Annotated in this window: 105 protein-coding genes and 1 other RNA gene (1 of these 106 only partly in view); 68 read left to right on the top strand and 38 right to left on the bottom strand. The window is 62.6% G+C overall.

Going from position 1 to position 112611, the window contains the following annotated elements:
* From ycaC (E8E68_RS06300) to E8E68_RS06285, 4 genes are all read left to right on the top strand, one after another.
* Nucleotides 1–255: the 3' portion of an isochorismate family cysteine hydrolase YcaC gene (gene ycaC, locus E8E68_RS06300; protein ID WP_110743392.1), read on the top strand. Its footprint begins 375 nt before the window's first position; only the last 255 of its 630 coding nucleotides appear in the window; the start codon falls outside the window, past its left edge; the stop codon is at nt 253–255.
* A gap of 117 nt (nt 256–372) precedes the next feature.
* The gene (locus tag E8E68_RS06295; RefSeq protein WP_108191097.1) at nt 373–681 is read left to right on the top strand and encodes a hypothetical protein; all 309 of its coding nucleotides are present in this window, start codon (nt 373–375) and stop codon (nt 679–681) included.
* Between the two features lie 40 nt (nt 682–721).
* Nucleotides 722–1540 (top strand): alpha/beta hydrolase, encoded by an 819-nt coding sequence (locus tag E8E68_RS06290; protein WP_280340246.1) that lies wholly within the window; start codon nt 722–724, stop codon nt 1538–1540.
* Between the two features lie 350 nt (nt 1541–1890).
* Nucleotides 1891–3732 carry an amidohydrolase gene (locus tag E8E68_RS06285; RefSeq protein ID WP_266029109.1) on the top strand — a complete coding sequence of 614 codons (1842 nt, stop codon included), beginning with the start codon at nt 1891–1893 and terminating at the stop codon, nt 3730–3732.
* A gap of 121 nt (nt 3733–3853) precedes the next feature.
* On the opposite strand, the gene E8E68_RS06280 is transcribed toward E8E68_RS06285, so the two are convergent.
* A complete protein-coding gene (locus tag E8E68_RS06280; RefSeq protein ID WP_266028966.1) occupies nt 3854–5116 on the bottom strand; it encodes an OprD family porin in 1263 nt (420 codons plus the stop codon).
* Between the two features lie 204 nt (nt 5117–5320).
* The gene (locus tag E8E68_RS06275; RefSeq protein WP_266028967.1) at nt 5321–6232 is read right to left on the bottom strand and encodes a LysR substrate-binding domain-containing protein; all 912 of its coding nucleotides are present in this window, start codon (nt 6230–6232) and stop codon (nt 5321–5323) included.
* A 198-nt stretch (nt 6233–6430) separates the two neighbouring features.
* On the opposite strand from E8E68_RS06275, the gene ycaC (E8E68_RS06270) reads away from it, so the two are divergent.
* On the top strand, nt 6431–7060 hold the full coding sequence (gene ycaC / locus E8E68_RS06270) for an isochorismate family cysteine hydrolase YcaC (protein ID WP_012274792.1): 630 nt from the start codon (nt 6431–6433) through the stop codon (nt 7058–7060).
* Between the two features lie 195 nt (nt 7061–7255).
* On the opposite strand, the gene E8E68_RS06265 is transcribed toward ycaC (E8E68_RS06270), so the two are convergent.
* The 4 genes from E8E68_RS06265 to E8E68_RS06250 all read right to left on the bottom strand — a co-directional run bounded on the left by E8E68_RS06265 (nt 7256) and on the right by E8E68_RS06250 (nt 11749).
* Nucleotides 7256–7834, bottom strand: a complete 579-nt coding sequence (locus E8E68_RS06265) for a PBECR2 nuclease fold domain-containing protein (protein ID WP_143494077.1) — start codon at nt 7832–7834, stop codon at nt 7256–7258.
* A gap of 170 nt (nt 7835–8004) precedes the next feature.
* Nucleotides 8005–8298, bottom strand: coding sequence for a hypothetical protein (locus E8E68_RS06260; RefSeq protein ID WP_266029110.1), 294 nt, complete (start codon nt 8296–8298; stop codon nt 8005–8007).
* Between the two features lie 511 nt (nt 8299–8809).
* A complete protein-coding gene (locus E8E68_RS06255) occupies nt 8810–10597 on the bottom strand; it encodes a monovalent cation:proton antiporter-2 (CPA2) family protein (RefSeq protein ID WP_266028968.1) in 1788 nt (595 codons plus the stop codon).
* Nucleotides 10598–10762: 165 nt separating this feature from the next.
* Nucleotides 10763–11749, bottom strand: a complete 987-nt coding sequence (locus E8E68_RS06250) for a GlxA family transcriptional regulator (RefSeq protein WP_266028969.1) — start codon at nt 11747–11749, stop codon at nt 10763–10765.
* A gap of 131 nt (nt 11750–11880) precedes the next feature.
* On the opposite strand from E8E68_RS06250, the gene E8E68_RS06245 reads away from it, so the two are divergent.
* Nucleotides 11881–12243 carry an AraC family transcriptional regulator gene (locus tag E8E68_RS06245; RefSeq protein ID WP_110743380.1) on the top strand — a complete coding sequence of 121 codons (363 nt, stop codon included), beginning with the start codon at nt 11881–11883 and terminating at the stop codon, nt 12241–12243.
* A gap of 72 nt (nt 12244–12315) precedes the next feature.
* The gene (ycaC, locus tag E8E68_RS06240; RefSeq protein WP_266028970.1) at nt 12316–12942 is read left to right on the top strand and encodes an isochorismate family cysteine hydrolase YcaC; all 627 of its coding nucleotides are present in this window, start codon (nt 12316–12318) and stop codon (nt 12940–12942) included.
* 54 nt (nt 12943–12996) lie between these two features.
* Here ycaC (E8E68_RS06240) and E8E68_RS06235 read toward each other — a convergent pair whose 3' ends face one another.
* Complete coding sequence (locus E8E68_RS06235) at nt 12997–18036, bottom strand: ATP-binding sensor histidine kinase (RefSeq protein ID WP_280340237.1); 5040 nt, start codon at nt 18034–18036, stop codon at nt 12997–12999.
* A 240-nt stretch (nt 18037–18276) separates the two neighbouring features.
* On the opposite strand from E8E68_RS06235, the gene E8E68_RS06230 reads away from it, so the two are divergent.
* Nucleotides 18277–19269 carry a response regulator gene (locus tag E8E68_RS06230; protein ID WP_280340236.1) on the top strand — a complete coding sequence of 331 codons (993 nt, stop codon included), beginning with the start codon at nt 18277–18279 and terminating at the stop codon, nt 19267–19269.
* Nucleotides 19266–19634, top strand: coding sequence for a response regulator (locus tag E8E68_RS06225; RefSeq protein WP_280340234.1), 369 nt, complete (start codon nt 19266–19268; stop codon nt 19632–19634). Before E8E68_RS06230 ends, E8E68_RS06225 begins: the two co-directional genes overlap by 4 nt.
* A gap of 28 nt (nt 19635–19662) precedes the next feature.
* Here the strand turns inward: E8E68_RS06225 and E8E68_RS06220 are convergent, their stop codons facing one another.
* Complete coding sequence (locus E8E68_RS06220) at nt 19663–21153, bottom strand: YifB family Mg chelatase-like AAA ATPase (RefSeq protein WP_280340233.1); 1491 nt, start codon at nt 21151–21153, stop codon at nt 19663–19665.
* A 257-nt stretch (nt 21154–21410) separates the two neighbouring features.
* On the opposite strand from E8E68_RS06220, the gene E8E68_RS06215 reads away from it, so the two are divergent.
* The gene (locus tag E8E68_RS06215) at nt 21411–23486 is read left to right on the top strand and encodes a DUF4034 domain-containing protein (RefSeq protein ID WP_266028973.1); all 2076 of its coding nucleotides are present in this window, start codon (nt 21411–21413) and stop codon (nt 23484–23486) included.
* Here the strand turns inward: E8E68_RS06215 and E8E68_RS06210 are convergent.
* Together E8E68_RS06210 and E8E68_RS06205 are read right to left on the bottom strand one after the other, a co-directional pair.
* Nucleotides 23440–23793, bottom strand: coding sequence for a gamma-glutamylcyclotransferase family protein (locus E8E68_RS06210; RefSeq protein WP_266028974.1), 354 nt, complete (start codon nt 23791–23793; stop codon nt 23440–23442). The genes E8E68_RS06215 and E8E68_RS06210 overlap by 47 nt on opposite strands.
* Nucleotides 23794–24060, bottom strand: coding sequence for an accessory factor UbiK family protein (locus E8E68_RS06205; protein ID WP_110743371.1), 267 nt, complete (start codon nt 24058–24060; stop codon nt 23794–23796).
* 496 nt (nt 24061–24556) lie between these two features.
* On the opposite strand from E8E68_RS06205, the gene glnK reads away from it, so the two are divergent.
* From glnK to sutA, 3 genes are all read left to right on the top strand, one after another.
* Complete coding sequence (gene glnK, locus E8E68_RS06200) at nt 24557–24895, top strand: P-II family nitrogen regulator (protein ID WP_002555808.1); 339 nt, start codon at nt 24557–24559, stop codon at nt 24893–24895.
* Between the two features lie 46 nt (nt 24896–24941).
* Nucleotides 24942–26273 (top strand): ammonium transporter, encoded by a 1332-nt coding sequence (locus E8E68_RS06195; protein ID WP_266028975.1) that lies wholly within the window; start codon nt 24942–24944, stop codon nt 26271–26273.
* A gap of 429 nt (nt 26274–26702) precedes the next feature.
* Nucleotides 26703–27032: a transcriptional regulator SutA gene (gene sutA / locus E8E68_RS06190; RefSeq protein ID WP_110743369.1), complete on the top strand. Its 330-nt coding sequence runs from the start codon at nt 26703–26705 to the stop codon at nt 27030–27032.
* Between the two features lie 180 nt (nt 27033–27212).
* On the opposite strand, the gene E8E68_RS06185 is transcribed toward sutA, so the two are convergent.
* Genes E8E68_RS06185 through E8E68_RS06160 form a run of 6 tightly spaced genes read right to left on the bottom strand, consistent with a single transcriptional unit; the run spans nt 27213 to nt 31833 of the window.
* On the bottom strand, nt 27213–27908 hold the full coding sequence (locus E8E68_RS06185; protein ID WP_110743368.1) for an HAD-IA family hydrolase: 696 nt from the start codon (nt 27906–27908) through the stop codon (nt 27213–27215).
* On the bottom strand, nt 27905–28804 hold the full coding sequence (gene xerC / locus E8E68_RS06180; RefSeq protein WP_110743367.1) for a tyrosine recombinase XerC: 900 nt from the start codon (nt 28802–28804) through the stop codon (nt 27905–27907). Before xerC ends, E8E68_RS06185 begins: the two co-directional genes overlap by 4 nt.
* A complete protein-coding gene (locus E8E68_RS06175; protein ID WP_110743366.1) occupies nt 28804–29514 on the bottom strand; it encodes a DUF484 family protein in 711 nt (236 codons plus the stop codon). The genes xerC and E8E68_RS06175 overlap by 1 nt, the downstream gene beginning before the upstream one ends.
* 13 nt (nt 29515–29527) lie before the next feature.
* The gene (gene dapF, locus E8E68_RS06170; protein WP_110743365.1) at nt 29528–30358 is read right to left on the bottom strand and encodes a diaminopimelate epimerase; all 831 of its coding nucleotides are present in this window, start codon (nt 30356–30358) and stop codon (nt 29528–29530) included.
* A gap of 4 nt (nt 30359–30362) precedes the next feature.
* Complete coding sequence (gene lysA, locus E8E68_RS06165) at nt 30363–31610, bottom strand: diaminopimelate decarboxylase (protein WP_266028976.1); 1248 nt, start codon at nt 31608–31610, stop codon at nt 30363–30365.
* 10 nt (nt 31611–31620) lie between these two features.
* Entirely contained in the window at nt 31621–31833 is a 213-nt protein-coding gene (locus E8E68_RS06160; RefSeq protein ID WP_110743363.1) for a lipoprotein, read from the bottom strand.
* A gap of 239 nt (nt 31834–32072) precedes the next feature.
* On the opposite strand from E8E68_RS06160, the gene cyaY reads away from it, so the two are divergent.
* The 3 genes from cyaY (at nt 32073) to rnk (ending at nt 33188) form a co-directional block, all read left to right on the top strand.
* On the top strand, nt 32073–32405 hold the full coding sequence (gene cyaY / locus E8E68_RS06155; protein WP_110743362.1) for an iron donor protein CyaY: 333 nt from the start codon (nt 32073–32075) through the stop codon (nt 32403–32405).
* 1 nt (nt 32406) lies between these two features.
* On the top strand, nt 32407–32622 hold the full coding sequence (locus tag E8E68_RS06150; protein WP_266028977.1) for a DUF1289 domain-containing protein: 216 nt from the start codon (nt 32407–32409) through the stop codon (nt 32620–32622).
* A gap of 155 nt (nt 32623–32777) precedes the next feature.
* Complete coding sequence (rnk, locus tag E8E68_RS06145; RefSeq protein ID WP_110743360.1) at nt 32778–33188, top strand: nucleoside diphosphate kinase regulator; 411 nt, start codon at nt 32778–32780, stop codon at nt 33186–33188.
* Between the two features lie 71 nt (nt 33189–33259).
* On the opposite strand, the gene E8E68_RS06140 is transcribed toward rnk, so the two are convergent.
* Entirely contained in the window at nt 33260–36109 is a 2850-nt protein-coding gene (locus E8E68_RS06140; protein WP_280340225.1) for a class I adenylate cyclase, read from the bottom strand.
* 170 nt (nt 36110–36279) lie between these two features.
* Here E8E68_RS06140 and E8E68_RS06135 point away from each other — a divergent pair, with 170 nt between their 5' ends.
* Complete coding sequence (locus tag E8E68_RS06135) at nt 36280–36732, top strand: YaiI/YqxD family protein (protein ID WP_266028979.1); 453 nt, start codon at nt 36280–36282, stop codon at nt 36730–36732.
* Between the two features lie 27 nt (nt 36733–36759).
* Here the strand turns inward: E8E68_RS06135 and elbB are convergent, their stop codons facing one another.
* Nucleotides 36760–37428, bottom strand: coding sequence for an isoprenoid biosynthesis glyoxalase ElbB (gene elbB, locus E8E68_RS06130; RefSeq protein ID WP_280340223.1), 669 nt, complete (start codon nt 37426–37428; stop codon nt 36760–36762).
* 263 nt (nt 37429–37691) lie between these two features.
* The gene (locus tag E8E68_RS06125) at nt 37692–38294 is read right to left on the bottom strand and encodes a DedA family protein (protein ID WP_266028981.1); all 603 of its coding nucleotides are present in this window, start codon (nt 38292–38294) and stop codon (nt 37692–37694) included.
* 213 nt (nt 38295–38507) lie between these two features.
* On the opposite strand from E8E68_RS06125, the gene ppk1 reads away from it, so the two are divergent.
* A complete protein-coding gene (ppk1, locus tag E8E68_RS06120; RefSeq protein ID WP_280340221.1) occupies nt 38508–40769 on the top strand; it encodes a polyphosphate kinase 1 in 2262 nt (753 codons plus the stop codon).
* On the opposite strand, the gene ppx is transcribed toward ppk1, so the two are convergent.
* Nucleotides 40756–42258, bottom strand: coding sequence for an exopolyphosphatase (gene ppx / locus E8E68_RS06115; RefSeq protein WP_266028983.1), 1503 nt, complete (start codon nt 42256–42258; stop codon nt 40756–40758). The two genes, ppk1 and ppx, sit on opposite strands and share 14 nt — an antisense overlap.
* Before the next feature lie 244 nt (nt 42259–42502).
* Here ppx and trxA point away from each other — a divergent pair, with 244 nt between their 5' ends.
* The 5 genes from trxA (at nt 42503) to E8E68_RS06090 (ending at nt 47956) form a co-directional block, all read left to right on the top strand.
* Nucleotides 42503–42832: a thioredoxin TrxA gene (gene trxA, locus E8E68_RS06110; protein ID WP_054894093.1), complete on the top strand. Its 330-nt coding sequence runs from the start codon at nt 42503–42505 to the stop codon at nt 42830–42832.
* 374 nt (nt 42833–43206) lie between these two features.
* Entirely contained in the window at nt 43207–44466 is a 1260-nt protein-coding gene (gene rho / locus E8E68_RS06105; protein ID WP_003253661.1) for a transcription termination factor Rho, read from the top strand.
* A gap of 158 nt (nt 44467–44624) precedes the next feature.
* Nucleotides 44625–46091 (top strand): 4-hydroxy-3-polyprenylbenzoate decarboxylase, encoded by a 1467-nt coding sequence (gene ubiD / locus E8E68_RS06100; protein ID WP_280340218.1) that lies wholly within the window; start codon nt 44625–44627, stop codon nt 46089–46091.
* Complete coding sequence (locus E8E68_RS06095; protein ID WP_280340216.1) at nt 46091–47059, top strand: CDP-6-deoxy-delta-3,4-glucoseen reductase; 969 nt, start codon at nt 46091–46093, stop codon at nt 47057–47059. The genes ubiD and E8E68_RS06095 overlap by 1 nt, the downstream gene beginning before the upstream one ends.
* Nucleotides 47060–47305: 246 nt before the next feature.
* Nucleotides 47306–47956: a gamma-glutamylcyclotransferase gene (locus tag E8E68_RS06090; RefSeq protein ID WP_266028985.1), complete on the top strand. Its 651-nt coding sequence runs from the start codon at nt 47306–47308 to the stop codon at nt 47954–47956.
* Nucleotides 47957–48036: 80 nt separating this feature from the next.
* On the opposite strand, the gene E8E68_RS06085 is transcribed toward E8E68_RS06090, so the two are convergent.
* A complete protein-coding gene (locus tag E8E68_RS06085; protein WP_266028986.1) occupies nt 48037–49014 on the bottom strand; it encodes an NADPH:quinone oxidoreductase family protein in 978 nt (325 codons plus the stop codon).
* A gap of 157 nt (nt 49015–49171) precedes the next feature.
* Here E8E68_RS06085 and E8E68_RS06080 point away from each other — a divergent pair, with 157 nt between their 5' ends.
* Entirely contained in the window at nt 49172–49576 is a 405-nt protein-coding gene (locus tag E8E68_RS06080) for a flagellar basal body-associated protein FliL (protein ID WP_016712618.1), read from the top strand.
* Between the two features lie 98 nt (nt 49577–49674).
* On the opposite strand, the gene E8E68_RS06075 is transcribed toward E8E68_RS06080, so the two are convergent.
* Nucleotides 49675–50127 (bottom strand): EVE domain-containing protein, encoded by a 453-nt coding sequence (locus E8E68_RS06075; protein ID WP_110743350.1) that lies wholly within the window; start codon nt 50125–50127, stop codon nt 49675–49677.
* Nucleotides 50128–50306: 179 nt separating this feature from the next.
* Here E8E68_RS06075 and E8E68_RS06070 point away from each other — a divergent pair, with 179 nt between their 5' ends.
* Nucleotides 50307–50459, top strand: a complete 153-nt coding sequence (locus tag E8E68_RS06070; RefSeq protein ID WP_280340211.1) for a hypothetical protein — start codon at nt 50307–50309, stop codon at nt 50457–50459.
* An 18-nt stretch (nt 50460–50477) separates the two neighbouring features.
* Here the strand turns inward: E8E68_RS06070 and E8E68_RS06065 are convergent, their stop codons facing one another.
* The 4 genes from E8E68_RS06065 to E8E68_RS06050 form a co-directional block, all read right to left on the bottom strand.
* On the bottom strand, nt 50478–51086 hold the full coding sequence (locus E8E68_RS06065; RefSeq protein ID WP_110743596.1) for a 5-formyltetrahydrofolate cyclo-ligase: 609 nt from the start codon (nt 51084–51086) through the stop codon (nt 50478–50480).
* A gap of 79 nt (nt 51087–51165) precedes the next feature.
* A non-coding RNA gene (gene ssrS, locus E8E68_RS06060) (6S RNA) lies at nt 51166–51345 on the bottom strand.
* A 17-nt stretch (nt 51346–51362) separates the two neighbouring features.
* A complete protein-coding gene (locus tag E8E68_RS06055; RefSeq protein WP_266028987.1) occupies nt 51363–51683 on the bottom strand; it encodes a cell division protein ZapA in 321 nt (106 codons plus the stop codon).
* Nucleotides 51680–51862: a TIGR02449 family protein gene (locus tag E8E68_RS06050; protein WP_029886233.1), complete on the bottom strand. Its 183-nt coding sequence runs from the start codon at nt 51860–51862 to the stop codon at nt 51680–51682. The genes E8E68_RS06055 and E8E68_RS06050 overlap by 4 nt, the downstream gene beginning before the upstream one ends.
* Before the next feature lie 180 nt (nt 51863–52042).
* Here E8E68_RS06050 and E8E68_RS06045 point away from each other — a divergent pair, with 180 nt between their 5' ends.
* From E8E68_RS06045 to gcvP, 10 genes are all read left to right on the top strand, one after another.
* Nucleotides 52043–52597 (top strand): YecA family protein, encoded by a 555-nt coding sequence (locus E8E68_RS06045; RefSeq protein WP_266028988.1) that lies wholly within the window; start codon nt 52043–52045, stop codon nt 52595–52597.
* 21 nt (nt 52598–52618) lie between these two features.
* Nucleotides 52619–53953 (top strand): Xaa-Pro aminopeptidase, encoded by a 1335-nt coding sequence (gene pepP / locus E8E68_RS06040; RefSeq protein WP_266028989.1) that lies wholly within the window; start codon nt 52619–52621, stop codon nt 53951–53953.
* A complete protein-coding gene (ubiH, locus tag E8E68_RS06035) occupies nt 53950–55149 on the top strand; it encodes a 2-octaprenyl-6-methoxyphenyl hydroxylase (protein ID WP_266028990.1) in 1200 nt (399 codons plus the stop codon). The genes pepP and ubiH overlap by 4 nt, the downstream gene beginning before the upstream one ends.
* On the top strand, nt 55146–55628 hold the full coding sequence (locus E8E68_RS06030; RefSeq protein ID WP_110743345.1) for a DUF4442 domain-containing protein: 483 nt from the start codon (nt 55146–55148) through the stop codon (nt 55626–55628). Before ubiH ends, E8E68_RS06030 begins: the two co-directional genes overlap by 4 nt.
* A gap of 9 nt (nt 55629–55637) precedes the next feature.
* Nucleotides 55638–56855, top strand: coding sequence for a 2-octaprenyl-3-methyl-6-methoxy-1,4-benzoquinol hydroxylase (locus E8E68_RS06025; protein WP_266029111.1), 1218 nt, complete (start codon nt 55638–55640; stop codon nt 56853–56855).
* Nucleotides 56856–56971: 116 nt separating this feature from the next.
* Nucleotides 56972–57973, top strand: a complete 1002-nt coding sequence (locus E8E68_RS06020; protein ID WP_110743343.1) for an extracellular solute-binding protein — start codon at nt 56972–56974, stop codon at nt 57971–57973.
* A gap of 203 nt (nt 57974–58176) precedes the next feature.
* Entirely contained in the window at nt 58177–59757 is a 1581-nt protein-coding gene (locus E8E68_RS06015; protein WP_266029112.1) for an iron ABC transporter permease, read from the top strand.
* 124 nt (nt 59758–59881) lie between these two features.
* Nucleotides 59882–60964 carry a glycine cleavage system aminomethyltransferase GcvT gene (gene gcvT / locus E8E68_RS06010; RefSeq protein WP_266028991.1) on the top strand — a complete coding sequence of 361 codons (1083 nt, stop codon included), beginning with the start codon at nt 59882–59884 and terminating at the stop codon, nt 60962–60964.
* A 51-nt stretch (nt 60965–61015) separates the two neighbouring features.
* Nucleotides 61016–61399 carry a glycine cleavage system protein GcvH gene (gcvH, locus tag E8E68_RS06005; protein ID WP_110743341.1) on the top strand — a complete coding sequence of 128 codons (384 nt, stop codon included), beginning with the start codon at nt 61016–61018 and terminating at the stop codon, nt 61397–61399.
* Between the two features lie 175 nt (nt 61400–61574).
* A complete protein-coding gene (gcvP, locus tag E8E68_RS06000) occupies nt 61575–64448 on the top strand; it encodes an aminomethyl-transferring glycine dehydrogenase (RefSeq protein ID WP_280340207.1) in 2874 nt (957 codons plus the stop codon).
* Between the two features lie 57 nt (nt 64449–64505).
* Here the strand turns inward: gcvP and E8E68_RS05995 are convergent, their stop codons facing one another.
* From E8E68_RS05995 to E8E68_RS05985, 3 genes are all read right to left on the bottom strand, one after another.
* On the bottom strand, nt 64506–64820 hold the full coding sequence (locus E8E68_RS05995) for a DUF2388 domain-containing protein (protein ID WP_110743339.1): 315 nt from the start codon (nt 64818–64820) through the stop codon (nt 64506–64508).
* A gap of 87 nt (nt 64821–64907) precedes the next feature.
* Nucleotides 64908–66581, bottom strand: coding sequence for a GspE/PulE family protein (locus tag E8E68_RS05990; RefSeq protein ID WP_266028995.1), 1674 nt, complete (start codon nt 66579–66581; stop codon nt 64908–64910).
* 121 nt (nt 66582–66702) lie between these two features.
* Nucleotides 66703–67008, bottom strand: a complete 306-nt coding sequence (locus tag E8E68_RS05985) for a hypothetical protein (protein ID WP_266028996.1) — start codon at nt 67006–67008, stop codon at nt 66703–66705.
* Between the two features lie 126 nt (nt 67009–67134).
* Here E8E68_RS05985 and E8E68_RS05980 point away from each other — a divergent pair, with 126 nt between their 5' ends.
* The gene (locus tag E8E68_RS05980; RefSeq protein WP_110743336.1) at nt 67135–67605 is read left to right on the top strand and encodes an Lrp/AsnC family transcriptional regulator; all 471 of its coding nucleotides are present in this window, start codon (nt 67135–67137) and stop codon (nt 67603–67605) included.
* Nucleotides 67606–67699: 94 nt separating this feature from the next.
* Here the strand turns inward: E8E68_RS05980 and E8E68_RS05975 are convergent, their stop codons facing one another.
* Nucleotides 67700–69067, bottom strand: a complete 1368-nt coding sequence (locus tag E8E68_RS05975; RefSeq protein ID WP_280340203.1) for a CYTH domain-containing protein — start codon at nt 69065–69067, stop codon at nt 67700–67702.
* Nucleotides 69068–69211: 144 nt separating this feature from the next.
* On the opposite strand from E8E68_RS05975, the gene argE reads away from it, so the two are divergent.
* Nucleotides 69212–70354, top strand: coding sequence for an acetylornithine deacetylase (argE, locus tag E8E68_RS05970; RefSeq protein WP_266028998.1), 1143 nt, complete (start codon nt 69212–69214; stop codon nt 70352–70354).
* Between the two features lie 124 nt (nt 70355–70478).
* Nucleotides 70479–71777: an amino-acid N-acetyltransferase gene (gene argA / locus E8E68_RS05965; protein ID WP_110743333.1), complete on the top strand. Its 1299-nt coding sequence runs from the start codon at nt 70479–70481 to the stop codon at nt 71775–71777.
* A gap of 152 nt (nt 71778–71929) precedes the next feature.
* Here the strand turns inward: argA and E8E68_RS05960 are convergent, their stop codons facing one another.
* A complete protein-coding gene (locus E8E68_RS05960) occupies nt 71930–73306 on the bottom strand; it encodes a glutamine synthetase family protein (protein ID WP_014592784.1) in 1377 nt (458 codons plus the stop codon).
* Between the two features lie 573 nt (nt 73307–73879).
* Here E8E68_RS05960 and E8E68_RS05955 point away from each other — a divergent pair.
* The 7 genes from E8E68_RS05955 (at nt 73880) to E8E68_RS05925 (ending at nt 82189) form a co-directional block, all read left to right on the top strand.
* Entirely contained in the window at nt 73880–75238 is a 1359-nt protein-coding gene (locus E8E68_RS05955) for a glutamine synthetase family protein (protein WP_009681719.1), read from the top strand.
* A 46-nt stretch (nt 75239–75284) separates the two neighbouring features.
* A complete protein-coding gene (locus E8E68_RS05950) occupies nt 75285–76646 on the top strand; it encodes an aspartate aminotransferase family protein (RefSeq protein WP_266028999.1) in 1362 nt (453 codons plus the stop codon).
* A 171-nt stretch (nt 76647–76817) separates the two neighbouring features.
* Nucleotides 76818–77915 carry a polyamine ABC transporter substrate-binding protein gene (locus tag E8E68_RS05945; RefSeq protein WP_266029000.1) on the top strand — a complete coding sequence of 366 codons (1098 nt, stop codon included), beginning with the start codon at nt 76818–76820 and terminating at the stop codon, nt 77913–77915.
* 158 nt (nt 77916–78073) lie between these two features.
* Nucleotides 78074–79168, top strand: coding sequence for a polyamine ABC transporter substrate-binding protein (locus tag E8E68_RS05940; RefSeq protein ID WP_266029001.1), 1095 nt, complete (start codon nt 78074–78076; stop codon nt 79166–79168).
* 71 nt (nt 79169–79239) lie between these two features.
* On the top strand, nt 79240–80382 hold the full coding sequence (gene potA, locus E8E68_RS05935; protein WP_110743329.1) for a polyamine ABC transporter ATP-binding protein: 1143 nt from the start codon (nt 79240–79242) through the stop codon (nt 80380–80382).
* Entirely contained in the window at nt 80379–81299 is a 921-nt protein-coding gene (locus tag E8E68_RS05930; protein WP_009681714.1) for an ABC transporter permease subunit, read from the top strand. The genes potA and E8E68_RS05930 overlap by 4 nt, the downstream gene beginning before the upstream one ends.
* The gene (locus E8E68_RS05925) at nt 81296–82189 is read left to right on the top strand and encodes an ABC transporter permease subunit (protein ID WP_266029002.1); all 894 of its coding nucleotides are present in this window, start codon (nt 81296–81298) and stop codon (nt 82187–82189) included. Before E8E68_RS05930 ends, E8E68_RS05925 begins: the two co-directional genes overlap by 4 nt.
* Nucleotides 82190–82298: 109 nt before the next feature.
* Here the strand turns inward: E8E68_RS05925 and E8E68_RS05920 are convergent, their stop codons facing one another.
* Entirely contained in the window at nt 82299–82754 is a 456-nt protein-coding gene (locus E8E68_RS05920; RefSeq protein WP_280340199.1) for a transposase, read from the bottom strand.
* Between the two features lie 314 nt (nt 82755–83068).
* Here E8E68_RS05920 and E8E68_RS05915 point away from each other — a divergent pair, with 314 nt between their 5' ends.
* From E8E68_RS05915 to E8E68_RS05850, 14 genes are all read left to right on the top strand, one after another.
* Nucleotides 83069–84157, top strand: a complete 1089-nt coding sequence (locus E8E68_RS05915) for an efflux RND transporter periplasmic adaptor subunit (RefSeq protein ID WP_266029004.1) — start codon at nt 83069–83071, stop codon at nt 84155–84157.
* Nucleotides 84154–85221 carry an efflux RND transporter periplasmic adaptor subunit gene (locus E8E68_RS05910; protein WP_280340198.1) on the top strand — a complete coding sequence of 356 codons (1068 nt, stop codon included), beginning with the start codon at nt 84154–84156 and terminating at the stop codon, nt 85219–85221. The genes E8E68_RS05915 and E8E68_RS05910 overlap by 4 nt, the downstream gene beginning before the upstream one ends.
* Complete coding sequence (locus E8E68_RS05905) at nt 85218–88271, top strand: efflux RND transporter permease subunit (RefSeq protein ID WP_266029006.1); 3054 nt, start codon at nt 85218–85220, stop codon at nt 88269–88271. Before E8E68_RS05910 ends, E8E68_RS05905 begins: the two co-directional genes overlap by 4 nt.
* 205 nt (nt 88272–88476) lie before the next feature.
* The gene (gene oscA, locus E8E68_RS05900) at nt 88477–88659 is read left to right on the top strand and encodes a sulfur starvation response protein OscA (RefSeq protein WP_003258557.1); all 183 of its coding nucleotides are present in this window, start codon (nt 88477–88479) and stop codon (nt 88657–88659) included.
* Nucleotides 88660–88707: 48 nt separating this feature from the next.
* A complete protein-coding gene (locus tag E8E68_RS05895; protein WP_110632752.1) occupies nt 88708–89715 on the top strand; it encodes a sulfate ABC transporter substrate-binding protein in 1008 nt (335 codons plus the stop codon).
* 203 nt (nt 89716–89918) lie between these two features.
* Nucleotides 89919–90737, top strand: coding sequence for a sulfate ABC transporter permease subunit CysT (cysT, locus tag E8E68_RS05890; protein ID WP_010955699.1), 819 nt, complete (start codon nt 89919–89921; stop codon nt 90735–90737).
* Between the two features lie 11 nt (nt 90738–90748).
* Entirely contained in the window at nt 90749–91621 is an 873-nt protein-coding gene (cysW, locus tag E8E68_RS05885) for a sulfate ABC transporter permease subunit CysW (protein WP_110743322.1), read from the top strand.
* Between the two features lie 3 nt (nt 91622–91624).
* On the top strand, nt 91625–92614 hold the full coding sequence (locus E8E68_RS05880) for a sulfate ABC transporter ATP-binding protein (protein ID WP_110743321.1): 990 nt from the start codon (nt 91625–91627) through the stop codon (nt 92612–92614).
* Between the two features lie 440 nt (nt 92615–93054).
* Complete coding sequence (locus E8E68_RS05875; RefSeq protein WP_266029007.1) at nt 93055–93849, top strand: energy transducer TonB; 795 nt, start codon at nt 93055–93057, stop codon at nt 93847–93849.
* Nucleotides 93850–93879: 30 nt separating this feature from the next.
* Nucleotides 93880–94599 carry a MotA/TolQ/ExbB proton channel family protein gene (locus E8E68_RS05870; RefSeq protein WP_266029008.1) on the top strand — a complete coding sequence of 240 codons (720 nt, stop codon included), beginning with the start codon at nt 93880–93882 and terminating at the stop codon, nt 94597–94599.
* 1 nt (nt 94600) lies between these two features.
* Nucleotides 94601–95002 (top strand): biopolymer transporter ExbD, encoded by a 402-nt coding sequence (locus tag E8E68_RS05865; protein WP_266029009.1) that lies wholly within the window; start codon nt 94601–94603, stop codon nt 95000–95002.
* 283 nt (nt 95003–95285) lie between these two features.
* On the top strand, nt 95286–95867 hold the full coding sequence (locus E8E68_RS05860) for an alpha/beta hydrolase (RefSeq protein ID WP_266029010.1): 582 nt from the start codon (nt 95286–95288) through the stop codon (nt 95865–95867).
* A gap of 64 nt (nt 95868–95931) precedes the next feature.
* On the top strand, nt 95932–96762 hold the full coding sequence (locus E8E68_RS05855) for a sigma 54-interacting transcriptional regulator (RefSeq protein ID WP_266029011.1): 831 nt from the start codon (nt 95932–95934) through the stop codon (nt 96760–96762).
* Between the two features lie 175 nt (nt 96763–96937).
* Nucleotides 96938–97723: a MetQ/NlpA family ABC transporter substrate-binding protein gene (locus E8E68_RS05850; RefSeq protein ID WP_266029012.1), complete on the top strand. Its 786-nt coding sequence runs from the start codon at nt 96938–96940 to the stop codon at nt 97721–97723.
* A 147-nt stretch (nt 97724–97870) separates the two neighbouring features.
* Here the strand turns inward: E8E68_RS05850 and E8E68_RS05845 are convergent, their stop codons facing one another.
* A complete protein-coding gene (locus E8E68_RS05845; protein ID WP_266029013.1) occupies nt 97871–100234 on the bottom strand; it encodes a penicillin acylase family protein in 2364 nt (787 codons plus the stop codon).
* A gap of 86 nt (nt 100235–100320) precedes the next feature.
* Here E8E68_RS05845 and E8E68_RS05840 point away from each other — a divergent pair, with 86 nt between their 5' ends.
* Entirely contained in the window at nt 100321–100887 is a 567-nt protein-coding gene (locus E8E68_RS05840; protein ID WP_266029015.1) for a sugar O-acetyltransferase, read from the top strand.
* Here E8E68_RS05840 and E8E68_RS05835 read toward each other — a convergent pair.
* Complete coding sequence (locus E8E68_RS05835) at nt 100866–101435, bottom strand: DUF6436 domain-containing protein (protein WP_266029016.1); 570 nt, start codon at nt 101433–101435, stop codon at nt 100866–100868. The genes E8E68_RS05840 and E8E68_RS05835 overlap by 22 nt on opposite strands.
* 157 nt (nt 101436–101592) lie before the next feature.
* Between E8E68_RS05835 and E8E68_RS05830 the strand changes: the two genes are divergently transcribed.
* Nucleotides 101593–102519 (top strand): alpha/beta hydrolase, encoded by a 927-nt coding sequence (locus E8E68_RS05830; RefSeq protein ID WP_266029017.1) that lies wholly within the window; start codon nt 101593–101595, stop codon nt 102517–102519.
* Here the strand turns inward: E8E68_RS05830 and E8E68_RS05825 are convergent, their stop codons facing one another.
* Nucleotides 102520–103272: a hypothetical protein gene (locus E8E68_RS05825; RefSeq protein ID WP_280340183.1), complete on the bottom strand. Its 753-nt coding sequence runs from the start codon at nt 103270–103272 to the stop codon at nt 102520–102522. It lies immediately after the preceding gene.
* Nucleotides 103273–103385: 113 nt separating this feature from the next.
* Here E8E68_RS05825 and E8E68_RS05820 point away from each other — a divergent pair, with 113 nt between their 5' ends.
* Together E8E68_RS05820 and E8E68_RS05815 are read left to right on the top strand one after the other, a co-directional pair.
* Entirely contained in the window at nt 103386–104018 is a 633-nt protein-coding gene (locus tag E8E68_RS05820) for a 2OG-Fe(II) oxygenase (RefSeq protein ID WP_266029113.1), read from the top strand.
* Nucleotides 104005–104508: a DUF523 domain-containing protein gene (locus E8E68_RS05815; protein WP_266029018.1), complete on the top strand. Its 504-nt coding sequence runs from the start codon at nt 104005–104007 to the stop codon at nt 104506–104508. Before E8E68_RS05820 ends, E8E68_RS05815 begins: the two co-directional genes overlap by 14 nt.
* Nucleotides 104509–104595: 87 nt before the next feature.
* On the opposite strand, the gene E8E68_RS05810 is transcribed toward E8E68_RS05815, so the two are convergent.
* Nucleotides 104596–105084, bottom strand: a complete 489-nt coding sequence (locus E8E68_RS05810) for a transporter substrate-binding domain-containing protein (RefSeq protein WP_266029019.1) — start codon at nt 105082–105084, stop codon at nt 104596–104598.
* A gap of 222 nt (nt 105085–105306) precedes the next feature.
* Between E8E68_RS05810 and E8E68_RS05805 the strand changes: the two genes are divergently transcribed.
* Nucleotides 105307–105783 carry a DUF4399 domain-containing protein gene (locus E8E68_RS05805; RefSeq protein WP_280340180.1) on the top strand — a complete coding sequence of 159 codons (477 nt, stop codon included), beginning with the start codon at nt 105307–105309 and terminating at the stop codon, nt 105781–105783.
* Nucleotides 105784–105830: 47 nt separating this feature from the next.
* On the opposite strand, the gene serA is transcribed toward E8E68_RS05805, so the two are convergent.
* The gene (gene serA / locus E8E68_RS05800; protein WP_110747083.1) at nt 105831–107060 is read right to left on the bottom strand and encodes a phosphoglycerate dehydrogenase; all 1230 of its coding nucleotides are present in this window, start codon (nt 107058–107060) and stop codon (nt 105831–105833) included.
* Nucleotides 107061–107231: 171 nt separating this feature from the next.
* On the opposite strand from serA, the gene E8E68_RS05795 reads away from it, so the two are divergent.
* From E8E68_RS05795 to E8E68_RS05780, 4 genes are all read left to right on the top strand, one after another.
* The gene (locus tag E8E68_RS05795; RefSeq protein WP_280340177.1) at nt 107232–108638 is read left to right on the top strand and encodes an FAD-binding oxidoreductase; all 1407 of its coding nucleotides are present in this window, start codon (nt 107232–107234) and stop codon (nt 108636–108638) included.
* A gap of 15 nt (nt 108639–108653) precedes the next feature.
* Entirely contained in the window at nt 108654–109319 is a 666-nt protein-coding gene (locus tag E8E68_RS05790; RefSeq protein ID WP_266029022.1) for a fumarylacetoacetate hydrolase family protein, read from the top strand.
* Nucleotides 109320–109439: 120 nt separating this feature from the next.
* The gene (locus E8E68_RS05785; protein ID WP_266029023.1) at nt 109440–110360 is read left to right on the top strand and encodes an SdiA-regulated domain-containing protein; all 921 of its coding nucleotides are present in this window, start codon (nt 109440–109442) and stop codon (nt 110358–110360) included.
* A 90-nt stretch (nt 110361–110450) separates the two neighbouring features.
* The gene (locus E8E68_RS05780) at nt 110451–111353 is read left to right on the top strand and encodes an SdiA-regulated domain-containing protein (protein WP_110747092.1); all 903 of its coding nucleotides are present in this window, start codon (nt 110451–110453) and stop codon (nt 111351–111353) included.
* 94 nt (nt 111354–111447) lie between these two features.
* Here the strand turns inward: E8E68_RS05780 and E8E68_RS05775 are convergent, their stop codons facing one another.
* Nucleotides 111448–112401 carry an IS110 family transposase gene (locus E8E68_RS05775; RefSeq protein WP_280340090.1) on the bottom strand — a complete coding sequence of 318 codons (954 nt, stop codon included), beginning with the start codon at nt 112399–112401 and terminating at the stop codon, nt 111448–111450.
* Nucleotides 112402–112611 lie beyond the last annotated feature (210 nt).

Here is a 112611-nt window from a genome sequence, read left to right as displayed (position 1 = left end):
GCCGCCCTGGAAGAAGAGTTCGACGTGTTCGTGGTGACCGATGCCTCCGGCACCTTCAATGCCATGACCCGCGACGCCGCCCATGACCGCATGAGCCGTGCCGGTGCGCAACTGATGACCTGGTTCGGCGTGGCCTGCGAGCTGCACCGCGACTGGCGCAACGACATCGAAGGCCTGGCCGCGCTGTGCTCCAACCACATCCCGGACTACCGCAACCTGATGACCAGCTACAACGCCTTCAACGCCAACAAATAAGCGCAAACGCCGCGGGCACCGCCAATCGGTGCCCGCCCAGGGCAGCACACCTATCCAATCCAGCGCCCGTCCGCCGTTGCACAGTGGATGCGGGCAAGCTCATCCCAAGGAACGCCGATGAACACCGCACTCCATGACAACCGCGAAGTGGTGACCGTATGCCTGCAACACAAGGTGCTTGATAGCTCGCCGGGCACCCCGGCAGCGCAACCGCCGCGCTGGAAGCAGGCGCTGCTGACCTACCTGGTGATCTGCCCGATGACCATGGTCGTCCCGCAACTGCTGGCGCCGCTGTTCGCACGCTTCCCGCAGCTGGGCGGCGTGATCACCGGCAACCTGATCGTCAACCTGTTCGTCATCCTGCCCGTGGTGTTCTACATCATGCCTTGGGTAACCCGCCGCTGCGCCAACTGGCTGCGCGGCTGAGCCGACGCCTATACCTCGAAACGTTCAAGGAGATACCGTTATGAGCACGTTCGTTACCCGCGATGGCACGTCGATCTATTTCAAGGACTGGGGCAGTGGCAAGCCTGTGCTGTTCAGCCACGGCTGGCCGCTGGACGCCGACATGTGGGATTCGCAGATGGAATTCCTGGCCAGCCGCGGTTACCGCACCATCGCCTTCGACCGCCGGGGTTTCGGCCGTTCCAGCCAGCCATGGAACGGCTACGATTACGACACCTTTGCCGATGACATCGCCCAGCTGATCGAGCACCTCGACCTGCGCGAAGTCACCCTGGTGGGCTTCTCGATGGGGGGCGGTGACGTCAGTCGCTATATCGCCCGCCACGGCAGCGAGCGGGTGGCCGGGCTGGTGCTGCTGGGCGCGGTAACCCCAGTGTTCGGCAAACGTGACGACAACCCTGAAGGTGTCGACCTGTCGGTGTTCGAAGGTATCCGCGCCGGCCTGCGTGCCGACCGAGCGCAATTCATCGCCGATTTTGCCGCGCCTTTCTATGGCATCAACCATGGCCAGCAGGTGTCCCAGGGCGTGCAGACGCAGACGCTGAACATCGCGCTGATGGCGTCCATCAAGGGCACCCTGGATTGCGTGACGGCGTTCTCCGAAACCGACTTCCGCCCGGACATGGCCAAGGTCGATGTGCCGACCCTGGTGATTCATGGCGATGACGACCAGATCGTGCCATTCGAGACCACCGGCAAGCAGGCCGCAGAGCTGATTCGCGGGGCGGAGTTGAAGGTGTATGCCGGGGCGCCGCACGGTTTTGCAGTGACCCATGCGCAGCAGCTGAATGAGGACTTGCTGGCGTTCCTTCAGCGGTAATTGTGGGAAACATTCGCGGGTGAACCCGCTCCTACAGACATTCGCAGTCCCTTGTAGGAGCGGGTTTACCCACGAAGAGGCCGGCCCAGACAGCAAAAAGCTTGACCAGGGCTAACCTTCTTCAACCCACCGCACATCCATCCAAGCCCAAGCCTTGCATCAACCGGCATGCTTCGCAGTCCCCCTGCCGGCCCTCGTCGGAGAAGCCTATGTCCCAGGACCGCAACGACAAGACTCGTCGCCAGTTCCTCGCCACCAGCACCGTGCTCGGTGCCGCCGGCGCGCTCTGGTCCGCATTGCCCTTCACCGGCCAAGCCGGTTCCGCTCACGCATCCAGCCAAGGAGGTTCCATGACCGCCGACCTGATTCTGTTCAACGGCAAGCTGCACACCGTTGACCGCGAAAAGCCCACCGCGACCGCCGTCGCCATCAAGGACGGCCGCTTCGTCGCCGTGGGCAACGACGCCGAGGCCATGGCCCACAAGGGCGCCGCCACGCAAATCATCGACCTCAAGCAACGCACGGTGATTCCGGGCCTGAATGACTCGCACCTGCACCTGATCCGCGGTGGCCTTAACTACAACCTCGAACTGCGCTGGGAAGGCGTGCCGTCGGTGGCTGATGCCCTGCGCATGCTCAAGGACCAGGCCGCGCGTACGCCAACCCCGCAGTGGGTGCGGGTAGTCGGTGGCTGGAACGAATTCCAGTTCGCCGAAAAACGCATGCCCACCCTGGAAGAAATCAACCAGGCTGCGCCCGATACCCCGGTATTCCTGCTGCACCTGTACGACCGCGCGCTGCTCAACCGCGCTGCGCTCAAGGCCGTCGGCTACGACAAGAGCACCCCGAACCCGCCAGGTGGCGAAATCCAGCGTGACAAGTTCGGCAACCCGACCGGCATGCTGATCGCCCGCCCCAACGCAATGATCCTCTACGCCACCCTGGCCAAGGGGCCGAAGCTGCCGCTGGAGTACCAGGTCAACTCCACCCGCCAGTTCATGCGCGAACTCAACCGCCTGGGCCTGACCAGCGCCATCGATGCCGGCGGTGGCTACCAGAATTTCCCCGATGACTACTCGGTGATTCAGGCGTTGGCCGACAACAACCAGCTGACCGTGCGCATCGCCTACAACCTGTTCACCCAGAAGCCCAAGGAAGAGCTGGACGACTTCAAGAAGTGGACGTCCAGCGTGAAGCTGCACAGCGGCACCGACTTCTTGCGCCACAACGGCGCTGGCGAAATGCTGGTGTTCTCCGCCGCCGACTTCGAGGACTTCCTCGAACCGCGCCCGGACCTGCCGCAGACCATGGAAGAGGAGCTGGAGCCGGTGGTGCGCCACCTGGTCGAGCAACGCTGGCCATTCCGCCTGCACGCCACCTACAACGAGTCGATCACGCGCATGCTCGACGTGTTCGAAAAGGTCAACCGTGACATCCCGTTCAATGGCTTGCCGTGGTTCTTCGACCACGCCGAAACCATCACCCCCCAGAACATCGAGCGCGTGCGGGCGCTGGGTGGCGGTATTGCCATTCAGGATCGCATGGCCTTCCAAGGTGAGTACTTCGTCGATCGTTACGGCGCCAAGGCTGCCGAACAGACCCCGCCGATCAAGCGCATGCTCGACATGGGCGTGCCGGTCGGTGCCGGTACCGATGCCACCCGGGTGTCCAGCTACAACCCGTGGACTTCGCTGTACTGGCTGGTCAGCGGCAAGACCGTTGGTGGCATGGAGCTGTACCCGGAAGGCCTCAGCCGCGACACTGCTTTGCAGCTGTTTACCCAAGGCAGTGCCTGGTTCTCCAGCGAGCAAGGCAAGAAGGGCCAGATCAAGGTCGGCCAGCTGGCTGACCTGGCGGCGCTGTCGCTGGACTTCTTCAGCGTCGAGGAAGAGGCGATAAAGGGCATCGAGTCGGTGCTGACCATCGTCGACGGCAAAGTGGTGTATGCAGCGGGTGAATTCGATCGCCTCGGCCCACCACAGGTGCCGGTCTTGCCCGAGTGGTCTCCGGTGGCCAAGGTGCCGGGCCACTGGCGTGTGGGTACGCCGTCGCTGGCGGCGGCCGTGCACCAGTGCTCGGGACCGTGCGGGGTGCACGCACACAGCCATGACAAGGCGCGTAAATCGAGTGTTCCGGTCAATGACTTCCAGGGCTTCTGGGGGGCGCTGGGCTGTTCGTGCTTCGCCTTCTAAGCTGAGCTGATGTAAAGAGGGGGCCAAGATCTGGCCCCTTTTTTGTGTCTCAAGTGCCGGCCCTTTCGCGGGCAAAGGACAGCATCAAGGGTGACAGGCGCCTGAAGGGGAGGTGCTCATGTCAGAAGCTGCCTTTGAGTGGGTATTCGATGATCAGGTAGATGCGGTCGATGTCATCGCCGGCCTGGGCCTGGTTGGCACGGTGGCTGACGTGGGAGAACGACAGGCTCAGGTCCTTGGCGGCGCCCGACTGCACCACGTACTTCAGGTCGATGTCGCGTTCCCAGTGCTTGCCGCCGTCGCCGTACTGGTTCACGTACGCGCCGCCCGCCGATGCGTGGCTGCCGTCGATGCCACGGCCACTGACGTAGCGGCCCATCAGGCTCAGGCCAGGCATGCCGAAAGTGGCGAAGTTGAGGTCGTAGCGCAGTTGCCACGAGCGCTCGCCGGGCCCGTTGAAGTCGGCGTACTTGATCGAGTTGGCCAAGTAGATGGAATCGCCACCGACGAAGTCGAACGGGGTGTCGCCCTCGACCTTCTGGTAGGCCAGGCTCAGCGCCTGGGCGCCGAAACTGTATTTGGCCAGAAGGCTGTAGGCGAGGGTGTCGATTGCGCCCGCGCTGGCGTTGCCGGTGTCGCGGGTTTTGTACAGGTTGCCGTCCAGGCGCCAGTTGCCTTCAGCCAGGTTCAGGTTCAGGTAGGCCTGGCGCCAGGTGTCCTGCAACTGCCCGGCATACAGCGCGCCGCCGAACGGGCCTGCGGGCGCGAAGGTGGCGCCGGCCAGGCTGATTGCACGGTTGTGAGTGCTGGCGCCGTAGCCGCTGAAGTCGTCATGGGTAGAGCTGTTGTCCTGGTTGTTGAAGGCGGTGAAACGCCCGGCCTGGAGGCGCCAGCCGGGCAGGTCGGTGTTCTCCACGAGCCAGCCGGTGGCGTATTCGGGGTGCAGGCGTTTGTCGCCGGTATCGAATACCGGTGTTTCCACCATCATCTCGCCATAGCGCAGGCGGGTATTGCCCAGGCGAAGTTTGAGTGCGGCACCAGCGCTGGAATAGTCGGACTCGGCGCGGCCATCGCTGTCGCGTGGTAGCAGGCCGGTGCCGGCATGGCCGCGGCCGCCGTCGAGCTTGAGGCCGATAAAACCGTGGGCATCGATGCCCAGCCCAACAGCGCCCCCGATGAACCCGGAGCGTACCTCGCCGATGAAGCCTTGGGCCCATTCCTGGCGGTAGTTCTGGCCGCTGGCGGAAGGTGAGCGGAAGTCGCTGTGCAGGAAATAGTTGCGGCTGAGCAGCGACCAGCCGGGTTCATCGGCTTGGCTGAATGTGGGGCACAAGGCGAGCGTGGCGAGCAGGGCGCGGCCCGGTCCGTGAGTGGCGCGGATCATGAAGGCTCCGGGGGGGATGATCCGGGACTGTGGAGCAAGCGTAGGCCAGCGGTCTTGTAAGGGTGTGCTGGGGGGGGGTTTTACTTGTACCGGCCTTTTCGCGGGCGCGCCCGCTCCCACAGGTTCGCCACTGGCCCCGAGCCTTGTGCAACACCTGTGGGAGCGGGCATGCCCGCGAAGAGGCCGGCTCAGCCAGCCAGGCACTCATGCCATGTCGCTGATGGCGAACTCCTCAGCCAGATGATCGATCAGCGCTCGCACCGAAGGCAGCAACCCACGTCGCGATGGGAAGATCGCATGCACGATGCCGCAACGCGGGTGCCAGTCTGGAATCAGCTCAACCAGACGTCCTGCCGCCAGGTCCTCACGCACCGCCACCCGCGGCAAGTGTGCGATCCCCACTCCGGCTACCACGAAATGGCGCAAGGCAAACAGGTCATCAGTCACCATGCGTGGTGTATGCGGGATGACGATGCTGCGGCTGTTGTCCTCACCCTGGAACAGTTCCCACTGGTACTCGCGCTGGGCACTACCCCAATGCACGCTGGGTAGTGTGCCCAGCTGCTGAGGGTCAAACCCTTTGGGCAGTTGCGCCAGGTATTGAGGCTGGCCGACCAGGCACTGGGTGCTGTTGCTCAGCACCTTCATCACCATGTCAGTGTTCTCCAGCGGCGGAAAGCGCACCCGCAGAGCAATATCGAAGCCCTCGTGCAACAGGTCGACACGGCGGTTGGTACTTTCGATGAACAGCTCTACCTGCGGGTACTTGAGCATGTAGCGGGTCAGCATCGGCCCGACCCAGGAATTGAGCAGGGTGGTCGGGCAGCTGATACGCACCAGCCCGCGCGGTTCGCTGCGGTTGCGCTCGATGATCTCCGCCGCGCCTTCGGCCTCTACGCGCATGGCCAGGCAGCGGTTGTAGTAGGCCTGGCCGATCTCGGTGAGCGAGCAGTGGCGGCTGGTGCGGTGCAGCAGGCGTACGCCCAGGCGGTCCTCAAGGTCAGCGATACGCCGGCTGAGTTTTGATTTGGGCATGTCCAGCGCCCGCCCGGCCGGGGCGAAGCCACCGTGCTCCACGACCTGAGTGAAGTAGTAGAGAGAGTTGAGGTCTTCCAATGATCGGTCTCCGGTTATCTGTTGGCCTGTACCCGCGAAGGGGCCGGCAAGACCAACGCCAATCCATCGTTCATAAATCGGAACGCTAAAGCCAGATTCTGCTAACTACCGCCGCAAAGGTGATGATTTTAATCTGTGCCCATCAACGCGAAACACCCCGGATTGCTGAAAAATTCATAACCCTTAGGAGCACAGACCATGAGCAAATTCACCTACAACCGCCTGAACAAAGACGACGCTGCCGTACTGCTGGTCGACCACCAGGCTGGGCTGCTGTCGCTGGTGCGCGACATCGAACCGGACAAGTTCAAGAACAACGTGCTGGCGCTGGCTGACCTGGCCAAGTTCTTCAACCTGCCGACCATCCTCACCACCAGCTTCGAGCAAGGCCCTAACGGCCCGCTGGTGCCGGAACTGAAAGCCCTGTTCCCTGATGCCCCGTACATCGCCCGCCCAGGTCAGATCAACGCCTGGGACAACGAGGATTTCGTCAAGGCGGTGAAGGCGACTGGCAAGAAGCAACTGATCATTGCCGGTGTGGTGACTGAGGTCTGTGTAGCTTTCCCGGCCCTGTCGGCCCTGGAAGAAGAGTTCGACGTGTTCGTGGTGACTGATGCTTCCGGCACCTTCAACGAGATGACCCGCGATGCTGCGCATGACCGCATGAGCCAGGCGGGTGCCCAACTGATGACCTGGTTCGGCGTGGCCTGCGAGCTGCACCGCGACTGGCGCAACGATGTCGAAGGGCTGGCTGCACTTTGCTCCAACCACATTCCGGATTATCGCAACCTGATGACCAGCTATAACGCGCTGACTGCGGGTAAGTAACACTAAGTAACCTGATGGGTAGCCTCCCCTTGGGGCTACCGTTGACTTGATCGTAGAGTGTTGTTAGCGTTTGAACTGAGCGCGAAACCAGCTGCCATTCAGCGGTAAAAGCTGGCGTAGGAACCCCGTCGATGGCTGAATCATCAGCGTCGGGTGAGACCTCCACACCCCTGCTTGAGGGTGTGTATATGAATATCAAGCGCAAATACAGGGCCACTGGTGACAGTGGCCCTTTTCTTTTCTTGGCAGAAAATTGTACCGCTTGTAGAGCAGCAGCCCGTGGCGATGTTTGTTCAGTGCTTTTGCATCGCACTGCATGAAATTCCACAGCGTTTTGCCGTTGTCGAGGGTCACGATTACCAGCATCTGGCGCCTGGTTTCGTAGACGCCGATGAAGGCCAGCCTGAAAGTGTCATTGGTGTAAGCGACCTGCCATACCTCAAATGGTCCGATTAACGTATCCAGCGCTACCTTTACATAGCGTTCCCGGGCGTCCTGTCTCTTCTCGACGATGTGGTAGATACAGCTGCGCTGAATCCGGATGTCGCCCAGTGGGCTGCTGATGCTGACTACCTCAACGTTTTCGCTGTCCAAGCCCAGATGCCGTGCAGCAACCTCGACTGCAGCGTCATGCGAATCAGCAGGCGCTAGTTCTTCGATAGCCTGGGCGCGTAGTTCACGCGCAAGTGTTCTGAGGTCGGGTAATTGTTCGTCCAGCCAGGAGTTCTGGCCTTTCTTTTCGGCATTTTTCGCGGCTGGGCTGTTGGGGGTCAATGAAATACCTGACTGGGAACAGTCGCTGATGTGGCGGCGGCCAGGTAAGCCTATGGCGAAGGGGGCCCCCTAACAATCAGACGGAGGGTGACGCGTTGTGTAGGGTATTTCCGGCATTTGGGCAGAGCAGGCTAGTCATTGCAGCCTGCTCAGGGCTGATGTAAATCACTTCAACTTACTGGCTGTGACTCAATCCCATCCAGCAATGCCTCAACCAACCCTTCTGCCATTTCGAGTGCGTTCAGGTTGCTCCAGAACAGGCTCTTGCCTGTGTCATCCAGATGCTCCAAGGCTTTGTAGCCACAGTCGTAGGCGCCGCGCAGGTATTGGGCGACATGCACCAGGGCATCGTGGGCCGAGACGTCGGGGTTTACGGTGAACAATGGGGGATGGCCGGCATCGCAGCGGCTGAAAGAGCGTTGTGTGGTGTTGGGGAGGGGTGGATCCGGAACAATCTTTTTCATTGCAGTAAGCTCTCTAGGTTGTACTGCAACCATCCGTTTCCACGCGAAGGGTGGCAGTTGTACGCGGGGTGGAAAACCGGTGAGAGGCAACCCGGTAGGCCATACGGCCTCCCGCGCACAACTGCCATTGAAGACAGCACCTCAGACCGAGACGGGTTTCCACACCCGATCGCTGAACCGACAGCGACCCGGTTAGCCTAGAGAGCAGGCCTTCCCCGGACAATCAGACGGGCGTCGACACGGTGTGTAGGATAAATCCTTGGGATTGGCGTGAACGTAGGAAATGGTTCGCGGGGAAGTAGGACCCAGCTGAGAATTAGACGATTTTGTGATGGTTTTTGTGTGTTCGCGTAATGGCAGCGAGGTGATCGTCAGGAGGTTGCGGATGGCCTCCAGGTGCCTGGCGGTAGTTTTTGGGCGCCCATGAGATCGAGCGCAGCTCGCGATGCGCCGCGCGGGCGGCGCCCGATCTCACACGCACTACAACCCTCAAGACATGCGCCACAAGCCCTCAATCCGCATCCGAATCAAACAACCTTTCCAGCTCCACCCGCGCCTCCTTGGCCGTCTGCATCACCTTGGCCCGGTCATCACGCACTTGCCCCTGGGCCTCCAGCACCTCTTCGTCATGCTGGGTAAACCGCGCAATGCGGTCCGCCGCCTGCTCATCGCTCAAGCCCAACCCCACCAGCGCCCGGCGGGTCATTTCCAGGCTGGAGTAGAACGTTTCGCGAATCGGCTCGGCACCCACATCCACCAACTTGTGCACATGCTGGCGGTTACGCGCCCGGGCCAGCACCTTCAGGTGTGGGTACAGGCGCTTCACCCGTTCGGCGGTATGAATGGCGGCTTCTGGGTCATCAATGGTGATGATGAAATACTCCGCTTCACCCACCTTGGCGGCGTGCAGCACCTCCGGGCGCAGCGGGTCGCCGTAGAACACTGGCACCTGTTCGAACATGCGGGTCATCTCGATCGTGTCCACCGAGGTTTCCAGGGCAATGAACGGGATCTTCTGAGCCCGCAGGATGCGCGCGACGATCTGGCCCATGCGGCCCATGCCGACGATCACCACCCGTGGCGTATCCGTGCGGATCTGCTTGTACTGCTCGGGTACCTCACGCGCCGGCTGTGGGCGCTTGAGGGCGCGGGCGCAACCAATCATCAGCAGCGGGGTAATGGCCATCGACAGGGTGATGGTCATCAGCAGCAGGTCGTAGGTCTGGGTGTCGAACAGGCCCTGGTCCTTGCCCAGCTTGAACACCACGAAAGCGAACTCGCCACCGGCCGCCAGCACCATGCCCAGGCGCAGCGCGCTGGCGCCGCTCAGGCCTCCCGCCAGGCGGCCGACGCCCACCAGCAGTACCAGCTTCACCGCCACCAGCAGCAGGGTCAGGCCCAGCACCACCAGTGGCATTTCCAGCAGCAGGCGCAGGTTGGCGCCCATGCCGACACTGATGAAGAACAACCCGAGCAGCAGGCCCTTGAATGGCTCGATCTGTGACTCCAGCTCGTGGCGGTATTCCGAGTCGGCCAGCAGCAGGCCGGCGAGGAAGGCACCCAGAGCCATGGAGATGCCAGCTTCCTCCATCAGCCAGGCGGTGCCGATCACTACCAGCAGCGCGGTGGCGGTAGACACTTCCGGCAGGCCGGTGCGGGCAACGGTGCGGAACACCGGGCGCAGCAGGTAGCGGCCGCCGATGATTACCACGGCGATGCTGGCGAATACCTTCAAGCCGTGTTGCAGGCTGTCGCCGTGGCTGGTCTCCGGGCCGCTGGCGGCCAGCAGTGGTACCAGGGCGATCAGCGGAATGGCGGCAATGTCCTGGAACAGCAGGATGGCGAACGCCAGGCGGCCGTGCGGTGCATTGAGCTGCTTGCTCTCAGCCAGGCTCTGCAGGCCGAGGGCGGTGGATGACAGGGCCAGGCCCAGGCCGAGCACGATGGCTGCTGGGAGCGTCTGGCTGAAGCCGAACAGGGCAATGGCACCGATCAGCGCGCCGGTCAGCAGCACCTGGGCGGTGCCAACGCCGAACACCGACTTGCGCATCAGCCACAGGCGCTTGGGCGACAACTCCAGGCCAATGATGAACAGCAGCAGGACCACGCCCAGCTCGGAAATGTGCGCCACGCTTTCGGTATCGCGGATCAGGCCGAGTGCTTGCGGGCCGATGACCACGCCGGCCAGCAGGTAACCGAGCACCGCGCCCAGTTGCAGGCGCTTTGCCAGGGGGACGGCGAGGACTGCGGCGAGCAGAAAGATCACCGCGGTTTGCAGAAGGCTGCCTTCGTGTGGCATTGGCTCGTACTCCATGAGCTGCCGGGGCAGCGTTCGAACAGTTTGACGGACAATTCTGAGGGGCGGGGTGGCGCCAGACAATCGTCTGACGGGAAGAAACATTGTCCTGGTCAGGGTGACAATCGGTGCCGTCCATTACCTGGGCACGCTCGCGAAAAAGCAGCGCTAATCCGACTGTTCACCGCCACCAAACTGCGCCCGATACTGCGCTGGCGTCATGCCAATCCGCTCGCAGAATACCTTGCGCATGTGCCGGTCACTGCCGAACCCACACTGCGCCGCCACCACCTTCATCGGCAAGTCACCGCATTCGAGCAGCTTGCGCGCGCGATCGATGCGCGCATTCTGCAGGTACTGCAGCGGTGTAATGCCCACCTCACGCTGAAACGTCCTGGCAAAGTTGCGCCCGCTCATGGCCACCAGGTCGGCCATCTTCTGCACGGTGAACACCTGCTCGATATGGTCGACGATGTATGCCTGCACCCGGGCAATCGGTGAATCATCGCGTGGTATCGCCGCCAGCAGGGGCCCATAGGGTGTCTGCCCACCCTGGCGATGGCGGGCGACCAGCAGCACCTTGGCCACTTCCAGGGCCAGCGCCTTGCCGTGGTCTTCAGCGACCACCGCCAATGCCAGGTCGATGCCTGCGGTGATTCCGCCCGAGGTGATCAGGCAGCGGTCGATGACATAGATCTGCTCGGTTTCTACCTTGGCCTCGGGAAACGCCTGCGCCAGGCGCTCGACGTAGTTCCAGTGAGTGGTGCAGCGATAGCCATCCAGCAGCCCCGCCCTGCCCAGCAGGAATACCCCGGTGCAGATGGCACCAAAGCGTCTGGCACTGCGCACCGCCTGCGGCAGCCACCGCTCCAGCCCAGGCAGGGCGACGTCATAGGCGCCTGGGCCGCCCGGTACCAGCAACAGATCCACGCCTGCGGGCAGTGCCTCCAGGCGCAGGTCGGCCAGGACGTTCAGGCCGCACGAACCGCGGATCGCCTGATGGCCCTCGGCTACGGTGAGCAATCGGTACTGCTTGTCTTCAGGCAAGAACCGGTTGGCAATGGCAAAGGCGTCCATTGGCCCGGTCACGTCCAGCAACAGCACATCGTTGAACAGCACCATGGCCACGGTTCGATGAGCGCGATTTTCCTGCATACCTCATAACCCCAAGTGTCCTGAGCACGCATCTTAGGGCAGCGCTGCACGATTAAGAACATTTCAGCTTTGGCTCAGGACTTTGTCATGAGCCGGGGGCGAGACTTTTCTCACTGAACAGGAGAGTCGTCATGCCCCCTGGGACACCCCAACCACCGCTGCAAGCCCCTGGTGCGTTGACGCCAGCGCGCTTGCGCCAGGCCAAGGAGCTGATGCTGCGCAGCTCGCTGTCGATCATCGAGATCGCTGGCGTGTGCAACCTCACCCGCAGCCATTTTTCCCGCGCCTTCAAGGTCAATACCGGCCTATCGCCCCAGGCGTGGCGCCTGCTGGCACGTATGGAAAAGGCCAAGCGCCTGCTCGCGACCGAGGCGCCGATCACCCACGTCAGCCTGGAGTGCGGCTTTTGCGACCAGGCCCATTTCACCCGCGCCTTCAGCCGCCTGGTCGGCCAACCGCCGAACGCTTGGCGCCAGGCGCACGCCATTCCTTAAGCCGAAGCTATCCTCTGGTATACCCCCTTGCGGGCAGTGCCGGCCGCTTTCCCAACCCAAGGAGTCACCCCGATGAGCCAACCCGATTACAAGCGCCTGAACAAAGACGACGCCGTGGTCCTGCTGGTGGATCACCAGACCGGCCTGATCTCGCTGGTGCAGGACTTCTCACCCAACGAATTCAAGAACAACGTGTTGGCCCTGGGCGACCTTGCCAAGTTCTTCGGCCTGCCAACCATCCTCACCACCAGCTTCGAGCAGGGCCCGAACGGCCCGCTGGTACCCGAGCTGAAAGAGATGTTCCCAGACGCCCCCTACATCGCCCGCCCTGGCCAGATCAACGCGTGGGATAACGAAGACTTCGTCAAGGCGATCAAGGCCACTGGCCGCAAGCAACTGATCATCGCCGGGGTGGTCACCGACGTGTGCGTGGCGTTCCCGACCCTGTCGGCATTGGCGGAGGGTTTTGAAGTATTCGTGGTCACCGATGCCTCGGGCACCTTCAACGAAACCGTGCAGCAGGCGGCGTGGGTGCGCATGACCCAGGCGGGTGCGCAGATGATGAACTGGTTCTCGGTGGCGTGTGAGCTGCACCGCGACTGGCGCAACGACATCGAGGGGCTGGGCAACCTGCTGTCGCAGCGTATCCCCAACTACCGCAACCTGATGAACAGCTACACGGCGTTGACCTCACGGTGATTCAACCCTGTGCCGGCCGCTTTGCGGTCTTATCCGCGAACAGGCCGGCCCAGGCTACGAATGACTCACCGGCAGACTGAAACGAATCCGGCATCCACCCAGCTCCGACACCAGCGCCTGCAGCTCTCCACCATGGGCCTGCACCACCGAACTGCAAATCGCCAGCCCCATGCCCATGCCACTGCTCTTGGTGGTGTAGAACGCCCCGAACACCCGTTCCCGTTCCTCGGGCGCGATCCCCGGCCCGTTGTCGTCCACGCAGATTTCCACCCGCTCTCCAGCCTGTGCCGAGGCAATCCGCAGCACGCCATCGCTGCGATACCCTGCCAACGCCTCCAGGCCATTGGTAATCAAGTTGAACACCAGCTGCTGCAACTGCACCGGGTCGGCCATCACGCTGACCCCTGCCTGTAGCTGCGTCTGCACGTCCACTGCACCTCTGGTGGCATCGGCGGATGTCAAACGCACGACCTCGCGGATCAGCTCGTCCAGCTTCACTGCCTTCAGTTGCATCGGTGACTGCCGGGCCAGCGAGCGCAGCGCCCGCACGATGTTGGCGGCACGCTCACTGTCGTTGCGGATGTCCTCCAGGCCGGCAATCGCTTCTTCTAGGTTGGGCGTTGCGCGTTTCAGCCAACGCAGGCTGGCAGCGGCATTGGCGGTGATGCCCAGCAGCGGTTGGCTGATCTCATGGGCAATCGATGCCGACAGCTCGTTCATCACTTGCAGGTGCGCCGTGCGCGCGAGCTCTGCACGCGAGTGGCGCAGTTCTGCCTCCATCTGCGCGCGGCTCTGGTTGTCTTCGGCCAGGCGTGTATAGAACTTGGCCGTCTGCAGCGACACAGCTGCCTGCGATGCAAGGATTTCCAGCATGGCCAGGCGCTGGCTGCCAAACAGGTTGGGCACCAGCCGGTTTTCCAGGTACACCAGGCCGATCAGCACCCCCTGGATCACCAGAGGCAGGCACAGTACCGAGCGAGCGTTGCGTAAGTTCAGTTCCTGGCGAAAAGCCTCGGGGCAATCGCTTTGGGCATCATTAAGCACCAGTGGCTTGCGCGTGCGCATGGTGGTGTTGATGACCGACAGCGGTGCCTGGGTCATGAATTTCTGGCAGTTGTCCATGCTCACATGCAGCCCGGCATCGTCGATGAACGCAAGGGCGGCCATCTGGAATTCGGCGCCACTGACGATCAGCAACGCACCATGGTCGGCGCCGGAATGCTGGGTCAGGTTGCCCATCAGGCTTTCGATCAGGCCCTCAAGCAGCACCTCTTCGGACAACGCCCGTGCGGCTTGGATACCGGCCTCAAGGTCTAGCCTGGCCTGGTGGGTGGCACGCTGGGTCTCCTGGATTGGCTGGGTCCGCAGAAACGGGTGGAGTGTCTCCAGTTGGTGCACCTTGCCGGTTGCGCCCCAGATATGAAAGCAGTCCCGCGCGATGCGCAGGTGCAGGTTGGCGCCGGAAATCAGGCCGCTGGGGATGCACACTTCAGCCAGTTGCTCGTGGGCCAGCGCCTGTTCATGGATGAAGCCGGCCGCGGTAGCGGCGATCTGCGCTTGGTCGAAGCAGCGGATGGCTGCCAGCCCGTCGCCCTCGAGCTTGGCGATGACCCCTTCGATCAGCAGCAGCTTGTTGCGGAACGTGACCGGGTTGAAGCCTGCCCAGTGCACGAAGCGCTTACGCAGGGCCTGCAGCTCACGCAGCTTGTCGGCAAGGCTGCCGGGGGCTTCAGGGCTGCCCAGGGCCAAGCCGCGGAACAGGTGAAAGTCGGCCAGGTTGATATGCGCCGGTGCGGCCCAGGTGTAATCGCCTGCCAGGGTCAGGTTGCGCATGGCCTGCGGGTGGTTGCCCAGGTAGAAGGCGCACATGCCGGCAAACAGGTGCTGGAAGAACCGTGTGGTGGGCGAGTTCGAGGGCGCAGCTGAAACCGGGCAGGGCATGCCGCCGAGGCTGGCAACGAACGCTTGCTGGGCCAGCAGGATTTGTTCGACATCGTGGTAGCCATGGCGGCGCACGGTAGCCAGGCCTTGTGCTATTTCATCGTCCACCTCCGGCAGGTAGCGGCCCATGATCAACGAGTCGGAAACCAGGTGGTTACAGGCATGGCAGCTCATCGCCAGGTCACCGCTCAGGTGCGCCGAGTCGACAGCCTCCAGGGCTGTGCGGCGGGCCAATTCCATGGGTGAAGTCCAGGCGCTGACCTGGTCCAGGGCCAGTAGGGCGCTGCTCAGGTCTGCCTCCAGGCCGTGGCGCTCGATCAGTTTGAGCGCCGCCAGGCAGCATGCGTGGCCGTCGTGGTAGGTGCCGAAGCGTTCGGCGCACAGCACCCCGTACCAGGCCAGGCCGTAGGCACTGCCTGGGGCAACACCGTGCAACAGCGAAAGCTCCATGAGCTTGGCCAGGTGCAGGAAGCACAGGTCGTCCTGCACCAGGAATGAGCACGACAGGGTGGCCAGCAAACCCATTGCCAGGGCCACTTCTTCCGAGTCGGTGCGGGGCAGCGACTCCAGGCAGTGACGGCCTTTTTGCTCGATCAAGGCTTGCACGCGGGCATGGCTGGCAGCCACCTGTTGCGGGTCTAGTCCCGGCGCCAGGCAGATACCCAGCATCTGCAGGCCGCACAGTGCACTATCAATGGCTGCCTGATAGTCGCCCCGCAGAGTATCAAGGCGAGCCTGCAGCTGGCACACCCTGGCCCGCTCCAGCATTGAGCGTGCGCGCTGGCGGCATTCGCCAAGCCGGGCCTCGGCGGCGGCCATGCGCGACAGCTGCAGCTCGCACTCCGCCGCCATGCTGGCGATGGCAAAGCCAAGCGTGGCGCGGTTTTCCAGCGTGCTGCCGTGGTCAAGCAGTTGTTCGGCTGTGCGCAGATACCCGGCGGCCTGCTCATGGGCGCCGCTGTCACGCGCACGCAGGGCGGCTTCGGGTAAAAGCTGCAGGAAGACTGCGCTGTCATCCGCGGCAAACCCGCGTGGGCTGGCGCGTTGCAGCTGGTGGGCGATCTCGAACGGCAGCTGCTGCACACGTTCTGGCCAGGCCCGGAGCATGGCCAGGGCAATGCGCGCATGCAACGATTCGCGCTCGTGCACCGGCGTCAGTTGATAAGCCGCTTCCATGACCCGGTCATGAACGAAGCCCAGGCCGTCCTGGCTCGACAGCAGGAAACCCGCGCCAATCAGAGCCTGCAACGGATCGCCCAGGGGTTTTGCGAGGACCCGCTGCAACACGCTTTCATCACATCGACTGCCCGCTGCGCTGGCAACGCGCAGCACGTCGCGCTGCGGCGCGGGCAGGCGCGCCAGGCGGTGGATCATCAGGTCTGCGACATTGTCGGAGTAGCGGTGCCGGGCCACTGCCTTCAGGCACCATGACCAGCGCATGGCCTGGGTATCGAAGGTGAACAGCTGGTCCTCGACCATGGCCCAGAGAATCTGGTGGATGAAGAATGGGTTGCCTGCCGTTTTGTCATGTACCTGCTCGGCCAGTTGCCACGCCGGGCCGGGGTCGACGTGATAGCGTTCCACGATCAGCTCGGCCACTGCACCCAGGGCCAAGGGGCGCAGGTTAAGGGTGGTGCTGCGCACCGAGGTGGGGACGGCAAGTGGCGCGTTGCCGTCATTGTGCCGGGCAAAGATCAGCAGCAGGTTATCGGGCATGTTGGCCAACAGTTGTGCCAGCAACTGCCGAGAGGCGTCATCGACCCACTGCATGTCATCGAGGAACAGCACCAGCGGCAGGCCAGGGCGGCTGAACACCTGGAGGAATTCCACGACTGCGCGCAGTTCTTTCTGCAATGCCAGGCGCGTGGGTTTGGCTGGCAGGTCAGGCAATGGGCCGACAACCAGTTGCAGGTCTGGCGCCAGCTTGCCAAGCAAGCGGCCGTGGCCTTTGATGCGGCGCAGGATGTCACGCCGCAGGGTGTCGAGATCCTGGCTGTTCTTGGCCAGCAGTTGGGTGGTCAGCGCGCCGAGGATTCCCACCCAGGGCGCGTAGGGTGCAGCCTGGGTCAGGCTGTTGCATTTGCCGACGGCCCAATACCCTTCGGCATTGGCCTTGAGTGCCGCCTCGACCAGGCTCGACTTGCCCATGCCGGCGGCGCCGTTGATATGCAGCACTTGTGGCTTGCTGTCGCGGCGCATGCCCTTGAGCAGCAGGGCGATGGCCTTCTGCTCTGCACTGCGGCCATACAGGCGGCTGTCATTTGCGGCAACCGGGTCGGCGCAGCCTGGCTCGAAAGCCGCCATGTGCCCGCTGTCAGCCCATTGCCGCTGGCAGTAGGCCAAGTCCACCGCCAGCGCGTGGGCGCTCTGGTAGCGGGCGCCCGGCTCTTTGGCCAGGGCCTTGCTCAACACTCTGCTCAGTGGCTGCGGCACCTTGCTGTCCACTTCGCAGGCCGCCCTTGGCTGCACACCGGCATGTAACTGGCGCCAGTGCTGGGTGTCGCGCCCTGCCAGCGGCAGCTCGCCGAGCAGCAGCTGGTAGAGAATTGCACCCAGCGCATAAATATCACTTCGCTGGTCGCTGCTGCTGCCGTGCGGGCAGACTTGTTCGGGGGCCAGGTAGGTCCAGTTACCGAGCGGCGTGCCCTGTTCGCTGATCAGCTGCGTGGGGGTAGCGCGGAAGCAGCCCAACCGCACCCGCTGGTTACCCTGCAAATACACATGTGCTGGCTGAAGGGCACCGTGAAGCACATTGCGTTTGTGGGCCTGGGCCAATGCAGTCGCAGCGTTCACCGCGATGTCGAGAAATGGCTCAAGGGCCAGCGGGCCTTCGGCTAGCAGGTCGGCGATGCAGTGGCCGGCCGGGTACACCAACAGTGGGCCTTCGGCTGAACGCACGAACGCGCAGGGGATTACGGCCCATTGCGGGTCCAGCTCCAGCCGGTAGTCGCGCTCCAGGCGCTGACAGGCGGAGGGGGCCTCAAGCGGCGCGCGCACTGCGACCCAGGTTTGCTGGGTAGCGGGGTCGCACAGACGAAAGTAGCTGAGCTCGCCTTCCTGCCCCAATGCAGTGATGTCGCAGCGGTTCAGCCAGCCCTCGTCGACGGACTGATCGTAATCCAAAGGCCTGTGGGCAAGGCGTTCATCAAGCATATGGCACCCCCTGCTAGCGACATCCCGAGCCGCGAGTATACGCAGCGGGCCCAGTGCGGACGCGGGTTACAGCCCGCTTGGCAGGAACGGGGACGCTGTTGTCCGTTATCGCCCCCTGGCCTGTGCCTGGCGCTTGTATAGTGCAGTGGCCAACCTATCCCTCGGGATAATTGTCTGAACGCGTATGCTGGCCTAGGCTGCCCGGGGCTGCGCAAACGCTCACGCCCATGCGAGGAAGCCATGATCCGAATAGGCAATGCCCAGGTGTCGCTGGAGCGGCGAGAAGTGTTTCTCGATGGCAAGCCGATGCTGCTGGGCGGTCGAGCTTTCGAGGTGCTGGCCACGCTGATCAGGGCCAAGGGCCGGGTGGTTGGCAAGGACGAGCTGTTCAGCCAGGTGTGGGCCGGTACGGTGGTCGAGGACAACAACCTGCAGGTGCAGGTGTCTTTGCTCCGCAAGGCTTTTGGTGACCGTGGGCTGATCCAGACTGTGCCACGGCGCGGCTATCGTCTGGCCGCCGAGATCAGCTTTGATGCGCCTGGCCGTGCCCATGAGCACTTGCCGTTGTGGAGTGGCGTCGACACGCCAGAGCCATCAGGCCACAGCCTGGACGTGCCGGTGCTGGTGGTGGACGACGACCCCTCGGTACGCACGGCGTTGGGCCGCCTGCTGCGCTCGCAGGATATTCCGCACCATCTGTTTGCCAGTGCCGAGGCGTTGTTCGAGGCTCGCCTCGCAACCCCCTATGCCTGCTTGTTGCTGGACATGCACCTGCCCGATACCACCGGGCTCGAAGTGCAGCAAGCGCTGCGCCGGCTGGCCTTGCCTTGGCCGATCGTGTTCATGACCGGCTTCGGCACCATTCCGATGACCGTGCAGGCCATGCGCGCCGGCGCCGTGGAGTTCCTGACCAAGCCCTTTGAGGAAGACCAGTTGCTGACGCTGCTGCAGGCTGTGCGCCTGCGTGCCGTGGCCGATGGGCGCAAATGGCGCCACGCGCGGCAGGTAGAGGAGAAGTACCAGCGCCTGACCCCGCGTGAGCGCCAGGTGTTCTCGCTGGTGGTCGATGGCCTTTCCCACAAGCAGATTGCCAGGCAGATTGGCACCAGCGAGGTGACCACCAAAGTGCACAAGAAGAACATCATGAACAAGATGCAGTCCCGCTCGCTGGTGGAGTTGGTCGCCATGCACAACGTGCTTGGTGCACAGCTTGAGGGCCTGGCCGGCGCATGAGCAGATGGGTATGCATCGTCGATGACGATGCTTCGGTGCGCAAAAGCCTGGCCAACCTGCTGCGCTCGGCCGGGTTCAAGACCTTGTCGTTCGCTGGTGGAGAGGTGTTCCTGGCCTCTGAGCTGGCGCGGCAGGCGGGTTGCGTGTTGCTCGATCTGAAGATGTCGGGAATGAACGGGCTGGAGGTGCAGCGCGAGCTCGCGCGGCTGCAGTGGGCGTTACCGGTGATCTGCATGTCGGCGCATTGGGATGATGGCGCGGTGCGTACAGCAACGGGCCAAGGGGCGCAGGCCTGTCTGGGCAAGCCGTTTTCCGAAGAGGTGCTGCTGAAGGCGGTTGAAGAGGCTTTGGCTGGCGGCCAATAATGTGCCTGTACGCCTTGACCGCCATCGCCTAGCTGCTCCCCGGCCGGTACTGCAGGGCCTCGGCCAGGTGCGCCCGGCCTATCGCAGCGCACCCCTCCAGATCCGCCAGTGTCCGCGCCACCTTCAACAGCCGGTGCGCTGCCCGTAACGACAAGGTCAATCGCTCGCACGCCCCCTCCAGCCAGACTTGGTCCGCTGGTGCCAAGCCACAATGGCGCCGCAACCCTTCAAGGTCGAGAAATGCATTCGCACACCCTTGTCGCCTGTGCTGCAGCTCCCGCGCTTCAGCCACCCTGACGGCGACATCGGCACTGGTTTCCCCGCATGGCCGGTTGTTCAACGTGGTGGTCTCACGAGCCACGGTCAGGTGCAGGTCGATGCGGTCCAGCAGTGGCCCGGACAGTTTGTTGCGATAGCGTGCGATCTGCTCGGTGCTGCAGCGGCAGCGGCCAGTGGGGTCGCCCAGGTAGCCGCAAGGGCAGGGGTTCATCGCCGCCACCAGCTGGAAGCGCGCGGGGAAACGCACCTTGTCGCGGGCTCGGGCAATTACGATTTCACCTGACTCCAGTGGCTCGCGCAGCACTTCCAGCACGCGCCGTTCAAACTCGGGAAGCTCGTCGAGAAACAACACGCCGTGATGGGCGAGTGTGATTTCTCCTGGTTGCGGTCGGCTGCTGCCACCGACCAGCGCGGGGCCGGAGGCAGAGTGATGGGGGTGGCGAAAGGGTCGCTGTGGCCAGCTGTTCAGCGGCGCATTACCGCTGACCGACTGGATGGCTGCCACTTCCAGCGCTTCGTGTTCGTCCAGCGGTGGCAGCAGCCCGGGCAGGCGGCTGGCGAGCAAGGTCTTGCCGGTGCCGGGCGGCCCGGTGAACAATAGGTTGTGCGCCCCGGCCGCAGCCAGCAGCAAGGCACGCTTGGCTGCCAGTTGCCCCTGCACTTCGCTCAGGTCGGGGTAGGGCCGTTGCTGCAGGATCAGACCGTTGGCGGCGTAGGGCGGCAACGGCACCTGGCCGTTCAGGTGGGCGACCAGCTCCAACAGGTGGCCCACCGCATACACCACCAGCCCGCCTGCCAGGCTGGCTTCCTCGGCATTTTCCCGTGGTACCACCAGCGCCCGGCCTGCTTCGCGCGCGGCCAGTGCGGCAGGGAGCACACCCTGGACCGGGCGCAATTTCCCCGAAAGCGCCAGTTCGCCCAGGCATTCCATATCGGCCAGGGTGGCAATCGGCACCTGGCCATCGGCGGCGAGGATGCCCAGGGCAATGGCCAGGTCATATCGGCCGCCATCCTTGGGCAGGTCGGCGGGGGCGAGGTTCTGGGTAATGCGTCGTTGCGGGTAGTTCAGCCCGGAGTTGACGATGGCGCTGCGCACCCGGTCCTTGCTTTCCTTGACCGTGGTTTCCGGCAAGCCGACGAGGGTGAGATGGGGCAAACCATTGGTCAGGTGGGTTTCGACGCTGACCGCCGGTGCCTGCACGCCTACCTGGGCGCGGCTGTGGACGAGGGCTAGGGACATGAACACTCCGTTGTTGCTGGAAAATGCCGCTTCCTGCGGCAGGGCAAAGAATAGCCAGTGCTGCCATGGCAGGCGCTAGAAGTGTGCGTCGTGGTTTTACAGGGCAGGGTTTTCTCCTGTGTTTTTCATCCTTGAAGCAAAAAATGGATCCAATATTCTTTGCGCAGGTACCTGCTATGGCTTAGTGTTATTGAGCAACTGCAGTTGCCATGGGATGGCACCGCATCTTCTTTCAAATGGACTTGAGGTATTGCTCCGTGCAAACGCTCACCCGCACGCGCCAGGTAATCCGCGAACTGGTGCAGGCCAGTGCATTCGTTGAACTCAATCGCTTTTTTGACAAGCTTGAGGCTCAATGGCGCCAAGCCCCGCCCGGCGAGTTCCCGGCCTACTTGGCGGCCATTGAAGGGCACATGCTGCTCGACCAGGAAAACCAGGGCGACAGGGCCCTGAGCCAAGTGCTCAGAGCCTGGGTTGACGCGTGCCCCAGGGCTTACCACCCACAAGTGGTAATGGGTATGCACTGCTTCCACCGGGCCTGCCAGGTGCAGGTTGATGGCCCACGCAACGCTGCGCGCTTGTTGGCTGTTGCGCAAATTTGTGAATCCGCCACCGCGCACCTGTTGCGTGCAATGGACCGCTCTGCGCACCCCGTGGCAGCGGCCATTGGCATGCTGCGCATCAGTGCGCAGTTCCATGAGCCTGGTTGGTTGCTGCAACTGTTTCAGGGGGAGCCTGCACGCTTCAGGCCCAGTGCCCATGCCGATGTAGAGGTACAGGAAGCTGCAGCGCCGTTGCTGGTGAGGCATGGGCTGTTGCCCTTGGCCGAGCTGCCACAGTCGCTGCCGCGCTACCTGGGCAAGCGGGTCGACCATGAAAACGAGGACCCTTGCTATTACTGGCTGCGCCATGCGCTGATCGCCCGCCCCGGCTGCTTCGAAGCGATCCAGGCCCTTGCTGTGTACCTGCTGCCCCGCTGGCGCGACAGCCTCGATGCGTTTGAGCTGTTGATCAATGGCCCGCTGTGCGCAACCTGGGACGAGCGTTTGCGTAATGCGCTGCACTGGATGGCCGTCGAAGGCCGGCTGATGCTGCGACAGGCTGATCCGTTGCAGGCCGTCGCCGACTGGCAGGACGTGCTCGAAGACTGGTCACAACGCCCGTTGAGGTCCAGGGAACGTGCTGTCGTTCTGGCATGGCGGGGGGCGCTGCACAGCAGGGCATTGGGCGACCATGCTGGCGCTATGCGCGATTTTGCCGCGAGCTTGGCGTGCAATGCCGATCTCGGCGCCATTCGCGCCATGGGTGTGCCGTTTCGCTGTTTGGTCGAGCTGATACTGCGCGATGGCATGGTAGATGAGAGGCAACTGTTACACGGGGCTATTGAGCGCCTTTGCGACGGCCGTTCACATGCTGCTGCCTGTGCTCTACGCGCGGTCGGGCACCGTTTCGGGCTGTGGGCGCTGCCACGCTCGGCCGAGCAGGCAAGGCTATGGTTGCATCGGGCGGTGAATCGCCAGTGCGCGGGCCAGGCACCGGGGTTCGAAGTGCTTGAAGTGGCACGGGTGCTGTGGGCAGCCAATCGGCATGAAGTTGCCTGCTACCTGTATGAACGCTGCGCCGAACTGAACCTGCCGGGTGCTGCCCTGGCCTTGTACGAGCTGCACCATGGCGACCTGGACAATACCCCGGCGCATTACCTGGATGACGAGGCCGCCGGGTACTGGCTGCAGCGTGCGGTGGAGGCGGGCAGCAGGCAGGCCAAATACAACCTGGCCTGCCTGCGCATGGACAGCGATGAGGATTTGAACGAGCGCAGTGCCATGCTGGCGGTCAGGCGCCTGCTTGTCGACGCGCTGGGCAACGGGCAGACCAATGCGTGTGCGAGGTTGCACCTGGGGATTTTGTTACGCCGGTTTGGTGAGGCGCAGGAGCGAAGTGAGGCGGTTGCTTACCTGCTGAGCCTGGTCGAGCACCCGGACCCGTGGCTTGCAGGGCGTGCCAGCGCCGAACTGGGGCTGGCCTGGATGCAGGGGCATGGCACCCGCAAGCAAAGCCGCTTTGCCGCCATCGAATGGGTCAACCGAGCGGCCAGTTTGCAACCAAGGGATTCGGCCATTGGTGCTATCCAGGCCCAGATCCTCAATTCGCACAACCGGGTGAAGACGTTGTTTATTCAGTGCGGGGCGGCATTGTTCCGCGGCAGCTTGCATGCAAGTGAGCTACCACCGAAACAGGCCTTTACCCACGCCGAGTCGTTACGGGTTCAACCTGCATCGGAGGGGCTTAGGCGCGCACATAAACCCAGGCTGTCAGGCCCGATGCGAGGGTGACGGCGACACGCTTGTAGTCGGCAACTTCATAGCGGTCCGCCGCTGCCAGTTCGTCTTCGCTGATCTGGAAGACCATACCTGCCACGCTGTCGTTGGCCTGGCTGCTGGGGGAAACGATGGGATGATGGGACTTGCCGCTGGTCGCCAGTACGTCCGGGTCAGTGATCTCGATCCAGTCCAGGCGGTAGCCCGGCATACGGTCGGCCTGGCCGCTCAGAGCACGGCCAAAATTGGCCAGTTGCACGGCTTTATCCTGCAAGGTGCCGTAGGAAAACAACAGTACCGGGTATGCGCTGGAGGGCTGCATTCACTCATCCTGTGAAGTTGGGTTCAGCCGCGCTTCCAGGTCGGCGACCTGCTTTTCCAGGGCCTCGAGGCGTGCACGGGTGCGTGCCAGCACGACCATCTGGCTGTCGAATTCGTCGCGGCTGACCAGGTCCAGTTTGCTGAAAGCGCCTTGCATCAGCACCTTGAACTGGCTTTCCAGTTCAGCGCGGGGCTGGGCGGTATCGCTGCTGAACAGGCGCGAGGCCTGGTCGCTCAGGGCATCAAGGAGGGCTTTGGGCGCGAGCATGGGGCTGTCCACTGAAACGGAGAAATGGCCGGCAGTGTAGCACGCACACACCTGGCGCTTGAGTGCACATTGGCCTTTGGGAGCGCGCACAGCGGCCCTGGAAATATCACCATCAAGGCAAATCGTGGGGCGCTTCGCACACCCATCGCAACGCAAGCCCCGCGCCCACAAAAGATCGATTGCGGTTGGTAAGCGGCTGCACATTTTTCGCGCAACTTCCCCCGCTGCTGCGCACCGAAACTGTGCATGTTTTCCATGCTGGCGACTGGCCAATCCTGACTAAATCACATAACGCTCTGTTTTTCGGCGCTTTGTCGGAACTGGCAAGGATTCTGCAAAGACCTGTACGAGCCATGCACTGATGCAGTTCCTTGTGACCAGGCAGTGCGCACGCGGAGCCGGATGCCGACGACGCGTTACAAAGCCAACCGCTGCGCTTAGACTTGAGACGGGTTTGTTTTCCTGGGGCAAGTCCACCAAATCGGGAGAGAGTTTCATGAAGCTAGTCACAGCCATCATCAAGCCGTTCAAGCTGGACGACGTGCGCGAGTCGCTGTCGGAAATCGGCGTGCAGGGCATCACCGTTACCGAGGTCAAAGGTTTCGGTCGGCAGAAGGGCCACACCGAGCTGTATCGCGGTGCTGAGTACGTGGTCGATTTCCTGCCCAAGGTGAAGATCGATGTCGCCATCGATGACAAGGACCTTGATCGGGTAATCGAAGCCATCACCAAGGCAGCCAACACCGGCAAGATCGGTGACGGCAAGATTTTCGTGGTGAATCTGGAGCAGGCGATCCGTATCCGTACCGGCGAAACCGATACCGACGCGATCTAAGCAGCAACAAAGCCTCACCAAACCCAACGCCCCAGGAGAAAACAACATGACTCTGCGTAAGATCGCAGGGCTAGGAGCCCTATTGTCCCTCGTAATGCCCGGGCTCGCCCTGGCAGACGAAGCTGCCCCAGCGCTGAACTCCGGCGACACCGCCTGGATGCTGACCGCAACGGCGCTGGTGCTGTTCATGACCATTCCGGGCCTGGCCCTGTTCTATGGCGGCATGGTGCGTTCCAAGAACGTGCTGTCGGTGATGATGCAGTGCTTTGCAATCACCGGCCTGATGAGCATTCTCTGGGTCGTCTACGGCTACAGCATGGCCTTCGATACCACGGGTATGGAAAAGGGCGTGCTCAACTTCAACTCCTTCGTCGGCGGCTTCTCCAAGGCTTTCCTCAGCGGCGTCACGCCCCAGAGCCTGACTTCCGCCGCCGCGCTGTTCCCTGAAGCGGTGTTCATCACCTTCCAGATGACGTTCGCCATCATCACCCCGGCACTGATCGTGGGTGCCTTCGCCGAGCGCATGAAGTTCTCCGCCATGCTGGTGTTCATGGGCATCTGGTTCACCCTGGTGTACGCGCCGATCGCCCATATGGTGTGGAGCGGTGACGGTGCGCTGATGTGGGACTGGGGCGTACTGGACTTCGCTGGCGGCACTGTGGTGCACATCAACGCCGGTATCGCGGGCCTGGTCTGCTGCCTGGTGCTGGGCAAGCGCAAGGGCTACCCGACCACCCCGATGGCTCCGCATAACCTCGGCTACACCCTGATGGGCGCCGCCATGCTGTGGATCGGCTGGTTCGGCTTCAACGCAGGCTCTGCCGCTGCCGCCAACGGCACCGCGGGCATGGCCATGCTGGTCACCCAGATCGCTACAGCTGCTGCGGCGCTGGGCTGGATGTTCGCCGAGTGGATCGGCCACGGCAAACCGAGCGCCCTGGGCATTGCTTCGGGTGTGGTTGCTGGCCTGGTCGCCATCACCCCGGCTGCCGGTACCGTGGGCCCGATGGGCGCCCTGGTGATCGGCCTGGCCTCGGGTGTGATCTGCTACTTCTGCGCCACCACCCTCAAGCGCAAGCTGGGCTATGACGACTCGCTGGACGCCTTTGGTGTGCATGGTGTTGGCGGCATCATCGGCGCCATCCTCACCGGCGTGTTCGCAGCCCCGGCACTGGGCGGCTTCGGCACCGTCACCGATATCGGCATGCAGGTCTGGGTACAGGCCAAGGGCGTGATCTTCACCGTGGTCTACACCGCCATCGTCACCTACGTGATCCTCAAGGTGCTGGATGTGGTCATGGGCCTGCGGGTCAACGAAGAAGAAGAGTCGGTCGGCCTCGACCTGGCTCAACACAACGAGCGCGGCTACAACCTGTAACTGCGACGCGGTAAAAACTTGCCCGGCTTGCCGGGCATTTTTTTGTCAGATTTTTAACATTTCCCGCTCGGCAAACGGTTTATCTGGCACGTTCGCGACGTAGGCAGAAAACTTACAAGTCGTGGGGCATTTATGGTGCTTTGCTTTTTCCACGAGCGCGCTAGAATGCGCGCCGAAGGGTGTTTGATGAGTAGTCCGCACACTTCGCCAGCCTTTGCTAGGCTTGCCAATAGCGTGTGGCCAGCAGGGGCTAATGGATTTGTCAGGTCCTGCCAGGAGCAGGGCCTGCTGGGTGCCGCCTCCCATCAGGAGCGCAGACTCAAGGGCAGTGGCCTAACCCACGGCCAGTTGAATTTTCACTGGTGGCTGCCGGTCTACGGCTGCACTGGTCTATAACTAACCTGCTTTTCGCAAGTCATGAGGTAGAACATGAGCGACGACGATCTGGAAAATGATGACCTCGAAGTAGGCGACGATGACGAGGCTGATGAAGGCCTCGAAGCGGCGGCTGACGATGGCGCCGAAGACGCTGGCGACGACGACAGCAGCCCGGCACCCACTGCCAAGGGCAAATCCAAGGCGGCGGTCTCGGTAGACGAGATGCCGAGCATGGAAGCCAAGCAGAAAGAGCGTGATGCCCTGGCCAAGGCGATGGAAGAGTTCCTGTCGCGCGGTGGCAAGGTGCAGGAAGTCGAGGCCAACGTGGTCGCCGACCCGCCCAAAAAGCCGGACAACAAGTACGGCAGCCGCCCTATCTGAGTGGCTGAACGCAAAAAAGCCCGCCGTCGCTGCGGGCTTTTTTGTGCCTGTGGGTTTTGTGTTGCCTCTAACGGCCTCTTCGCGGGCATGCCCGCTCCCACAGGATCACCACAGGGTTCAGGACCTGCGCGGTCCTGTGGGAGCGGGCGTGCCCGCGAATGGGCCGCAAAGCGGCCCCCTTCAGCGCCAGCGCGCGAGCACGTCTGGCAGTTGCGACAGGCGCTGGATCTCGGCATCCGGCGCCTGTTCGCCTGCCCACGCCTTGCCCTGCGGGTTGAACCACACCGCGCGCAAACCGGCGCGCTGGGCACCGGCAATGTCATCGCCAGGGTGATCGCCGATGTGAACCGCCGCACCCGCGTCCACCTCGCCGCGGCGCAACGCTTCAAGGAAGGGGGCAGGGTCCGGCTTGCCGATGCCCAGGTCCTCGGCGCACAGGGCAAAGCGGAAGTAGTCGGCCAGCCCCAACCGGCTCACGTCGGCGTTGCCGTTGGTCACCACGCCCAGAATGTAATGGTGACGCAGGATCTCCAGCACCGGCTGCACCTCGGGGAAGATCTCTACCTGGTGGCGAGCATGCAGGAACACTTCAAAGCCTTCGTTGGCCAGCGCCTGCGCTTGCTTCTCGCTGTAGCCGACCTCTTCCAGGGCATGGAACAACACCCGCCGACGCAGGGCGCTGATGCGGTGCTTGAGGCCGGGTTCGGCCTGTACCAGGCGCTCGCGAATGGCAAACAGGTGCTCCACCGGCACGCCCCCCAGGATTGGGGCATTGGCTTCTAGCCAGTCGCGCAGCACGACTTCCGCGCTGGCGATGACCGGGGCGGTGTCCCACAGGGTGTCGTCGAGGTCGAAGGTGATCAGCTTGATGCTCATGAGTCTGTGCCTTTGCTGCGTTTGGCCCGAGGGTGGGCGCTGTCGTACACCGCAGCCAGGTGCTGGAAGTCCAGGTGGGTATAGATTTGCGTGGTGCTGATGTCGGCATGGCCGAGCATCTCCTGCACCGCGCGCAGGTCCTGGGACGATTCCAGCACATGGCTGGCGAAGGAATGGCGAAGCATGTGCGGGTGCAGGTGCTGGCCCAGCTCGCGCTCACCGACGGCCTTTACCCTTTGTCGCACGGCGCGGGGGCTGATGCGATTGCCCTGGCGGGTAATGAACACCGCACGGTCACGCGGGTTGCCGATGCCACGCAGGCGGTACCATTCCTGCAACGCCTCGCGGGCCTTGCGGCCAACCGGCAGCACGCGGGCCTTGCCGCCCTTGCCCAGTACCTGCACCAGGCCGGCTGCAAGGTCGAGATGGTCGAGGTCGAGGTTGGTCAGTTCGGACAGGCGCAGGCCTGACGAATAGAAGAGTTCGAGCATCGCCTGGTCGCGGCGGGCAATGAAATCGTCGTCGACGCCGCCATCGAGCAACTGCTGGGCACGGTCGGTGTCCAGCACCTTGGGCAGCTGGCGCTTACCCTTGGGTGCGCTCAAACCAGTGGCCGGGTCGTGTTGGCACAGGCCCTCGCGGTTGAGGTAGCGGTACAGGCCGCGTACAGACGACAGCAGACGCGCCAGGCTGCGCGAGGACTGGCCATGGTGATGCAGGCGGGCGATCAGCTGGCGCAACTGCTGGATCTGCAACGCCTGCCAGTCGGCAATAGCGTGTTCCTTGCAGTAGGCAATGACCTTGTTCAAATCACGCCGGTAGCCCAGCACGGTGTGCTCCGACACCTGGCGCTCATTGCGCAGGTGTGCGCAATAAGCTTCCAGCTGGCGTTCCATCAGCGTACCGAACGCAGGGTCTGGGTGACGCGAGGTACAACGCGGCCGAGCACTTCGGCGATGTAGCCGAGGAACAGGGTGCCGACGCTGCTCTTGTAGTGTTGCGGGTCGCGGCTGCCGATCGCCAGCACCCCGTGCAGCCCCTGGTACTCCAGGGCGGCCACGGCGCTGGAGCCGACTTCGCGGCGCTGCTCTTCACCGAACAGGAACGCCAGCTCGTGCTCGCGCAGGTTACCGCTGACCGTCTTGCCGCCGCCCAGCAGGGCGCCGATGGCCTGTTGCGCCTCGGCGTTGCTGACCCAGCGCCCGACCGGGGCGACGTTGTCGCCGAACAGGATCAGGCTGACGAAGGGCACCTGGAATTCCTGGCGCAGGCTGTCTTCGACCGCCATGACGACTTCCTCCAGGCTGCTGGCATCGAGCAGGTCGAGGATCAGCCGGCGGGTCTTGTCGAACAGCCGGTCGTTGTCGCGGGCCACGTCCATCAGTTGCGAAAGGCGATGGCGCATCTCGATGTTGCGGTCGCGCAGCAGCTTGAGCTGGCGTTCCACCAGCGACACGCTGTCGCCACGCTGGTGCGGGATGTGCTGTTCGATCAGCAACTCGTCGTGCTCGGCGAAGAACGTGGGGTGGGCGCGCAGATAGGCGACCACCACCTCGGCATCGAGCTCGGCGGACTGCTGGGGTACAACCTTGGGCTGATCGGTCATGGCGGTTACTCGCTTAGAGACGAACCTGTCCTTCGTAGACGCGTACGGCCGGGCCAGTCATCACCACGGGCTTGCCGGGACCCGCCCACTCGATGTGCAGGCGGCCACCCGGCAGGTCCAGCGACACCGGGGAGTCCATCCAGCCCTGGCTGATCGCGGCCACGGCCGCGGCGCAGGCACCGGTGCCGCAGGCCTGGGTTTCGCCAGCGCCGCGTTCCCATACGCGCAGGTTGGCGCGGTGGCGATCGATGACCTGAAGGAAACCGGCATTCACCCGCTGCGGGAAGCGTGGGTGGTGCTCGATCTTCGGGCCCAGCTCATGCACGGGGGCAGTATGCACGTCGTCGACACGCAGCACCGCATGCGGGTTGCCCATGGACACGGCGGCAATCGAATGCACATGGCCGTCGACTTCCAGTGGGTAGTGCTGCGCCTGCGCGTCGGCTACGAAGGGGATTTCGGCAGGGATGAAGCGTGGCGGGCCCATGTCGACACTCACCTGGCCGTCGTTCTGCACGTCCAGCACGATGATGCCGCTCTTGGTTTCCACGCGGATGCGTTTTTTCGCGGTCAGGCGCTTGTCCAGTACGAAGCGGGCGAAGCAGCGCGCACCGTTGCCACACTGCTCCACTTCGGAGCCGTCGGCATTGAAAATGCGGTAGCGGAAGTCCACTTCCGGATTGTTCGGCGCCTCCACGATCAGCAACTGGTCGAAGCCGATGCCGGTGTGGCGGTCACCCCATTGCTTGGCGTGCTTGGGCTGGATGTGCGCGTGCTGGCTGACCAGGTCGAGGACCATGAAGTCGTTGCCCAGCCCATGCATCTTGGTAAAACGCAGCAGCATGGGCTTACTCCGGCAGCAGGCTTTCGCCAGCATACAGTTCGGCGATGGTCTCGCGGCGGCGTACTTCGAACGCCTGGTCGCCGTCGACCAGGATTTCAGCGCAACGGCCACGGGTGTTGTAGTTGGAGCTCATGACAAAACCATAGGCGCCCGCCGACTCCACGGCCAGCAAATCACCTTCGGCCAGATTGAGTACGCGGTCCTTGCCGAGGAAGTCGCCGGTCTCGCAGATCGGGCCGACCAGGTCATAGGCACGGCCTTCACCTGCACGTGGCTTGACCGCGCTGATACCCATCCAGGCCTGGTAGAGGGCCGGGCGGATCAGGTCGTTCATTGCCGCATCGATGATGGCGAAATCCTTGTGTTCGGTGTGCTTGAGGTATTCCACGCGGGTCAGCAGGACGCCGGCGTTGGCCACGATGTAGCGGCCCGGTTCGAACACCAGGGCCAGGTCGCGGTGGCCCACGCGCTCGCGGATGGCCTTGATGTAGTCGGCTACCAGCGGCGGCTGTTCATCGCGGTAGCGCACGCCAACACCACCACCCAGGTCCAGGTGGCGCAGGTGGATGCCGCACTCGGCCAGGCGGTCGACCAGCACCAGCAGGCGGTCCAGGGCGTCGAGGAATGGCTCGACGGTGGTCAACTGCGAGCCGATGTGGCAGTCGACCCCGACCACTTCCAGGTTCGGCAGTTGAGCGGCGCGCACGTAGATGGCTTCGGCGTCGGCAATGGCGATGCCGAACTTGTTCTCTTTGAGGCCGGTGGAGATGTACGGGTGGGTACCGGCGTCGACGTCCGGGTTGACCCGCAGCGACACTGGGGCGACCTTGCCCATTTGGGCGGCCACTACTTGCAGGCGCTCCAGTTCGTCGGTGGACTCGACGTTGAAGCAGTGCACACCCACTTCCAGGGCGCGGCGCATGTCTTCGCGGGTTTTACCCACGCCGGAGAACACCACGCGGTCGGCACGGCCGCCTGCAGCCAGCACGCGCTCCAGCTCGCCGCCAGAGACAATATCGAAACCTGCGCCCAGGCGTGCCAGTACGTTCAGCACGCCGAGGTTGGAGTTGGCCTTGACGGCGAAGCACACCAGGTGCTCGGCGCCTTGCAGGGCGTCGGTGTAGCTGCGGTACTGGGCCTCGATGTGGGCGCGCGAATACACGTAGGTTGGCGTGCCGTAACGTTCGGCCAGGGCCGACAGGGCCACGCCTTCCGCGAACAGCTCGCCGTCGCGGTAGTTGAAAGCGTTCATCTGGTTTCCTTTACTGCGCTGGCGACTGCTCGAGCTCGGACTCCGGCTCTGGCTGCTGCTCTTGTACCGGGGCCGGCTTGGCTTTCGGCTGGTGCTGGTGCGACTTGTGTGCCTTGCCGTTATCGCCGTCTTCAGGCAGATACAGCGGGCCCTTCTGGCCGCAGGCCGAAACGAGGCAGGCAACAGCGACCAGCGCCGCGAAGGAGGAAATCAGGCGCTTCATGGGTGAAATCCTTAGAAAAATGCAGTATTGCGCCCGAGTATACCGAGCGACCGGCGGCTTGCCTATGCAAGGGCCGGTCCGCCGGGCGGGCTATCCTTATCGCCTGGAAAAGCCCCGGTGCAAGCGGGCTTGCCTGCAAAGAGGCCAGTGAAGGCAACGGCTAAACTTTTGCATTCGGCGGCAAGCGCCCGTATCTTGCCCGGCTTGCCTGTAACGCAGCCAATTTCGAGGTTCCTGCAATGAGTTTGAGTGAAGCGCGTTTCCATGATCTGGTCGACGCTACCCAACAGGCCCTGGAAGACCTGTTCGACGAGAGCGGCCTGGACCTGGACATGGAGAACTCCGGCGGCGTCCTCACCGTCAAGTTCGAGGGCGGCGCCCAGTTGATCTTCAGCCGCCAGGAGCCGCTGCGTCAGCTGTGGCTGGCCGACCGCTCCGGTGGTTTCCACTTCGATTACGACGAAGACACCGGTAAGTGGGTGTGCGAGAAGAGCGAGGAGCTGCTGGGCGAAATGCTTGAGCGCATCGTCTGGGAGCGGGCCGGCGAGAAGCTGGACTTCGACGAGATCTGACATGAGCAGCGCCCAGGCTCGGCCGCCCAAGCCGCTTTACAGTAATGTCAGCCCTGCGGTGCCGTCACCGTGCATCAGTGTCTGCCGGCTGGATGAACACCGGGTGTGTACCGGTTGCCACCGACATGTCGAGCACATCCGTGAATGGCGCTCGGCCGATGATGAACGGCGCCGGCAGATCTGCCGCGAGGCCCAGGCTTTGCGCGAGCAGGCTTAGGCACACTGAACGCAGGGGCTTGAGTATTTGCCCGGCTGTGGTAGTGTCGGGTTCTGCGTCGGTGACGCCAAAGCCTTCTCAAACCCCGCCCTTGGGCGGGGTTTTGCTTTATCTGCACATTGAAAACTGCCTGTTCAAAGGAGTCTGACTGGATCATGAGCACCAAGCCTGCCCTCACCCTCACCCGATTGGACGTACAGCGTCTGGAGCGTCTGATCGACAGCCTCGACGAGAGTACACCGGGTGTGCTCGCCCTGCAGGACGAGCTGGACCGCGCCGCGGAGGTGGTCGGTCACGAGGAAGTGCCGGCGGGCGTGGTGACCATGAACTCCCGCGTGCACTGCCGCGAGGAAGCCAGCGGCAAGGACTATCACCTGACCCTGGTCTACCCGAAAGATGCCGGGCCGGAAGGCAAGGTCTCCATTCTGGCGCCGATTGGTTGTGCCTTGCTGGGGTTGTCGGTGGGAGAGCAGATCGACTGGCCGGCGCCGGGCGGCAAGACCCTCAAGCTGAAGCTGCTGGAGGTGGAGTATCAGCCGGAAGCCGCAGGTGATTTCGACCTGTAATATTCAGTGGGGCCGCGGTGCGGCCCATCGCCGGCAAGCCAGCCCCACAAGGGCTGCACAGCAGCCCTCGGTCACTCACTCTGCACCTGCTCCAACCCCTCATTCAGCGCCTGCTCCAGCACCCGCTTGTAGCTCAGGTAGACCTGCGTCGCCCCCACCCGGTCATCCAGCAATTCAGACAAATCCAGGTCGGTGATGTAGCAGCGGTAGCGCCCGGCACCCCGGCGCTGTCCGATGATCTGCCGGGCCACCACCGCATAAAGCTGGTCACCATGCTCCAGCTCGGAAAACTCTTGCTGGTCGCAGTACAGCGTCACATGCGCCGCACCCTCCACACCCGCCTGGATGATGGCTTGCACCTCATAGTAAGGCTGGTCGCTGCCTTCGACCGGGGCCAAGCGCGGTTCGATGCTACGCGCCCTGCCTGCGCCGGAAGGCAACAATTGCGCGTAGTGGATGTCCAGTGAGGCTGCGCGCTGAGTCTCCAGCGGCAGTCTGGCATCGCGGCGCATCACCACCGAACGCAGGAACCGCTGCAGCGGCAGCAGCAGGTGAGCTTCGTCATGCAGGGGCAGGCGTTGCTGCCACAGGGCATTGTATTCATCCAGCACATACAACTCGGCCCAACCATCTAGCAGACGGTAGAACACCTGGATACAAGCCGGGCGGCCTTGTTCCAGCACCAGGCGCAGGTCGTGGTCGAGCAGGGCGTTGTGATCCAGATACAGCGGGCTGTAGGCGCTACGCTCCTCGCCCAGATGGGCCACCAGGGAGTCGTGTTCGGCCAAGGTGGCCAGGCGTACATTCCCGGCCAACAGCTCCAGCACATGGGTGTGCTGGGCCACCTGTAGCAGGTAGCGGTGATTCACGCCCTGGTCCAGCAGCAACTGCACCGTATCGAAAATTTCCTCCACGCGTTGGCTGATGGCCTGGGCGCGGCTGCGGCAGAAGCAGCGCACCCGCACCCGTGGCCTGTGGCCACGCAGCACCGGGCTGTTGAGGAAGTCACGCAGGCAGCGTAGCAATGCATGTTCGCCGTCATAGCGCTGGACCAGCACCTCGTTCCAGCTGTTGAGGGTCACCTGGTCCAGGGTCAGCACCAGGTTCTCGCGTACGCCTGCGTAGCTCAGCGAGTCGGTGCGCTCGGTGGTCATCAGGATGTTCAGGTCGCGGTGATGACGCAGCGGGTCGATGGCGACGTTGACCAGCAGCAGCACCTCGTCGGCAACACTGGGCTGTAGCAGGCGCACTTCGCTGACGGTTGGCAAGGGCAGGGGGATGCTTTGCTGCAGGCAGCCCAGCAGGTTGAAGAGTTCGAACTCGCCGAGGTCGCTGGCACCCGGGTGCAGCGCCAGGCGCGTGCTGCTGTCGATGACCCCGTTGCGGTGGGCCCAGGCCAGCAGCTCGAGCAGCTCGCGGCAGCGCTTTATCGGGCTGAAGTGCTCCACCTCATGGGTGCTCAGATTGCCGCTGTAGAGCTCCCAGTGGTAGCTGCCCGGCTCCTTGCGGTTGGGTGCCTGAACCAGCGTCAGGGTGCTTTCGGCGAGGTCCGGTGCGATGCCTGGGTTGATCACCTCGACCTTGCCGGCGCGGCGTTCGAAAGCCGCATACAGGCGCCGACCCAGTACATTGAGGTCGCGTTGATCGGCGCGGCTGATGGCGTTGCGGGTACGAGCAAACTGGCTCAGGAAGCGGTAGCTATGGTTCAGCTCGGCCACCAGCTCGCGGCGTTCGACGGCGACCTGCTGCACTTTCCATTGGCTACGGCTGTCGAGCAGGGCCAGCTGCCGTTCGTCCCAACCCCACTCGTCGGCCAGGCGCTGCAGCAGGCGGCGTTGCCAGCCATTGCTGCGGCCCTGATCGCTGAGTTTCTTGTTCACCTTCAGGTACAGGCTGCGCCGTACCAGCTCCAGCCGCGCGGGCTCGCCGCGTTGCAGCAGGTAGCGTTCGATGCGCCGGTAGACCATGACATACGGGTCCAGCTCGTCCAGGTCGAGCTGGTTGGCGAACACCGCCTGCTTGTAGTCCAGGCTCAGGCAGCGTACGGCCGGGTGTTCGCTGGCATAGGCCTCGGTCAGCAGCAGCTTGAGCAGTGACTTGTAGGGTGAATCGATGCCTTTGAACAGTTGCCACAGGCCAGCACCGACGAATTCGCCGGGCGGGATGTGCGCCAGGTTGCCGAGGTCGAGCGCGTGTTGGCTGCGGATGAAACGCTTGGACAACAGGGTCTGCGTGTAGGCGTGGTAATTGTGTTCTTCGTAGACCGGCACCAGCCACCACAACGGTGTGCGGCCGGCCAGCCACAGGGTAGTGCGGTAGAACTCGTCCAGCAGCAGATAGTGCTGGGTGGTGCCGCAATCATCGGAGCCGAGCTGGCCATCGCGCTGGCCTTGGGCAAAGCCTTGCGTATCGATCAAGAAAAAATGAGCCTCCGCACCCAGGCTGGCCGCCCACGTCTCCAGCAACTGGCACTTCTGGCGCAGTTCATCCAGCAGCTGTCCGGGCAGGCCGGGCGCATGGCATACCCACAAGTCCATGTCGCTGTGCTCAGCCTGGGCCAGCGAGCCCAGGCTGCCCATCAGGAACAGGCCGTGAATCGGGCTTTGCGGATTACCATGGCGGGGTTTGTAGGTAAACGAGCGGGCCAGGCGCTGGGCCTCTGCTACCAGCTCGACGCCTGGCTCGTAACCCGAGACCCCTGCGGGGGTGCTGCCCGAAACGTAGCCCGGCAATAGCGGGTGGTTCACATGGAACAGCAGCGGCAGCAAGGTCAATACCTGTTGCTGGCGTGTCGACAGACCTTCCATTGCCCGCTGCAGGCGGCGCTGGTTCAGCTGCAGGAAGCGTGCGCGCAACGTCGCCAGGACCTTGCGGTCGATGCCTTCCTCCAGGTCTGGGCGGATTTCGTGAGGGTGGTTCATTGCGCACTCGGGCAGGCCAGCGGGGCTGCCGCGAGTTTAGCCTGAGTGGTCAGACCGGATAAGCGCTAAATCAAATATTGACGCCATTTTTCCAGCGCCTGCGAGATGGCTCCAGCTTTGGCTGCGCTTGAGGCATGATGTGCGCATTAGGTTGATGAAGAGATTGTCCGATGCGTGTATGGATCGATGCCGATGCCTGCCCCAAGGCAGCCAAGGATCTGATCGTCAAGTTCGCCCTCAAGCGCAAGTTCGAGGTGGTGATGGTGGCTGGCCAGGCTGTGGCCAAGCCAGCGTTCGCGATCGTGCGATTGATCGTGGTGCCCAGTGGCATGGATGCGGCCGACGATTACCTGGTCGAGCACGCCGTGCCGGGCGAGCTGGTGATCTGCAGTGACGTGCCCCTGGCTGACCGCCTGGTGAAAAAGGGCGTAGCGGCGTTGGACCCGCGCGGGCGCGAGTTCGATGAGCGCAACATGGGTGACCGGCTGGCAGCGCGCAATCTGTTCACTGAGTTGCGCGAGCAGGGCCAGGTGGGGGGAGGGCAGGCGTCTTATGGAGAGCGCGACAAGCAGGCGTTTGCCAATGCGCTGGACCGGATCATAGCGCGGCTCTCCAAGGCCTGATGCGGGGCTGCGTTGCAGCCCCCAGTATTACTGTTCGTCGGCGTGCGTCAGTTCCAGCACCCGGTCAACCAGCTTGTAAATACCGCCAGCCGCCTCACTGATCGACTTCGCCTCCATGTACGCCGGCGTAGTCACCAGCTTGCGCTGGGTATCTTCGACAATATCGTGCACATCGCACACTTCATGGGTGCCGCCCATCTTTTCTACCGCCGCCGCAGTGTCGGCATCGCTACCGATGGTGCAGACCACGCCCGGCCCGTAGATTTTCGCCGCCAGCGCCGGCGAGATGCAGATCAGGCCAACCGGCTTGCACGCAGCGGCAAACGCCTCGGCCAACTGCAGCACATCCGGGTTGACGCTGCAGTTGGCGCCTTCCACGGCAAAGTTGGACAAGTTCTTCGCGGCACCGAAGCCGCCCGGCACGATCAGCGCATCGAATTCCTCGACCTTGGCCTCGCGGACGTCCTTGACCTCGCCGCGAGCAATGCGTGCAGATTCCACCAATACATTGCGTGACTCGGCCATCTCCTCGCCGGTCAGGTGGTTGATTACATGCATCTGCGCAATGTCCGGCGCAAAGCACTGCACCTGCGCCCCACGCTGGTCGAGGCGCAGCAGGGTGATCACGCTTTCGTGGATTTCGGCGCCGTCATACACGCCACAGCCGGAAAGAATCACCGCTACTTTTTTTGTCATGTTTAAAGCTCCAGTTGTGTAGCGCCTGTGAGATCGAGCGCCGCCGCGCGGCGCATCGCGAGCTGGCGCTCGCTCCTAAGGTTGATTCGGGCCCGTCATGCTTGTGACAGGCGCGCTACAGCCTTTGTTCGCATGACACGATAGCAAGCCATGCTTCAAAGCGGTCGCCCGAAAACACCACAGGAACAATTGGCCCGAAACAAACGTAGGCGCGGGCGGCGCTCGGTGCGCGCACCACCTCAAAACGCAAGACAGGCTCCGCGCTACTGGTGGTCGTGCCGCTCCTCTGGTGCCTGGCCTGCCGCCTTGCGCTCCGCACGCATGGCGCGGAAGCGCCGACGCAGCCACAGCAGGCCGCCCAGCGCCAGCAGGCCACCGAGCACCCATAGTTCGTAGCGTTTCACATTGCCCAGCAGGCCTTCGAGGATGGCGCCGAAGTGGTAGGCGGCCGCACCCAGGGCAATGGCCCAGATGGCCGCGCCAATGCCGTTCAGTAGCAGGTAGCGGCGGGGCGGATAGCCTGACAGGCCGATCGCCACGGGCATGACTGTGCGCAAGCCATAGACGAAGCGAAAACTCAGCACCCAGATATCGGGATGGCGGCGGATGTGACCCAGCGCCCGGTCACCCATGGCCTGCCAGCGCGGTTTGCGTGCCAGGATCCTGCGCCCGTGGCGGCGGCCCATGAAGTACCACAACTGGTCGCCCGCGTAGCTGCCGAAAAATGCCACCAAGCACACCAGGTTGATGTCCATGTAACCGCGGAACGCAAGGAATCCCGCAAGCACCAGGATGGTCTCGCCTTCGAAGAAGGTGCCTAGAAAAAGGGCAAAGTAGCCGAAATCCTGCAGGAATTGTTGAAGCATTTTCTGAGGTGCTGGCGAAATGAACGCGCAGCCTACCCCTTCGCGCGCGTTCGTGAAAGTGTCCAAATGTGTCTCGACGTGAACAATTCCTACAACGACAATGCCAGACGCCACGCGTCATGGCTTGCCCTGCTGTGTAACACAGGCGTCATAATGGGCGCTTATCTTGCCGCTCAATTGATGATAGGGCATTAACGTCCTCAGGAACGCCAGATGAATAATGAAGTGCTATCCCCTGTCGCGATCAAGGATGCTCACGAGCTCCCCGAAGAGATGGTGCAGACTCCGCCAGATCTGCCACCGGCAACCGAGCCAGAAGCGGAGCCAGCAGCGGAGCAGGTGGCCGAGCCTGCGGCCCCGGCCCCGGCACCTGCACCGGCCCCGGCAATCGCCGTGCCTGGCCTGGACGACAGCAGCCTGTACATTCATCGCGAACTTTCGCAGCTGCAGTTCAACATCCGCGTGCTGGAGCAGGCACTGGACGAGAACTACCCGCTGCTTGAACGCCTCAAGTTCCTGCTGATCTTCTCCAGCAACCTGGACGAGTTCTTCGAGATCCGCGTTGCCGGCCTCAAGAAGCAGATCAACTTCGCCCGCGAACAGGCTGGCGCAGACGGCCTGCAGCCGCACCAGGCACTGGCGCGCATCAGCGAGCTGGTGCACTACGAGGTGGAACGTCAGTACGCTATCCTCAACGACGTGCTGTTGCCGGAGCTGGAAAAACACCATATCCGCTTCATCCGCCGCCGTTACTGGACGCCCAAGCTCAAGACCTGGGTGCGCCGCTACTTCCGCGACGAAATTGCCCCGATCATTACCCCGATCGGCCTCGACCCGACCCACCCGTTCCCGTTGCTGGTGAACAAGAGCCTGAACTTCATTGTCGAGCTAGAGGGTGTCGACGCCTTCGGTCGTGATTCGGGCCTTGCGATCATTCCTGCCCCGCGCCTGTTGCCGCGGGTGATCCGGGTGCCGGAAGAGGTGGGTGGCCCGGGGGCCAACTACGTCTTCCTGTCGTCGATGATCCACGCGCACGCCGATGACCTGTTCCAGGGCATGAAGGTAAAGGGCTGCTACCAGTTCCGCCTGACCCGTAACGCCGACCTGGCGCTGGACTCCGAAGAGGTCGACGACCTGGCACGCGCCCTGCGCGGCGAGCTGTTCTCACGCCGCTACGGCGACGCCGTGCGGCTGGAAGTGGCCGATACCTGCCCGAAACACCTTTCGGACTACCTGCTCAAGCAGTTCAGCCTCAGCGAAAGCGAGCTGTACCAGGTCAATGGCCCGGTCAACCTTACCCGCCTGTTCAGCATCACCGGTCTGGACAGCCACCCCGAGCTGCAGTACACGCCGTTCACCCCGGCGATCCCCAAGCTGCTGCAGAACGCCGACAACATCTTCAGCGTGATCGGCAAGCAGGACATCCTGCTGATGCACCCGTTCGAGTCTTTCACCCCGGTCATCGATCTGCTGCGCCAGGCCGCCAAGGACCCGCACGTGCTTGCCGTGCGCCAGACCCTCTACCGCTCCGGGGCCAACTCGGAAATCGTCGATGCGCTGGTGGATGCTGCGCGTAACGGCAAGGAGGTCACGGCGGTGATCGAGCTGCGTGCGCGCTTCGACGAAGAGTCCAACCTGCAGATGGCCAGCCGCCTGCAAGCGGCCGGTGCCGTTGTGATCTACGGCGTCGTTGGCTTCAAGACCCACGCCAAAATGATGCTGATTCTGCGCCGCGAGCAGGGCGAGATCGTGCGTTATGCGCACCTGGGCACCGGCAACTATCACGCCGGCAACGCTCGTCTTTATACCGACTACAGCCTGCTGACCTCTGACGATGCCCTCACCGAAGACGTCGGCAAGCTGTTCAGCCAGCTGATCGGCATGGGCAAGACCCTGCGCATGAAGAAGCTGCTGCACGCGCCGTTCACCCTGAAAAAGGGCATGCTCGACATGATTGCGCGGGAAACCCAGTTCGCCCTTGAGGGCAAGCCGGCGCACATCATCGCCAAGTTCAACTCGCTGACCGACGCCAAGGTCATCAAGGCGCTGTACAAGGCCAGCCAGTCGGGCGTGAAGATCGACCTGGTGGTACGCGGCATGTGCTGCCTGCGCCCTGGCATACCGGGGGTTTCGCACAATATCCAGGTGCGCTCGATTATTGGCCGCTTCCTTGAGCACACGCGGGTGTTCTACTTCCTCAATGGCGGCGAAGAGCAGATCTACCTGTCCAGCGCCGACTGGATGGAGCGTAACCTCGACAAGCGTGTCGAGACCTGCTTCCCGGTCGAGGGCAAGAAGTTGTTGCTGCGGGTGAAAAAGGAACTGGAAGGCTACCTGACCGACAACACCCACGCCTGGACCTTGCAGCCAGACGGGCGTTACGTGCGCAGCACACCGACCGGCAACCAGAACCCGCGCAGTGCCCAGGCGACCCTGCTGGAGCGCCTGAGCAACCCGGTCCTCAACGTACGCTGAGGACGAAGCCGACCCGGGCCAGCCACTCCGCCTCGTTGGCGAAGTCGGCCTGGGTCAGCTGGTTCTGTTCCAGCCAGCCTTCCGGGAAGGCCACATCGAGGCTGTCGTCGGCGGCCTTGAGTTGTACTTTCGGCATTTGCTGGTTGCCACGAATGTGGTGGAACAGGATGGCGAAGCGCAGCAGCACGCACAGGCGCAGCAGTTTTACCCCTTCCTCACCCAGCTCGGCGATCTTGTCTTTCGGGATGTTGCGACGGTGACCGCGTACCAGCAAGGCCATCATCTGCTGGTCCTCGCGGGAGAAGCCCGAAAGATCGGAGTGTTCGATCAGGTAGGCGCCGTGCTTGTGATAGTGATAGTGGGCGATATCCAACCCTATTTCGTGCACTTTCGCTGCCCAGCCCAGCAGATCGCGCCAATTTCCGTCTTTCAGCTGCCATGCTTCGGCGACCTGGTCGAAGGCGTGCAGGGCCTTGCGTTCGACGCGGGCGGCCTGGCCCTGGTCGACATGGTAACGCTCCATCAGTGAGTTCAGGGTGCGCTCGCGCACGTCCTCGTGATGGTGGCGGCCGAGCAGGTCGAACAGCACGCCCTCGCGCAATGCGCCGTCGCAGTGGTCCATGCGCTGCAGTTCCAGGGCGTCGAAGATTGCTTCGAGAATCGCCATGCCGGCCGGGAAAATGGCGCGACGATCTGGTTTGACGCCGTCAAAGTCGATCTTGTCGACCTCGCCCAGCTTGAACATCTTGCGCTTGACCCAGGCCAGGCCTTCGGCATTGACCTCGCCGTTGCCCAGGCCGCCCGCCTTGATCGCGGCGCCGATCGCGCGAATGGTCCCGGACGAGCCGATGGCCTCATCCCAGGTCAGGCGATGCAGGGCGTTCTCGATGCTCATCAGCTCCAGGCGCGCGGCGGTGTAGGCCTGGGCATAGCGGGCCGGGGTAATCTTGCCGTCGCGGAAGTAGCGCTGGGTGAAGCTGACGCAACCCATCTGCAGGCTTTCGCGCAACAGTGGCTCGAAGCGCTGGCCAATGATGAACTCGGTACTGCCGCCACCGATGTCGGCGACCAAGCGCTTACCAGGGGTGTCAGCCAGGGTGTGTGATACACCCAGGTAGATCAGGCGCGCCTCTTCACGGCCAGAAATGACCTCGACCGGGTGGCCGAGGATAGCCTCGGCGCGCTGGATGAATTCGTTGCGGTTGCGCGCTTCGCGCAGGGCGTTGGTACCGACGATGCGCACGGAGCCAGCCGGCATGCCGTTGATCAGTTGGGAAAAGCGCTTGAGGCAATCCAGGCCTCGTTCCATCGCCTCTTCACTGAGCTTGCGGTCTTCGTCGATGCCGGCGGCAAGCTGAACCTTCTCGCCGAGCCGCTCAAGGATGCGGATTTCGGTATGGTGGGCCTTGGCCACGACCATGTGGAAACTGTTGGAGCCAAGGTCGATGGCGGCGATCAGGGACAGGTTCTTCGCGATGGTATGCGGCATGATCTGGTTGTTCTCGGTCGTTAACCCGGCAATCGTGCCACGATAGCAGGCTGTCGCCAACGCGTGACACGCCAGGCCTTGATGCAAGGCAATGTGCCATTCGATGCTATGACACTTGTATGACAGTTTCGATTCGCGGCCTCTTGCACAACTATAGTTACACTCAATCGTCCGCGGCTTCCTGTCGAGCGTGGGTGCGGCTATCATGGGCCACGTTTTTTTGCTTACGACCCTGGAGATATCCATGAGCAGCGATCTGATCAAACACGTCACCGACGCCACCTTCGACGCCGAAGTCTTGCAGGCTCAAGGCCCGGTGCTGGTCGACTACTGGGCTGAATGGTGCGGTCCGTGCAAGATGATCGCTCCGGTTCTGGACGACATCGCCTCCACCTACGAGGGCAAGCTGACCGTCGCCAAGCTGAACATCGACGACAACCAGGAAACCCCGGCCAAGCACGGCGTGCGTGGTATCCCGACGCTGATGCTGTTCAAGAACGGCAACGTCGAAGCGACCAAGGTTGGCGCGCTGTCGAAATCGCAGCTGGCCGCGTTCCTCGACGCCCACCTGTGATGTGAAGAGCCCCGCGAATGCGGGGCTTTTTTTTTGCCTCTGCAAGGCTGCCAAGCCCCCCTGTAGACGCAGCGTTCTGCTGCGAAAGGGCCGGCTATGCCGGGATGGTCGCTGCGGCTGGTGGCCTCTTAGCAGCACCAGGCTACTTCTGTCGCAGAGTGTGCTGTCGCTGAAAATGGCAGGGCAAAACCACTAGACGTCGAAAAAAGCAAGTGTTACATTCGGCCTCGCACTGCTTCTCCAGTGCCCTCTACACGCCGTCGCCGAAGCATCCCTAATTCGAATCAGTACGCGATCCTGTCGCCATCTAGCGGCGCGGCTTCATTAAGCCAAAGCTTAATTCTCCCTTCTTACATGATTACGTCATTCCCCTTATGAACCTGACTGAACTCAAGCAAAAGCCGATTACCGATCTTTTGGAAATGGCCGAACAGATGGGCATCGAAAACATGGCCCGTTCGCGCAAACAGGACGTGATTTTCGCCCTGCTGAAAAAGCACGCGAAAAGCGGCGAAGAGATCTCGGGTGACGGCGTGCTGGAGATCCTCCAGGATGGTTTCGGTTTCCTGCGTTCGGCTGATGCGTCCTACCTGGCCGGCCCCGATGACATTTACGTCTCGCCTAGCCAGATCCGCCGCTTCAACCTGCGTACCGGCGACACCATCGTCGGCAAGATCCGCCCGCCGAAGGAAGGGGAGCGTTACTTCGCCCTGCTGAAGGTTGATACCATCAACTTCGACCGCCCGGAAAACGCGAAGAACAAGATCCTGTTCGAAAACCTGACGCCGCTGTTCCCGAACAAGCGCCTGAAGATGGAAGCCGGTAACGGCTCCACCGAAGACCTGACCGGTCGCGTCATCGACCTGTGCGCCCCGATCGGCAAAGGCCAGCGTGGCCTGATCGTTGCTCCGCCGAAAGCCGGTAAGACGATCATGCTGCAGAACATCGCGGCGAACATTACGCGCAACAACCCCGAGTGCCACCTGATCGTCCTGCTGATCGACGAGCGCCCGGAAGAAGTAACCGAAATGCAGCGCACCGTGCGCGGCGAAGTGGTTGCCTCTACCTTCGACGAGCCGCCAACCCGCCACGTGCAGGTTGCTGAAATGGTGATCGAGAAGGCCAAGCGCCTGGTCGAGCACAAGAAGGATGTGGTTATCCTGCTGGACTCCATCACCCGTCTGGCACGTGCCTACAACACCGTGATCCCGAGCTCCGGCAAGGTGCTGACCGGTGGTGTCGACGCCCACGCCCTGGAGAAGCCGAAGCGCTTCTTCGGTGCTGCGCGTAACATCGAAGAGGGCGGCTCGCTGACCATTATCGCCACCGCGCTGGTCGAAACCGGCTCGAAGATGGACGAAGTGATCTACGAAGAGTTCAAGGGTACCGGTAACATGGAGCTGCCACTGGACCGCCGCATCGCCGAGAAGCGTGTGTTCCCGGCCATCAACATCAACCGCTCCGGCACCCGCCGCGAAGAGCTGCTGACTGCCGATGACGAACTGCAACGCATGTGGATCCTGCGCAAGCTGCTGCACCCGATGGACGAAATCGCCGCCATCGAGTTCCTGGTCGACAAGCTCAAGCAGACCAAGACCAACGACGAGTTCTTCCTGTCGATGAAGCGTAAGTAAGCTTCCCGACCAGGCAGTAATTGGGGCCGCTTCGCGCCCCTTCGCGGGCGTGTCCGCGAAGGGCTGCGAAGCGGCCCCAATGCATTTTCGCCCCAAACAAAGCCCGAACGGCGCTACACTCTGCACCCCGACCGATACGGCCAACACGAGGCTCCTGCATGCAGTATCGCGACTTGCGCGACTTCATCCGTGGCCTGGAACAGCGCGGCGAGCTCAAGCGCATCCAGGTTCCGATCTCCCCCGTCCTGGAAATGACCGAGGTCTGCGACCGCACCCTGCGTGCCAAGGGCCCGGCATTGCTGTTCGAAAAGCCCACCGGCTTCGACATCCCGGTGCTCGGCAACCTCTTTGGCACTCCGGAGCGCGTGGCCATGGGCATGGGCGCGGAGTCGGTCGATGAGCTGCGCGAAATCGGCAAGCTGCTGGCCTTCCTCAAAGAGCCGGAGCCGCCGAAGGGCCTGAAGGACGCCTGGTCGAAGCTACCGATCTTCAAAAAGGTCGTGTCGATGGCGCCGAAAGTCGTCAAGGACGCGGTATGCCAGGAAGTGGTGGTCGAGGGTGACGACGTCGACCTCGGTGCGTTGCCGATCCAGCATTGCTGGCCAGGCGACGTGGCGCCGCTGATCACCTGGGGCCTCACCGTGACCCGCGGCCCGAACAAGGACCGCCAGAACCTGGGCATCTACCGCCAGCAGGTAATCGGTCGCAACAAGGTCATCATGCGTTGGCTCAGCCACCGTGGTGGCGCCCTCGACTACCGCGAGTGGTGCGAGAAGAACCCCGGCCAGCCGTTTCCGGTTGCAGTCGCCCTGGGCGCTGACCCGGCGACCATTCTTGGCGCCGTGACCCCGGTACCGGATACGCTCTCTGAATATGCCTTCGCCGGCTTGCTGCGTGGCAACCGTACCGAGCTGGTCAAGTGCCGTGGCAGTAACCTGCAGGTGCCGGCCACTGCCGAAATAATCCTCGAAGGCGTGATCCACCAGGGTGAAATGGCCCCGGAAGGCCCTTACGGCGACCACACCGGCTACTACAACGAAGTGGACAGCTTCCCGGTGTTCACCGTCGAGCGCATCACCCACCGGCAGAAGCCGATCTACCACAGCACCTACACCGGCCGACCGCCAGATGAGCCGGCCATTCTGGGTGTGGCGCTGAACGAAGTGTTCGTGCCGATCCTGCAGAAGCAGTTCCCGGAAATCACCGACTTCTACCTGCCGCCGGAAGGCTGCTCGTACCGCATGGCGGTGGTGACGATGAAGAAGCAGTACCCGGGCCACGCCAAGCGCGTGATGTTGGGTGTGTGGTCGTTCCTGCGACAGTTCATGTACACCAAGTTCGTTATTGTCACCGATGACGACATCAACGCCCGTGACTGGAACGATGTGATCTGGGCCATTACCACGCGCATGGACCCCAAGCGTGATACGGTGATGATCGATAACACCCCGATCGACTACCTCGATTTTGCGTCGCCGGTATCCGGGCTGGGGTCGAAGATGGGCCTGGACGCCACGCACAAGTGGCCGGGTGAGACAACACGCGAATGGGGGCGGGTCATCGTCAAGGACGAAGCCGTCACCCGCCGTATCGATGAGCTGTGGGACCAGTTGGGAATAGATTGATGCAGGTAACGTTGCAGCCGTCCGGGGCGGTGCTGGCGCTCGAACCCGGGGAACGGATCCTGGATGGAGCGCGGCGGCTGGGCTATGACTGCCCTAACAGCTGCCGCAATGGCAATTGCCATGTCTGCGCCGCGTTGTTGGTCGAAGGCCGGGTACGCCAAAATGGCGAAGTCCGCGACCATGGCGAATTGTTCACCTGCATTGCCGAACCGCTGGAGGACTGTGTGTTGCTCTGGGATGGTGTGCTCGCCCTGGGCGAGCTGCCAGTGCGCAAGCTGGCGTGCAGTGTCAGTGAGTGCGTCGACGTGGGTGGCGACGTCTGGCGGGTACGTCTGCGCGCGCCAGCCGGCAAGCCGCTGCGCTATCACGCCGGGCAGTACCTGATGATCGAGCGTGAGGGCGGCAAGCAGGCGGCCTTCTCGCTGGCTTCCGCGCCGCACGCCGGGCGTGAGCTGGAGTTGCATGTGCTGGCGCGTGAGCCCAGTGCGCTGCAACTGATCGAACAGCTCAAGCGCGACGGCCTGGCGCGCATCGAAATGCCTTTTGGCGACACTCACCTTGCCGAGTTGCCCGACGGCCCGCTGGTTTTGATTGCCGCCGGTACTGGCATGGGCCAGATGCACAGCCTGGTTGAGCATTGCCGGGCCAAGGGTTTCAAGCACCCCGTTCACCTGTACTGGGGCGTGCGCCGGCCCGAAGACTTCTACCAGATCGAGCACTGGGACGAATGGCAGCGCCTGCCCAACTTGTTCCTGCACCAGGTGGTCAGCGACCTGTGCGGCTGGGAAGGCCGTTGCGGCATGCTGCATGAAGCGGTTTGCGAGGACATTGCCGATCTCAATACCGTGCATGTCTATGCCAGCGGCTCGCCCAACATGATCTACGCCACCCTCGACGCCCTTGTCGAAGCCGGCATGGATGCGCACCGCATGCGTGCTGATGTGTTCGCCTACGCGCCGCGTGCTTAATAACCGAAGTTGGCAAGTACGGGTATAAGGCGGTAATTGTTACCGCCTTGGCTAATAACTTTCACGGTTTGCGAAACAGTACTTCCCGGTCGTCGGGGCCGCGCATGAAACGCTGCTGTCAGGGCTTGAGTATTTCTGCAAATCTGGCCTATGGTTACTGTAAGCAGCCTTGGTTTACAGGCCTTGGGCTGCTTCTATATCGAATCGCGCTTCATCCGTAGTTCATAGGGATAATGGCGGCAGCTTATGTCGGCACTTGAAAGTATGTCTTGGAAAGTTTCATATCCACCGACACTCGACTTCGGTCAGCAACATACCAACGAACAGTTGTTCCACTCCATGAAAACAACCATGTCTCGGCACCAGGGTGGGCCGGTGTGGCTGTTTGCGTATGGTTCGTTGATTTGGCGCCCGGAGTGCAACTCGGTGGAACGCCAGCGTGCGCGGGTACATGGTTATCACCGTGGCTTGTACTTGTGGTCGCACGAGCATCGCGGTACCCCTGAAACTCCCGGCCTGGTGTTTGGGCTGGACCGGGGTGGCTCTTGCAGCGGTTTTGCCTACCGGCTGGATGAAAGCAACCTGGACGATTCGTTGATGGCCCTGTGGCAACGCGAGATGCCCTACCCGGCGTACCGGCCGCATTGGCTGAACTGCCGCCTGGGCGATGGCAGCAAGGTGCAAGCCTTGGGCTTTGTGCTGGAGCGGCATTTGCCGTGCTATGCCGGCAACCTGCCAGACACTTTGCTCAGCCAGATCCTGGCGAGTGCCAAGGGGCGCTATGGCAGCACGCGCGATTATGTCGAGCAGACCTTGCATGCCCTGCGCAGCCACCAGATGCCTGATCGCAACCTCGAAGCACGGTTTCGCCGTTGCCATGACCTGCGGGAAGTGTGACTGATCGGTGCCGGTCGCTTTGCGGGTAGACCTGCTCCTACCTGCGCAGAGGCCAGCACTGTCACCAGAAAACCTGAGGCTTATCTGGCGAGCACCACCAACTTACCCACAGCCTGTCGCTGCCCCAGCTTCTCAATGGCAGCGCCTGCCTCGGCCAGTGGATAAGTCTGCGACACCAGCGGCTTCAATTTACCTTCGGCATGCCAGGCAAACAGCTGCTTGAAGTTGGCCGCATTATCCTCGGGCTGGCGTTGTGCAAACGCCCCCCAGAACACCCCCAGCACCGCGGCGCCCTTGAGCAGCACCAGGTTGGCCGCCAATTGCGGGATGGTCCCGCTGGCAAACCCCACCACCAGCAACCGGCCGTTCCAGGCCAACCCGCGCACCGCCTGCTCGAACAGCTCGCCGCCGACCGGGTCGTAGATCACGTCCACACCCTGGCCACCGGTCAGGCGCTTGATCTCTTCGCGCAGGCTGGCCTGGCTGTAGTCGATCAGCTCATCCGCCCCGGCCGCCTTTGCCACGGCCAGTTTCTCGGCATTGCTGGCGGCGGCAATGACCCGCGCGCCCATGGCCTTGCCGATCTCAACCGCCGCCAGGCCGACCCCGCCGGACGCGCCCAGCACCAGCAGGGTTTCGCCCGCCTGCAGTTGGCCACGCTGGCGCAGGGCGTGCATCGACGTACCATAGGTCATGCCGAATGCCGCAGCGGTGGTGAAGTCCATGCTGGTCGGGACCGGCAGCACGTTGTAGAACGGCACTGCCACCTGCTCGGCAAATGCGCCCCAGCCAGTGAGTGCCATGACCCGGTCGCCGACCTTGAAGGCACCGGCCTTTTCCCCGACCGCAGCGACCACACCTGCCGCCTCGCCACCGGGAGAGAACGGCAGTGGTGGCTGGAACTGGTACTTGCCTTCAATGATCAGGGTGTCGGGAAAGTTGACCCCGGCAGCCTGCACGTCCAGCAGGATCTCGTTTTTCTTCGGCAGGGGGCTGGCTACCTCTTCCAGCACCAGGTTGCGCGCCGGGCCGAGGGTTTTGCACAACACAGCTTTCATCGGGGCTATTCCTTTGCGGGTAGTGGCCGATAAGTGTAGGAGGGCCGTTTGCCGGGTCAACGAGCATGGTCCTCCCTGATGGGCCGGCATAAGCCCGGGCTTGGGTTTGAGCGGTGTGCTGGGTAAGCTGGCGCCAACTGTATTGAGGAGCGAATTCGTGAAAGCGTGGATCTTGATGGTACTGGCGCTGCTGCTGCCGGCTGCGGCCATGGCCGAGGAAGCCAAGGAAGGGGCGCCCAAGGTCGCCTACATCAGCTTGAGCCCGCCCTTTGTCGGCAACTATGCCCTCGATGGCGGCCCGCGCCTGCGCGTTTACAAGGCCGATGTGGCCCTGCGTGTGACTGGCGACGAAGCCGCCAAGGCGGTCCAGCACCACGAACCGCTGATTCGTAACCAGCTGGTGGCGCTGTTCACCCAGCAGACCGTAGACAGCATGAGCAACGTCGAGGCCAAGGAACACCTTCGCCAGGAAGCGCTGAAGCAGGTACAGCAGGTGCTGGAAGCTGAAGAGGGCAAGCCGATCGTAGAAGACCTGCTGTTCAACAACCTGATCGTGCAGTAATTCCCGTCGCGTTAGCTGTAGCGCCTGTTCTGTCGAGCGCCGCCCGCGCGGCGCTCGATTTCAATCACGCGTCATGACTCAAGGCGAACGCTTCAGGCTCACCCTGCCAGCGCAACGATCGCCGCCCATTGCTCCTCGGTCACTGGCATTACCGACAATCGTGTGCCTTTCTGCACCAGCGGTAACGCCTCCAGCGCGCTCTGCTGCTTCAGCAGCCCCAGCCCCAGCACCTGGCGGAATGTCTTCACGTGTGCAACATCCACCGCTGTCCACGCATTCTTCTCTGCCGTGGCCTTGGCATCGTAGTAGTGGCTCTGCGGGTCCAGCGCGGTCGGGTCGGGGTAGGCTGCGCGAATGATTTTGCCAATGCCGGCAATACCGGGCTGCGGGCAGCTGGAGTGGTAGAAGAAGAACGCGTCCCCCACGCTCATGGCGCGCAAGAAATTGCGTGCCTGATAGTTGCGCACGCCGTCCCAGCGCGCTTCGCCCAGGCGGCCGAGGGCTTCGATGGAGAGCTCGTCGGGCTCGGATTTCATCAGCCAGTAGGCCATGGATGCAGCTCCTGAAAAGGTTTGAAATAACCTGTTGCACGAAACCGACAGCCGGTTGGCGTCAAGGTTTGCGTGCAGACGCAGGTTGTCGGAAAATGCGCCCCGTTTAAAGCGCGATGCTCCGGTGGTGCCCAGAATACCGCCGAGCCTGAACAGTTTGCCTTGGGGGGCAATCTTCCATGTATCAACGTAAAAAACCGGATCTGCTGTGGATCCTGGTCTTCATTTTTGGCCTGGGTGTGGTCACTACCGGTTATGCGCAAGGGTTCTGGGAGCGCAAGCTGGACAACGCCTATCAAACGCCGGTCGAAGCCAGTCAGCCGCAACGTTGATACGCCCGCTGGTGCCGCTCAACGCGGCGCCAGGTACCAGCCACGGTCCGAGACCGTGCCTTGCAGTGGTACATCCCAACTGGCCTGGGCCAGCCGCTCGACCTTCTGGCATTCGTGCGCCAACCCTAGTAGCAAAGGTTTCTTCCAGGTCTGTCGACGTGCCTGGTAAGCCAGGCTGCGGTCATAGAACCCCCCGCCCATTCCCAGGCGACCCCCCATTTCATCGAAACCGACCAGCGGTAGCAGGATCAGGTCTAGCGCCCAGATCGGCCGTTGGCGCTTGCGCTCGGTAACCGGCTCGGGAATACGAAAACGGTTGGGCCGGAGCTTTTCGCCCTGTTCGAAGCGCTGGAACACCATGCGCGTGCGCGGCCAGGCATGCAGCACCGGCAGGTAAGTGCGCTTGCCGCGGCGTTGGGCTTCGCGCAGTAACAGGCAGGGGTCGATTTCGCCGTCATTGGGCAGATAAAGGGCAATGTGCCTGGCGCGGCGAAACAGCGGGTGCTGCGCCAGCTGGCGGTACAGGCCAAGGGTGGCCTGGCGTTGCTGGGCCGGGGTAAGGGCGCGGCGGGCATTGCGGAGCAGGCGACGAAGCTGGGGGCGGGTGAGCGGCGCGGTGTCGGTCATGGCACAAGCGATCCCAGGGTGCTGGCCGATGAGCTCGGCCAAAACGAATTGCCCGCCAATAAAGGCGGGCAAGAAATTCAGGCTCCCCGACAAGACCGCTATCGGTGTAGCCCTTGAACCCGAAAGTTCAAGGTGGAGATTGCAGGGGGCGTTAAGGCTTTCCGTCGGGCGGACATGCACACCGGCCCCAGCGTGCAACCCCCGTGGTTGTGCGTATCGGCTCAGGGACATAACCGACTGGCGCATCCCCCAGGGAGTGGCGCCAGTATACCAATCTCAGTCGATTTTGGTACCCGTGTCGTCGGACAAAGCCTTGTCCACCCGATCCAGCAGGTCGCGCACCTGTTCGCGGTTGGTGCTGGTGACCGGCGCAGCGCTGCGGTCTTCCTGACGGTGCAGCATTTCGTGGGTAATGTTCAATGCCGCCATGACCGCAATGCGGTCGGCGCCGATCACCTTGCCGCTGCTGCGGATCTCGCGCATCTTGCTGTCCAGGTAGCGGGCGGCGCTGACCAGGTTGTTGCGCTCTTCCGGCGGGCAGATGATCGAGTATTCCTTGTCGAGGATCTGCACGGTGACGCTATTGCTTGAACTCATGAGTCTTGCTCCAGGGCCTTGAGGCGTAAAATCATCGACTCGACCTTGCGCTTGGCGATCTCGTTCTTTTCGATGAGGTGGGCGCGCTCTTCGCGCCAGGATTTTTCCTGAGCTACTAGGAGTGCATTTTGCCGTTTTAGTTGCTCGACGCGCTCGATCAGCAACTCGAATCGGCTCATCAGTGCCTGCAGGTCATTCTCTTGCGTGGGTTGCACTCGATTCGCTCCGTCGTTGAGTCACCTGCGATGATGCCGCTCCCTGGGCGGCGACGGCCAGTGCCGATGGTCTTGGCGCGCCTGCCGGTGCTAGGATACAAGGTCTTCATTCTAGTCATTGCGCCGTCTGGCGCCTAGCAGCCCATGCCCAATACCCAATCGCCCTACATCGCCTTCGCCATGCTGCTCTCGAGCAATGGCCATCCTGTCACCCCGGCCGAACTGCACGGCCTGCTGATCGGCCGCAGTTGCGCCGGCGCCGGCTTCGAAGCCGACGCCTGGCTGGCCGATGCCGCCCAACTGCTGGAAACCGAGCCCGGTGATACCGTGCGCAACGCCCTGGTGGGCCTGCAGGAAATGGTCAAGGGCGAGCTAACCAGCGACGACATGGCCATTGTCCTCCTGCTGCCTTCCGACGACGCTGCACTGCGTGACCGCGCCACCGCGCTGGGCCAGTGGTGCCAAGGTTTCATCACCGGTTTTGGCTTGAACGCCGGCGGCAAGGACTTGTCCGACGAGGCCAAGGAAGTGCTGCAGGACCTGGTAGCCATTTCCCAGGTGCAGGAAGCCCTCGAGGAGTCCGAAGACGGCGAGAGCGACTACATGGAGGTCATGGAGTACCTGCGCGTGGCGCCACTGCTGCTGTTCTCCGAGCTGGCCAAGCCGGCCGCACCCGCGCCCAAGCCATCGTTGCACTGATCAACCGGGGGTAGTCTGCCCATGAGCCACATTCCCAAGGCCGAGTATGCCCGGCGGCGCAAGGCGCTGATGGCGCAGATGGTCCCCAACAGCATCGCCATCCTGCCTGCCGCCGCAGTTGCCATCCGCAACCGCGACGTCGAGCACGTGTACCGCCAGGACAGTGACTTCCAGTACCTCAGCGGTTTTCCCGAGCCGGAGGCGGTGATCGCTCTGATCCCTGGGCGCGAGCATGGCGAGTACGTGCTGTTCTGCCGTGAACGCAACCCCGAGCGCGAGCTGTGGGACGGCCTGCGAGCGGGCCAGGAAGGCGCGGTGAGTGATTTTGGTGCCGACGATGCCTTCCCCATCACCGATATCGACGAGATCCTGCCAGGCCTGATCGAAGGCCGCGAGCGGGTGTACAGCGCCATGGGCAGCAACCCCGAATTCGATCGCCGGCTGATGGACTGGATCAACGTGATCCGCTCCAAGGCCCGCCTGGGCGCCCAGCCGCCGAACGAGTTCGTTGCGCTGGATCATCTGCTGCATGACATGCGCCTGTATAAATCGGCAGCGGAAGTGAAGGTGATGCGTGCGGCTGCAGACATTTCTGCACGGGCCCACGTGCGGGCCATGCAGGCCTGCCGGGCCGGGCTGCATGAATACAGCCTGGAAGCCGAGCTGGACTACGAATTCCGCAAGGGCGGGGCAAAAATGCCAGCCTACGGTTCGATCGTCGCAGCCGGGCGTAATGGCTGCATCCTGCACTACCAGCAGAATGACGCGCCGCTCAAGGAGGGTGACCTGGTGCTGATCGACGCAGGTTGCGAAATCGACTGCTACGCCAGTGACATCACTCGCACCTTCCCGGTTAGCGGCCGTTTTTCGCCTGAGCAGAAGGCCATCTACGAGCTGGTGCTCAAGGCGCAGGCGGCGGCGTTTGCCGAAATCGCCCCCGGCAAGCACTGGAACCACGCCCACGAGGCGACCGTGCGGGTCATTACCGCAGGCTTGGTGGAGCTCGGCCTGCTCGAAGGGGATGTGCAGGAGCTGATCGACAGCGAAGCCTATCGCGCCTTCTACATGCACCGCGCCGGCCACTGGCTGGGCATGGATGTGCACGATGTAGGCGAGTACAAGGTGGGCGGCGAGTGGCGCGTGCTGGAGCCCGGCATGGCGCTGACCGTCGAACCGGGTATCTACATTGGCGCCGACAACCAGGCTGTAGCCAGGAAGTGGCGCGGCATTGGGGTAAGGATCGAGGACGACGTGGTAGTCACCAAGAAAGGTTGTGAAATCCTGACGTCGGGCGTGCCACGCACGGTCGCCGAGATCGAGGCGCTGATGCAGGCCGCCCGCAAGGACGCTGCATGAACCGGGTAAACCTGGCGATCATCGGCGGTGGCCTGGTGGGTGCAAGCCTGGCCTTGGCCCTGCAGGCCGGGGCCAAGGCGCGTGGCTGGAAGATCCTGCTGATCGAGCCCTTCGCTCCCGGCGACAGCTACCAGCCCAGCTACGATGCGCGGTCCTCGGCATTGTCTTTCGGCACCCAGCAGATTTATCAGCAATTGGAACTGTGGCAGGTCATCGGCCGTCGCGCCGAACCGATCCGGCAGATTCACGTCTCCGACCGTGGCCGCTTTGGCGCCACGCGCCTGGATGCCTTGGAAGAGGGTGTGCCGGCGCTGGGCTACGTGGTGGAAAACGCCTGGCTCGGGCAATGCCTGTGGCAAGGGCTGGACAGTGACGTGGTGAGCTGGCGCTGCCCGGCGGAAGTGACCTCGATGCAGGCCATCGAAGGCGGCTACCGGTTGCGCCTGAACGACGACACCCAGCTGGAATGCGACCTCGCGGTACTGGCCGACGGCGGCCGTTCCGGCTTGCGCGAACAGCTGGGTATCCACGTACGCCATACGCCGTACCAGCAAAGCGCGTTGATCGCCAATATCACCCCCGGCGAGGCCCACGGTGGCCAGGCATTCGAGCGCTTCACCGCAGAAGGCCCGATGGCCCTGTTGCCACTGCCGGATAACCGCTGTGCGCTGGTGTGGACCCGCCAGGGCATGGACGCACGGCGGCTGGCCGACATCGACGAGCGCAGCTTCCTGCGCGAGCTGCAGGGTGAGTTCGGCTACCGCCTGGGGGCGCTTCGCCAGGTCGGCGCACGGCATCTCTACCCGCTGTCGTTGATCGAAGCCCAGGAGCAGGTGCGGCCGCATCTGGTGGTATTGGGCAACGCTGCGCACAGCCTGCACCCCATCGCTGGCCAGGGCTTCAACCTGTCGCTGCGTGACGTGCAGGCGCTGGCCGAGGCCCTGCTGGCTGGCCCGCAGCGGCCAGGCGACCTGACCACGCTGCAGGCTTACCACCAGCGTCAGCGCCTGGACCAGGCCATGACCATCGGCTTCTCCGACCAGGTCACCCGCCTGTTCGGCAGCAACCAGCCGTTGCTGGCCGCCGGGCGCAACCTGGGCCTGCTCGGGCTCGACCTGCTGCCACCGGCAAAAAGCTGGTTTGCCCGCCAGGCCATGGGCCTGGGCACTCGCCCCGACCCGCGGGGCCAGGCATGAGCAACGCGCGTAAACTGGCGCGCCGGGCGCGTATGCTGCGCTGGCTGCTGAACCTTTACCCACCTTACCTGGGCGCCGGCATTCGTGTGCAGCACATCAGCCCGGACCTGCGCAGCGTCAAGGTGGCGATGAAACTGACGCGCTGGAATCGCAACTACGTCGGTACCCAGTTCGGTGGCAGTTTGTACGCCATGACCGACCCGTTCTACATGCTGCTGCTGATCGAGCAACTGGGGCGGGAGTACATCGTCTGGGACAAGGCCGCCAGCATTGATTTCATCTCGCCGGGCAAAGGCCCGGTGTATGCCGAATTCCACGTCGATGACGCGCTGCTGGACGACATTCGCCAGCAGACCGCCACCGGCAAGAAGTGCCTGCCGCGTTTGCAGGTCGATATCCGCGATGGCGCTGGCGAGTTGGTGGCGCGGGTCGATAAAACCCTATATGTGCGGCTCAAGCCGCAAGCGAGGCTGGCGTAAAGCATGGAAATGCGCGCAGATCTGTTGATTGTCGGTGCCGGTATGGTCGGCAGCGCACTGGCCCTGGCGTTGCGCCACAGTGGCTTGCAAATCCTCTTGCTCGACGGTGGCCCGCTGACGGTCAAGCCATTCGATGCCCAGGCTCCGTTCGAACCGCGTGTCAGCGCGCTGTCAGCTGCCAGCCAGCGCATCCTCGAGCGCCTTGGCGCTTGGGACGGCATTGCCCAGCGGCGCGCCACGCCGTATTCCGACATGCATGTATGGGATGGCAGCGGCACCGGGCAGATTCATTTCTCGGCGGCCAGCGTGCATGCCCAGGTACTCGGCCATATTGTCGAGAACCGGGTGGTGCAGGACGGCCTGCTGGAGCGCCTGCACGACAGCGACATTGGCCTGCTGGCCAATGCGCGGCTGGAGCAGCTGCGCCGATCTGGCGATGAATGGCTGCTGACCCTGGCCGATGGCCGGCAACTGCGCGCGCCGCTGGTAATTGCTGCCGATGGCGCCAACTCGGCAGTGCGGCGCCTGGCTGGTTGTGAAACCCGCGAGTGGGATTACCTGCACCATGCCATCGTCACCAGCGTGCGTTGCAGCGGCGGGCACCAGGCCACGGCCTGGCAGCGCTTCACCGATGAAGGGCCATTGGCTTTTCTACCGTTGAGCCGCGATGGCCAGCAAGACTGGTGCTCGATCGTATGGTCGACCACCCCTGAGCATGCCGAGCAGCTGATGGCGATGGATGACGCGGCCTTCCTGCAGGCCCTGGAACGGGCCTTCGAAGGGCGCCTGGGGGACGTGCTGCAGGCCGACCCACGGGTGTGCGTGCCGCTGCGCCAGCGTCACGCCAAGCGCTATGTGGATGAAGGCCTGGCCTTGATCGGTGATGCTGCACACACCATTCACCCGCTGGCCGGGCAGGGTGTGAACCTGGGCTTTCTCGATGCGGCGGTGTTGGCCGAGGTGCTGGTCAATGCCTGCGAGCGCGGCGAGCGGCTGGCCGATGTGAAGGTGCTGAGCCGTTACGAGCGCCGGCGCATGCCACACAACCTGGCGTTGATGGCGGCGATGGAGGGCTTCGAGAGGTTGTTCCAGGCCGATCCGCTGCCGTTGCGCTGGTTGCGCAACAGCGGTTTGAAGCTGGTGGAGCAGATGCCTGAAGCCAAAGCGCTGTTTGTGCGTCAGGCGTTGGGTTTAAGTGGTGATCTGCCGGATCTGGCCAAGGCTTGAGCGTGCCGTGGCCGCGTTGCGGCCCTTTGCAACATCCGGTAACTGCTAGGTAGATGAGCCAGAAAATGGGATTCACTACCATTCGCACCTCTCATACCCTCCGAGGAGTGCTTTCCATGTTGCCACGCAAGCCCCTACTGGCCGCCCTGGCCCTGACTTTGTTCGGCGGCACCGCTCAAGCAGCGGACGAAGTGGTGGTGTACTCCTCGCGCATCGACGAGCTGATCAAGCCGGTGTTCGATGCCTATACCGCCAAGACCGGGGTCAAGGTCAAGTTCATCACCGACAAGGAAGCCCCGCTGATGCAGCGCATCAAGGCCGAGGGCGAAAACGGCGTGGCCGACCTGCTGCTGACGGTCGATGCCGGCAACTTGTGGCAGGCCGAGCAAATGGGCATCCTGCAGCCGATCAAGTCCGACATCATCGACCAGAACATTCCGCCACAGTACCGCGCCTCGTCCCATGACTGGACTGGTCTGAGCCTGCGTGCGCGCACCATCATCTACTCCACCGAGCGGGTCAAGCCGGCAGAGCTGAGCACCTACGAGGCGCTGGCCGACAAACAGTGGGAAGGCCGCCTGTGCCTGCGCACGGCGAAGAAGGTGTACAACCAGTCGCTGACCGCTACCCTGATCGAAACCCATGGCGAGGCGAAGACCGAGCAGATTGTCAAAGGCTGGGTCAACAACCTGTCCACCGACGTGTTCTCCGACGACAATGCGGTGATCCAGGCCATCGAGGCCGGCCAGTGTGACGTGGGCGTGGTCAACACCTACTACTACGGCCGCCTGCACAAGCAGAACCCGCAACTGCCGGTGAAAATCTTCTGGCCCAACCAGGGCGACCGTGGCGTACATGTGAACCTGTCGGGCATTGGCCTGACCAAGCATGCGCCACACCCGGAAGCCGCGAAGAAACTGGTGGAGTGGATGACCGGCGAAGAAGCTCAGAAGCTGTTTGCCGACATCAACCAGGAATTCCCGGCCAACCCGAAGGTCAAGCCATCGGATGAAGTGGCAGCGTGGGGTAGCTTCAAGGCCGACAGCATTCCGGTGGAAATTGCCGGCAAGCGCCAGGCTGAAGCTATCCGCCTGATGGATCGGGCTGGCTACAACTAAGCGCCAGGCTTTATCCTTCTGGGGCCTTCGCAGGCCCCTTCGCGGGACAAGCCCGCTCCCACGGACCTTCACAGGATCGATGCCTTGTGCGGTCCCTGTGGGAGCGGGCTTGTCCCGCGAACGACCGCGCAGCGGTCGCCATCGCAATCGAGAACCAAGCCTTGCCCCACACTCCCCAACGCCGCTGGTACCTCCCGGTCGCCATGATCGCCGCCTTGGTGCTGCTGCCCCTGAGCGTGCTGCTGTTGTCCTGGCAATCCGTCGACCTGCAGATCTGGTCGCACCTTCTCGACACCCAGATGAGCCGGCTGCTGGGCAATACCCTGGCCCTGGTAGTCGGCGTAGGCATCGGCGTCACTGTCCTGGGCGTCAGCCTGGCCTGGCTCACCAGCCTGTGCGAGTTCCCTGGCCGGCGCTGGCTGGACTGGGCGCTGATGTTGCCGTTCGCCATCCCTGCCTACGTGCTGGCATTCGTTTTCGTCGGCCTGCTGGATTTCGCCGGCCCGGTGCAAAGTGCGTTGCGTGAGGTGTTCGGGCCAATGCGCTTGCCACGGGTACGCTCCACCGGCGGGGTAATCATCGTTCTGGTGCTGGTGTTCTATCCCTACGTCTACCTGCTGGCGCGCACTGCCTTCATGGCCCAAGGCAAGGGCCTGATGGAAGCCGCGCGGGTACTGGGGCTCTCTCCCTTGCAGGCATTCTGGCGCGTGGCCCTGCCCATGGCGCGGCCGGCAATCGGCGCCGGCATCGCCCTGGCGCTGATGGAAACCCTGGCCGACTTTGGTGCTGTAGCGGTATTCAACTTCGACACCTTCACCACCGCCATCTACAAGACCTGGTACGGCTTCTTCAGCCTGTCCAGTGCGGCCCAGCTGGCCAGCCTGCTGCTGTTGGCGGTGATGCTGGTGCTGTACGGCGAGCGCCGCGCCCGCGGGGCCAGCCGCAGTGGTAACGAGCGGCCGCGTGGTCAGGCGCTTTATCACCTGCGCGGGCTCAAGGCGGTGTTGGCCAGCGGCTGGTGCCTGCTGGTGTTCGCCTGCGCCTTCGTGATACCCCTGCTGCAGCTGCTGGTGTGGTTCTGGCAGCGCGGGCGGCATGACCTGGATGAGCGCTACGTCGGCTTGGTGCTGCACACCTTGTACCTGGGCGGGATGGCTGCGCTGGTTACGGTGTGTGTGGCGCTGCTGCTGGCTTTTGCCCGGCGCCAGGCGCCGACCGGCGCCATTCGCGCCGGGATAGGCATGGCCAACCTGGGTTATGCCTTGCCCGGTTCGGTGCTGGCGGTGTCGATCATGCTGGCCTTCAGTTACCTCGACAACAACCTGGTCATCCCACTGTCCGGCTGGCTGGGCGGGGCGGGCAAACCGTTGCTGCTGGGTAGCCTGTCGGCGTTGCTGCTGGCCTACCTGGTGCGCTTCATCGCAGTCGCTTACGGGCCACTGGAGAGCAGCCTGGAACGCATCCGCCCGTCATTGCCAGAGGCTTCGCGCAGCCTGGGTGTTGGTGGCGTGAGATTGTTTTGCAAGGTGTATCTGCCGCTGCTGGTACCTGGTGTTCTTAGCGCCGCCTTGCTGGTGTTCGTCGACGTCCTCAAGGAAATGCCGGCCACCTTGCTGATGCGGCCGTTCGGCTGGGACACCCTTGCCGTGCGCGTGTTCGAGATGACCAGCGAAGGCGAGTGGGCGCGTGCTTCGCTGCCGGCGCTGACCTTGGTGCTGGTGGGCTTACTGCCGGTCATCGGCCTGATCCGTCGTTCGGCCCGTCGACCCGGTCACAGTCACTGAGGATGCCAGCTTGCGACCTTGCGGCTACAATGCGCGGCATTCGCGCGGTGGGTGTTGAACAAGAAGAGCTGACGATCAACGTCATCGACCACCGCCGCTTCGCCACGCCCGGAAGGAGAAACCCATGGGACAGCGCACGCTTTTGTATGACCTGCACCTGGCGCTAGGCGCCAAGCTGGTCGATTTTGGTGGCTGGGACATGCCCCTGCACTACGGCTCGCAGGTCGAGGAGCACCATCAGGTGCGCAGCGACTGCGGCGTCTTCGATGTTTCCCACATGACCGTGATCGATGTCGACGGCACCGATGCTACCGTTTGGCTACAGCGCCTGCTGGCCAATGACGTGGCACGCCTCGAAGGCACCGGCATGGCGCTGTACAGCCCGCTGCTGAACGAACTGGGCGGGGTGATCGATGATCTGATCGTCTATCGTACTGAATCCGGCTATCGCCTGGTCACCAACGCCGCCACCCGGGCCAGGGTGCTCGACTGGCTGCAACTGCAGCGTGCCAGTTTTAACGTGGGCTTCCAGGTCCGCCCCGACCTGGCCATCCTTGCCATCCAGGGGCCATACGCTCGCGAGAAAGTTGCAGCCCTGCTCAGCCCCGCACGCGCCGCGTTGATCCGCGAACTGCGCCCCTTTGAAGGCGTTACCGACGGCGACTGGTTCATCGCCCGCACCGGTTATACCGGCGAGGACGGCCTGGAGATCATCTTCCCGGGTGAGCAGGCCGTGGCCTTTTTCAACGACCTGGTCGGCGCGGGCATCGCCCCCAGCGGCCTTGGCGCCCGTGACACCTTGCGCCTGGAAGCCGGCATGAACCTCTACGGCCAGGACATCGACGAAGCCCACACCCCCCTTACCTCCAACCTGGGCTGGAGCATCGCCTGGGAGCCGGCCGGGCGTGACTTCATCGGCCGCACCGGCCTGCTGAAGGAAATCGAGCAGGGTGTGCAGGAAAAACTGGTCGGCCTGGTGCTGGAAGAGCGCGGCGTGCTGCGTGCCCATCAGGTCGTGCGTGTATCCGGCATTGGCGAAGGGGAGATCACCAGTGGTAGTTTCTCGCCTACGCTGAGCAAATCCATTGCCTTGGCGCGCGTGCCCATGGCGACCGGTGACCGGGCCGAGGTGGAAATTCGCGGCAAGTGGTACCCGGTGCGGGTAGTCAAACCGACTTTCGTGCGCCACGGAAAGATCCTGATCTGAACAATTTTTAACCGGCGGGCGTACCGCTGAGCCAATCGAGGAATTCAAGACATGAGCAATATCCCCGCCGAACTGCGTTTTGCCGAAAGCCACGAGTGGGCGCGCCTGGAAGCCGACGGTACAGTGACCGTGGGCATCAGCGACCACGCCCAGCAAGCCCTGGGTGACGTGGTGTTCGTAGAGCTGGCTGAAGTCGGCAAAGTGTTTGGCGCTGGCGACGCTGCGGGTGTGGTGGAGTCGGTCAAGGCCGCTTCTGATATTTACGCCCCGGTGGGTGGCGAAGTGATCGCCGTTAACGAAGAACTGGCCGATAGCCCGGAACAGCTCAACGAAGAACCTTACGCTGCGTGGATCTTCAAGCTGAAGCCAAGCAACCCTGCCGAGCTGGACAAGCTGCTTGATGCTGCTGGCTATCAGGCCGCCATCGGCGAGTAAGACCTCATCGCCTGCTCCCACAGCGATAGTGCCCGCCGCTGGCCGGTGATTAACCTGTGGGGCGGGCAGCCTCGCGAAGAGGCCAGGCCTGCAAACAAGTTTCCCCGCACAATCGGCAATCCCTTCCTAGACTTGTAAGTCTCCATGAGAGCTGTTCCAGGAAGAGAGCGTCGTCATGTCCCAGTCGCCATCCCTGCACCAACTGCAAGAGCTCAACCCGTTCCTGCGTCGCCACTTAGGTCCGGATGCCTCGGAGCAACAAGCCATGCTCAACGCGCTGGGCATCGCCAGTCGCAATGAGCTGATCGAGCAGACCGTACCGCCAGACATCCGCCTCAACCGCCCCCTCGACCTGCCACCGGCGCTGGACGAGCAGGCTGCCTTGGCCAAGCTTGCTGGCTACGCCGCGCAAAACCAGGTCTGGACCAGCCTGATCGGCATGGGCTACCACGGCACCATCACCCCCACGGTCATCCTGCGCAACGTACTGGAAAACCCCGGTTGGTACACTGCGTACACGCCCTACCAGCCTGAAATTGCCCAAGGCCGGCTGGAGGCGTTGTTGAACTTCCAGCAGATGGTCATCGACCTCACTGGTTTGGCGCTGGCCAATGCTTCGCTGCTCGATGAAGCCACCGCCGCGGCCGAGGCCATGGCCCTGGCCAAGCGGGTGGCACGCAACAAGAGCAATGCGTTCTTCGCCGATGAGCACTGCCACCCACAGACCTTGTCGGTACTCAGGACCCGCGCAGAGGGCTTTGGCTTCGAGCTGATCGTCGACTCTGTGGATAACCTGGCCAGCCATTCGGTGTTCGGCGCCTTGCTGCAATACCCCGATACCCATGGGGAAGTGCGCGACCTGCGCCCGCTGATCGATCAGTTGCACAGCCAGCAGGCCCTGGCTTGCGTGGCGGCCGACTTGTTGAGCCTGGTGGTGCTCGCGCCACCTGGTGAGCTGGGCGCCGATGTGGTCTTGGGCTCGACCCAGCGCTTTGGGGTGCCGATGGGTTACGGCGGCCCCCACGCGGCCTATTTCGCCTGTCGCGACGACTACAAGCGGGCCATGCCCGGGCGCATCATCGGCGTATCGCGTGATGCCCGTGGCAACACCGCGCTGCGTATGGCCCTACAGACCCGCGAACAGCATATCCGCCGCGAGAAGGCCAACTCCAACATCTGCACGGCGCAGGTGCTACTGGCCAACATCGCCGGCTTCTATGCCGTCTACCACGGCCCGGAAGGCCTGCAACGCATTGCCCAGCGCGTGCACCGGCTGACCTTCATCCTGGCCGCCGGGCTGGAAGCCAAAGGCATCCAGCGCCTCAACCAGCATTTCTTCGACACTCTCACCCTGAATGTCGGTGGCGCCCAGGCCGCGATAATCGAAAGCGCTGAAGCCGCGCAGATCAACCTGCGCATACTGGGCCGCGGCCACCTGGGCGTTAGCCTGGACGAAACCTGCAACGAACAGACGGTGTTGCGCCTGCTGGATATCTTCCTGGGGGTGGATCACGGCCAGGAGATTGCCGCCCTTGATCAGTTGGCCATGCCCGAAGGTATCCCCGCCAGCCTGGTGCGGCGTACCCCGTTCCTCGCTCACCCGGTGTTCAACCTGCACCACAGCGAAACCGAGATGCTGCGCTACCTCAAGCAGCTGGAGAACAAGGACCTGGCGCTGAACCAATCGATGATTCCGCTGGGCTCGTGCACCATGAAGCTCAATGCCACCAGCGAGATGATCCCGATCACCTGGCCCGGGTTTGCCCAGCTACACCCGTTTTCCCCGGCGGGGCAGGCCATCGGCTACAGGGCGATGATCGACGAGCTTGAGAGCTGGCTGTGCGCAATCACCGGCTTCGATGCCATCTGCATGCAGCCCAACTCTGGCGCCCAGGGCGAATACGCCGGGCTGATGGCCATTACCCGTTATCACCGCAGCCGCCACCAGCCTCAGCGCACGTTGTGCCTGATACCGTCGTCGGCCCACGGCACCAACCCGGCGTCGGCGCAAATGGCCGGCATGGAGGTGGTGATCGTCGATTGCGATAATGACGGCAACGTCGACCTGGTCGATCTCAAAGCCAAGGCCAGCGCGGCCGGCGAGCGGTTGTCGTGCCTGATGATCACCTACCCTTCGACCCACGGGGTGTACGAAGAGGGCATTCGCGAAATTTGCGAAGTGGTGCATCAGCACGGCGGCCAGGTATACATGGACGGCGCCAACCTCAATGCCCAGGTGGGCCTGGCGCGGCCGGCGGACATCGGCGCCGATGTTTCACACATGAACCTGCACAAGACCTTCTGCATCCCCCATGGCGGAGGAGGGCCGGGCATGGGGCCGATCGGCATTCGCGGGCACCTCAAGCCGTTCGTCGCCAGCCACCCGGTAGTACCAGTGCCCGGCCTGGACCCGAACAACAGCGCGGTCAGTGCCGCACCCTGGGGCAGTGCGAGCATCCTGCCGATCAGCTGGATGTACATCGCCATGATGGGCCCGCAGCTGGCCGACGCCAGTGAGGTGGCGATCCTGTCAGCCAACTACTTGGCCAGCCAGCTGGGCGGCGCGTTTCCGGTGCTCTACCGCGGGCGCAACCAGCGTGTGGCGCACGAGTGTATCCTCGACCTGCGGCCGTTGAAGGCGCTGACCGGTATCAGCGAGGAGGACGTGGCCAAGCGCCTGATGGACTATGGCTTCCATGCGCCGACCATGTCGTTTCCGGTGCCGGGTACGCTGATGGTGGAGCCGACGGAGAGTGAGTCCAAGGCTGAGCTGGACCGCTTTGTCGAGGCGATGCTGGCGATTCGTGCGGAGATTGCCGAGGTGCAGGAGGGTAACTGGCCAGCGGAGAACAACCCGCTCAAGCATGCGCCGCATACCTTGGCCGATGTGCTGGGCGTGTGGGACAGGCCCTATAGCCTGGAGCAGGCGGTGGCGCCCAGTGCCCATGTCCGCCAGCACAAGTACTGGCCGGCGGTAAACCGGGTGGACAACGTGTATGGAGACCGCAATCTGTTCTGTGCGTGTGTACCGGTGGACGCTTACCGGTAGGGCAGAAGACTGGTGTCGCCTGCTTCGCGGGGGAGGCCCGCGAAGCAGGCAAGGCGGTTACTCGGCTACTGCATTCTTGGCCAGGATGGCATTGGCCAATTCCATGTCCGAAGCCTGCAGCCCTGGGTGCTCGGCCCGGGCCTGGCGCATGGCTGCTTCCAGGAACGGCCCACGGATCGCGCCTTCACTGGCGACGAAGCTGCTGGCGTCATCCTGCGCGGCCACTACCAGCTTGTGATCCCGCGAGGTCAGGTAGCTCGATGCCGTAGTAGCACCGGAGGTCATTACGTTACGCCAGAAGGTATCGGCCATGGCCGAGCCTATAGGCAGCGAAAGCAAGGCAGCGGCGGCGATGGCGGTTTTGAGACGCATGTTGAAACACCTCGAAGGGTGAGGGTTGAAGATGCGCGGTTGGATCTTTTTCAACGAGGCAAGTTCCTGAATACAGTGGGCTTTTCGTCAGCTACAGACGCGCAGCACCTCCTCCTCACGCGTCTGCCCACAGGCCACTTTCGCTTCGCCGCAACGGCGCAGATCAACCAGGCCGTCGAGCACTGCCTGGCGCCGTAGATGGTTCAGGTCGGCGTTCGGGCCGATCAATGCACGCAGGTTGTCACTGGGCTCGAGCAGTTCGAACAAACCCGTACGCCCGTGAAAGCCGGTGCCCCGGCAGGTTCGGCAATTGCCCGATGCAGTCACTTGGCAATCCGTGCACAAGGTGCGCACCAAGCGCTGGGCCATCACGGCGATCAGCGTCGCCTTTATCAGGTAATCGGCTACACCCAGTTCTTGCAGGCGGGTAATTGCCGCGCAGGCGTCGTTGGTATGCAGAGTGGACAGCACCAGGTGCCCGGTCAGGGCTGCCTGCACCGCCACCAAGGCAGTTTCGCGATCGCGGATTTCGCCAACCATGATGATGTCCGGATCCTGTCGCAGCAGGGCCCGCACGCCGTCGGCAAAGCCCAGGTCCAAGGCTGGCTGGACCTGCAACTGGTTGAAGGCCGGTTCCAGGCGTTCGATCGGATCCTCGATGGTGCACAGGTTGACTTGGGGTGTCGCCAGCAGCTTGAGGCTGGCATACAGCGTACTGGTCTTGCCGGAGCCGGTTGGGCCAGTGACCAGGATGATCCCTTGGCGCTGGCGCAGCAGGGCTTGCCACTGGGCCAGCTGCTGGCCTTGCAGGCCGAGGCGGTCGAAGCCATCTTGCAGCTGGTTCGGGTCAAACAGGCGCAGCACCAGCTTCTCGCCAAACGGGGTTGGCAGGGTCGATAGCCGTAGTTCCACCTCACCGCCGCCTGGCAGTCGGCTTTGCAGCCGGCCGTCCTGTGGGCGGCGCTTTTCCGCCACATCCATGCGACCCAGGTGCTTCAGGCGGCTGACTAGCGCCAGGGTGACCCCGGCAGGGAAGGCGTACACGTTATGCAGCAGGCCGTCGATGCGGTAGCGCAGCTGACCCTGGTCGCGGCGGGGTTCAAGGTGAATATCGCTGGCGCGTTGTTCGATGGCGTACTGCAGCAGCCAGTCGACGATATGCACGATGTGGGCGTCGTCGGCGCTGGCCTCGGATTGGCGCTTGCCCAGCTCCAGCAATTGCTCAAGTTCGCCCAGGCTGGCGGCTTGCTGGTGTTGCGCCCCTTTCACCGACTGGGCCAGGCGCTGGAACGACTGGCCTGACTGGCGGATCTGCAACGGGCTGGCCAGCACGCGACGGATTGGCCGGCCGAGGCTGCGGGCCAGGTCAGCCTGCCAGTCATCCTGATAGGGCTGAGCGCTGGCGACGGTAACGCTAGTGGCGTCGGCGGCGACGATAAGGATGCCGTGGCGCTGGGCGAAGGCCGGAGAGATCAGGCCGCTGACCTGGGGCAGGTCGAGCTGGATGGGATCGATGCGTAGGTAGGGTTGGCCAACCTTGCTCGCCAGCCATTGGCAGAGGTGATCGAGGTCCAGCGGCTGGCCGGGGTGCTGGCGGTTTTCCAGGCTGCAGGCGGCGATTTGTTCCAGTGGGTGGCGGGTGGGGTCGGCGGCGGCGTGTTCAAGCACGTTCAGGGTGTCGTTGGCATGCAGGCATTGGTCAGCGAGCAGGGCCTGGAGCACGCGGTTGAGGTCGAGTGCCGGGTTCTCGGGGGTGTGCATGATTGGCGTCCGTGCCTGTAGGGATGGGCTGAACAAGGCTAGCCGCGTGGGGCGGGATCATCATGCGCGAAGGGTTTCGGGATTTTGCTGTGCCTGTGCCGGCGATAGGGCCGGTGCAGGCTTATACGACTGCCAGCTCCAGACGTTGCAGGTTGTTCAGGCTCACCTCGCCCACACACACCAGGTTACGGAGTTTCTGCGCAATCACCTCGGCCCGGTGCCAGCTCAGGCCGCCGACACCCACTTCGATATCCAGCCAGTCATCCTGCTGGCTGACCTGCACGCTGTGCGGCGTGAGGAACTGCAGGGCGAACAGGTTGAGCACCCGACAAAGGGTGTCGGGCTCTGCGTCGGCTTGCAGGCGGTAATGCACGGTGCTGTGGGCGTTGTGGGCGGCCCAGGCGTCGGTACGGGGCTGTGCGTTCATAATGGTCTCCGCAAATGTCGGAGAAATTCTTGCACGTTGTGGGCGGTATTTTTTCGCTATGATTTAGTTATATTCGATTTATCGCGAATCATTTAATCCAACATAAGCCGATATGGAGACTTAAAAATGCACAGCGAGCTGGACGCTTACGACCGGCGGATTCTCGAACTGCTGCAAGAGGACGCTTCGCTGTCCAGCGCCCAGATCGCCGAGCGTGTCGGGCTGTCGCAATCGCCGTGCTGGCGGCGTATTCAGCGCTTGAAGGAGGAGGGGATAATTCGTGGGCAGGTGACTTTGCTCGACCGCAAGAAGGTCGGCCTGAACACGCAGATTTTCGCCGAGGTAAAGCTCAATGCCCATGGGCGTTCCAACTTTACCGAGTTTACCGAGGCGATCCGCGGCTTTCCGGAGGTGCTGGAGTGTTATGTGCTGATGGGGGCAGTGGATTTTTTGCTGCGTATCGTCACGTCGGACATAGAAGCCTACGAGCGTTTCTTCTTTGAAAAGCTGTCGAACGTGCCGGGTATACAGGAGGTGAACTCGATTGTGGCGCTGTCCGAAATCAAGTCCACCACCAGCCTGCCGCTGTCGCGGTGAGGCCATTCGCGGGTAAACCCGCTTCTACACCGGCCTCACGCCTGGCGCGAACCCTTTGTAGGAGCGTGTTACCCGCGAAGCAGGCGACGCGGTATCACGCCTTGAGCAGGTGCTTCCAGCCGCGGCTCTGGTCCACTGCCCGAGCCTGTTCGATGCGGGCTTCCAGGACTTCATCGCTGATCGGCAGCTCGGCCAACTCGTGCAGTTTCTTCAGGTCGCCATACAGGCGGTCCATCTGCGGCGCTTCCAGCACCTGGCGCGCATGATGCAGCCAGGCCAGCAGCTGTTCGAGGCGCGGCAACTGCTCGGCCAGGTCTTCCGGGCGTTGGGTGTACAGCGGCAGCTTCAGCGCACAGCCTTCTTCGCCCAGCAAGTGCCCCATCCAGCTGGCCAGCTGCGCCTTGCCCTGGCGTTCGCCACGGCCTTTACGCTCCACGGTCCAGGCACGGGCCAGCAGCCAGCGCGAGGTTTCCAGCGAGAACTGGCCCCAGCGCACGTCTTCCAGTTCTTCGGCAAACTGCTCAGGCGCGGCGCGGCGGATGTCTTCGTCATCGTTGCCAGCGTGCACCAGCGGGCGCCAGTCTTCGAGCAGGGCGTCCAGGCTGCTGCGCAGTTCGCGGGTAGTGGCACGCGGCGCGGCCTGGCCAAGGCTGGCGGTGAGGGCACGCAGCTCGCTCAAGCACTCGACCCAGTCCTGAAGCAGGCGCCAGTGGCCGTTGTGGCGAAATTGCTCGGCCAGGCGCTGGCTGCTGCCCAGCAGCTGCCAGGCCAGTGCGGCGTAGGCGTCGTCCACGGCCATTTCGGCTTCCAGCTCGGTGGCTGGCAGGCCCAGCTCGTAGCTGTCCGGCTCCAGCAGGCGGTAGCCACGCTCGGCCTTGCTGATGTCGCAAGGCATCAGCGGCAGGCTGGCGGCCAGCTCGGCAGCCAGTTCCAGTAGTGCCTGCGGCTCACCTTCGCGCAGTTCCAGCTCCAGCTCGCAGATTTCTTCCTTGCGCTTGCCGGCGACCACGAAGCCCTGGTCCAGTGCGGCCTCGATCACTACCTTGCTTTTGCCACGGCCCCAGGCGATTTCAGCGAACTCGCGGGTGAAATCGGTGGTGAACAGTGGCTTGATGGTCTTTTTGTCCAGGTCCGCCAATTGCTCAGGCCAGCAGGTGGCGTCGAGCTTTTTCAGGTCGAGCTTGGCCTTGTCGAGATTCCACTCGTACTCGTTGCGCTCGGAGAGCCCCGCCACGCTCTGACCGCGGCACTTGAGGGTCTGGATAACCACATCGCCATCGCGGCGCAGGCGCAGGGCCACACGCGCGGCGGACAGTTCACGCTCAGGGGTATCGAAGTACTGGTTGGTCAGTTCGCGGGTCTGCCAGCCGGACTTGTTGCGCTTTTTCAGCAGAGGGTGCTCGCGCAGGGCGGCAAGGGTCTCGCGGCTGGCGCGGAGCTTGAGTTCGGTTTCTTTGTGCATCACAGACTCGAAGGAGGGGGCGTGGTTGGCAAGGAGTTTACAGTAGTCGGCTGTCGACTGTTGGATCCTGGTGCCTTCTTCGCGGGCTTGCCCTGCGAACGATAGGCATTGTTATGATGGGTGACGCTTCCGAGGAGTACGCGCATGCCGTTGCCGACGCTGAAAGACCAGTTTGCCGCCTTGATCGCTGCGCCTTCGGTCAGTTGCACCCAGCCTGCGTTGGACCAGTCCAACCGGCAGGTCATCGACCTGCTGGCCAGCTGGCTGGGTGACCTGGGCTTCAAATGCGATATCCAGCAAGTCACCCCCGGCAAGTTCAACCTGCTGGCCAGCCGTGGCACAGGCCCAGGCGGCCTGGTGCTGGCCGGGCACAGCGACACGGTACCCTACGACGAACAGCTGTGGAGCAGCGACCCGCTGAAGCTGACCGAGGCCGATGGCCGCTGGGTCGGCCTGGGCAGCTGCGACATGAAAGGCTTCTTCGCCTTGGTTATCGAAGCTGTCATTCCGCTGCTGGAGCACGATTTCAAGCAGCCGCTGCTGATCCTCGCCACCTGCGACGAAGAGAGCTCGATGTCTGGCGCCCGTGCCCTGGCTGAGGCTGGTCAGCCCTTGGGCCGTGCAGCGGTGATCGGCGAGCCCACCGGCCTGCGGCCGATCCGCATGCACAAGGGTATCCTCATGGATCGCATCGACATCCTTGGGCGCAGCGGCCATTCGTCGGACCCAAGCCTGGGCCGCAGCGCCCTGGAGGCCATGCACGCGGTAATGGGCGAGCTGATGGGCTTGCGCCAGCAGTGGCAGCAAACCTATCGCAACCCGCAGTTCACCGTGCCGACCCCGACCATGAACTTCGGCTGCATCCACGGCGGCGACAACCCCAACCGCATTTGCGGCCAGTGCGCCCTGGAGTTCGACCTGCGACCGCTGCCGGGCATGGACGTCGAGCAACTGCGCGCGGCCATTCGCGAAAAGCTGGTGCCGGTGGCCGAGCGCCATGAGGTGCGGATCGACTACGCGCCGCTGTTCCCCGAAGTGCCGCCGTTCGAGCAGGACGCTGACGCCGAACTGGTACAAGTGGCGGAACGCCTGACCGGCCATCGCGCCGAAGCGGTGGCGTTCGGCACCGAAGCGCCTTATCTTCAGCAGCTGGGTTGCCAGACCATCGTGCTGGGCCCCGGCGACATCGCCTGTGCCCACCAACCTGGCGAATACCTTGAAATGTCACGAATCGAGCCTACCGTGCGTCTATTGCGTGACCTGATCCGGCACTATTGCCTGCACTAAACGTCAATCGAACTGATTCGTTCCTGCCTAGAGGAGACCGCGCGTGACCGCAAGCCTGTTCCGACGATGATCCTGAACGCCCCGTGAATCGCCGTTCTCCGTCCACTTATCCACAGGCCCTGTCATGCCCGACTACGTTAACTGGCTGCGTCATGCCTCCCCGTACATCAATGCCCATCGCGACTGCACCTTCGTGGTCATGCTCCCTGGCGATGGGGTGGAACACCCCAATTTCGGCAATATCGTCCACGACCTGGTGCTGCTGCACAGCCTGGGCGTGCGCCTGGTGCTGGTGCATGGCTCGCGCCCGCAGATCGAAAGCCGCCTAGCCGATCGCGGCCTGACCCCGCACTACCACCGTGGCCTGCGCATTACCGATGCGGCCACGCTGGACTGCGTGATCGACGCCGTGGGCGCCCTGCGCCTGGCCATCGAGGCGCGCCTGTCGATGGACATCGCTGCTTCGCCGATGCAGGGCTCGCGCCTGCGCGTGGCGTCCGGCAACCTCGTCACTGCACGGCCGATCGGCGTGCTCGAAGGGGTGGACTACCACCACACCGGCGAAGTCCGCCGGGTCGACCGCAAGGGCATCAGCCGCCTGCTCGACGAGCGGTCCATCGTGCTGTTGTCGCCGCTGGGCTACTCGCCCACGGGTGAAATCTTCAACTTGGCCTGCGAGGACGTTGCCACCCGCGCTGCCATCGAGCTGGGTGCCGACAAGTTGCTGCTGTTCGGCGCCGAGCCGGGCCTGCTGGATGCCGACGGCAAGTTGGTACGCGAGCTGCGCCCGCAGCAGGTAGCGCCGCACCTGCAGCGTTTGGGCAGCGATTACCAGGGCGAACTGCTGGATGCTGCCGCCGAAGCCTGCAAAGGCGGCGTGGCGCGTAGCCATATTGTCAGTTATGCCGAGGATGGCGCCCTGCTGACCGAGCTGTTCACCCGAGGCGGTGGCGGTACGCTGGTGTCACAGGAGCAGTTCGAAGTGGTGCGCGAGGCGACCATCGAGGACGTAGGCGGCTTGCTGGAGCTGATCAGCCCACTGGAAGAGCAGGGCATCCTGGTACGTCGCTCGCGCGAGGTACTGGAGCGCGAGATCGAGCAGTTCAGCGTGGTCGAGCGCGAAGGCATGATCATCGCCTGTGCGGCGTTGTACCCGATTGCCGATTCCGAGGCTGGGGAGCTGGCGTGCCTGGCGGTGAACCCGGAATACCGCCATGGTGGGCGTGGGGACGAGTTGCTGGAGCGTATCGAGAGCCGGGCGCGGGACATGGGCCTCAATACCTTGTTCGTGCTTACCACGCGTACCGCTCACTGGTTCCGCGAACGTGGCTTTGCGCCGAGTGGCGTGGAGCGGCTGCCGGCGGCCCGGGCTTCGCTGTACAACTATCAGCGCAATTCGAAGATTTTCGAGAAGCCCCTGTAAGCCTGTACCGCAGCTCATGTGGGAGCGGCCTTGCGTCGCGAAAGGGCCGCAAAGCGGCCCCGACAATATCAGCTTGATGCGCAAATCTTGGGGGCGCTTCGCACCCCTATCGCGACGCAAGGCCGCTCCCACAATGGGGGCGGCGTTTTTGTTTACACGGTATGCAGGTACCAGTTGTACTCGAGGTCGGAGATCGAGTGCTCGAACTCCTCCAGCTCGCTTTCCTTGCACGCGACGAAGATGTCGATGTACTTCGGATCGATGTACTTGTTGAGGATCTCGCTGTCGTCCAGCTCGCGCAGGGCATCGCGCAGGTTGTTCGGCAGGCTCTGCTCCAGCTGCTCGTACGAGTTGCCTTCGATCGGCGCGCCTGGCTCGATCTTGTTGGTCAGGCCATGGTGCACGCCAGCCAGCACGGCAGCCATCATCAGGTACGGGTTGGCGTCGGCACCGGCGACGCGGTGCTCGATGCGCACGGCATCGGCCGAGCCGGTCGGTACGCGCAGCGCTACGGTGCGGTTGTCCAGGCCCCAGCTTGGCGCGTTCGGTACGTAGAACTGCGCGCCAAAGCGGCGGTACGAGTTGACGTTCGGGCAGAGGAACGCCATGGACGCGGGCAGGGTCTCGAGCACACCGCCGACAGCGTGACGTAGCGCGGCGTTCTGCTCGGGATCCTCGCTGGTGAAGATGTTGTTGCCATCTTTGTCCAGCACGGAAATGTGTACATGCAGGCCGTTGCCCGCCTGGCCCGGGTAGGGCTTGGCCATGAAGGTGGTGTCCATTTCATGGTCGTACGCAATGTTCTTGATCAAGCGCTTGAGCAGTACCGCGTAGTCGCAGGCCTTGAGCGGGTCGGCCACGTGGTGCAGGTTGACTTCGAACTGCGCCGGGGCGCTTTCCTTGACGATGGCATCGGCCGGGATGCCTTGTTCCTTCGCGCCTTCCAGGATGTCCTGCAGGCAATCGGCATATTCGTCGAGGTCGTCGATCAGGTACACCTGAGTCGACTGCGGACGCTTGCCCGAGATTGGCGAGCGCGGTGGCTGTGGGCGGCCATTCACGTTCTCCTGGTCGATCAGGTAGAACTCCAGCTCGAATGCGGCACAGATGGTCAGGCCCATATCGGTGAACTTGCTCACCACCTGGCGCAGTACTTCGCGCGGGTCGGCGAAGAACGGTTCGCCTTCCAGCTCGTGCATGGTCATCAGCAGCTGGGCGGTAGGGCGTTTTTGCCACGGCTCGTTACAGAGCGTGTCGGGGATTGGATAGCAGATGCGATCAGCATCGCCGATATCCAGACCCAGCCCGGTGCTTTCGACGGTGGAACCGTTGATGTCCAGGGCGAAAAGGGAGGCCGGCAGGTTGATGCCTTTCTCGTAAACCTTGTGGAGGCTGGTGCGCTCAATGCGCTTACCACGCACCACACCATTCATATCTGCAATCAGAAGGTCAACGTAGAGAACCTCAGGATGTTCCTTAAGGAACGCGTTCGCTTCGTTAAGCTGAACGGCACGCGGGGGTACCGACATGATGCAACACCTTTGTTGTTAAAAATATCAATCAAGGGGGGCTTGCAGGACCAGTCAATCGAAAAGCCATACTGATGTCAAGCCAACCCCATGACGCCCTGAAATGGCACATCTACGGCAGATTTGCTGCATATCGGGGCATGCCATTATCCGCTATTTCTCTTGTAAAGGGCTATCTCAAGCTCGCCGTGTTTTATTTTTTACGCGGGTGTTGTGTAAAAAAATGAACAAGGCTAAGCTCGGTCTCAACCCAGAACACAATAATACGAGGGTCACATGGTCCGCTTGCCGCGACCTGAAAGCACTGCCTGCGCAGTGCCAACGGGTACCTCTTTCGTTTTTGCAAGCTTCGTCAATGGCGTGGCCGCCCTGGCCGCAATAATTGACGCTTGGCGCCTTCGGACCCGTCCTCGTAGCGGCATGCCGCCCTTGATTTCGTTTTCCTGCCCTTCCAACTCATACGGACACGCTTGTTTTCAGTGTATCCAGTGTCCGCCTGCGCGGGGGTTTTTGCTTTAGCAATCTACTCCATCCAGAATCAAGGCGCGGACCACCTTACCTCCTGAGGTATTTATGAGTAACAACCTCGACCAGCTCACCGATTGGTTGAAAGAGCACAAGATCACCGAAGTCGAATGCATGATCAGTGACCTGACCGGCATCACGCGCGGCAAGATTTCGCCCACCAACAAATTCATCGCCGAAAAAGGCATGCGCCTGCCCGAGAGCGTGCTGCTGCAGACCGTGACTGGCGACTACGTCGACGACGACATCTATTACGAACTGCTCGATCCGGCCGACATCGACATGATCTGTCGCCCCGACGAGAACGCCGTGTTCCTTGTGCCGTGGGCCATCGAGCCGACGGCCCAGGTGATCCACGATACCTACGACAAAAAAGGCAACCCGGTAGAGCTGTCGCCGCGCAACGTGTTGAAGAAAGTCCTCAAACTCTACGCCGACAAGGGCTGGCAGCCGATTGTCGCGCCCGAGATGGAGTTCTACCTGACCAAGCGCAGCGAAGACCCGGACTTCCCGTTGCAGCCACCGGTAGGCCGCTCCGGCCGCCCGGAAACCGGCCGCCAGTCGTTCTCGATCGAAGCTGCCAACGAATTCGATCCGCTGTTCGAAGATGTCTACGATTGGTGCGAACTGCAGCAGCTGGACCTCGACACGCTGATCCATGAGGACGGCACGGCGCAGATGGAAATCAACTTCCGTCACGGCGACGCCCTGCACCTGGCCGACCAGATCCTGGTGTTCAAACGCACCATGCGCGAGGCAGCGCTCAAGCACAACGTGGCCGCCACCTTCATGGCCAAGCCGATGACCGGCGAGCCGGGCAGTGCCATGCACCTGCACCAGAGCGTGGTCGACGTGGCCACCGGCAAGAACATCTTCAGCAATGCAGACGGCAGCATGAGCGAGCTGTTCCTGCACCACATCGGTGGCTTGCAGAAGTTCATCCCCGAGGCCCTGCCGCTGTTCGCCCCCAACGTCAACTCGTTCCGCCGCTTCCTGCCCGACACCTCGGCCCCGGTGAACGTGGAGTGGGGCGAAGAAAACCGCACCGTCGGCCTGCGCGTGCCGGATGCCGGCCCACAAAGCCGCCGGGTCGAGAACCGCCTGCCGGGCGCCGACGCCAACCCTTACCTGGCCATCGCCGCCAGCCTGCTGTGTGGCTACATCGGCATGGTCGAAGGCATCGAGGCCAGCGCGCCGGTGCAGGGTCGTGGTTACGAACGCCGCAACCTGCGCCTGCCCCTGACCATCGAAGATGCCTTGGAACGCATGGAAAACAGCCGTGCGCTCGTCCAGTACCTGGGCAAGAAATTCATTACCGGTTACGTCGCCACCAAGCGTGCCGAGCACGAAAACTTCAAACGCGTCATCAGCTCCTGGGAGCGTGAGTTCCTGCTGTTCGCTGTCTGATCAACCCTGAGGCCGCCCGCGCGGCCGCCGGAAAATGGAGAGGCACATGAGCGTCATCAACCCGCAAACCCGTGAATGGCAAACCCTGAGCGGCGAGCACCACCTGGCACCCTTCAGTGATTACAAGCAGCTGAAGGAGAAGGGGCCGCGCATCATCACCAAGGCCCAGGGTGTGCATTTGTGGGATAGCGAGGGGCACAAGATTCTCGACGGCATGGCCGGCCTGTGGTGTGTGGCGGTCGGCTACGGCCGTGAGGAACTGGTACAGGCGGCCGAAAAGCAGATGCGCGAGCTGCCGTACTACAACCTGTTCTTCCAGACCGCCCACCCGCCAGCGCTGGAGCTGGCCAAGGCGATCACAGACGTGGCGCCGGAAGGCATGACCCATGTGTTCTTCACCGGCTCTGGCTCCGAAGGCAACGACACTGTGCTGCGCATGGTCCGCCACTACTGGGCGCTGAAGGGCAAGCCACACAAGCAGACCATCATCAGCCGGGTCAACGGCTACCACGGCTCTACCGTGGCTGGCGCCAGCCTGGGCGGCATGAGCGGCATGCACGAGCAGGGCGGCTTGCCGATTCCGGGCATCGTGCATATCCCGCAGCCGTACTGGTTCGGTGAAGGCGGCGACATGACCCCGGATGAATTCGGTGTCTGGGCTGCCGAGCAACTGGAGAAGAAAATTCTCGAAGTTGGCGAAGACAATGTCGCCGCCTTTATCGCCGAACCTATCCAGGGTGCCGGTGGCGTGATCATTCCGCCCGAGACCTACTGGCCGAAGGTGAAGGAGATCCTCGCCAAGTACGACATCCTGTTTGTCGCCGACGAAGTGATCTGCGGTTTCGGCCGTACCGGTGAGTGGTTCGGCTCTGACTACTACGGGCTCGAACCCGACCTGATGACCATCGCCAAGGGCCTGACGTCCGGCTACATCCCCATGGGCGGTGTGATTGTGCGTGACACCGTGGCCAAGGTGATCAGCGAAGGCGGTGACTTCAACCATGGTTTCACCTATTCCGGCCACCCGGTGGCGGCCGCGGTGGGTCTGGAAAACCTGCGCATCCTGCGCGACGAGAAAATTGTCGAGAAGGCGCGCACGGAAGCGGCACCGTATTTGCAAAAGCGGTTGCGTGAGCTGCGGGACCACCCGCTGGTTGGCGAGGTACGTGGCCTGGGCCTGCTCGGCGCGATCGAGCTGGTCAAGGACAAGGCCACCCGTAGCCGTTACGAAGGCAAGGGCGTAGGCATGATCTGCCGCAACTTCTGCTTTGAAAACGGCCTGATCATGCGCGCGGTGGGTGACACCATGATCATCGCGCCGCCGCTGGTGATCAGCCATGCGGAGATCGACGAGCTGGTGGAAAAGGCGCGCAAATGCCTGGACCTGACGCTCGAGGCGATCAACTGAGCACCTGCTAGGCTAGCGATGTGACATTAAGTCGTTACAACGCCCTGCTTTCCTTGAAACAGGGCCTTGTAACTTGCCAGACTAGCGACTGTTTCAGTCGCCGCGCGCTCTGCACCGTGGGTCCTGGCTGCTGAACGGAAGGCTAAACAAAAAAATTCTGGAGCATTACGCATGAAGAAAATGGGCAAGACGTTGCTGGCCGCCGCCCTTATGGGTGCCATGGCCTCCGCTGTTCAGGCTGAAGACAAGGTGTTGAACGTCTACAACTGGTCGGACTACATCGCTCCGGACACCATCGCCAAGTTCGAGAAACAGACTGGCATCAAGGTCAAGTACGACGTTTTCGACAGCAACGAAACCCTTGAAGCCAAGCTGCTGGCCGGCAAATCGGGTTACGACATCGTGGTGCCGTCCAACAACTTCCTGGCCAAGCAAATCAAGGCTGGCGTGTACGAAGAACTGGACCGTTCCAAGCTGCCGAACTGGAAGAACCTCGACGAAGACCTGCTCAAGGCCGTCGGCGATGCCAGCGACCAAGGCAACAAGCACGCCTTCCCGTACATGTGGGGCTCGATCGGCATCGGCTACAACCCGGAGAAGGTCAAGGCCGCGCTGGGTGTGGACAAGATCGACTCGTGGGACGCGGTGTTCAAGCCTGAGAATATCGCCAAGCTCAAGAGCTGCGGTGTGAGCTTCCTGGATGCCCCGACCGAAATGCTGCCAGCCGCGCTGCACTACCTGGGCCTGCCAAGCAACAGCACCAAGAAAGAAGACCTGAAGGCCGCCGAGGACCTGTTCCTCAAGATCCGTCCTTCGATCACCTACTTCCACTCGTCCAAGTACATCGGCGACATGGCCAACGGCAACATCTGCGTGGCCGTCGGTTACTCGGGTGACCTGGAGCAGTCCAAGGCCCGCGCCCACGAAGCTGGCGACAAGGTGAAAGTGGACTACGTCATTCCGAAAGAAGGTGCCGGTACTTTCTACGACATGGTCGCCATCCCTAAAGATGCCGAGCACAAAGACGCTGCCTACCAGTTCATGAATTTCCTGATGCAGCCGGAAATCATGGCTGAGATCACCAATGCCGTGCGCTTCCCGAACGGCAACAAGGCGGCTACCGCGATGGTGGACAAGGACATCTCCAGCGACCCAAGCATCTACCCGCCTGCCGAAGTGAAGAAGCAGCTGTACGCGATCGCTGCGCCTGATGCTTCGGTACAGCGTGTGATCACCCGCAGCTGGACCAAGATCAAGTCGGGCAAGTAAGCCCGATGAAACATCCCTGGGCTGGGGATTCCCGGCCCAGGGCCTGTGAAAGGCAATTGATGATTGCGGCATCGAAGCTGCGAAGGTAAGTTGCGCGCCGGTTTTGCGTGTGCGGCAGCATTGTCGCTACCCAGGCACTGATTGTGAGGACCACCCACTTGTCTATTTCTGTATTCCGCAAGGCCTTGATGGCCGGCGCGGGCCTGACGCTGGCATGCAGCGTCCAAGCGGCGCCAACGGTGCACTTCTATAACTGGTCCGACTACATCGGCCCGACCACACTCGCGGACTTCGAGAAAGCCACGGGCATCAAACCCGTGCAGGATGTATTCGACTCCAACGAAACCCTGGAAGGCAAGCTGCTGGCCGGCAACACCGGCTATGACGTGGTAGTGCCGTCCAACCATTTCCTCGGCAAGCAGATCAAGGCGGGCGCTTTCCAGAAGCTCGACAAGAACCTGCTGCCCAACTATTCCAACCTCGACCCGGCGTTGATGAAGCGCCTGGAAAAGAACGACCCGGGTAACCAGTACGCGGTGCCTTACCTATGGGGCACCAATGGTATCGGCTACAACGTCGACAAGGTGAAAGCCGCGCTGGGCGTGGACACCATCGACTCCTGGGCCGTGCTGTTCGAACCCGAGAACATGAAGAAGCTCTCCAAGTGTGGTGTGGCCTTCCTCGACTCGGCGGACGAAATGCTCCCCGCAGTGCTCAACTACATGGGCCTGAACCCCAACAGCACTGATGCCAAGGATTACGCCAAGGCCGAGCAGAAACTGCTGGCGGTGCGCCCTTACGTGACCTACTTCCATTCGTCCAAGTACATCACCGACCTGGCCAACGGCGACATCTGCGTCGCGGCAGGCTTCTCGGGTGATGTGTTCCAGGCCAAGGCCCGCGCAGAAGAAGCGAAGAAGGGCGTGAACCTGGCCTACGCCATTCCCAAGGAAGGCGGCAACCTCTGGTTCGACGTGCTGGCGATCCCCAAGGACGCCAAGAACGTCAAGGAGGCGCACGCCTTCATCAACTATTTGCTGAAACCTGAGGTTATCGCCCAGGTCAGTGATTACGTCGGTTACGCCAACCCGAACCCCAAGGCTGGCGACCTGATGGACCAGGCCGTGAGGACTGACGCCGCGGTTTACCCACCGCAGGAAGTGCTGGACAAGATGTTCGTGAACTCAGAGTTGCCACCCAAGGTGCAACGGCTGATGACCCGTAGCTGGACCAAGGTCAAGTCGGGCAAGTAAAAATCCAGACCCGCGCCGGCACCTGCAGAACAGGCCACGCGGGCACAAAAATCTTGTTGGGAGTTTCACTCATGGCAGTTGCCTCCGGTGCCTATAAGAAAGCCCTCGAGGGTGGCCAGCAACCCAAGCAGGTGCTGGTCAAGATCGACCGGGTCACGAAAAAATTCGACGAAACCGTAGCCGTGGACGATGTGTCCCTGGAAATCCGCAAGGGCGAGATCTTCGCCCTGCTGGGTGGTTCCGGCTCTGGCAAGTCCACCTTGCTGCGCATGCTGGCTGGCTTCGAACGCCCGACTGAAGGGCGTATCTTCCTCGATGGCGTCGATATCACCGACATGCCGCCTTACGAGCGGCCGATCAACATGATGTTCCAGTCCTACGCGCTGTTCCCGCACATGACCGTGGCGCAGAACATCGCCTTTGGCCTACAGCAGGACAAGATGGCCAAGGCCGAGATCGATGCCCGCGTGGCGGAGATGCTCAAGCTGGTGCATATGACCCAGTACGCCAAGCGCAAGCCGCACCAGCTGTCCGGTGGCCAGCGCCAGCGCGTGGCCCTGGCCCGCTCGTTGGCCAAGCGCCCCAAGCTGCTGCTGCTCGACGAACCGATGGGCGCGCTGGACAAGAAGCTGCGTTCGCAGATGCAGCTGGAACTGGTAGAGATCATCGAGCGTGTGGGTGTGACCTGCGTGATGGTGACCCACGATCAGGAAGAGGCCATGACCATGGCCCAGCGCATCGCCATCATGCACTTGGGCTGGATCGCCCAGATCGGCTCGCCGGTCGACATCTACGAGACACCTACCAGCCGCCTGGTGTGCGAGTTCATCGGTAACGTCAACCTGTTCGAAGGTGATGTGGTCGATGACGCCGAAGGCCACGCGATCATTGCCAGCCCAGAGCTGGAGCGCAAGATCTACGTCGGCCACGGCATCACCACCTCGGTGGAAGACAAGCACATCACCTACGCCCTGCGCCCGGAGAAACTGCTGGTCACCACCAAGCAGCCCGAGTTCGAGCACAACTGGTCGCGCGGCAAGGTCCACGACATCGCCTACCTGGGTGGCCACTCGGTGTTCTACGTCGAGCTGCCGAGCGGCAAGGTCGTGCAGTCGTTCGTCGCCAACGCCGAGCGCCAGGGCACGCGCCCGACCTGGGGCGATGAAGTGTACGTGTGGTGGGAAGACGACAGCGGCGTGGTACTGCGGTCATGAAACTGCGCAAGCTCAAGCGAGCCTTCCAGCGCATTACCCCGGAGGGGCGACACCTGGTGATCGGCGTGCCGTTCATCTGGCTGTTCCTGTTCTTCATGCTGCCGTTCTTCATCGTGCTGAAGATCAGCTTCGCCGAAGCCGACGTCGCGATCCCGCCGTACACCGAGATCTACACCTACGTCGAAGACAAGATCCAGCTGGTGCTCAACCTGGCCAACTACGGCCTGCTGACCGAGGATGAGCTGTATATTTCGGCTTACCTTGGCTCGCTGAAGATGGCCTTCTTCAGCACCCTGTTGTGCCTGCTGATCGGCTACCCAATGGCCTATGCCATTGCCAACGCCAAGAAGGAAACCCAGACGGTCCTGCTGCTGCTGATCATGATGCCGACCTGGACGGCGATCCTGATTCGCGTCTACGCGTGGATGGGTATCCTCAGCAACAACGGCCTGCTCAATGGCTTCCTGATGTGGACCGGGCTGATCGATCAGCCGTTGCAGATCCTCAACACCAACCTGGCGGTGTACATAGGCGTGGTCTATTCGTACCTGCCGTTCATGATCCTGCCGCTGTTCGCCAACCTGGTGAAGCACGACCCTTCGCTGCTGGAGGCTGCTTCGGACCTGGGGTCGAGTACCTTCAACAGCTTCTGGAAAATTACCGTGCCGCTGTCGAAGAACGGCATCATCGCCGGTTGCATGCTGGTGTTCATCCCAGTGGTGGGCGAGTTCGTGATCCCTGAACTGCTCGGCGGCCCGGAAACCCTGATGATCGGTAAAGTGCTGTGGCAGGAGTTCTTCAACAACCGCGACTGGCCGGTGGCATCTGCCCTGGCAGTGGTGATGCTGGCGATCCTGATCGTGCCGATCCTGCTGTTCAACCGTAGCCAGGCCAAAGAGATGGAGGGCCGCGCATGAAACGCTTCAGTTTCTCCAAGCTGATGCTGGTGCTCGGCTTGCTGTTCATCTACCTGCCGATGCTGATCCTGGTGATCTACTCGTTCAACGCCTCCAAACTGGTGACGGTGTGGGGCGGCTGGTCGATCAAGTGGTACGTCGGCCTGCTCGACAACACTCAGCTGATGGGTTCGGTGATGCGCTCCCTCGAAATCGCCTGCTACACGGCGGTGGCTGCGGTGGCGCTGGGTACCCTGGCGGCCTTCGTGCTGACCCGGGTCACCCGGTTCAAGGGCCGCACGCTGTTCGGTGGCCTGGTCACCGCGCCGCTGGTAATGCCCGAAGTGATCACCGGTCTGTCGCTGTTGCTGCTGTTCGTGGCCATGGCGCAGATGATCGGCTGGCCGCAGGAGCGCGGTATCGTCACCATCTGGATCGCCCATACAACGTTCTGTGCGGCGTATGTGGCGGTGGTGGTGTCGGCTCGCCTGCGTGAGCTGGACCTGTCGATCGAGGAGGCGGCGATGGACCTGGGTGCCAAGCCGTGGAAGGTGTTCTTCCTGATCACCATCCCGATGATCGCGCCATCGCTGGCGGCGGGCGGCATGATGTCGTTCGCCCTGTCGCTGGACGACCTGGTACTGGCCAGCTTCGTGTCCGGCCCGGGCTCGACCACCTTGCCGATGGAAGTGTTCTCGGCGGTGCGCCTGGGCGTGAAGCCTGAAATCAACGCAGTGGCCAGCCTGATTTTGCTGTCGGTATCGCTGGTCACCTTCTTTGTCTGGTTCTTCAGCCGCCGTGCCGAAGAGCGTCGTCGCAAGGCGATTCAACAGGCAATCGAAGAGGGTGCGGCGGCCAACGCTTCGCAGCCGCAGATCAAGCGACCGGCGCAGGTGGCTGCGTCAGCCTGACCTGGCCCTTTCGCGGGCACGCCCGCTCCCACAGTAGTAGTGCACAACCTTCAAAAAGTGCACGGTCGCTGTGGGAGCGGGTTCACCCGCGAATGCCCCCAGCACACACTCAAAGCCAGACTGCATCCCAGTGTGGATAGTCCCTGATACTTCTTACCAATCCAGCCCTCAAGGGATTGGCAACAATGTACCGGGCGACATGAACCATGCTTTCCTCCCTTCTCAATGCCCGGTCCTGATACCCAGGCTGCCATACCGGATGATGTGCAACCCCTGCCTGATGTAAATCGAGACTGGACCTTGACTTGAACCTGCGCATCAAGGCATCCAGCGTTGCTCCTTTCAATTCGATCAGCCAGTGCAGATGGTCTGGCATCAACACCCAGGCCAGTGAACGGCAGGCTTGTTCCTGATCGGATTGCCGCAAGTGTTGAATGACCAAGCGGGCATGGTGGAACTCATCGAATAGCGGCTTTCGCTGATGGGTAACGGTGGTCAGCAGATAAAGCCTGCCGAGTTCTGAATAGCGACCACGACGAAGCAGATGGGATTGAGCCCTAGGCATCAGGTTCTTCCTTGTAAGGCAGATGGTCTCCCAAAGGTAGTGACTGTGACGCCCGCATAAGGCAGTGGATGGTTTCTGGATATGGCAGCGGTTATGTGTACCTGTACTGGCCTCTTCGCGGGTGAACCCGCTCCCACAGGTACTGCACAGGATTCAGCATAGGCACAATCTCCGTGGGAGCGGGTTCACCCGCGAAGAGGCCCCCACCGGCTGTGAAATTACCGGACTGACCCACGTCAGTGATGTTTATCGAACCCTGAACTACGCTCACAGTCGCATTCCACAAATCATTTGTGCACAAGCAAGGAGCCAGCATGGCGTTGATACGTCCGTTGTCGGTCGTCTGCCTCGGGCTGCTTTACATGCTCACTGGCTGTAGCAAGGAAGAGGTCCCCGAGACATTGCCTCGGGTAGGCGTGCAACAGGTGCAGCCCACCGATTTCGCTGCCAGGGTCACCCTGACCGGCGACGTACAGGCGCGGGTGCAGACCGACCTGTCGTTCCGCGTTGGCGGCAAGATCATTTCGCGCAGTGTGGACGTGGGCGATCATGTGAAGGCCAACCAGGTGCTGGCGCGGCTGGACCCAAAAGACCTGCAGAACAACGTCAACTCCGCTAAAGCCGAGGTCTTCGCCGCACAGGCGCGGGTCACCCAGACCAGCGCGGCCTTCGTACGCCAGCAAAAGCTGCTGCCCAAGGGCTACACCAGCCAGAGCGAATACGATGCTGCCGAAGCTTCGCTGCGCAGCAATCAGAGCGCGCTCAAGGCCGCCCAGGCGCAACTGGCCAATGCCAACGAGCAACTCAGCTACACCGCACTAGTCTCAGAGGCCGCCGGGGTGATCACCGAGCGTCAAGCCGAAGTTGGCCAGGTGGTGCAAGCGACCATGCCGATTTTCAGCCTGGCCGTGGACGGTGACCGCGACGCGGTGTTCAACGTTTATGAATCCTTGTTGGTGGCACCGCCCAGCGATGCCGGGGTGATTGTCAGCCTGCTGGACGACCCCAAGGTCCAGGCGCACGGGTTTGTCCGTGAAATCACACCTACCGTGTCGGCGCAAAGCGGCACGGTGCAGGTCAAGGTAGCCCTGAAGGACGTGCCACCGGGCATGCAGCTGGGCGCGCCGGTAACGGCCAGCACCAATGCGGTGGGGCGGCCGAGCATCGAGCTGCCGTGGTCGGCCTTGACCAAGGCACTGCATGGGCCTGCCGTCTGGGTAGTGGGCGAAGGCGACAAGGTCGAATTGCGCAAGGTCGAGGTCAGCCGCTACCTGACCGGCAAGATCGTGATCGCCAGCGGCTTGAAGGCGGGCGAGACCGTGGTGGTCAATGGCAGCCAGCTGCTGCACCCGGGCATGCAGGTTGAGAAGGTCGATGCCAAGGCCCAAGGGGGTGAGTTATGACACGCCTGCTGCTGATGCTCTCGGCCGCCATGCTGCTGGCCGGCTGCGGAAGCGAGGAGCAAGCCCCAGAGCCGATCCGGCCGGTGCTCTCGGTGAAGGTGGAGCCCCAGGTACAGTCGCAGCTGGGCCGCTTTGCCGGCAATATCGAAGCGCGCTTTGAAAGCACTTTGGGCTTTCGGGTTTCCGGGCGCATTGCCCGCCGCTGGCTGGATGTGGGCGCCCAGGTCAAGCCGGGCGATACGCTGGCCACGCTCGACCCCACCGACCAGCAGAACCAGCTGCGTGCCGCCGAAGGCGACCTGGCCAAGGTGCAGGCGCAATGGATCAATGCCCAGGCAGATGCGCGGCGCCAGCAACAGCTGTATGACCGTGGCGTGGGTGCCCAGGCGCAGCTGGACATCGCCCAGACCAACCTGAAAACCACCAGTGCCGCGCTGGAGCAGGCGCGCTCGGCACTCAGCCAGGCCCGCGACCAGCTCGACTACAGCACCCTGCGCACCGACCACGCGGCGGTAATCACCGCCTGGCAGGCCGAAGCCGGGCAAACCGTGACCGCCGGGCAGGCCGTGGTGACCTTGGCCCGGCCCGATGTGAAGGAGGCAGTGATCGACCTGCCGATCGGCCTGGCTGAGCAACTGAACAAGGACCTGACCTTCACTGTCGCCTCGCAGCTCGACCCTACCATCGACACCACCGCCACCCTGCGCGAGCTGGAGCCGCAGGCCGACCCGACAACCCGTACCCGCCGTGCGCGACTGACCTTGGCGAGCACCCCGGCAGCGTTCCACCTGGGTACTGCGATCAGTGTCACCCTGACTTCGCAAGTATCCCCACGCAGCGAGCTGCCCCTGAGTGCCTTGCTCGAGCGTGACGGCAAGACCCAGGTGTGGGTGATCGACACCCAGCAGAAGACGGTTACCCCCCGCGACGTCACCCTGATCGACCGCACGTCCGACAGCATCATCCTGGCTTCCGGCGTGCAGCCAGGCGAGCGTGTGGTAACTGCCGGCGTTAACAGCCTCAAGCCTGGCCAGAAGGTCGCCTTCGACGAGGATGCGCAATGAAAGGAAGCTTCAACCTGTCCGACTGGGCACTCAAGCATCAATCGTTCGTCTGGTACCTGATGTTCGTCGGCCTGCTGATGGGGATTTTTTCCTATTTCAACCTGGGCCGTGAGGAAGACCCGTCGTTCACCATCAAGACCATGGTCATCCAGACCCGCTGGCCCGGTGCAACCCAGGATGAAACCCTGTACCAGGTTACCGACCGCATCGAGAAGAAGCTCGAGGAGCTCGACTCGCTGGATTACACCAAGAGCTACACCCGCCCGGGCGAGTCCACGGTCTACGTGTACCTGCGTGACACCACCAAGGCCGAGGACATCCCGGAAATCTGGTACCAGGTGCGCAAGAAGATCCAGGACATTCGTGGCCAGTTTCCCGCCGGCATCCAGGGGCCTGGGTTCAACGACGAGTTCGGTGACGTGTTCGGCTCGATCTACGCTTTTACCGCCGACGGCCTGACCATGCGTCAGTTGCGTGACTATGTTGAGCAGGCGCGGGCCGAAGTACGCGATGTACCCAACATCGGCAAGATCGAGTTTGTCGGTACCCAGGACGAAGTGCTGTACCTGAACTTCTCCACCCGCAAGCTGGCCGCCCTGGGCATAGACCAGCGCCAGGTCATGCAGGCCCTGCAAGCGCAGAATGCGGTCACCCCGGCCGGGGTGATCGAGGCTGGGCCGGAGCGTATCTCGGTGCGTACCTCCGGGCAGTTCGCCTCGGAAAAGGACCTGCAAACCGTCAACCTCAAGATCAACGACCGCTTCTTCCGCCTGGCTGATATCGCTGACATCGAGCGCGGCTATGTCGACCCGCCGTCACCGATGTTCCGGTACAACGGCCAGACCGCGATCGGCTTGGCCATTGGCATGAAGGCTGGCGGCAACATGCAGGTATTCGGTGCTGCGCTGAAAAAGCGCATGGACCAAGTGATCGAAGACCTGCCGATAGGTGTTGGCGTGCACACCGTGTCGGACCAGGCGGTGGTGGTCAAACAGGCGGTTGGCGGTTTCACCAGTGCGCTGTTCGAAGCGGTGGTGATCGTGCTGGCGGTGAGCTTCGTCAGCCTGGGCATGCGCGCAGGCCTGGTGGTGGCCTGCTCGATTCCGCTGGTGCTGGCGATGGTGTTCGTGTTCATGGAATACAGCGGCATCACCATGCAGCGGATTTCGCTGGGCGCGTTGATCATTGCCCTGGGGCTGTTGGTAGATGATGCGATGATCACCGTGGAGGTCATGGTCACCCGGCTGGAGATGGGCGAGAGCAAGGAGCAGGCGGCTACCTTTGCCTATACCTCCACGGCTTTCCCGATGCTCACCGGCACTCTGGTGACCGTGGCCGGCTTTGTGCCGATCGGCCTCAACGCCAGCTCCGCGGGCGAATACACCTACACCTTGTTCGCGGTCATTGCCGTAGCCTTGCTGGTGTCATGGATCGTTGCCGTGTTCTTCGCCCCGGTGCTGGGTGTGCATATTCTCAGCAGCAGCAAGCTCAAGGCCCACGAAGCCGAGCCTGGGCGGGTCGGCAGGGCGTTTGAAGGGGGGCTGCTGTGGTGCATGCGTCATCGCTGGCTGACGATCATCGGCACCATCCTGTTGTTTGCCCTGTCGCTGTTCTGCATGCGTTTCGTGCAGAACCAGTTCTTCCCCTCCTCGGACCGCCCGGAGATCCTGGTCGACCTGAACCTGCCGCAAAACGCTTCGATCGAGGAAACCCGAAAGGTGGTCGACCGTTTCGAGGCCCGCATCAAGGATGACCCCGATTTGGTGCATTGGAGCACCTACATTGGCCAGGGCGCCATCCGCTTCTACCTGCCGCTCGACCAGCAGCTGCAGAACCCGTATTACGCCCAGCTGGTCATTGTCAGCAAGGGCTTCGAAGAGCGCCAAGGCATGATCGAGCGCCTGCAGAAGATCCTGCATGAAGAATTCGTCGGCATCGGCACCAACGTGCAATCGCTGGAAATGGGCCCGCCGGTGGGTCGGCCGATCCAGTACCGGGTCAGTGGCTCCAGTATCGACGAGGTGCGCAAGCACGCCATCGACCTGGCCACCTTGCTTAACCAGAACGAGCACATCGGCGAGATGATCTATGACTGGAACGAGCCCGGTAAGGTGCTGCGCGTGGAGATCGCCCAGGACAAGGCGCGCCAGCTGGGGCTATCGTCGGAAGACGTGGCCAATGTGATGAACAGCATCGTCAGTGGCGTGCAGATAACCCAGGTCAACGACAACATCTACCTGGTCAACGTGGTCGCCCGCGCCGAAGACAGCGAGCGCGGTTCGCCCGATACTCTGCAGAACCTGCAGATCCTCACCCCCAACGGCACCTCGATCCCACTGCTGTCGTTCGCCACCGTGCGCTACGAGCTGGAGCAGCCATTGGTATGGCGGCGCGACCGCAAACCGACCATTACCATCAAAGCCTCGGTCAACGGCGACATCCAGCCCACCGACCTGGTGGCCCAACTGAAGCCGAAAATTGACGAGTTCGCCAGCAAGCTGCCGGTCGGTTACGAAGTGGCCACGGGTGGTACGGTTGAAGAAAGCAGCAAGGCCCAGGGGCCGATCGCCAAGGTCCTCCCACTGATGCTGTTCCTCATGGCGACCTTCCTGATGATCCAGTTGCACAGCGTACAGAAGCTGTTCCTGGTGGTCAGCGTGGCGCCGCTGGGGCTGATTGGCGTGGTGTTGGCGCTGGTGCCTACGGGCACGCCGATGGGCTTTGTGGCGATCCTCGGCATTCTGGCGCTCGCGGGTATCATCATTCGCAACTCGGTGATCCTGGTGACCCAGATCGACGAGTTCGAAGCCCAGGGCTTCTCGCCGTGGGATGCGGTGGTGGAGGCCACCAACCATCGTCGTCGGCCTATCCTGCTGACTGCGGCGGCGGCGAGCCTGGGCATGATCCCGATTGCCCGCGAGGTGTTCTGGGGCCCGATGGCCTACGCGATGATTGGCGGGATCATCGTGGCCACCTTGCTGACGCTGCTGTTCCTACCGGCACTGTACGTGGCCTGGTACAAGATCCGCGAGCCGCAGAAACAGAACTGAAGCCTTGTACGGACCTTGTGGGACCGGGTGATCCCGCTCCCACAGGGGGTTCTGGCGCCTGCGAAATCGTGAATTTATTTTGGTTATATAAAAATTCTTAAACAGTATTTTTAAGAATAACTCAGCCTCACTACTATTGCCCTCAAGCCAGGCGCAAATCCCCTTCATACCTCTGCCCGGCACCCTCACTCCAAGGAGAACGAGCATGAGTGCATCCCTGCGTAGCATCGACGGTCAGGACGAAGCCACCATTCTGCGGGAAATCCAGAGCGCCCTGCGCGACCTGCGGTTCGGTGCGGTGGAGATCACTGTGCACAACGCTCAGGTCGTCCAGATCGAGCGCAAGGAGAAGTTCCGCCTGCAACAGCCCGGCAACAAGACCGGCTGATCGCGCCACCCATTCAAAACTAGAAAAATGCCAATCGGGAGCTTCACCATGTCCATTCGCCGTTATGCGCTCGCCGCCCTGGCCAGTGCTGTTTTTGCCGGTTCCGCCATCGCCAAGGACTACGAACTGCTGAACGTGTCCTACGACCCGACCCGTGAGCTGTACCAGCAGTACAACGCCGAGTTCATCAAGCACTGGCAGCAGGCCCACCCGGGCGACAAGGTGAAGATCCAGCAATCCCACGGTGGCTCGGGCAAACAGGGGCGTGCGGTGATCGACGGCCTGCGTGCCGACGTGGTGACCCTGGCCCTGGCCGGTGACATCGACGAAATCGCCAAGCTGGGCAAGACCCTGCCGGACAACTGGCAGACCCGCTTGCCGGACGCCAGCACCCCGTATACCTCGACCATCGTGTTCCTGGTACGCAAGGGCAACCCGAAGGGCATCAAGGACTGGGGCGACCTGATCAAGAAGGACGTGTCGGTCATTACCCCCAACCCGAAAACCTCTGGCGGTGCGCGCTGGAACTTCCTTGCCGCCTGGGCCTACGGCCTGAAGACCGGCGGGAGCGAAGACAAGGCCAAGGCATATGTCCAGGAGCTGTTCAAGCACGTCCCTGTGCTGGACACCGGCGCCCGTGGCTCGACCATCACCTTCGTCAACAACGGCCAGGGTGACGTGTTGCTGGCTTGGGAAAACGAAGCTTTCCTGGCGCTGAAGGAAGACGGTGGGGCTGACAAGTTCGACATCGTTGTACCGTCGCTGTCGATCCTGGCCGAGCCGCCGGTCGCGGTGGTGGACAAGAACGCCGAGAAGAAGGGCAATACCGAGATTGCCACCGAGTACCTGAAGCACCTGTACAGCCCGGCCGGGCAGAAGATTGCTGCGGAGAACTTCTACCGCCCGCGTGACGAGAAAGTGGCTGCCGAGTTCGGCAAGCAGTTCCCGAAACTCGACCTGGTGACCATCGACAAGGATTTTGGTGGTTGGAAGACGGCACAACCGAAATTCTTCAATGATGGCGGTGTGTTCGACCAGATCTATCAGGCACAGTAAACGCCAAGGAAAAGCGGGGGCCGCCTTGCGGCCCATTCGCGGCACAAGGCCGCTCCCACAAAGAGCCGCGATCCCCCGTGGAACCGCGATCCCTGTGGGAGCGGCCTTGTGCCGCGAATGGGCTGCAAAGCAGCCCCAGGATTCAGAAGCCTGCACCGGCCCCGGATCGATACTGGGCCAAGTGCATTCAACCAGGGATACTTATGTCACGTCGTATTTCCCCCGTCATACCCGGCTTCGGGCTGACGCTGGGCTACACCTTGGTGTACCTCAGCCTGATCGTGCTGATACCGCTGGCGGCCATGTTCATCCATGCCTCGCAGCTCACCTTCGAGCAGTTCTGGAACATCATCAGTGCGCCGCGGGTGATCGCTGCGCTCAAGCTGAGCTTCGGCACCGCCCTGTTCGCCGCCATCATCAACGGTGTGATCGGTACCCTGCTGGCCTGGGTGCTGGTGCGTTACACGTTCCCAGGGCGCAAGATCATCGACGCCATGATCGACCTGCCCTTCGCCCTGCCCACTGCCGTTGCCGGCATCGCCCTGACCGCCTTGTATGCACCGCAGGGTTGGGTCGGCCAGTTCGCCACCGACCTGGGCTTCAAGATCGCCTACACCCCGCTGGGTATCACCCTGGCACTGACCTTCGTCACCCTGCCGTTCGTGGTGCGCACGGTGCAGCCGGTGCTGGCCGATATCCCGCGTGAAGTGGAAGAAGCCGCGGCCTGCCTGGGCGCCAAGCCATTGCAGGTGTTCCGCCACATCCTGGCGCCGGCACTGCTGCCGGCCTGGCTCACGGGCTTTGCGTTGGCCTTCGCCCGTGGCGTGGGCGAGTATGGCTCGGTGATTTTCATCGCCGGCAACATGCCGATGAAAACCGAAATCCTGCCGCTGCTGATCATGGTCAAGCTCGACCAGTACGACTACACCGGCGCGACCGCCATCGGCGTGCTGATGCTGGTGGTTTCCTTCATCCTGCTGCTGCTGATCAACCTGCTGCAGCGCCGTATCGAAACCCCTTGAAGGAGGCCGGCATGTCCAGTTCATCCCTGAGTACCAGCGCCGCCGCCAACGCCGCCCGCCGTGGCAGTGCCACTTCGCGCCGCATCCTGATCGGCCTTGGCTGGCTGGTGTTCGCGCTGTTCCTGCTGCTGCCGCTGGTCATCGTGGTGTCGCAGGCGCTGAAGAACGGTTTTGGTACCTTCTTCGAGGCGATCTTCGAGCCTGACGCCTTGTCGGCGCTGAAGCTGACCCTGCTCGCCGTGTTCATCTCGGTGCCGCTGAACCTGGTGTTCGGAGTCAGCGCTGCGTGGTGCGTGAGCAAGTACACCTTCCGCGGCAAGAGCATCCTGGTCACCCTGATCGACCTGCCGTTCTCGGTGTCGCCGGTGATCGCGGGCCTGGTCTACGTGCTGATGTTCGGCGCGCAAGGCCTGTTCGGGCCGTGGCTGCAGGACCACGATATCCAGATCGTCTTCGCACTGCCCGGCATTGTCCTGGCGACCATCTTCGTCACCGTGCCGTTCGTGGCCCGTGAGCTGATCCCGCTGATGCAGGAGCAGGGCACGCAAGAGGAGGAGGCCGCACGCCTGCTCGGCGCCAATGGTTGGCAGATGTTCTGGCACGTGACCCTGCCGAACATCAAGTGGGGCCTGATCTATGGCGTGGTGCTGTGTACTGCACGGGCCATGGGCGAGTTTGGCGCGGTGTCGGTGGTGTCCGGCCACATCCGTGGCGTGACCAACACCTTGCCGCTCCACGTGGAGATCCTCTACAACGAGTACAACCACGTCGCGGCTTTCAGCGTGGCCAGCCTGTTGCTGATCCTGGCGCTCTTCATCCTGCTGCTCAAGCAGTGGAGCGAGAACCGTATTAACCGCCTGCGCCACAGCGCCGCGGAGGAATGATTCATGTCGATCGAAGTTCGTAACGTCAGCAAGCGCTTCAACAGCTTCCAGGCCCTGGACAACATCAACCTGGACATCAACAGCGGCGAACTGGTGGCCTTGCTCGGCCCGTCCGGTTGCGGCAAGACCACCCTGCTGCGCATCATCGCCGGCCTGGAAACCCCGGACCAGGGCAACATCGTGTTCCATGGTGAGGACGTGTCCGGCCATGACGTGCGCGACCGCAACGTCGGTTTCGTGTTCCAGCACTACGCGTTGTTCCGTCACATGAGCGTGTTCGACAACGTTGCCTTTGGCCTGCGCATGAAGCCCAAGGGCGAGCGCCCGAGCGAGAGCAGGATTGCCGAGAAGGTGCATGAACTGCTGAACATGGTGCAGCTGGACTGGCTGTCCGACCGCTACCCGGAGCAGCTGTCTGGCGGCCAGCGTCAGCGTATTGCCCTGGCCCGCGCCTTGGCAGTGGAGCCCAAGGTGCTGCTGCTGGACGAGCCGTTCGGTGCCTTGGACGCCAAGGTGCGCAAAGAGCTGCGCCGCTGGCTGGCGCGGCTGCACGAGGATATCAACCTGACCTCGGTGTTTGTCACCCACGACCAGGAGGAGGCCATGGAAGTGGCTGACCGCATTGTGGTGATGAACAAAGGTGTGATCGAGCAGATCGGCTCGCCAGGCGAGGTGTACGAACAGCCGGCCAACGATTTCGTCTATCACTTCCTCGGCGATTCCAACCGGTTGGCCTTGAGCGAAGGGCACCATGTGCTGTTCCGCCCGCACGAAGTGTCGCTGTCGCGCCATGAGACCGAAGGGCACCATGCCGCCGAGGTGCGAGATATCCGGCCGTTGGGCGCGACCACACGGGTGACCTTGAAGGTGGAAGGGCAGAGCGAGCTGATCGAAGCCGAAGTGGTCAAGGACCATGACAGCCTGACCGGGTTGGCGCGGGGAGAGACGTTGTTCTTCCGGCCAAAGGTTTGGCAGAAGGTGGCGGACATCTGAGCCGGCTTTGTGAGTGAAAGGCCCGGGCTTGGTCTTGATGCTGTTCACCTAAGCCCGATGTGACATCGATTGGGGCTGCCTTGCAGCCCTTCGCGGGCAAGCCCGCTCCTACAAGTACGGCGCAAACCTCAAGGAATGCACGCTGCTTTGGGAGCGGGCTTGCCCGCGAAGGGCCGCAAGGCGGCCCCGATTGCTTAAGTGAACAAGGGTGCGAGCCTCGCGGCAATCTCATGCCTTGCGCAAATATTTTGTATGCCCTCAATGCATCGCTCTTACCTCTGAAAGCCGCAGCCCACGCAATCCGTAGCTTTGACGCTGCCCATCAAAAACATTATTCAGTTAAGTTATAACTATAATTTTAAACATTACTTTAAGAGATAAGCCTCTGGCCCCGATGATTCAGCCACACACCTGAATCGAGACCCCAGGAGTTTTTATCAATGGGTAATGTCCAGTCGGCCGTCAGGGCCTACGACCAGCCATGGGGCCCGGCCCCGGGCGACCTGGTCGAGCTTGGACGCACGCTTCGCCTGCCACTGGGCCAGCTGCGCCTGCAACGCACGCCGGTCAGCGGGCTCAAGCGCCGCGACAAGCTGGTGCTCGGCCTGCTAGTGCTGGCCCTGCATGGCGCAGCTGGGTATTGGGTCAGCCAGGCACCCACGCCAGTGCTGCCGGTGGTGCCGCCGCAGGTGCCGCCCATGACCATCGAATTCGCCGCGCCGGCACCGCCCGTGGTCGAACCGCCGCCGCCAGCCCCTGCGCCGCCCGTTGTCGTGCCACCGCCACCGGCAGTCGACGAACTGGCCGCCAAGCCCAAACCCAAGCCCAAGCCCGTGCCCAAGCCAGTGGTCAAGCAAGCGCCGAAGCCCCAGCCCAAACCGGTCGAAGCACCACCCCCGAGGCCGGTCGCGGCGCCGGCCCCGCCTGCTCCGGCACCACCTGCCCCGGCCCCGATAACCCCGGCTTCGGCAAACGCCGCGTACCTGAAAAACCCGGCACCGGAGTATCCGCAGATGGCCCAGCGTCGTGGCTGGGAAGGCACCGTGCTATTGCGCGTAGAGGTGCTGCCCAGCGGCAAGCCCGGGCAAATTCAGATCCAGAAGAGCAGCGGCCGCGATGCCTTGGATGCCGCTGCGCTAGCCGCGGTCAAGCGCTGGAGCTTCGTGCCTGCCAAGCAGGGCGACGTGGCCCAGGCCGGCTGGGTCAGCGTGCCGATCGATTTCAAGCTTCGCTAACTTTTTCGCAGAACACAGGAAGACATCATCATGAGCCTGCTGGCATCCCCCCTTGAGTCCGTTGAAAGCGCAGTCATCTGGCTGCTGGTTGGTTTCTCTGTCGTCACGTGGGGGCTTGCCCTGGTCAAGGTCGCGCAGTTCGTGCGGCTGAAGAACCAGGACAAACGCTTCCACCAGCAGTTCTGGGCTGCCTCCAGCCTGGACTCGGCGGCACAACTCAGCCACGAGCTGCCTGGCCCGGCTGCCCGCGTGGCCCAGTCTGGTTACGCTGCAATCGCCGTGGGCGAAACCCAGGCCAATGACCTGAGCCACGCCATCAACCACCAGGACCGCCTGGAGCGCGCGTTGCGCCAGCAAATCGTGCGTGAGCGCCGCTCGCTGGAAACCGGCCTGGCAGTGGTTGCCAGTATCGGCAGCACGTCGCCCTTCATCGGCCTGTTCGGCACCGTGTGGGGTATCATGGAAGCGCTCAAGGGTATCAGCGCGGCCGGCTCTGCCAGCCTGGAAACCGTGGCCGGGCCGATTGGTGCTGCACTGGTGGCAACCGGTGTAGGTATCGCCGTCGCGGTGCCGGCGGTGCTGGTGTACAACTATTTCCTGCGCCGCCTCAAGCTGACGGCTGCCGACCTGGATGACTTTGCCCACGACTTCTACAGCCTGGCGCAGAAGAGCGCCTTCCGCGTGCTGGTGCACCCGGCTGTGCACAAAGCCCAGGCCGGTTTCACCCAGCCGGTGAAGGAGGCGTCCTGATATGGCCTTTTCGACCCAGGACAGCGACGAAGTCCTCAGTGAAATCAATGTCACGCCTTTGGTAGACGTCATGCTGGTGCTGCTGGTGGTGTTCATCGTCACCGCGCCGCTGCTGACCAACGCCATCCCTATCAATCTGCCCAAGACCGAGGCCGTGGCCCCGGTGGAGCAGAAGGACCCGCTGGTGGTCAGCATTGACGGTGAAGGCAAGCTGTTCATCAACAAGGACCAGATCCAGCCCGACCTGCTGGAAACCAACCTCAGGGCTGCCAAGGACAAGGACGCGGACGTGCGTGTGCAACTGCAGGCCGATGACGGCGTGAACTACGGCGAAGTGGCGCGGGCCATGGCAGCCATCGAACGTGCGGGGATCAGCAAACTGGCAGTGATAACCGCGCGCTGATACCTGCAAAACCTCTTCAGGCAAGTGCTTATGGGCCACATCTCTTGGCAGGGGTTGGCCCTCTTTTTTTTGCCTGATCCGGGTGGGAGCGGGCGTGCCCGCGAACACGGGCGAAGCCCGTGCCATCCACCGCGGTGCTTGCTTCGCGGGCATGCCCGCTCCCACAGGGATCGCACACGCTATCTGTTGTTTGGTTATTAATAAATAGCTTCTTATTCCTTTACGAATATAACTCCCTCCCTATACTTGTCTCCAAGCACGCAAACTTACTGGAGGCGTCCCCATGCGCAATGAGTCGATTCGTTACCTGATTGTGCCGGGCTGGCAAGGATCGCCAGACAACCATTGGCAAAGTCACTGGCAGCGCACCCTGCCCAACAGTGCGCGGGTCGAGCAGCACGACTGGCTCACCCCGCAACGGCAGGACTGGGTCCAGGCGCTGGAGCAGGCGATCGCCGCCGAGCGCTCGCCGGTGATCCTGATTGCCCACAGCCTTGGCTGCGTCACTGTCGCCCATTGGGCTGCGCAGGCCAGCCCGGCCTTGCGGCGGCAGGTGCGGGGTGCATTGCTGGTGGCACCGGCAGACGTCGAACGGCCGACCTGTGCGCCGGCCCTGCGCAACTTTGCGCCGATCCCGACCGAAGCCTTGCCATTCCCCAGCCAGGTCGTCAGCTCTGACAACGACCCTGCCGTAAGCGTGCCGCGGGCGCTGTACCTGGCCCAGGCGTGGGGCGCCGAAGCGGGGTTGCTGAGCAACGCCGGGCACATCAACGTCAAGTCCGGCCATGAGCGTTGGGAACAAGGTTTCGCCTACTTGTATCGCTTGCAAAGCCGGGTCGAGCAGCGCGCACTGCGTCGCGCCTGATAGGCCTTAGCGTTTTCCGTTTACCTGACGCCCGGCCAATGAAGGCCTGGGGCGGGAGTTCGTCATGACGTTTCAAAACCCGTTTGGCCAGCCACTGCTGACCTTCCCCGAGCTGGACAAGAGCCCGCTGAGCATCCGCGCCAAGGCGCTGGTGTTCATAGACCCACGCTCGCAGCAACTGCGCGAGGACCTTGAGCGCCTGGCGCCGCAACCCTTGCCGGTGCTGATCCGTGGCGAGACTGGCACCGGGAAGGAGCTGCTCGCGCGGCAGATTCACCGCGCCAGCGACCGGGGCGGGCTATTCGTGTCGGTCAACTGCGCAGCTATCAGCCCCACCTACGCCGACGCCGAGTTGTTCGGCTACAGCGCCGGCACCCATGGCGGCACGGCCAGCAGCCGCGCTGGGTGGTTCGGCTCGGCCAACGGCGGCACGCTGTACCTGGACGAGATTGCCGACTTGCCGCTGGCCATCCAGGGCAAGCTGCTGGCGGCCCTGGAGAACCGCGAGGTCATAAGGGTGGGCGCGCAACAGCCGCAGCCGGTGGATGTGCGCCTGGTGGCCGCCAGCAGCATCGACCTGGCACGGGTAGTGCGTGCGGGGCGCTTTAACGAACGCCTTTACCAATACCTGCGCGAAGGGGCTTTGGAGCTGCCCCCGTTGCGCGAGCGGCCGGGCGATATCCTGCCGCTGGCCGAGTATTTCGTGGGCATCTACAGTGTGCGCCTGCAGCGCCCTGTGCCCTTGGTAAGCGAGGCTGCGCAGCACGTGCTGGAGGCCCATCCATGGCCTGGCAACACCCGCGAGCTCGAGAACGTCATCCACTTTGCCTTGCTGGTGAATGACGGTGTTGAGATCCAGCCTGAAGATCTCGATCTGCTCAAGCACGCGCGCTAGACATCACTCATAAGCAAAGTGACTGGTGGCATTTTGGTTTTGGAATAAGCAGCTAAGTAAAAGATATTGTTACGGAATAAAAAATCTAGGTATTGTCCGCCTCATGCCCGCTGGTGAATCGGTTGGGCACCCCATTCGCCATCGCTGATGGCCCAGAATCAGAACAAGGACCACCATGAAGAAGACCCTGCTCACCACTGCCCTGGCCGCTGCCCTGTCGTTCTCCGGCCTGGCCGCCGCTGCCGAGAAACTGGTGGTTGCTGCTACCCCGGTACCCCATGCCGAAATCCTCGAGCTGATCAAGCCGACCCTGGCGAAAGAAGGCGTGGACCTGCAGATCAAGGTCTTCACCGACTACGTCCAGCCGAACGTGCAGGTTGACCAGAAGCGCCTGGATGCCAACTACTTCCAGACCCTGCCGTACCTGAAGAGCTTCAACGAAGGCAAGGGCACCCACCTGGAGACAGTGGTCGGCGTGCACGTCGAGCCGTTCGGTGGTTACTCGAAGAAGGTCAAGAGCCTTAGCGAGCTGAAGGACGGCGCTACCGTGGCTATCCCGAACGAGGGGAGCAACAGCGGCCGTGCGCTGATCCTGCTGCAGAAGGCTGGCCTGATTACCCTCAAAGACCCGAAAAACGCCCTGGCTACCCCCAAGGACATCGCCGAGAACCCGAAGAAGCTGAAGTTCCGCGAGCTTGAGTCGGCCATGCTGCCGCGCGTGCTGGACCAGGTGGACCTGGACATGATCAACACCAACTACGCCCTGGAAGCCGGCCTGAATCCGGCCAAGGATGCGCTGGTGATCGAAGGTGCCGACTCGCCGTACGTGAACTTCCTGGTTGCCCGCCCGGACAACAAGGATAGCGAGGCCATGCAGAAACTGGCCAAGGCGCTGACCAGCCCGGAAGTGAAAGCATTCATCGCCAAGAAGTACCAGGGTGCTGTGCTGCCGGCGTTCTGATCCGGTTGCAGGTCCTGGCATGACCAACGCCGACACGCTTGTGTCGGCGTTTTGTTTCGGGGCCGCTCTGCGGCCCATTCGCGGCGCAAGGCCGCACAACAATGCGCGGCGTACGCCGAACCACCCGCGCCAGTAGTACCCTCAGAATCATCCGCCTGGTATCAATCGCAAGGTACTTTGCGCCGGAATCACCCCCATCTGCGCTCGCTGATACTGCCCCTGCACATACCCCTCGGCCTGGTCCGAGTAATGCCGGTCAAATGGCACGCCACTCTGCCCGACCGGGTTGCTGGTCAGCGCCTGCCCGGCATCGGCAAAGTCGATCAACCGTCGGGTAGACGGCCCATAGGTCACCGGCCATGGCGCCGGGCCAATCTTTGCCGAGAGGTTGTTGGGTACCTCGTGGGTACCTGGCGCAGCGAACGCACCAACGTTGAACAGCAGGTTCAGCGGCTTTTTCACCCCCAGTGGATGGTTGTGGGTCAGGGTATGGGCCTTTCCCCACTGCCAGCGCGCCGGGTCGTTGCCCAGCGTATCGCGCAGGTGCTTCAGGCTGTTCTGCCATGCCGTACGCACCACCGCCGTACGGTCGGTACGCTGGTTGCCACCACGGGTGTTCCACCAAGGTGAATCGGCATCTGCCGCCAGCCGCGGCAGGGCGTCGTCGATGGCTCGGGTGCTGATCAGTACCGGGAACCAGGTGTCGCCCAGTTCGTCATGCAGGGCCGCGAACGCCAATTCGTAGAGAAACTGGTTGAACAGCGTGGCAGTGGTCGAGTCCAGCGGGTAGTCGCCAGCCCAGGCCGCCAGTTGCTCGACCAGCTCCTTCTCTTCGTCATCTACGGCTATACCGCGCAGGGTTGCCAGCAGTGGGGCCAGGGTACGCGGGCCATAGTCGCTGGCGGTGTCCAGTTGTAGCGCCTGGCTGTTCTGGGTGTCCCACTTCACGTCAGGGTTGGCCAGGTAGCGATCGAGCTGGCGGCCACGGTCGGGCAGGTTGTAGTAACCCGGTACCGGCACCGCCGCTGGCGGCTGGTAGTTGGCCGAGACGATGTAGCCTTGTGTTGGGTTCTCTTGCTGCGGGTTGACGCTGAACGGATAGAAACCGAGCTTGTCGGCTTGCGTGCTGGCGCCGTCGAGGATGAACGCCGGGTCGACGCCGTCCGGGCGTATCGGTAGCTTCGCCGCCGCCCACCAGCCAATATCGCCGCGGGCGTTGGCCCAGACAAAGTTCAGGCCTGGTGCGTGAACCTTGCCTGCGGCCTCACGCATCTTGGCCAGGGTGTCGGCGCGGTTGAGCTGGTAGAAGCCGTCGAGGATAGGGTTTTCGGTTTCCAGGAACGCCCACCACATGGCGATTGGCGTGGCCCCGGCGGTGTTGCCCAGCACGTCGTTGACGATCGGGCCATGGGGCGAGCGGCGCAGGCTGATGGTGACCGGCGTTTCGCCTTTGACCGCAATCTGCTGCTCGGTTGTTTCCAGCGCCTGCCATTTACCGCCGACCATGACTTGGTTGGGGTCGGCCGGGTTGCTGCGCTCGGCGATCAGGTCGACGTCATCGTTCTGGAACATGGTCAGGCTCCAGCCGAAGTCGCGGTTGTGGCCGAGCAGAGCGAATGGGTTGAGCGCCTGGAAGTAGCCATAGAGGTTGAAGCCGGGCGCCGAAAGCTCAGCCTCGTACCACACCGCTGGCACCGCGAAGCTGATGTGTGGGTCGCCGGCCAGCAATGGCTTGCCACTGCGGGTGCGGCTGCCTGAAACGGCCCATGCGTTGCTGCCTTCGAACTGGGGGATGCCGGCGTCGGTCAGCGCTTCGTGGCTCAGGCGGGCGAGGGCTTCCAGGGTGCGCCAGTCGGCCGCGGCCAGCGGCTTGCCCAGCGCCCCGTCGGGTTGCCAGCCTTGGACGAAGACGTTCAGGTAGTCGGGGCCCAGCTGATCCCGGATGTAGGTCAGCGCCGGTTCGGTGCGGAACGCTGCGGCAAAACTGTAGGCCAGGTAGCCGGCGATGCTCAGTGTGTCCTCGGCGGTGAACGGGCGTGGGGGGATGCCGAGCAGGTCGAATTCCATCGGCTTGGGGTGGCTGGCCTGCCAACTGTTGACCCCCTCCAGGTAGGCTTGCAGGGCCTGCCCGGCGGGCGACTGCGGGTCCTGACGCTTGGCCATCAGCGCGGCCTGCTCGCGTATGCGCAGGCTGCGGAACAGGGTATCGGTGGGCAGCAGCTTGTTGCCCAGTACTTCGGCCAGCTCGCCACGCGCCAGGCGGCGCATGATCTCCATCTGGAACAACCGGTCCTGGGCATGCACGTAGCCCAGGGCGCGGTACAGGTCTGGCTCGCTCTGTGCCTGCAGGTGCGGCACGCCACGGGCGTCATAGCGTACGCTGACCGGCGCCTGCAGGCCGGCGATGGCGACCTCGCCGTCGCGTCGCGGCAGCTTGCCCTGTACGTACCAGTAACCGGCGCCGGCGGCCACGGCAACCACCACGGCCAGCAGGGTCAGGCTGCGCTTCATGCAGACTCCTTGTGCGTTCAAGCAGAAAATAGGGTCCGATCATCGGTGGATTCGCGAACAGAGCATAGCCCCCCAAAGGAGTTTCCATGTCCCTCAGCGAAAAACAGAAAATGCTCACCGGCCAGCTCTACCACGCTGGCTGCCCCGAGCTGCAAGCCGAGCAGATCGCCAACAAGCACTGGATGAATCACTACAACGGCAGTGTCGAACTGCTGAATGATGCGCGTCATGGGCTGTTGGTCGAGCACTTCAATCAGGCCGGCGAAGGCACAGTGATTCGCCCGCCGTTCTATTGCGACTACGGCTACAACATCAGTGTCGGCCGCAATACCTTCGTGAACTTCAACTGCGTGATCCTCGACGTGGTGCCCGTGCGTATCGGCGACCACTGCCAGATCGGCCCCAATGTGCAAATCTACGCGGCGGACCATCCGCTTGACCCTGAAGTGCGGCGCAGTGGCCTGGAGAGTGGGCGGCCTGTGACGATCGGCGACAACGTGTGGATTGGCGGTGCGGCGATCATCCTGCCGGGGGTGACCATTGGCGACAATGCTGTGGTCGGCGCTGGCAGCGTGGTAACCCGGGACGTGCCGGCGGGTGCGACGGTGGTGGGTAACCCTGCGCGGGTGCGTCAGCCCGCCCAAGGGCAGTAGCAGCCCACGGCCAGGGTATTGGAGGCGCTGACCTGGCGGCCGTCGAGCAGGGCCCTGAGGATTGGTTCGATGAAGCTGTTGCTGGCGTTGCACACCGCGCCTTCGCTGTACGGGCCAAAGTAGGCCAGGCGGCCTTGCTGGTCCCAGATGGCTACGGCCGGGGAAGCGGGCAGGTGCTGGCTGCCGGGCAGATCGGTGATGGGTTGCAAGCTGCTGAGGTTAGCGGGTAGCTGGCCGTGGCTACCGGGCTTTTGCAGCACGTGGAAGGTAACGCCGTGGCCTGCGAACTGGCTCACCAGGTCGCCCAGGTGCTGTTGGTTGCCGACATTGCACGGGCACGCCGGGTCCCAGAAATGCACCACACGAACCGGGCCGGGGCCGGCCAGCCCTACAGGTAGTTGCAGTTGGCTGCCGTCGAACAGCGTGGCCTGGTTGTCGAACGGGCGCAGGTAGCGGGCCTGGAAGGTGGTGTAGGCCTGCCAGAGGATGACTGCGCCGACCAACAAGGCGATTACCGTGCACAGCGGTTTGATGATTCGGCTATTCATGAAGAGTCGATGGCCCTTTGTGGGAGCAGGCTTTGTGCAAGACAGTTGATCCAACAGTTTGATCGGTGATGATTGTGCAAAGGTGAGCAAGCTTGCCATGGCGCCGGCCAGAGCTGAAGATTCCAGATCAATACTTGCATCAATGTGGATGTACCCGATGCCCCCTGCCTTTCACCCCGACCGCCTGCGCACCAGCCTGGCGCCGTTCACCACTCGCCAGCCTCTGTCGGCACAAGCGCAGGACTACCAGCGTTTCTATGGCCTGAACCTGCCGGCACACAGCTGGCTGGGCAGCTTTCAGGCCGCGGGGTTCGACCTGGTCGCGCAGGCATGGCTGCCCGAGCAGCCAAGCGCGACGCTGTTCCTGTTGCACGGCTATTACGACCACATGGGCCTGTACCGGCACGTGATCGAGTGGGCGCTCAAGCAGGGTTTTGCGGTAGTCAGCTGCGACCTGCCCGGCCATGGGTTGTCCAGCGGCGAGCGCGCCAGTATCAGTGACTTTGCGGTGTATCAGCAGGTGCTGGAGGCCCTGTTCTACCAGGCGAGTACGTTGCAGCTACCGCACCCGTGGCACCTGTGCGGGCAAAGCACCGGCGGCGCGATTGCCGTGGATCATCTGCTGTACCAGGGCGCGCGCAGCCCTGTCGATGGCCAGGTCATCCTGCTGGCCCCGCTGGTGCGGCCTTGTTCCTGGCGTTGGTCGAAGTTCAGCTATCGCGTGCTGCGCCACTTCGTCAACGGCATCGAGCGGCGCTTCAGCGAGAACACCAACGATCCGGCCTTTCTGCCGTTTCTTGAGGCAGACCCGCTGCAACCGCGCCGGCTACCAACCGCCTGGGTGGGCGCCTTGATCGCCTGGGTCAAACGCATCGAGGCCGCGCCACGCAGTACGCGGCGGCCATTGATCGTGCAGGGTGAGGCCGATGGTACGGTGGACTGGCCCTACAACCTTGAAGTGCTGAAGGCCAAATTCGCCGAGCCGCAGATACTGATGCTGCCCGAAGCGCGTCACCATCTGGCCAACGAGCTGCCGGGCATTCGCCAGCGCTACTTCCACTTCATCGACCAGCACCTTGGCTGATCACTTCAGGTCGTTGCTGCTCTGGCCAACCGCCAGGCCGGCACGCACAGCGGCCAAGGCAGCCTGGTAATAGGCCTTGCCGTCGGGGGATTCGGCAAAAGTGGCGAACTCTTCCAGCTCGGCGTCGGTCAGGTCGCGGTAGACGTAGAGAAGGGTGTTGTTGAGGTCTTCGCCAATCTGCCCCATCAACCGCTGGCGCTGGCCGTCGAGCAGGCCCTGGGCCTGACCGCCGCCGAACAGGCCGGGGATCATCGAGCTCAGGCTGTCGGCGGCCACGCCGGCAATGGCCAGGCTGACTTCGGCACCGGCCTCACGTGCTGGCAGGGCCTGGGCCAGATGGCCGATGACCAGCAGGCGGTCGTCGCTGGCCTGGATTTTCGGCAGGCCCTTGGCATTTTTGGCCAGTTCGTCCTTGCGCGTGGCCCTGAGCTCGGCCGCCACCACCTTGCGCCCCAGAGGCGACTGGAAGAACGCCAGGGCCGGTGCTGGGTTGGCCAGGCTGGCGCGCAGTTTTGCCTGGGCGCGACGGTCCACCGCCTGGGCCTGGAAGCGCTGGTTGCTGTTGTTGACCAGCGCCTGGTACACGGCGGGTGGCAAACTGTTGCGATAGCGCTGCTGGGCGGCGGTCAGGGCATCGTTGAAGTGGGCGCGCTGGTCGGGCCAGCCGGCAGCCTTGTACAGTTGATCCAGGTTGTCTGCCCAGACAGGCGTGGTGCAGATCATCAGCAGAATCAGGGAAAACAGACGGCGCATTCAGGACTCCTGTCGGCAGGTGGCTATTGTCCTTGGCCCGGCGCCGGTTTGTCGAGATATCCGCGTGTTTCTCGGCCAAGTGGCGCTGTGCGCCGACAAGGCGAATGGATATGATGCGCGCCATGCACACTTCCCCTGAAAACCCGATGCTTGCGGCCGTCGTAGACGATTTGGCCACCCATGGCTGGTCCCAGCAGGCGCTCTTCCTGCCTGGCGGCCTGGTGCGCGCGCTGGCGGCCGAGTGCCGGCGCCGTGACGCCGAAGGCGAACTCAACCCGGCCGGGGTGGGGCGCGGTGATGCCCAGGAGGTGCGCGAGACCATTCGCGGCGACCAGATCCAGTGGATCGACCCCGGGCAGGCCGAGGCTTGCGACCAGTACCTGGGCGCCATGGACCAGTTGCGCCAGGCCATCAACCAGGGGCTGTTCCTCGGTCTGGAAGACTTCGAGTGCCACTTTGCCTTGTACCCGCCGGGGGCATTCTACCGCCGCCACCTGGACCGCTTTCGCGACGACGACCGGCGCATGGTCTCGGCGGTGCTTTATCTGAACGAGGGCTGGCAGCCGCAGGATGGCGGGCAGTTGCGCATGTTCCTCGCGGACGGTATCGAGCATGATGTCGAGCCGGTGGCGGGTTGCCTGGTGGTGTTCCTGTCGGGCGAGGTGCCTCACGAAGTACTGCCGGCCGGGCGCGAACGGCTATCGTTGACCGGCTGGTTCAGGCGGCGGGGCAATGACCCGTTCTGATTTGCCCAAGGTGCTTGTCAGTGCCTGCCTGTTGGGGCAGCCGGTGCGCTATGACGGCCGGGCCAGTGGCCACCCTGACCTGTTGCAGCAGTGGCAGGCCGAAGGGCGCGTGGTGCCATTGTGCCCGGAAGTCGCCGGGGGGTTGCCGACCCCGCGCCCGCCAGCGGAGATCCCGGGTGGGCAGGGCGGCAAGGTGCTTGATGGTGACGCGCAGGTGATTACCGTGACGGGTGAAAATGTCACTGCCGAGTTTCTGGCCGGTGCGCAGCTGGCGCTGGAGCTGGTGCGGCGGCATGGCATTGGCGTCGCGGTGCTGAAGTCGGGCAGCCCTTCATGTGGCAACCGGCTGACCTATGACGGCACGTTCAGTGGGGTGAAGGTGACGGGCGAAGGGGTGACCACGGCATTGCTGCGGCGGGCGGGGGTGCAGGTGTTCAGCGAGCTGGAGCTGGAACAGGCGCAGCGGGCCCTGGCTGAGCTTTCAGGTTAAACCTGTGCCGGCCCTTTCGCGGGTGAGCCCGCTCCCACGGGGATAGCACGCACCCCCGCGAAGAGGCCAGTACAGGCGATAAGAATCTTACTGCCCGGCTGCAGTCTCCTGCACACCCTTGAACCACTTCTGCTCTAGCTCGGCAGTGCGGCCGCTGTCCTTCAACCGCTGCAGGGCATTGTTCACTGCACTTTCAAAAGCCGGGTTGTCCTTCTGGAACGGGATCACCAGTTTCTGCTCGCCAAACGGCTGGCTCACATCGAGCGGGCCGTCAACGGTGAGCGATTCAATAGACGGTGTGAGTGCGATGTCGTACTTGCCGCTTTCGACACCGGGCAGCACATCGGCTGCAGCGGCCTCGACGAACTCGGCGCGCAAGTCCAGCTCCTTGGCCAGGTCCTGGCCAAACTCAATGTCGAAACCGGTCAGGTGGTCGTCTTGCTTAAAGGCGTAAGGCTGGTTGTTGGCCTGTACGGCAATGCGCAGTTCACCCCGGTCGGCGATTTCGTCGATCAGCTCCGCTTGGGCCAATGGACTGATCAGTACTGCCAGCAGTACCCCTATGGTCGAGCGCATGAATGCCCCTTTTCTTTTCGCAGATGAGTAACTTTCGCCAGGGCTTTATTCCTCGCCGTGGTCGAGCGCAGCCTATGACCCCTAAGCCTCGGCATTGTTTAACCCTGACGGAAATATTTCTGTCAGGCAATGTGAACATCTTGGCGAATATTTCAACTAAGGTGAAACACCGCTGCCGCTGGACTATGGCGGCGGTCAATAAGTGAATCACAGGAGAAGTGAATGAACAGCCTATTTTCGCGTGCTGCCGTAGCCGGTCTGCTGATGGGAGTGTCGGTGTTCGCCAGTGCCGCAGATGCCCTGAAGAGCCAGGAGCCGCCCAAGGATGCCAAGGTCGTCATCGTCTCCCCCGCCGATGGCGCTACGGTCGACAAGACCTTTACCGTCAAGTTCGGCATCGAGGGCATGGGCCTGAAGCCGGCCGGTGACCAGACCCCGCACACTGGCCATCACCACCTGCTGGTGGATGTGGACAAAGAGCCGGTAGCCGACATGCCGCTGCCGACCAGCCTGATGCCAGAGGCCGGCACCGCACTGCCAGCAGGCCCGCAGGTGCTGCACTTCGGTCAGGCACAGACTGAAACCAGCATCACCCTGACCCCGGGCAAGCACACCCTGCAGCTGGTGCTGGGTGACCGGTACCACGTGCCGTTCAAGCCGAGCGTCGAGTCGAAGAAAATCACTGTCGAAGTGAAATGAAAAAAGGGAGGCCACCAGGGCCTCCCTTCTTCATGCAGCAAGCAAACTTAGAACAGGACGCGGGAACGGATGGTGCCCTTGACCTGTTGCAGTTTCTCTTGCGCCAGGTCGGAGTACTCGGCGTCAACGTCGATTACCACGTAACCGACTTTCTCGTTGGTCTGCAGGAACTGACCGGAGATGTTGATGCCGTTCTCGGCGAAGACCTTGTTGATCTCGCTGAGGACGCCCGGGATGTTTTCGTGGATGTGCAGCAGACGGTGCTTGCCTGGGTGAGCCGGCAGGGCCACTTCCGGGAAGTTGACCGAGGACACCGAGGTACCGTTGTCGCTGTACTTGACCAGCTTCTCGGCCACTTCCAGGCCGATGTTGGCCTGGGCTTCGGCGGTGGAACCACCAATGTGCGGGGTCAGGATCACGTTGTCCAGGCCACGCAGCGGGCTTTCGAACTCTTCGTCGTTGGAGCGCGGCTCGACCGGGAACACGTCGATGGCAGCGCCGATCAGGTGCTTGTCCTTGATGGCGGCGGCCAGGTGGTCCAGTTCGACCACGGTGCCACGGGCGGCGTTGATCAGGATTGCGCCCTTCTTCATTGCACGGATTTCCTTCTCGCCGATCATCCACTGGGTGGATGGCAGCTCAGGCACGTGCAGCGAAACGATGTCGGCCAGGCCCAGCAGCTCGTTCAGGCTGGTGACCTGTACGGCGTTACCCAGCGGCAGCTTGGTCAGTGGGTCGAAGAAATAAACCTGCATGCCCAGGTTCTCGGCCAGTACCGACAGCTGGGTACCGATCGAGCCATAGCCGACGATGCCCAGTTTCTTGCCGCGGATTTCGAACGAGTTGGCCGCGCTCTTGATCCAGCCGCCACGGTGGCAGGAGGCGTTTTTCTCAGGGATGCCGCGCAGCAGCAGGATGGCTTCGGCCAGCACCAGCTCGGCTACCGAACGGGTGTTCGAGTAAGGCGCGTTGAACACGGCGATACCGCGCTCGCGGGCAGCTGCCAGGTCAACCTGGTTGGTGCCGATGCAGAAGCAGCCCACAGCGACCAGTTTCTTGGCGCAGTCGAAGATCTCTTCGGTGAGCTGAGTGCGCGAACGGATGCCGATGAAGTGGGCATCGGCGATCTTTTCCTTCAGCTCGGCTTCCGGCAACGAACCAGTGAGGTATTCGATGTTGGTGTAGCCGGCGGCCTTGAGGGTATCGACCGCGTTCTGGTGCACACCTTCAAGAAGAAGGAACCGGATCTTGCTCTTGTCGAGAGAAGTCTTGCTCATCTGCGTAAACCTGTATCCCGGAGAAAAAATGGCGAGGAGTGATGCCAGGCGCGAGGGCAGCCTTAGCATGAACAGCGGGAGGGCTATGCTAGCATACGCGACACAATCTGAGCTTATCCCGACAGGTGAAGAGTGCTCAGGGTGACTATGAATAAGTCGAGAGTTCCAGCGATGACCCACCCCGCTGTTATTGAAGAACTGATGACCCTGGTCGACCCTGGCAAGGTCCTGACCGACGCGGCTTCTCTCGAAGCCTACGGTAAGGATTGGACCAAGCATTACCCGCCAGCCCCCAGTGCCATCGTCCTGCCCAAGACGGTCGAGCAGGTCCAGGCGATCGTACGCTGGGCCAATACGCACAAGGTGGCGCTGGTGCCGTCGGGCGGGCGCACCGGGCTTTCTGCGGGCGCCGTGGCGGCCAATGGCGAGTTTGTGGTCGCCTTCGACTATATGAACCAGATTCTCGACTTCAATGCCTTCGACCGCACCGTGGTCTGCCAGCCTGGGGTGATCACCCGTCAGCTGCAAGCCTACGCTGAAGAGCAAGGTCTGTATTACCCGGTGGACTTCGCTTCCAGCGGCTCCAGCCAGATAGGCGGCAACATCGGCACCAATGCCGGCGGGATCAAGGTGATTCGCTACGGCATGACCCGCAACTGGGTGGCCGGGCTGAAAGTGGTCACCGGCAAGGGTGAGTTGCTGGAGCTGAACAAGGGCCTGATCAAGAACGCGACCGGCTACGATCTGCGCCATATGTTCATCGGCGCCGAAGGCACACTGGGCTTCGTGGTCGAGGCCACCATGCGCCTGGACCGCGCCCCGCGCAACCTCACTGCCATGGTGCTGGGCACGCCGGACTTCGACTCGATCATGCCGGTGCTGCACGCTTTCCAGGGCAAGCTGGACCTCACTGCCTTCGAATTCTTCTCCGACAAAGGCCTGGCCAAGATCCTCGCGCGTGGGGATGTGCCAGCGCCGTTCGCGACCGACTGCCCGTTCTATGCCCTGCTGGAGTTCGAAGCCAGCACCGAGGAAGTGGCCAACCAGGCCCTGGCAACCTTCGAGCACTGCGTCGAGCAGGGCTGGGTGCTGGACGGGGTGATGAGCCAGAGCGAGACCCAGCTGAAAAACCTGTGGAAGCTGCGCGAGTACCTGTCGGAAACCATTTCGCACTGGACCCCGTACAAGAACGACATCTCCGTCACGGTATCGAAGGTACCGGCGTTCCTGCGCGATATCGATGCCATCGTCGCCGAGCATTACCCGGATTACGAAGTGGTGTGGTACGGCCATATCGGCGACGGCAACCTGCACCTGAACATCCTCAAGCCAGAGCACATGAGCAAGGACGACTTCTTCGCCTCGTGCACCAAGGTCAACAAGTGGGTATTCGAGATCGTCGAGCGCTACAACGGCTCGATCTCTGCCGAGCATGGCGTGGGCATGACCAAGCGCGACTACCTGGGCTACAGCCGCTCAGCCGAAGAAATTGCCTGCATGAAGGCAATAAAGGCCGTGTTCGACCCTAACGGCATCATGAATCCGGGTAAGATCTTCGCTCCTGAACAAAAGCAGTAATCAAAGGAGTCGGCCATGAGTTACCAGCACCAGTACGTAGACGGCACACGCATCCACTTCCCGCTGGGCAAGGTGGTGTGCATCGGCCGGAACTATGCAGAGCATGCCAAGGAACTGGATAACCCGATCCCCACCGAGCCGCTGCTGTTCATCAAGCCGGGGAGCTGCGTGGTGCCGGCCGAGGGCGGTTTCAAGATCCCGGCGGACCGCGGCTCGGTGCACTACGAGGCAGAAATTGCCGTGCTGCTGGGCAAGCCACTGTCGACCCATCCGACCGAAGAAGAGGTCCTGGACGCCATTTCCGGTTACGCCCCGGCGCTGGACCTGACCCTGCGCGACGTGCAGGCCAAGCTGAAAGAGAAGGGCCTGCCGTGGGAGCTGGCCAAAAGCTTCGACGGCGCCTGCGTGTTGCCGCCATTCGTCTCGGCTGCCAGCTTCGAGGATCTGACCGACATCCCGGTGCGCCTGACCGTGAACGGCGAAGTGCGCCAGGACGGCAACAGCGCGATGATGCTCAACCCTATCGTGCCGATGATTCAGCACATGGCGGCGCATTTCTCACTGCAGGCGGGAGATGTAATCCTGACCGGTACCCCGGCGGGCGTGGGACCGTTCAATGTCGGGGATGAACTGGTGCTCGAGCTGCCGGGTGTGAGCCGCTTCGAAAGCCGGGTGCTTTGAGCCAAGACCGGGCAGGTCTCTTCGCGGGCAAGCCCGCGAAGAGGACGGCCCTGTTTACCGATTTTTCACACCTCATCCGGATAATGCGCGCACCTACGTCCATTTCCCCAGGATCACCGCATGCCATCCTCCTCCAGCGTCCCGGTCACCCCTAAGCGTCGTTTCTACCTGCGCTGGCCCTTCGGCCTGGCCGTGGCGGCAGTGATCGGCTATGGCGTGGCCGTGGCCATGCACTGGGATGACCGCGGTGCACTGTGGGTAAGAGAAAGCTTCGAAAGCACCGCCGAGCGTAGCGAAAGCGTGTGGTTGCCGGATTACCAGGTCGATATCAATGCCAAGGCGTTACCGGGCATGGACGATGATGAAGCTTCGGATGTGGCTTTCAATCCGCACACCCGCACCCTGTTCGCGGTGATGGGCAAGAACCCGTTTCTGGTCGAGCTGAATCTGGATGGCGATGTACTGCGCAAGATCCCGCTCAACGGCTGGAACAACCCGGAAGGCGTCGCCGTGCTGGAAGACGGTTACCTGGCCATCACCGATGAGCGCCTGCACGACCTGACCTTGGTCAAGGTGGATGCACAAACGGCTTCACTTAATCACGATGACTTCAAAAGCTACGACCTGGGCCGGTCGGTAAAGAGCAACAAGGGCTTCGAGGCTGTAGCCTGGGACCCACTGCGCCAGCGCCTGATCATCGGCGAGGAGCGCCCGCCCAAGCTGTACACCTGGAACACCGATGGCCGCAGCCCGCTCAAGGGTGACAAGCAGCCGCTGCCCAGCGATGAACTCGACCTGCGCAATCTTTCGGCGCTGGGTGTCGACCCGCGCACCGGCCACCTGCTGGTGTTGTCGGCCGACTCCAACATGCTGTTGGAACTGGACGAGCAGGGCCAGCAGGTCAGCTTCATGACCTTGCTCGGCGGCTTCAATGGCCTTGATGACACCATTCCGCGTGCCGAGGGAGTGGCCATGGATGACAAGGGCAACCTGTACATGGTCAGCGAGCCGGCGTTGTTCTATCGCTTCAGGAAAAACTGACAGCAGTTTCAGGCTTTTCGGATGCTGGCATTAAGCTTTACTTCAGTTGTTCGTGGTTAGATTCGCCATCCTTGTGTCGAGTCTGTCTTTATGCGTCGTTGCGTTCGCTTTTTTCTTGCCGTGGCCGTTGTCGGCCTTTTCCTGCTTGGCTGGGCCGGGCAGGAGTTTCGTCTGTACGAGCGTGGTTGGTTCAACCTCAAGACCTGGTGGCAGCCTGCCGAGCAAAGCATTGGCCTGGACCGCTACCGGGTGGTGGTGGAGGCGCAGCCGATCGAAGGGCTGGATGACGACGTATCGGCGCTGACCTACGACCCCGACCGCAAGACCCTGTTCACCGTCACCAATGCCCGTTCGGAGCTGATCGAACTGTCGCTGGATGGGCGTATTTTACGCCGCGTACCGCTGACCGGCTTCGGTGACCCGGAAGCCGTGGAGTATGTAGGGCCAAACAGCTACGTGATCACCGACGAGCGCCAGCAGCGGCTGATCCGCGTGCGCCTGGACGACGATACGCTGTTTCTCGATGCCGGCGATGCCGAGCAGCTCAGCCTGGGCATTGGCCTGAACGGCAACAAAGGTTTCGAGGGGCTGGCCTATGATTCGGCTGGCAAGCGCCTTTTCGTAGCCAAGGAGCGTGACCCGATGCTGATCTACGAAGTGCACGGCTTCCCGCATGACACCCCGGAAAAACCCTACGCCGTGCATGTGGTGCAGGACCGCAAGCGCGATTCACGGCTGTTTGTGCGGGACCTGTCGAGTTTGCAGTTCGATGAGCGCAGCGGGCATTTGCTGGCATTGTCGGACGAGTCGCGGCTGGTGCTTGAGCTGGATGTCGAGGGGCGGCCGTTGAGTACCTTGTCGTTGCGCAAGGGCTTCCAGGGGTTGCAGGCGACGGTGCCGCAGGCGGAGGGGATTGCGATGGATGAGGCCGGGACCATCTATCTGGTCAGTGAGCCGAACCTGTTCTATGTGTTCAGGCAGCCGACTGATTGATCGCCTGTCAGGGCCTATTCGCGGGTAAACCCGCTCCTACAGGTATCGCCACGGTTCCAGGCCTGTGGGGTACCTGTGGGAGATTCTATGGTTTTCAGCAAGCCAATTTCCGGCTTTTGGTGACGTATTCGCCCTGATCTCGCATCAGGGCGAATGCGACGCGAGCGAGCTTGCGAGCCAAGATCACTAGTGCCTGGGTCGTTGCTTTACCGTTGCTCCGATACTGCTCATACACGTCCTTCCAGGTAGTTGACCTACTGGCCGACATCGCTGCGTTATGCAACAAACGACGAATCTCCGAACAGCCTCGCTTTGTAAGGCGGCGGCGTCCATTCTTTTGCCCGGAGTCATTCACTCGCAGGTCCATCCCCAAGAAGGCGATGTAAGCGTCACTGCTTTTGAATTCGCCTCTGATAAACGCCATTACCAGTGCTGACGCTGTGAGAAAACCAATACCTTCCACGGCCTGGCAGCGAATAACCTGTTCAAGCAGCCCTGCCTCTCGCAATACTTCTTTGATCTTCTTTTGTATCAGCAAGTCCAGCCGTTCTATCGACTTGACGAAGGTTTCGAAGGCTGCTTTCAACAGGCCCTCGTTAGCCCAGCTCTGCGTCATTGCAGTACGGGCCGATACCAGCGCAGCCCTGCGCCGCAGAAGGCTCTGCAGCTTGCCGTAGACGGCGGGAGGCGGGGTCCAAGGGCGAAGATCCTCACCCTCGTTTTTCAGAAAACGGGACAGCAACCGCGCATCGGACGGGTCAGTTTTGACTCGGCCGCCAACACTCTTGCGATAGTTACTCAGTTGAAATCCATCAATGACATAAACATCAAAGCCCATGCCGTGGGCTAGCTCGACCAGATCCAAGTGATAGATGTTGGTCGCTTCAACGGCGATAGCCGTGTTCAGTGGCTGCTGCTTGAGCCACTTATTGATTTCAGATTTGGAGTTTTTCAGCTTGATGATCTCATCACGCTCCTCGTGATGGATCACCAATTCAGCTTTTGCAACGTCCGCTCCAATGATCGACTTCACTACCTGCATTGCCATCGGCGGCTCTCCACGTTATGGTTTTTCGGCTTGAAGGGCTTTCACCAAGAGGCGCTGGCTTGCTTCTATCGTCGCTTGCAAACGATGCATTCTTTATCGGCGCTTTGGTGGAAGGGGTGGGGCGATGTCTCCCACGGTCTGTACTGCTCGTAACAGTCAGAATCGGGCATTTAGTCCCACCACCCCTTCAAGTCTAACCATACAAGCGGG

This window comes from Pseudomonas sp. BN607 (genome assembly GCF_029871175.1).
Classification (GTDB): domain Bacteria; phylum Pseudomonadota; class Gammaproteobacteria; order Pseudomonadales; family Pseudomonadaceae; genus Aquipseudomonas.
The sequence above is the reverse complement of the archived record's forward strand: the minus strand, read 5'-3'. Positions and strand labels throughout refer to the sequence as shown.

Coding starts and splice junctions, on each gene's coding strand:
- E8E68_RS06295 (WP_108191097.1), top strand. CDS start 373: ATGAACACCGCACTCCATGACAACCGCGAAGTGGTGACCGTATGCCTG.
- E8E68_RS06290 (WP_280340246.1), top strand. CDS start 722: ATGAGCACGTTCGTTACCCGCGATGGCACGTCGATCTATTTCAAGGAC.
- E8E68_RS06285 (WP_266029109.1), top strand. CDS start 1,891: ATGACCGCCGACCTGATTCTGTTCAACGGCAAGCTGCACACCGTTGAC.
- E8E68_RS06280 (WP_266028966.1), bottom strand. CDS start 5,116: ATGATCCGCGCCACTCACGGACCGGGCCGCGCCCTGCTCGCCACGCTC.
- ycaC (WP_012274792.1), top strand. CDS start 6,431: ATGAGCAAATTCACCTACAACCGCCTGAACAAAGACGACGCTGCCGTA.
- E8E68_RS06260 (WP_266029110.1), bottom strand. CDS start 8,298: ATGAAAAAGATTGTTCCGGATCCACCCCTCCCCAACACCACACAACGC.
- E8E68_RS06255 (WP_266028968.1), bottom strand. CDS start 10,597: ATGCCACACGAAGGCAGCCTTCTGCAAACCGCGGTGATCTTTCTGCTC.
- E8E68_RS06250 (WP_266028969.1), bottom strand. CDS start 11,749: ATGCAGGAAAATCGCGCTCATCGAACCGTGGCCATGGTGCTGTTCAAC.
- E8E68_RS06245 (WP_110743380.1), top strand. CDS start 11,881: ATGCCCCCTGGGACACCCCAACCACCGCTGCAAGCCCCTGGTGCGTTG.
- ycaC (WP_266028970.1), top strand. CDS start 12,316: ATGAGCCAACCCGATTACAAGCGCCTGAACAAAGACGACGCCGTGGTC.
- E8E68_RS06235 (WP_280340237.1), bottom strand. CDS start 18,036: ATGCTTGATGAACGCCTTGCCCACAGGCCTTTGGATTACGATCAGTCC.
- E8E68_RS06230 (WP_280340236.1), top strand. CDS start 18,277: ATGATCCGAATAGGCAATGCCCAGGTGTCGCTGGAGCGGCGAGAAGTG.
- E8E68_RS06225 (WP_280340234.1), top strand. CDS start 19,266: ATGAGCAGATGGGTATGCATCGTCGATGACGATGCTTCGGTGCGCAAA.
- E8E68_RS06220 (WP_280340233.1), bottom strand. CDS start 21,153: ATGTCCCTAGCCCTCGTCCACAGCCGCGCCCAGGTAGGCGTGCAGGCA.
- E8E68_RS06210 (WP_266028974.1), bottom strand. CDS start 23,793: ATGCAGCCCTCCAGCGCATACCCGGTACTGTTGTTTTCCTACGGCACC.
- E8E68_RS06205 (WP_110743371.1), bottom strand. CDS start 24,060: ATGCTCGCGCCCAAAGCCCTCCTTGATGCCCTGAGCGACCAGGCCTCG.
- glnK (WP_002555808.1), top strand. CDS start 24,557: ATGAAGCTAGTCACAGCCATCATCAAGCCGTTCAAGCTGGACGACGTG.
- E8E68_RS06195 (WP_266028975.1), top strand. CDS start 24,942: ATGACTCTGCGTAAGATCGCAGGGCTAGGAGCCCTATTGTCCCTCGTA.
- sutA (WP_110743369.1), top strand. CDS start 26,703: ATGAGCGACGACGATCTGGAAAATGATGACCTCGAAGTAGGCGACGAT.
- E8E68_RS06185 (WP_110743368.1), bottom strand. CDS start 27,908: ATGAGCATCAAGCTGATCACCTTCGACCTCGACGACACCCTGTGGGAC.
- xerC (WP_110743367.1), bottom strand. CDS start 28,804: ATGGAACGCCAGCTGGAAGCTTATTGCGCACACCTGCGCAATGAGCGC.
- E8E68_RS06175 (WP_110743366.1), bottom strand. CDS start 29,514: ATGACCGATCAGCCCAAGGTTGTACCCCAGCAGTCCGCCGAGCTCGAT.
- dapF (WP_110743365.1), bottom strand. CDS start 30,358: ATGCTGCTGCGTTTTACCAAGATGCATGGGCTGGGCAACGACTTCATG.
- lysA (WP_266028976.1), bottom strand. CDS start 31,610: ATGAACGCTTTCAACTACCGCGACGGCGAGCTGTTCGCGGAAGGCGTG.
- E8E68_RS06160 (WP_110743363.1), bottom strand. CDS start 31,833: ATGAAGCGCCTGATTTCCTCCTTCGCGGCGCTGGTCGCTGTTGCCTGC.
- cyaY (WP_110743362.1), top strand. CDS start 32,073: ATGAGTTTGAGTGAAGCGCGTTTCCATGATCTGGTCGACGCTACCCAA.
- E8E68_RS06150 (WP_266028977.1), top strand. CDS start 32,407: ATGAGCAGCGCCCAGGCTCGGCCGCCCAAGCCGCTTTACAGTAATGTC.
- rnk (WP_110743360.1), top strand. CDS start 32,778: ATGAGCACCAAGCCTGCCCTCACCCTCACCCGATTGGACGTACAGCGT.
- E8E68_RS06140 (WP_280340225.1), bottom strand. CDS start 36,109: ATGAACCACCCTCACGAAATCCGCCCAGACCTGGAGGAAGGCATCGAC.
- E8E68_RS06135 (WP_266028979.1), top strand. CDS start 36,280: ATGCGTGTATGGATCGATGCCGATGCCTGCCCCAAGGCAGCCAAGGAT.
- elbB (WP_280340223.1), bottom strand. CDS start 37,428: ATGACAAAAAAAGTAGCGGTGATTCTTTCCGGCTGTGGCGTGTATGAC.
- E8E68_RS06125 (WP_266028981.1), bottom strand. CDS start 38,294: ATGCTTCAACAATTCCTGCAGGATTTCGGCTACTTTGCCCTTTTTCTA.
- ppk1 (WP_280340221.1), top strand. CDS start 38,508: ATGAATAATGAAGTGCTATCCCCTGTCGCGATCAAGGATGCTCACGAG.
- ppx (WP_266028983.1), bottom strand. CDS start 42,258: ATGCCGCATACCATCGCGAAGAACCTGTCCCTGATCGCCGCCATCGAC.
- trxA (WP_054894093.1), top strand. CDS start 42,503: ATGAGCAGCGATCTGATCAAACACGTCACCGACGCCACCTTCGACGCC.
- rho (WP_003253661.1), top strand. CDS start 43,207: ATGAACCTGACTGAACTCAAGCAAAAGCCGATTACCGATCTTTTGGAA.
- ubiD (WP_280340218.1), top strand. CDS start 44,625: ATGCAGTATCGCGACTTGCGCGACTTCATCCGTGGCCTGGAACAGCGC.
- E8E68_RS06095 (WP_280340216.1), top strand. CDS start 46,091: ATGCAGGTAACGTTGCAGCCGTCCGGGGCGGTGCTGGCGCTCGAACCC.
- E8E68_RS06090 (WP_266028985.1), top strand. CDS start 47,306: ATGTCGGCACTTGAAAGTATGTCTTGGAAAGTTTCATATCCACCGACA.
- E8E68_RS06085 (WP_266028986.1), bottom strand. CDS start 49,014: ATGAAAGCTGTGTTGTGCAAAACCCTCGGCCCGGCGCGCAACCTGGTG.
- E8E68_RS06075 (WP_110743350.1), bottom strand. CDS start 50,127: ATGGCCTACTGGCTGATGAAATCCGAGCCCGACGAGCTCTCCATCGAA.
- E8E68_RS06070 (WP_280340211.1), top strand. CDS start 50,307: ATGTATCAACGTAAAAAACCGGATCTGCTGTGGATCCTGGTCTTCATT.
- E8E68_RS06065 (WP_110743596.1), bottom strand. CDS start 51,086: ATGACCGACACCGCGCCGCTCACCCGCCCCCAGCTTCGTCGCCTGCTC.
- E8E68_RS06055 (WP_266028987.1), bottom strand. CDS start 51,683: ATGAGTTCAAGCAATAGCGTCACCGTGCAGATCCTCGACAAGGAATAC.
- E8E68_RS06050 (WP_029886233.1), bottom strand. CDS start 51,862: ATGAGCCGATTCGAGTTGCTGATCGAGCGCGTCGAGCAACTAAAACGG.
- E8E68_RS06045 (WP_266028988.1), top strand. CDS start 52,043: ATGCCCAATACCCAATCGCCCTACATCGCCTTCGCCATGCTGCTCTCG.
- pepP (WP_266028989.1), top strand. CDS start 52,619: ATGAGCCACATTCCCAAGGCCGAGTATGCCCGGCGGCGCAAGGCGCTG.
- ubiH (WP_266028990.1), top strand. CDS start 53,950: ATGAACCGGGTAAACCTGGCGATCATCGGCGGTGGCCTGGTGGGTGCA.
- E8E68_RS06030 (WP_110743345.1), top strand. CDS start 55,146: ATGAGCAACGCGCGTAAACTGGCGCGCCGGGCGCGTATGCTGCGCTGG.
- E8E68_RS06025 (WP_266029111.1), top strand. CDS start 55,638: ATGCGCGCAGATCTGTTGATTGTCGGTGCCGGTATGGTCGGCAGCGCA.
- E8E68_RS06020 (WP_110743343.1), top strand. CDS start 56,972: ATGTTGCCACGCAAGCCCCTACTGGCCGCCCTGGCCCTGACTTTGTTC.
- E8E68_RS06015 (WP_266029112.1), top strand. CDS start 58,177: ATGATCGCCGCCTTGGTGCTGCTGCCCCTGAGCGTGCTGCTGTTGTCC.
- gcvT (WP_266028991.1), top strand. CDS start 59,882: ATGGGACAGCGCACGCTTTTGTATGACCTGCACCTGGCGCTAGGCGCC.
- gcvH (WP_110743341.1), top strand. CDS start 61,016: ATGAGCAATATCCCCGCCGAACTGCGTTTTGCCGAAAGCCACGAGTGG.
- gcvP (WP_280340207.1), top strand. CDS start 61,575: ATGTCCCAGTCGCCATCCCTGCACCAACTGCAAGAGCTCAACCCGTTC.
- E8E68_RS05995 (WP_110743339.1), bottom strand. CDS start 64,820: ATGCGTCTCAAAACCGCCATCGCCGCCGCTGCCTTGCTTTCGCTGCCT.
- E8E68_RS05990 (WP_266028995.1), bottom strand. CDS start 66,581: ATGCACACCCCCGAGAACCCGGCACTCGACCTCAACCGCGTGCTCCAG.
- E8E68_RS05985 (WP_266028996.1), bottom strand. CDS start 67,008: ATGAACGCACAGCCCCGTACCGACGCCTGGGCCGCCCACAACGCCCAC.
- E8E68_RS05980 (WP_110743336.1), top strand. CDS start 67,135: ATGCACAGCGAGCTGGACGCTTACGACCGGCGGATTCTCGAACTGCTG.
- E8E68_RS05975 (WP_280340203.1), bottom strand. CDS start 69,067: ATGCACAAAGAAACCGAACTCAAGCTCCGCGCCAGCCGCGAGACCCTT.
- argE (WP_266028998.1), top strand. CDS start 69,212: ATGCCGTTGCCGACGCTGAAAGACCAGTTTGCCGCCTTGATCGCTGCG.
- argA (WP_110743333.1), top strand. CDS start 70,479: ATGCCCGACTACGTTAACTGGCTGCGTCATGCCTCCCCGTACATCAAT.
- E8E68_RS05960 (WP_014592784.1), bottom strand. CDS start 73,306: ATGTCGGTACCCCCGCGTGCCGTTCAGCTTAACGAAGCGAACGCGTTC.
- E8E68_RS05955 (WP_009681719.1), top strand. CDS start 73,880: ATGAGTAACAACCTCGACCAGCTCACCGATTGGTTGAAAGAGCACAAG.
- E8E68_RS05950 (WP_266028999.1), top strand. CDS start 75,285: ATGAGCGTCATCAACCCGCAAACCCGTGAATGGCAAACCCTGAGCGGC.
- E8E68_RS05945 (WP_266029000.1), top strand. CDS start 76,818: ATGAAGAAAATGGGCAAGACGTTGCTGGCCGCCGCCCTTATGGGTGCC.
- potA (WP_110743329.1), top strand. CDS start 79,240: ATGGCAGTTGCCTCCGGTGCCTATAAGAAAGCCCTCGAGGGTGGCCAG.
- E8E68_RS05930 (WP_009681714.1), top strand. CDS start 80,379: ATGAAACTGCGCAAGCTCAAGCGAGCCTTCCAGCGCATTACCCCGGAG.
- E8E68_RS05925 (WP_266029002.1), top strand. CDS start 81,296: ATGAAACGCTTCAGTTTCTCCAAGCTGATGCTGGTGCTCGGCTTGCTG.
- E8E68_RS05920 (WP_280340199.1), bottom strand. CDS start 82,754: ATGCCTAGGGCTCAATCCCATCTGCTTCGTCGTGGTCGCTATTCAGAA.
- E8E68_RS05915 (WP_266029004.1), top strand. CDS start 83,069: ATGGCGTTGATACGTCCGTTGTCGGTCGTCTGCCTCGGGCTGCTTTAC.
- E8E68_RS05910 (WP_280340198.1), top strand. CDS start 84,154: ATGACACGCCTGCTGCTGATGCTCTCGGCCGCCATGCTGCTGGCCGGC.
- E8E68_RS05905 (WP_266029006.1), top strand. CDS start 85,218: ATGAAAGGAAGCTTCAACCTGTCCGACTGGGCACTCAAGCATCAATCG.
- oscA (WP_003258557.1), top strand. CDS start 88,477: ATGAGTGCATCCCTGCGTAGCATCGACGGTCAGGACGAAGCCACCATT.
- E8E68_RS05895 (WP_110632752.1), top strand. CDS start 88,708: ATGTCCATTCGCCGTTATGCGCTCGCCGCCCTGGCCAGTGCTGTTTTT.
- cysT (WP_010955699.1), top strand. CDS start 89,919: ATGTCACGTCGTATTTCCCCCGTCATACCCGGCTTCGGGCTGACGCTG.
- cysW (WP_110743322.1), top strand. CDS start 90,749: ATGTCCAGTTCATCCCTGAGTACCAGCGCCGCCGCCAACGCCGCCCGC.
- E8E68_RS05880 (WP_110743321.1), top strand. CDS start 91,625: ATGTCGATCGAAGTTCGTAACGTCAGCAAGCGCTTCAACAGCTTCCAG.
- E8E68_RS05875 (WP_266029007.1), top strand. CDS start 93,055: ATGGGTAATGTCCAGTCGGCCGTCAGGGCCTACGACCAGCCATGGGGC.
- E8E68_RS05870 (WP_266029008.1), top strand. CDS start 93,880: ATGAGCCTGCTGGCATCCCCCCTTGAGTCCGTTGAAAGCGCAGTCATC.
- E8E68_RS05865 (WP_266029009.1), top strand. CDS start 94,601: ATGGCCTTTTCGACCCAGGACAGCGACGAAGTCCTCAGTGAAATCAAT.
- E8E68_RS05860 (WP_266029010.1), top strand. CDS start 95,286: ATGCGCAATGAGTCGATTCGTTACCTGATTGTGCCGGGCTGGCAAGGA.
- E8E68_RS05855 (WP_266029011.1), top strand. CDS start 95,932: ATGACGTTTCAAAACCCGTTTGGCCAGCCACTGCTGACCTTCCCCGAG.
- E8E68_RS05850 (WP_266029012.1), top strand. CDS start 96,938: ATGAAGAAGACCCTGCTCACCACTGCCCTGGCCGCTGCCCTGTCGTTC.
- E8E68_RS05845 (WP_266029013.1), bottom strand. CDS start 100,234: ATGAAGCGCAGCCTGACCCTGCTGGCCGTGGTGGTTGCCGTGGCCGCC.
- E8E68_RS05840 (WP_266029015.1), top strand. CDS start 100,321: ATGTCCCTCAGCGAAAAACAGAAAATGCTCACCGGCCAGCTCTACCAC.
- E8E68_RS05835 (WP_266029016.1), bottom strand. CDS start 101,435: ATGAATAGCCGAATCATCAAACCGCTGTGCACGGTAATCGCCTTGTTG.
- E8E68_RS05830 (WP_266029017.1), top strand. CDS start 101,593: ATGCCCCCTGCCTTTCACCCCGACCGCCTGCGCACCAGCCTGGCGCCG.
- E8E68_RS05825 (WP_280340183.1), bottom strand. CDS start 103,272: ATGCGCCGTCTGTTTTCCCTGATTCTGCTGATGATCTGCACCACGCCT.
- E8E68_RS05820 (WP_266029113.1), top strand. CDS start 103,386: ATGCGCGCCATGCACACTTCCCCTGAAAACCCGATGCTTGCGGCCGTC.
- E8E68_RS05815 (WP_266029018.1), top strand. CDS start 104,005: ATGACCCGTTCTGATTTGCCCAAGGTGCTTGTCAGTGCCTGCCTGTTG.
- E8E68_RS05810 (WP_266029019.1), bottom strand. CDS start 105,084: ATGCGCTCGACCATAGGGGTACTGCTGGCAGTACTGATCAGTCCATTG.
- E8E68_RS05805 (WP_280340180.1), top strand. CDS start 105,307: ATGAACAGCCTATTTTCGCGTGCTGCCGTAGCCGGTCTGCTGATGGGA.
- serA (WP_110747083.1), bottom strand. CDS start 107,060: ATGAGCAAGACTTCTCTCGACAAGAGCAAGATCCGGTTCCTTCTTCTT.
- E8E68_RS05795 (WP_280340177.1), top strand. CDS start 107,232: ATGACCCACCCCGCTGTTATTGAAGAACTGATGACCCTGGTCGACCCT.
- E8E68_RS05790 (WP_266029022.1), top strand. CDS start 108,654: ATGAGTTACCAGCACCAGTACGTAGACGGCACACGCATCCACTTCCCG.
- E8E68_RS05785 (WP_266029023.1), top strand. CDS start 109,440: ATGCCATCCTCCTCCAGCGTCCCGGTCACCCCTAAGCGTCGTTTCTAC.
- E8E68_RS05780 (WP_110747092.1), top strand. CDS start 110,451: ATGCGTCGTTGCGTTCGCTTTTTTCTTGCCGTGGCCGTTGTCGGCCTT.
- E8E68_RS05775 (WP_280340090.1), bottom strand. CDS start 112,401: ATGGCAATGCAGGTAGTGAAGTCGATCATTGGAGCGGACGTTGCAAAA.